This window comes from Janibacter cremeus (assembly GCF_013409205.1).
GTDB lineage: Bacteria > Actinomycetota > Actinomycetes > Actinomycetales > Dermatophilaceae > Janibacter > Janibacter cremeus.
Genome location: NZ_JACCAE010000001.1, coordinates 912,298 through 1,025,056, shown reverse-complemented (window position 1 = coordinate 1,025,056; position 112,759 = coordinate 912,298). Strand labels below are relative to the sequence as shown.

The 112,759-nt window shown below is 69.4% G+C and carries 108 protein-coding genes, 1 tRNA gene and 1 other annotated feature (1 of these 110 cut by a window edge); of the genes, 69 read left to right on the top strand and 40 right to left on the bottom strand.

Going from position 1 to position 112,759, the window contains the following annotated elements; all coding sequences use genetic code 11:
* Window positions 1-3: 3 nt before the first annotated feature.
* Complete coding sequence (locus BJY20_RS04695; RefSeq protein ID WP_185990467.1) at window positions 4-894, bottom strand: bile acid:sodium symporter family protein; 891 nt, start codon at window positions 892-894, stop codon at window positions 4-6.
* A gap of 81 nt (window positions 895-975) precedes the next feature.
* Between BJY20_RS04695 and BJY20_RS04690 the strand changes: the two genes are divergently transcribed.
* A complete protein-coding gene (locus BJY20_RS04690; RefSeq protein ID WP_185990466.1) occupies window positions 976-1,548 on the top strand; it encodes a protein-L-isoaspartate O-methyltransferase family protein in 573 nt (190 codons plus the stop codon).
* A gap of 37 nt (window positions 1,549-1,585) precedes the next feature.
* The gene (locus tag BJY20_RS04685) at window positions 1,586-2,515 is read left to right on the top strand and encodes an NADP-dependent oxidoreductase (RefSeq protein ID WP_185990465.1); all 930 of its coding nucleotides are present in this window, start codon (window positions 1,586-1,588) and stop codon (window positions 2,513-2,515) included.
* Here BJY20_RS04685 and BJY20_RS04680 read toward each other — a convergent pair.
* Window positions 2,490-2,915, bottom strand: a complete 426-nt coding sequence (locus BJY20_RS04680; protein WP_185990464.1) for a hypothetical protein — start codon at window positions 2,913-2,915, stop codon at window positions 2,490-2,492. The genes BJY20_RS04685 and BJY20_RS04680 overlap by 26 nt on opposite strands.
* On the bottom strand, window positions 2,912-3,283 hold the full coding sequence (locus BJY20_RS04675) for a cupredoxin domain-containing protein (RefSeq protein ID WP_221935245.1): 372 nt from the start codon (window positions 3,281-3,283) through the stop codon (window positions 2,912-2,914). The genes BJY20_RS04680 and BJY20_RS04675 overlap by 4 nt, the downstream gene beginning before the upstream one ends.
* On the opposite strand from BJY20_RS04675, the gene BJY20_RS04670 reads away from it, so the two are divergent.
* From BJY20_RS04670 to BJY20_RS04655, 4 genes are all read left to right on the top strand, one after another.
* On the top strand, window positions 3,237-3,830 hold the full coding sequence (locus tag BJY20_RS04670; protein ID WP_221935244.1) for a hypothetical protein: 594 nt from the start codon (window positions 3,237-3,239) through the stop codon (window positions 3,828-3,830). The two genes, BJY20_RS04675 and BJY20_RS04670, sit on opposite strands and share 47 nt — an antisense overlap.
* 41 nt (window positions 3,831-3,871) lie before the next feature.
* Window positions 3,872-4,315, top strand: coding sequence for an SRPBCC family protein (locus tag BJY20_RS04665; protein WP_185990461.1), 444 nt, complete (start codon window positions 3,872-3,874; stop codon window positions 4,313-4,315).
* Between the two features lie 158 nt (window positions 4,316-4,473).
* Window positions 4,474-5,514 carry a tellurite resistance/C4-dicarboxylate transporter family protein gene (locus BJY20_RS04660; RefSeq protein WP_185992463.1) on the top strand — a complete coding sequence of 347 codons (1,041 nt, stop codon included), beginning with the start codon at window positions 4,474-4,476 and terminating at the stop codon, window positions 5,512-5,514.
* On the top strand, window positions 5,511-5,867 hold the full coding sequence (locus BJY20_RS04655; protein WP_185990460.1) for a DUF488 domain-containing protein: 357 nt from the start codon (window positions 5,511-5,513) through the stop codon (window positions 5,865-5,867). Before BJY20_RS04660 ends, BJY20_RS04655 begins: the two co-directional genes overlap by 4 nt.
* Window positions 5,868-5,999: 132 nt before the next feature.
* Here BJY20_RS04655 and BJY20_RS04650 read toward each other — a convergent pair whose 3' ends face one another.
* Complete coding sequence (locus BJY20_RS04650; RefSeq protein ID WP_185990459.1) at window positions 6,000-7,214, bottom strand: MFS transporter; 1,215 nt, start codon at window positions 7,212-7,214, stop codon at window positions 6,000-6,002.
* A 72-nt stretch (window positions 7,215-7,286) separates the two neighbouring features.
* Here BJY20_RS04650 and BJY20_RS04645 point away from each other — a divergent pair, with 72 nt between their 5' ends.
* Both BJY20_RS04645 and BJY20_RS04640 read left to right on the top strand, forming a co-directional pair.
* Window positions 7,287-7,736 carry a deoxycytidylate deaminase gene (locus BJY20_RS04645; RefSeq protein WP_185990458.1) on the top strand — a complete coding sequence of 150 codons (450 nt, stop codon included), beginning with the start codon at window positions 7,287-7,289 and terminating at the stop codon, window positions 7,734-7,736.
* A gap of 26 nt (window positions 7,737-7,762) precedes the next feature.
* The gene (locus BJY20_RS04640) at window positions 7,763-8,674 is read left to right on the top strand and encodes a universal stress protein (RefSeq protein ID WP_185990457.1); all 912 of its coding nucleotides are present in this window, start codon (window positions 7,763-7,765) and stop codon (window positions 8,672-8,674) included.
* Window positions 8,675-9,039: 365 nt separating this feature from the next.
* Here BJY20_RS04640 and BJY20_RS04635 read toward each other — a convergent pair whose 3' ends face one another.
* Together BJY20_RS04635 and BJY20_RS04630 are read right to left on the bottom strand one after the other, a co-directional pair.
* Complete coding sequence (locus BJY20_RS04635) at window positions 9,040-9,735, bottom strand: alpha/beta fold hydrolase (protein ID WP_185990456.1); 696 nt, start codon at window positions 9,733-9,735, stop codon at window positions 9,040-9,042.
* Between the two features lies 1 nt (window position 9,736).
* Window positions 9,737-10,648 carry a pirin family protein gene (locus BJY20_RS04630; protein WP_185992462.1) on the bottom strand — a complete coding sequence of 304 codons (912 nt, stop codon included), beginning with the start codon at window positions 10,646-10,648 and terminating at the stop codon, window positions 9,737-9,739.
* A 73-nt stretch (window positions 10,649-10,721) separates the two neighbouring features.
* Here BJY20_RS04630 and malQ point away from each other — a divergent pair, with 73 nt between their 5' ends.
* The 12 genes from malQ to BJY20_RS04570 all read left to right on the top strand — a co-directional run bounded on the left by malQ (window position 10,722) and on the right by BJY20_RS04570 (window position 26,939).
* Window positions 10,722-12,815, top strand: a complete 2,094-nt coding sequence (malQ, locus tag BJY20_RS04625; protein WP_185990455.1) for a 4-alpha-glucanotransferase — start codon at window positions 10,722-10,724, stop codon at window positions 12,813-12,815.
* A 231-nt stretch (window positions 12,816-13,046) separates the two neighbouring features.
* Window positions 13,047-14,675, top strand: a complete 1,629-nt coding sequence (locus tag BJY20_RS04620) for a peptide ABC transporter substrate-binding protein (RefSeq protein WP_246297104.1) — start codon at window positions 13,047-13,049, stop codon at window positions 14,673-14,675.
* A 171-nt stretch (window positions 14,676-14,846) separates the two neighbouring features.
* Complete coding sequence (locus BJY20_RS04615) at window positions 14,847-15,773, top strand: ABC transporter permease subunit (RefSeq protein WP_185990453.1); 927 nt, start codon at window positions 14,847-14,849, stop codon at window positions 15,771-15,773.
* Window positions 15,766-16,749, top strand: a complete 984-nt coding sequence (locus BJY20_RS04610) for an ABC transporter permease (protein ID WP_185990452.1) — start codon at window positions 15,766-15,768, stop codon at window positions 16,747-16,749. The genes BJY20_RS04615 and BJY20_RS04610 overlap by 8 nt, the downstream gene beginning before the upstream one ends.
* A gap of 19 nt (window positions 16,750-16,768) precedes the next feature.
* Window positions 16,769-17,770, top strand: a complete 1,002-nt coding sequence (locus BJY20_RS04605) for an ABC transporter ATP-binding protein (RefSeq protein WP_185990451.1) — start codon at window positions 16,769-16,771, stop codon at window positions 17,768-17,770.
* The gene (locus BJY20_RS04600; RefSeq protein ID WP_185990450.1) at window positions 17,763-18,878 is read left to right on the top strand and encodes an ABC transporter ATP-binding protein; all 1,116 of its coding nucleotides are present in this window, start codon (window positions 17,763-17,765) and stop codon (window positions 18,876-18,878) included. Before BJY20_RS04605 ends, BJY20_RS04600 begins: the two co-directional genes overlap by 8 nt.
* 246 nt (window positions 18,879-19,124) lie before the next feature.
* Entirely contained in the window at window positions 19,125-20,057 is a 933-nt protein-coding gene (locus BJY20_RS04595; RefSeq protein ID WP_185990449.1) for a DUF559 domain-containing protein, read from the top strand.
* A gap of 116 nt (window positions 20,058-20,173) precedes the next feature.
* Window positions 20,174-22,069 (top strand): translational GTPase TypA, encoded by a 1,896-nt coding sequence (typA, locus tag BJY20_RS04590; protein WP_185990448.1) that lies wholly within the window; start codon window positions 20,174-20,176, stop codon window positions 22,067-22,069.
* A gap of 14 nt (window positions 22,070-22,083) precedes the next feature.
* Window positions 22,084-23,856, top strand: coding sequence for an ABC transporter substrate-binding protein (locus tag BJY20_RS04585; protein WP_185990447.1), 1,773 nt, complete (start codon window positions 22,084-22,086; stop codon window positions 23,854-23,856).
* Complete coding sequence (gene mshB, locus BJY20_RS04580; RefSeq protein WP_185990446.1) at window positions 23,853-24,725, top strand: N-acetyl-1-D-myo-inositol-2-amino-2-deoxy-alpha-D-glucopyranoside deacetylase; 873 nt, start codon at window positions 23,853-23,855, stop codon at window positions 24,723-24,725. Before BJY20_RS04585 ends, mshB begins: the two co-directional genes overlap by 4 nt.
* Complete coding sequence (locus BJY20_RS04575; RefSeq protein ID WP_246297103.1) at window positions 24,722-25,213, top strand: flavin reductase family protein; 492 nt, start codon at window positions 24,722-24,724, stop codon at window positions 25,211-25,213. Before mshB ends, BJY20_RS04575 begins: the two co-directional genes overlap by 4 nt.
* A gap of 4 nt (window positions 25,214-25,217) precedes the next feature.
* Window positions 25,218-26,939: a VanW family protein gene (locus BJY20_RS04570; RefSeq protein ID WP_185990445.1), complete on the top strand. Its 1,722-nt coding sequence runs from the start codon at window positions 25,218-25,220 to the stop codon at window positions 26,937-26,939.
* A gap of 71 nt (window positions 26,940-27,010) precedes the next feature.
* On the opposite strand, the gene BJY20_RS16390 is transcribed toward BJY20_RS04570, so the two are convergent.
* Window positions 27,011-27,976 (bottom strand): GNAT family N-acetyltransferase, encoded by a 966-nt coding sequence (locus tag BJY20_RS16390; protein ID WP_185990444.1) that lies wholly within the window; start codon window positions 27,974-27,976, stop codon window positions 27,011-27,013.
* Window positions 27,977-28,042: 66 nt separating this feature from the next.
* On the opposite strand from BJY20_RS16390, the gene fdxA reads away from it, so the two are divergent.
* From fdxA to BJY20_RS04550, 3 genes are all read left to right on the top strand, one after another.
* Entirely contained in the window at window positions 28,043-28,369 is a 327-nt protein-coding gene (gene fdxA, locus BJY20_RS04560; protein ID WP_185990443.1) for a ferredoxin, read from the top strand.
* A gap of 6 nt (window positions 28,370-28,375) precedes the next feature.
* Window positions 28,376-29,533: a succinyldiaminopimelate transaminase gene (gene dapC, locus BJY20_RS04555; RefSeq protein WP_343062778.1), complete on the top strand. Its 1,158-nt coding sequence runs from the start codon at window positions 28,376-28,378 to the stop codon at window positions 29,531-29,533.
* A gap of 171 nt (window positions 29,534-29,704) precedes the next feature.
* Window positions 29,705-30,988 (top strand): citrate synthase, encoded by a 1,284-nt coding sequence (locus BJY20_RS04550; protein ID WP_185990442.1) that lies wholly within the window; start codon window positions 29,705-29,707, stop codon window positions 30,986-30,988.
* Window positions 30,989-31,079: 91 nt separating this feature from the next.
* Here the strand turns inward: BJY20_RS04550 and BJY20_RS04545 are convergent, their stop codons facing one another.
* The 3 genes from BJY20_RS04545 to BJY20_RS04535 form a co-directional block, all read right to left on the bottom strand.
* Window positions 31,080-31,922: a hypothetical protein gene (locus tag BJY20_RS04545; RefSeq protein ID WP_185990441.1), complete on the bottom strand. Its 843-nt coding sequence runs from the start codon at window positions 31,920-31,922 to the stop codon at window positions 31,080-31,082.
* 3 nt (window positions 31,923-31,925) lie between these two features.
* Window positions 31,926-32,858, bottom strand: coding sequence for a 2,3,4,5-tetrahydropyridine-2,6-dicarboxylate N-succinyltransferase (dapD, locus tag BJY20_RS04540; protein ID WP_185990440.1), 933 nt, complete (start codon window positions 32,856-32,858; stop codon window positions 31,926-31,928).
* A gap of 152 nt (window positions 32,859-33,010) precedes the next feature.
* Window positions 33,011-33,922 carry an endonuclease domain-containing protein gene (locus BJY20_RS04535; protein ID WP_185990439.1) on the bottom strand — a complete coding sequence of 304 codons (912 nt, stop codon included), beginning with the start codon at window positions 33,920-33,922 and terminating at the stop codon, window positions 33,011-33,013.
* A 175-nt stretch (window positions 33,923-34,097) separates the two neighbouring features.
* On the opposite strand from BJY20_RS04535, the gene dapE reads away from it, so the two are divergent.
* From dapE to BJY20_RS04510, 5 genes are all read left to right on the top strand, one after another.
* Complete coding sequence (dapE, locus tag BJY20_RS04530; protein ID WP_185990438.1) at window positions 34,098-35,174, top strand: succinyl-diaminopimelate desuccinylase; 1,077 nt, start codon at window positions 34,098-34,100, stop codon at window positions 35,172-35,174.
* Between the two features lie 61 nt (window positions 35,175-35,235).
* Complete coding sequence (locus tag BJY20_RS04525) at window positions 35,236-35,955, top strand: LOG family protein (protein WP_185992459.1); 720 nt, start codon at window positions 35,236-35,238, stop codon at window positions 35,953-35,955.
* Between the two features lie 2 nt (window positions 35,956-35,957).
* Window positions 35,958-36,239: a DivIVA domain-containing protein gene (locus BJY20_RS04520; protein WP_185990437.1), complete on the top strand. Its 282-nt coding sequence runs from the start codon at window positions 35,958-35,960 to the stop codon at window positions 36,237-36,239.
* Between the two features lie 106 nt (window positions 36,240-36,345).
* On the top strand, window positions 36,346-36,522 hold the full coding sequence (locus BJY20_RS04515; RefSeq protein ID WP_185990436.1) for a DUF3117 domain-containing protein: 177 nt from the start codon (window positions 36,346-36,348) through the stop codon (window positions 36,520-36,522).
* 152 nt (window positions 36,523-36,674) lie between these two features.
* Window positions 36,675-37,031: a hypothetical protein gene (locus BJY20_RS04510; protein ID WP_185990435.1), complete on the top strand. Its 357-nt coding sequence runs from the start codon at window positions 36,675-36,677 to the stop codon at window positions 37,029-37,031.
* Window positions 37,032-37,085: 54 nt separating this feature from the next.
* On the opposite strand, the gene BJY20_RS04505 is transcribed toward BJY20_RS04510, so the two are convergent.
* Window positions 37,086-37,739 carry an O-methyltransferase gene (locus tag BJY20_RS04505; RefSeq protein WP_185990434.1) on the bottom strand — a complete coding sequence of 218 codons (654 nt, stop codon included), beginning with the start codon at window positions 37,737-37,739 and terminating at the stop codon, window positions 37,086-37,088.
* A gap of 84 nt (window positions 37,740-37,823) precedes the next feature.
* Here BJY20_RS04505 and sigE point away from each other — a divergent pair, with 84 nt between their 5' ends.
* The 3 genes from sigE to BJY20_RS04490 are packed head-to-tail and all read left to right on the top strand — an operon-like array spanning window position 37,824 to window position 40,326.
* Window positions 37,824-38,462, top strand: a complete 639-nt coding sequence (sigE, locus tag BJY20_RS04500; RefSeq protein WP_185990433.1) for an RNA polymerase sigma factor SigE — start codon at window positions 37,824-37,826, stop codon at window positions 38,460-38,462.
* Between the two features lie 22 nt (window positions 38,463-38,484).
* Window positions 38,485-39,936: a S1C family serine protease gene (locus BJY20_RS04495; protein ID WP_246297102.1), complete on the top strand. Its 1,452-nt coding sequence runs from the start codon at window positions 38,485-38,487 to the stop codon at window positions 39,934-39,936.
* 3 nt (window positions 39,937-39,939) lie between these two features.
* The gene (locus BJY20_RS04490) at window positions 39,940-40,326 is read left to right on the top strand and encodes a twin-arginine translocase TatA/TatE family subunit (protein ID WP_185990432.1); all 387 of its coding nucleotides are present in this window, start codon (window positions 39,940-39,942) and stop codon (window positions 40,324-40,326) included.
* A 167-nt stretch (window positions 40,327-40,493) separates the two neighbouring features.
* On the opposite strand, the gene BJY20_RS04485 is transcribed toward BJY20_RS04490, so the two are convergent.
* From BJY20_RS04485 to BJY20_RS04470, 4 genes are all read right to left on the bottom strand, one after another.
* Window positions 40,494-41,636: an Mrp/NBP35 family ATP-binding protein gene (locus tag BJY20_RS04485; protein WP_185990431.1), complete on the bottom strand. Its 1,143-nt coding sequence runs from the start codon at window positions 41,634-41,636 to the stop codon at window positions 40,494-40,496.
* Between the two features lie 66 nt (window positions 41,637-41,702).
* Window positions 41,703-42,263: a DUF1003 domain-containing protein gene (locus BJY20_RS04480; RefSeq protein ID WP_246297101.1), complete on the bottom strand. Its 561-nt coding sequence runs from the start codon at window positions 42,261-42,263 to the stop codon at window positions 41,703-41,705.
* Window positions 42,256-43,530 carry a magnesium transporter MgtE N-terminal domain-containing protein gene (locus tag BJY20_RS04475; RefSeq protein ID WP_185990430.1) on the bottom strand — a complete coding sequence of 425 codons (1,275 nt, stop codon included), beginning with the start codon at window positions 43,528-43,530 and terminating at the stop codon, window positions 42,256-42,258. Before BJY20_RS04475 ends, BJY20_RS04480 begins: the two co-directional genes overlap by 8 nt.
* Window positions 43,531-43,640: 110 nt before the next feature.
* Window positions 43,641-44,159, bottom strand: coding sequence for a hypothetical protein (locus tag BJY20_RS04470; protein ID WP_185990429.1), 519 nt, complete (start codon window positions 44,157-44,159; stop codon window positions 43,641-43,643).
* A 183-nt stretch (window positions 44,160-44,342) separates the two neighbouring features.
* On the opposite strand from BJY20_RS04470, the gene BJY20_RS04465 reads away from it, so the two are divergent.
* Window positions 44,343-45,413 carry an HpcH/HpaI aldolase/citrate lyase family protein gene (locus tag BJY20_RS04465; protein WP_185992456.1) on the top strand — a complete coding sequence of 357 codons (1,071 nt, stop codon included), beginning with the start codon at window positions 44,343-44,345 and terminating at the stop codon, window positions 45,411-45,413.
* Window positions 45,414-45,415: 2 nt separating this feature from the next.
* Window positions 45,416-46,282 (top strand): HpcH/HpaI aldolase/citrate lyase family protein, encoded by an 867-nt coding sequence (locus BJY20_RS04460; protein WP_185990428.1) that lies wholly within the window; start codon window positions 45,416-45,418, stop codon window positions 46,280-46,282.
* 103 nt (window positions 46,283-46,385) lie between these two features.
* Here BJY20_RS04460 and BJY20_RS04455 read toward each other — a convergent pair whose 3' ends face one another.
* Window positions 46,386-48,065 carry a BCCT family transporter gene (locus tag BJY20_RS04455; protein WP_185990427.1) on the bottom strand — a complete coding sequence of 560 codons (1,680 nt, stop codon included), beginning with the start codon at window positions 48,063-48,065 and terminating at the stop codon, window positions 46,386-46,388.
* Between the two features lie 275 nt (window positions 48,066-48,340).
* On the opposite strand from BJY20_RS04455, the gene BJY20_RS04450 reads away from it, so the two are divergent.
* The 5 genes from BJY20_RS04450 to BJY20_RS04430 all read left to right on the top strand — a co-directional run bounded on the left by BJY20_RS04450 (window position 48,341) and on the right by BJY20_RS04430 (window position 53,382).
* Complete coding sequence (locus BJY20_RS04450) at window positions 48,341-49,312, top strand: L,D-transpeptidase family protein (RefSeq protein WP_185990426.1); 972 nt, start codon at window positions 48,341-48,343, stop codon at window positions 49,310-49,312.
* Window positions 49,313-49,600: 288 nt separating this feature from the next.
* On the top strand, window positions 49,601-50,797 hold the full coding sequence (locus BJY20_RS04445) for an acyl-CoA dehydrogenase family protein (RefSeq protein ID WP_185990425.1): 1,197 nt from the start codon (window positions 49,601-49,603) through the stop codon (window positions 50,795-50,797).
* A 127-nt stretch (window positions 50,798-50,924) separates the two neighbouring features.
* The gene (locus BJY20_RS04440) at window positions 50,925-51,503 is read left to right on the top strand and encodes a YflT domain-containing protein (protein WP_185990424.1); all 579 of its coding nucleotides are present in this window, start codon (window positions 50,925-50,927) and stop codon (window positions 51,501-51,503) included.
* A 59-nt stretch (window positions 51,504-51,562) separates the two neighbouring features.
* On the top strand, window positions 51,563-52,303 hold the full coding sequence (locus BJY20_RS04435) for a PIG-L deacetylase family protein (RefSeq protein ID WP_343062777.1): 741 nt from the start codon (window positions 51,563-51,565) through the stop codon (window positions 52,301-52,303).
* A gap of 152 nt (window positions 52,304-52,455) precedes the next feature.
* The gene (locus BJY20_RS04430; RefSeq protein WP_185990423.1) at window positions 52,456-53,382 is read left to right on the top strand and encodes a type IV toxin-antitoxin system AbiEi family antitoxin domain-containing protein; all 927 of its coding nucleotides are present in this window, start codon (window positions 52,456-52,458) and stop codon (window positions 53,380-53,382) included.
* A 93-nt stretch (window positions 53,383-53,475) separates the two neighbouring features.
* Here the strand turns inward: BJY20_RS04430 and BJY20_RS04425 are convergent, their stop codons facing one another.
* Both BJY20_RS04425 and BJY20_RS04420 read right to left on the bottom strand, forming a co-directional pair.
* Window positions 53,476-54,582 (bottom strand): MaoC family dehydratase, encoded by a 1,107-nt coding sequence (locus BJY20_RS04425; protein ID WP_343062776.1) that lies wholly within the window; start codon window positions 54,580-54,582, stop codon window positions 53,476-53,478.
* A 125-nt stretch (window positions 54,583-54,707) separates the two neighbouring features.
* Complete coding sequence (locus BJY20_RS04420) at window positions 54,708-56,210, bottom strand: aminopeptidase P family protein (RefSeq protein ID WP_185990421.1); 1,503 nt, start codon at window positions 56,208-56,210, stop codon at window positions 54,708-54,710.
* A gap of 100 nt (window positions 56,211-56,310) precedes the next feature.
* Here BJY20_RS04420 and BJY20_RS04415 point away from each other — a divergent pair, with 100 nt between their 5' ends.
* Together BJY20_RS04415 and BJY20_RS04410 are read left to right on the top strand one after the other, a co-directional pair.
* Window positions 56,311-57,159 (top strand): PHP domain-containing protein, encoded by an 849-nt coding sequence (locus BJY20_RS04415; RefSeq protein WP_343062775.1) that lies wholly within the window; start codon window positions 56,311-56,313, stop codon window positions 57,157-57,159.
* 109 nt (window positions 57,160-57,268) lie between these two features.
* The gene (locus BJY20_RS04410; RefSeq protein WP_185990419.1) at window positions 57,269-58,042 is read left to right on the top strand and encodes an AAA family ATPase; all 774 of its coding nucleotides are present in this window, start codon (window positions 57,269-57,271) and stop codon (window positions 58,040-58,042) included.
* A 161-nt stretch (window positions 58,043-58,203) separates the two neighbouring features.
* Here BJY20_RS04410 and BJY20_RS04405 read toward each other — a convergent pair whose 3' ends face one another.
* Window positions 58,204-59,754, bottom strand: a complete 1,551-nt coding sequence (locus BJY20_RS04405) for a DEAD/DEAH box helicase (protein ID WP_185990418.1) — start codon at window positions 59,752-59,754, stop codon at window positions 58,204-58,206.
* Window positions 59,755-59,966: 212 nt separating this feature from the next.
* On the opposite strand from BJY20_RS04405, the gene BJY20_RS04400 reads away from it, so the two are divergent.
* A complete protein-coding gene (locus BJY20_RS04400) occupies window positions 59,967-60,668 on the top strand; it encodes a ferritin-like fold-containing protein (RefSeq protein ID WP_185990417.1) in 702 nt (233 codons plus the stop codon).
* 115 nt (window positions 60,669-60,783) lie between these two features.
* Here the strand turns inward: BJY20_RS04400 and BJY20_RS04395 are convergent, their stop codons facing one another.
* From BJY20_RS04395 to BJY20_RS04385, 3 genes are all read right to left on the bottom strand, one after another.
* Window positions 60,784-61,050, bottom strand: coding sequence for a GlsB/YeaQ/YmgE family stress response membrane protein (locus BJY20_RS04395; protein ID WP_185990416.1), 267 nt, complete (start codon window positions 61,048-61,050; stop codon window positions 60,784-60,786).
* Between the two features lie 154 nt (window positions 61,051-61,204).
* Window positions 61,205-61,423, bottom strand: coding sequence for a DUF3107 family protein (locus BJY20_RS04390; RefSeq protein ID WP_185990415.1), 219 nt, complete (start codon window positions 61,421-61,423; stop codon window positions 61,205-61,207).
* A gap of 43 nt (window positions 61,424-61,466) precedes the next feature.
* A complete protein-coding gene (locus BJY20_RS04385) occupies window positions 61,467-62,123 on the bottom strand; it encodes a TetR/AcrR family transcriptional regulator (RefSeq protein WP_185990414.1) in 657 nt (218 codons plus the stop codon).
* A gap of 128 nt (window positions 62,124-62,251) precedes the next feature.
* Here BJY20_RS04385 and BJY20_RS04380 point away from each other — a divergent pair, with 128 nt between their 5' ends.
* Both BJY20_RS04380 and BJY20_RS04375 read left to right on the top strand, forming a co-directional pair.
* A complete protein-coding gene (locus BJY20_RS04380) occupies window positions 62,252-65,419 on the top strand; it encodes an ATP-dependent helicase (protein WP_343062774.1) in 3,168 nt (1,055 codons plus the stop codon).
* Window positions 65,356-68,688 carry an ATP-dependent helicase gene (locus BJY20_RS04375; RefSeq protein WP_343062773.1) on the top strand — a complete coding sequence of 1,111 codons (3,333 nt, stop codon included), beginning with the start codon at window positions 65,356-65,358 and terminating at the stop codon, window positions 68,686-68,688. Before BJY20_RS04380 ends, BJY20_RS04375 begins: the two co-directional genes overlap by 64 nt.
* Before the next feature lie 35 nt (window positions 68,689-68,723).
* Here the strand turns inward: BJY20_RS04375 and BJY20_RS04370 are convergent, their stop codons facing one another.
* Complete coding sequence (locus tag BJY20_RS04370) at window positions 68,724-70,223, bottom strand: phosphotransferase (protein WP_185990413.1); 1,500 nt, start codon at window positions 70,221-70,223, stop codon at window positions 68,724-68,726.
* 87 nt (window positions 70,224-70,310) lie between these two features.
* Between BJY20_RS04370 and nudC the strand changes: the two genes are divergently transcribed.
* Window positions 70,311-71,234, top strand: coding sequence for an NAD(+) diphosphatase (nudC, locus tag BJY20_RS04365; protein ID WP_343062772.1), 924 nt, complete (start codon window positions 70,311-70,313; stop codon window positions 71,232-71,234).
* A gap of 64 nt (window positions 71,235-71,298) precedes the next feature.
* Here nudC and BJY20_RS04360 read toward each other — a convergent pair whose 3' ends face one another.
* Both BJY20_RS04360 and BJY20_RS04355 read right to left on the bottom strand, forming a co-directional pair.
* Entirely contained in the window at window positions 71,299-71,619 is a 321-nt protein-coding gene (locus BJY20_RS04360) for a Rieske (2Fe-2S) protein (protein ID WP_185990412.1), read from the bottom strand.
* Complete coding sequence (locus BJY20_RS04355) at window positions 71,616-73,355, bottom strand: GMC oxidoreductase (protein ID WP_185990411.1); 1,740 nt, start codon at window positions 73,353-73,355, stop codon at window positions 71,616-71,618. Before BJY20_RS04355 ends, BJY20_RS04360 begins: the two co-directional genes overlap by 4 nt.
* Before the next feature lie 241 nt (window positions 73,356-73,596).
* Here BJY20_RS04355 and BJY20_RS04350 point away from each other — a divergent pair, with 241 nt between their 5' ends.
* Window positions 73,597-75,426 (top strand): molybdopterin-dependent oxidoreductase, encoded by a 1,830-nt coding sequence (locus BJY20_RS04350; protein WP_185990410.1) that lies wholly within the window; start codon window positions 73,597-73,599, stop codon window positions 75,424-75,426.
* An 11-nt stretch (window positions 75,427-75,437) separates the two neighbouring features.
* On the opposite strand, the gene BJY20_RS04345 is transcribed toward BJY20_RS04350, so the two are convergent.
* Window positions 75,438-76,052, bottom strand: coding sequence for an HPP family protein (locus tag BJY20_RS04345; RefSeq protein WP_185990409.1), 615 nt, complete (start codon window positions 76,050-76,052; stop codon window positions 75,438-75,440).
* A 79-nt stretch (window positions 76,053-76,131) separates the two neighbouring features.
* Window positions 76,132-77,415 (bottom strand): DUF2254 family protein, encoded by a 1,284-nt coding sequence (locus BJY20_RS04340; RefSeq protein WP_221935242.1) that lies wholly within the window; start codon window positions 77,413-77,415, stop codon window positions 76,132-76,134.
* A gap of 192 nt (window positions 77,416-77,607) precedes the next feature.
* Between BJY20_RS04340 and BJY20_RS04335 the strand changes: the two genes are divergently transcribed.
* The 4 genes from BJY20_RS04335 (at window position 77,608) to BJY20_RS16275 (ending at window position 80,660) form a co-directional block, all read left to right on the top strand.
* Window positions 77,608-79,755, top strand: coding sequence for a UvrD-helicase domain-containing protein (locus tag BJY20_RS04335; protein WP_185990408.1), 2,148 nt, complete (start codon window positions 77,608-77,610; stop codon window positions 79,753-79,755).
* Window positions 79,756-79,948: 193 nt separating this feature from the next.
* Window positions 79,949-80,119: a hypothetical protein gene (locus BJY20_RS04330; RefSeq protein WP_185990407.1), complete on the top strand. Its 171-nt coding sequence runs from the start codon at window positions 79,949-79,951 to the stop codon at window positions 80,117-80,119.
* Window positions 80,120-80,249: 130 nt separating this feature from the next.
* Window positions 80,250-80,504 carry a WhiB family transcriptional regulator gene (locus BJY20_RS04325; RefSeq protein WP_185990406.1) on the top strand — a complete coding sequence of 85 codons (255 nt, stop codon included), beginning with the start codon at window positions 80,250-80,252 and terminating at the stop codon, window positions 80,502-80,504.
* 27 nt (window positions 80,505-80,531) lie between these two features.
* Entirely contained in the window at window positions 80,532-80,660 is a 129-nt protein-coding gene (locus BJY20_RS16275) for a hypothetical protein (protein WP_281366015.1), read from the top strand.
* A 59-nt stretch (window positions 80,661-80,719) separates the two neighbouring features.
* Here BJY20_RS16275 and BJY20_RS04320 read toward each other — a convergent pair whose 3' ends face one another.
* Genes BJY20_RS04320 through BJY20_RS04310 form a run of 3 tightly spaced genes read right to left on the bottom strand, consistent with a single transcriptional unit; the run spans window position 80,720 to window position 82,991 of the window.
* Window positions 80,720-81,607 carry a 5-oxoprolinase subunit C family protein gene (locus BJY20_RS04320; RefSeq protein ID WP_185990405.1) on the bottom strand — a complete coding sequence of 296 codons (888 nt, stop codon included), beginning with the start codon at window positions 81,605-81,607 and terminating at the stop codon, window positions 80,720-80,722.
* Window positions 81,607-82,215: a carboxyltransferase domain-containing protein gene (locus tag BJY20_RS04315; protein WP_185990404.1), complete on the bottom strand. Its 609-nt coding sequence runs from the start codon at window positions 82,213-82,215 to the stop codon at window positions 81,607-81,609. Before BJY20_RS04315 ends, BJY20_RS04320 begins: the two co-directional genes overlap by 1 nt.
* Window positions 82,212-82,991: a LamB/YcsF family protein gene (locus BJY20_RS04310; RefSeq protein WP_185990403.1), complete on the bottom strand. Its 780-nt coding sequence runs from the start codon at window positions 82,989-82,991 to the stop codon at window positions 82,212-82,214. The genes BJY20_RS04315 and BJY20_RS04310 overlap by 4 nt, the downstream gene beginning before the upstream one ends.
* 116 nt (window positions 82,992-83,107) lie before the next feature.
* On the opposite strand from BJY20_RS04310, the gene BJY20_RS04305 reads away from it, so the two are divergent.
* Window positions 83,108-83,686 (top strand): HhH-GPD-type base excision DNA repair protein, encoded by a 579-nt coding sequence (locus tag BJY20_RS04305; protein ID WP_185990402.1) that lies wholly within the window; start codon window positions 83,108-83,110, stop codon window positions 83,684-83,686.
* Window positions 83,687-83,759: 73 nt separating this feature from the next.
* Here the strand turns inward: BJY20_RS04305 and BJY20_RS04300 are convergent, their stop codons facing one another.
* From BJY20_RS04300 to BJY20_RS04285, 4 genes are all read right to left on the bottom strand, one after another.
* Window positions 83,760-85,070, bottom strand: a complete 1,311-nt coding sequence (locus BJY20_RS04300; RefSeq protein ID WP_185990401.1) for an AarF/UbiB family protein — start codon at window positions 85,068-85,070, stop codon at window positions 83,760-83,762.
* Window positions 85,067-85,954, bottom strand: coding sequence for a hypothetical protein (locus tag BJY20_RS04295; RefSeq protein ID WP_185990400.1), 888 nt, complete (start codon window positions 85,952-85,954; stop codon window positions 85,067-85,069). Before BJY20_RS04295 ends, BJY20_RS04300 begins: the two co-directional genes overlap by 4 nt.
* Before the next feature lie 103 nt (window positions 85,955-86,057).
* Window positions 86,058-86,609, bottom strand: a complete 552-nt coding sequence (locus BJY20_RS04290; protein ID WP_185990399.1) for an NUDIX hydrolase — start codon at window positions 86,607-86,609, stop codon at window positions 86,058-86,060.
* Window positions 86,606-88,048, bottom strand: coding sequence for a zinc-dependent metalloprotease (locus tag BJY20_RS04285; protein ID WP_185990398.1), 1,443 nt, complete (start codon window positions 88,046-88,048; stop codon window positions 86,606-86,608). Before BJY20_RS04285 ends, BJY20_RS04290 begins: the two co-directional genes overlap by 4 nt.
* A gap of 86 nt (window positions 88,049-88,134) precedes the next feature.
* On the opposite strand from BJY20_RS04285, the gene BJY20_RS04280 reads away from it, so the two are divergent.
* The gene (locus tag BJY20_RS04280) at window positions 88,135-89,232 is read left to right on the top strand and encodes a PDZ domain-containing protein (RefSeq protein ID WP_185990397.1); all 1,098 of its coding nucleotides are present in this window, start codon (window positions 88,135-88,137) and stop codon (window positions 89,230-89,232) included.
* Here the strand turns inward: BJY20_RS04280 and BJY20_RS04275 are convergent.
* A complete protein-coding gene (locus BJY20_RS04275) occupies window positions 89,229-90,272 on the bottom strand; it encodes an MDR family NADP-dependent oxidoreductase (protein ID WP_185990396.1) in 1,044 nt (347 codons plus the stop codon). The genes BJY20_RS04280 and BJY20_RS04275 overlap by 4 nt on opposite strands.
* A gap of 18 nt (window positions 90,273-90,290) precedes the next feature.
* Window positions 90,291-90,842 carry a PPA1309 family protein gene (locus BJY20_RS04270; protein WP_185990395.1) on the bottom strand — a complete coding sequence of 184 codons (552 nt, stop codon included), beginning with the start codon at window positions 90,840-90,842 and terminating at the stop codon, window positions 90,291-90,293.
* Between the two features lie 45 nt (window positions 90,843-90,887).
* Here BJY20_RS04270 and BJY20_RS04265 point away from each other — a divergent pair, with 45 nt between their 5' ends.
* The 6 genes from BJY20_RS04265 (at window position 90,888) to BJY20_RS04240 (ending at window position 98,869) form a co-directional block, all read left to right on the top strand.
* Entirely contained in the window at window positions 90,888-93,902 is a 3,015-nt protein-coding gene (locus BJY20_RS04265; protein ID WP_185990394.1) for a UPF0182 family membrane protein, read from the top strand.
* Between the two features lie 44 nt (window positions 93,903-93,946).
* Window positions 93,947-94,023: transfer RNA gene (locus BJY20_RS04260), tRNA-Met, on the top strand.
* A gap of 170 nt (window positions 94,024-94,193) precedes the next feature.
* A complete protein-coding gene (locus tag BJY20_RS04255; RefSeq protein WP_185990393.1) occupies window positions 94,194-95,576 on the top strand; it encodes an FAD-dependent oxidoreductase in 1,383 nt (460 codons plus the stop codon).
* Window positions 95,577-95,585: 9 nt separating this feature from the next.
* Complete coding sequence (locus tag BJY20_RS04250) at window positions 95,586-96,881, top strand: M16 family metallopeptidase (protein WP_185990392.1); 1,296 nt, start codon at window positions 95,586-95,588, stop codon at window positions 96,879-96,881.
* Window positions 96,878-98,236, top strand: coding sequence for a M16 family metallopeptidase (locus tag BJY20_RS04245; protein ID WP_185990391.1), 1,359 nt, complete (start codon window positions 96,878-96,880; stop codon window positions 98,234-98,236). Before BJY20_RS04250 ends, BJY20_RS04245 begins: the two co-directional genes overlap by 4 nt.
* 174 nt (window positions 98,237-98,410) lie before the next feature.
* A complete protein-coding gene (locus BJY20_RS04240; protein ID WP_185990390.1) occupies window positions 98,411-98,869 on the top strand; it encodes a hypothetical protein in 459 nt (152 codons plus the stop codon).
* On the opposite strand, the gene BJY20_RS16600 is transcribed toward BJY20_RS04240, so the two are convergent.
* The 4 genes from BJY20_RS16600 to BJY20_RS04220 form a co-directional block, all read right to left on the bottom strand.
* The gene (locus BJY20_RS16600) at window positions 98,854-99,084 is read right to left on the bottom strand and encodes an IS3 family transposase (RefSeq protein WP_221935459.1); all 231 of its coding nucleotides are present in this window, start codon (window positions 99,082-99,084) and stop codon (window positions 98,854-98,856) included. The two genes, BJY20_RS04240 and BJY20_RS16600, sit on opposite strands and share 16 nt — an antisense overlap.
* A 22-nt stretch (window positions 99,085-99,106) precedes the next feature.
* The gene (locus tag BJY20_RS04230; protein WP_221935240.1) at window positions 99,107-100,183 is read right to left on the bottom strand and encodes an IS110 family RNA-guided transposase; all 1,077 of its coding nucleotides are present in this window, start codon (window positions 100,181-100,183) and stop codon (window positions 99,107-99,109) included.
* A 198-nt stretch (window positions 100,184-100,381) separates the two neighbouring features.
* Window positions 100,382-101,113 carry an IS3 family transposase gene (locus tag BJY20_RS04225; protein WP_185990389.1) on the bottom strand — a complete coding sequence of 244 codons (732 nt, stop codon included), beginning with the start codon at window positions 101,111-101,113 and terminating at the stop codon, window positions 100,382-100,384.
* Window positions 101,021-101,164 (bottom strand) — a sequence feature (AL1L pseudoknot). (Overlaps the previous gene by 93 nt.)
* Complete coding sequence (locus BJY20_RS04220; RefSeq protein ID WP_185990388.1) at window positions 101,122-101,442, bottom strand: transposase; 321 nt, start codon at window positions 101,440-101,442, stop codon at window positions 101,122-101,124. Its footprint overlaps the feature before it by 43 nt.
* A gap of 222 nt (window positions 101,443-101,664) precedes the next feature.
* Between BJY20_RS04220 and BJY20_RS04215 the strand changes: the two genes are divergently transcribed.
* The 12 genes from BJY20_RS04215 to BJY20_RS04160 form a co-directional block, all read left to right on the top strand.
* A complete protein-coding gene (locus tag BJY20_RS04215; protein WP_185990387.1) occupies window positions 101,665-102,453 on the top strand; it encodes an SDR family oxidoreductase in 789 nt (262 codons plus the stop codon).
* A 39-nt stretch (window positions 102,454-102,492) separates the two neighbouring features.
* The gene (locus BJY20_RS04210) at window positions 102,493-103,623 is read left to right on the top strand and encodes a mandelate racemase/muconate lactonizing enzyme family protein (protein WP_185990386.1); all 1,131 of its coding nucleotides are present in this window, start codon (window positions 102,493-102,495) and stop codon (window positions 103,621-103,623) included.
* Between the two features lie 9 nt (window positions 103,624-103,632).
* Entirely contained in the window at window positions 103,633-104,499 is an 867-nt protein-coding gene (locus tag BJY20_RS04205; protein ID WP_185990385.1) for a fumarylacetoacetate hydrolase family protein, read from the top strand.
* A 101-nt stretch (window positions 104,500-104,600) separates the two neighbouring features.
* Complete coding sequence (locus tag BJY20_RS04200) at window positions 104,601-105,476, top strand: SMP-30/gluconolactonase/LRE family protein (protein ID WP_281366070.1); 876 nt, start codon at window positions 104,601-104,603, stop codon at window positions 105,474-105,476.
* On the top strand, window positions 105,473-106,252 hold the full coding sequence (locus BJY20_RS04195; protein ID WP_185990383.1) for an NAD-dependent epimerase/dehydratase family protein: 780 nt from the start codon (window positions 105,473-105,475) through the stop codon (window positions 106,250-106,252). Before BJY20_RS04200 ends, BJY20_RS04195 begins: the two co-directional genes overlap by 4 nt.
* A 66-nt stretch (window positions 106,253-106,318) precedes the next feature.
* Window positions 106,319-107,146: a BtpA/SgcQ family protein gene (locus tag BJY20_RS04190; RefSeq protein ID WP_221935239.1), complete on the top strand. Its 828-nt coding sequence runs from the start codon at window positions 106,319-106,321 to the stop codon at window positions 107,144-107,146.
* Between the two features lie 19 nt (window positions 107,147-107,165).
* The gene (locus tag BJY20_RS04185) at window positions 107,166-107,945 is read left to right on the top strand and encodes an ABC transporter ATP-binding protein (protein ID WP_185990382.1); all 780 of its coding nucleotides are present in this window, start codon (window positions 107,166-107,168) and stop codon (window positions 107,943-107,945) included.
* 32 nt (window positions 107,946-107,977) lie between these two features.
* The gene (locus tag BJY20_RS04180; RefSeq protein ID WP_221935238.1) at window positions 107,978-108,781 is read left to right on the top strand and encodes an ABC transporter permease subunit; all 804 of its coding nucleotides are present in this window, start codon (window positions 107,978-107,980) and stop codon (window positions 108,779-108,781) included.
* A gap of 80 nt (window positions 108,782-108,861) precedes the next feature.
* Complete coding sequence (locus tag BJY20_RS04175; RefSeq protein WP_185990380.1) at window positions 108,862-109,893, top strand: ABC transporter substrate-binding protein; 1,032 nt, start codon at window positions 108,862-108,864, stop codon at window positions 109,891-109,893.
* A 418-nt stretch (window positions 109,894-110,311) separates the two neighbouring features.
* Window positions 110,312-111,307 (top strand): nucleoside hydrolase, encoded by a 996-nt coding sequence (locus tag BJY20_RS04170; protein ID WP_185990379.1) that lies wholly within the window; start codon window positions 110,312-110,314, stop codon window positions 111,305-111,307.
* A gap of 21 nt (window positions 111,308-111,328) precedes the next feature.
* Window positions 111,329-112,183: a helix-turn-helix domain-containing protein gene (locus BJY20_RS04165; RefSeq protein ID WP_185990378.1), complete on the top strand. Its 855-nt coding sequence runs from the start codon at window positions 111,329-111,331 to the stop codon at window positions 112,181-112,183.
* A gap of 120 nt (window positions 112,184-112,303) precedes the next feature.
* Window positions 112,304-112,759: the beginning of a phytanoyl-CoA dioxygenase family protein gene (locus BJY20_RS04160; RefSeq protein ID WP_185990377.1), read on the top strand. Its footprint extends 537 nt past the window's final position; 456 of the gene's 993 nt are visible here — the first part of the coding sequence; the start codon lies at window positions 112,304-112,306; its stop codon lies off the right edge, out of view.

Sequence of the window (112,759 nt, the reverse complement as noted above, 5' to 3'; positions counted from 1 at the left end):
AGCTCATCGCGTGGCCGGCCCCTCCGCGGATGCCATGACCGGGGCCTTCCTGCCGCGGGTGATGGCGAAGCCGAAGGCCGTGGCCAGCAGGTACATCAGCAGCGAGTAGACCGCGCTCGGCATGGCGACGGTCGTGCTGCCCAGGATGCTGATCGCGATCGTGAGCGCGATCGTCGTGTTGTGGATGCCGATCTCCATGGAGGCGGCAACGGCCTGTGCGTGGGACAGGCGCAGCAGCACGGCCGAGCCGTAGCCGATGGTCAGGCTGAGCACGCAGAAGAGGCCGGTGACGAGCCCGACCTGGGAAAGGTAGTCGAGGATGTTCTCCCGCTCCTGCAGCACCGCGCCGATGATGATCGCGACCAGGACGACGATGGAGAAGATCCGCACGGGCCGGTCGGCTCGCGCGGCGAGGTCGGTCCGGCGGCTGCGCACGGCCATGCCGATCGCCACGGGCACGAGCACCAGGGCGACGACACCGGCGACCTTGCCGAATTGCAGGCCGAGCTCGCCCTCGGCGCCGAAGTGGCGGATCGCGAAGTTCGTGATGAGCGGGATCGTCAGGGCGGCGAGCACCGAGTTGATGGCGGTGAGCGTGATGTTCAACGCGATGTCGCCTCGGAAGAGGTGACTGAAGAGGTTGGCCGTGGTCCCGCCCGGCGACGCCGCGAGCAGCATGACGCCGACGGCGAGGAGCGGCGAGAGGTCGAACGCCTTCACCAGTGCGAAGGCCACGACCGGCAGGACCAGCACCTGCACCGCGAGCGCCAGCACGACGGCCTTGGGCTGACGACCGATGCGCGCGAAGTCGCCCGGGGTCAGCGACAGGCCCAGACCGAACATGATGATGGCCAGGGCGACCGGCAGGCCGACCGTGATGAGCTCGGAGTCCATGGCGGAACGATCGCACAAAAAGTTACTGATAAGTAGGGATAGCCGTTGCGGGTCGGGGACGAGGCGAGCAGGATGGCTGACATGGACGAGGTGAGCGACCGCGTCGACCAGGCCTTCGCCCGCACCCCGCGCCCCGGCTTCCTGCCGACGCAGCAGCGCCACCGCGCGGCGCAGGACGGGCCGGTGGCCATCGGCGACGACCAGACGAACTCCCAGCCCAGCACCGTCGCCGCGATGCTGCGTCTGCTCGACGTGCGTCCCGGACAGCTCGTGCTCGACGTGGGCAGCGGATCCGGCTGGACGACCGCGCTGCTGGCCGACCTCGTCGGCCCCGACGGGCAGGTCATCGGCGTCGAGCGCATCCCACGACTCGTGCAGACCTCCCGCACCGCGCTCGCCGGCTTCGACCGTCCGTGGGCGCAGGTGCGCCGGGCCGAGCCGGACGTGCTCGGTGTCCCCGGCCACGCCCCCTTCGCCCGCATCCTCGTCTCTGCGGAGGCGGACGAGCTGCCCGAGGCACTGCTCGACCAGCTCGCCCCCGACGGGGTCATGGTCATCCCGGTCGCGGGGGAGATGCTGCGGGTGGTCGCGCAGCCGGCCGGTCGCCGGGTGACCCGGCACGGCCGGTACCGGTTCGTGCCGCTGATCTCCTGACGGAATGGACGAGCGCGACGGGAGTGTTGACCCCGGTATGCGTGCAATGACCTATGACCGATATGGAGATGACGACGAGCTGCGGATGGTCGAGCGCCCCGACCCCAAGGTCGGCCCGGCCGAGGTGCGTGTCCGCGTCACCCGGGCGTCGGTGAACCCCGTCGACTGGAAGGTGATGTCCGGCGGCCTCGACCCGCTCATGGACGCCCGTTTCCCGGTGGTCCCCGGCTGGGACGTCGCCGGAGTCGTCGACGCCGTGGGGCCGGACACCCCGGAGTTCGTCCCCGGTGACCGCGTCGCCGCGTACGCCCGCAAGCAGGTCGTCTCCGCCGGCACCTTCGCCGAGTACGTCACCGTCCGTGTCGACGACGTCGCCGCCGTGCCCGACGGGGTCGGCGACGACGTGGCCGCGGCGCTCCCCCTGACGGGGCTGACCGCCCTTCGTGTCCTGGAGACCCTCGCGGTGACGAAGGGGGACACCCTCCTGGTCCACGCCGCCTCCGGAGGCGTCGGTCACCTCGCCTGCCAGCTCGCGGTGGCCGCCGGCGCCACGGTGATCGGGACGGCGTCGCCGGCCAACCACGACAAGCTCGCCGCCATCGGCGTGACCCCGGTGGCGCACGGGGACGGGCTGGCCGAGCGGCTCGCCGAGGTGGCGCCGGACGGCGTGGACGCCGTGGCCGACCTCGTCGGTGGGGTCCTCGACGTCTCGCTGGCGGTCCTGCGCGATGGCGGCCGCCTGGCCTCCGTCGCCGACCCCGGCGTCGAGGAGCACGGCGGCCGCTGGGTCTGGGTGCGCCCGGACGGCCAGCGGCTGGGCGGGCTCCTCGACGAGGTCGCCGAGGGGAGGCTGACCGTCGACATCGACCGCACCTTCCCGCTGGAGCGGGTCGCCGAGGCCTTCGCCCTGAGCCGCGAGGGCGGTGCCCAGGGCAAGCTCGTCATCGAGGTCGACTCCGCGGGCTGACCGGACGACGGCGGGTCGCGATGCTGCCGATGGTGGCCAGCAGCACGGCCAGTCCCTCGGCGAGGGCGCTGAGGAGCTTCTTGTCGGACCACGTGGGGTCGTACATCGACGGGATCGGCCCGAGTGTGGGCACCGCGACGTAGGTGTACAGCAGCACCGGGACGAACGCGCTCAGTGCCACCACCGCGGCCAGGATGTAGGCGAATCGGCGCCCGGTGGCCAGCAGGATCACCGCGGCCAGCCCGGCCGCGATCGCCTGCGCGCGGAAGAGGGTACCGCCGCCGATACCCCCGGGCGCGGCCAGCTGCATCGCGTCGGCCAGCTGCACGTGCACGACGCAGTCCACCGCCAGGGCTGCGACCACGAGGACTCGGAGCGTGAGCTCGCCGACCCGGCTCATTCCACGACCAGCGTCGAGGTCATGGCCGGGTGCGGGATGCAGTGGAAGGCGTACTCGCCGGCGGACTCCGGTGCCGTGAAGGTCACCGTGGCGCCGGGCTCGACGGCAACGTCGAAGGTGTCTCCGGAGTCAGCGGTGACGGTGTGCCCGACCTCGTCGGAGTTGGTCACGGTGATCTCTGCACCGGCGGGGACCGAGTCGGGGACGGAGTAGGTGAAGTCCGAGATGGTGATGGTGACCTCGTTGGACTCGGACTCGCCCGGAGTCGTGGTCGTGGCCGAGCCCCGTCGGACGACATCGCAGCGGTTGTAGCGTGGGCAGGTGAGCCTGCTCCTCCAGCTGTCCGCCTGGGTCGTCTTCGCGGCCACGTGGGCAGGGTTGCGGGACGAGGAGCGGCTGCAGCAACCGCGTCGGGGCATCCTCGCGCTCTGGTGCGTGGTCGCGGTCCCCTCGCTGCTGCAGTTCGCCGTTGCCGGGATGCTGGAGTCCGGCCGACGGGAGAGCGCGGCGATCCTCGCCGGCCAGTGGTGGCGCCTCGTGACCTCGATGGTCCTGCAGGACGGGGGCTGGTACGGCACCGCCTTCAACCTCGTCACGTTGGCCTTCACCCTCCTGCTCGTGCAGCCGGTGGTCCGGACCGGGGTGGCGGTCGTCCTCTTCCTCGTCGGTGGGGTCGTGGGCAACGTCCTGACCGTGCTGACCTTCGGCGACACCGGGGCCGGCAACTCGATGGCGACGATGTTCCTCGCGGTGACCGCGCTGGCGCTCGCGAAGGACCGTGGGCCGCGCCGCCTCGTCGCGTTCGGGGTGGTCGCGGCACTGGCCGTCGTCATGCTCGTCCTCGGCGACGTCCACGGCCTCGCCCTGACCGCCGCACTCGTGGTCGCAGCTGCGCTGGCCATCGTCAATCGGTGACCCCAGGTGCGACGAGCCACCATGGGTGCCAGAGTTGGGTCATGGTCGTCAGCACAGTCGTCAGCGCCACAGCCGTGATCGATGCCCCCGCGGAGGTGGTCTTCGAGCAGATCGCCGACCCGGCGAAGCAGCCCGACTGGGACGGCAACGACAACCTGCGGGAGTCGGAGTCCGGGCAGCGAGTGCACGCCGTCGGTGACGTCTTCGTGACCATCACGACGAGGGGCCACGAGAGGCACAACCACGTCGTCGAGTTCGAGGAGGGACGCCTCATCGCCTGGCGGCCCGCCGAGTCCGGTGCGCAGCCCTTCGGCCACCTGTGGCGTTGGGAGGTGCGGCCACTCGACGACGACCGCACCGAGGTCACCCACACCTACGACTGGACCGACCTGACGGACGAGAGTCGATTCCCGCGGGCCCGCGCGACGACCAGCGAGCGCCTGCAGGCCTCCGTGGACCGACTGGCACAGGTGGTCGCGACCTGAGGACGACGACGGGGACGGGTCCTCGCCCTCGCCGCTGGCACCATGGGCGGCATGGACGCCGCACCGCCGCCCGCAGAGCCCGACTCCACCGCCCGGACCCTCGTCCTGGGGGCCGGGTGCTCCGAGGGCGAGTACGACCTGCCTGGCGTCGGGGCGTGATGGACCGCCTCCGCGAGATGGTCGCGACCCTGCACCCCGGGTCGTTCGCCTTCGTCATGGCCACCGGCATCGTCTCGGTCGGGATGAACCAGCAGGGCTTCGTCGTCGTCTCCCGCGTCCTGCTGGGGATCGGCCTGGTCGCCTGGGCACTGCTGCTCGTGGCCCTCACGCTCCGGTGCGTCTTCCATCGCGACCGGGTGGTGGCCGACCTGCACGACCCCGTCGTGGCCTTCGGCTTCTTCACCGTCGTCGCCGGGACCGACGTGCTGGCCGTGCGCCTGGCCGACAGCTATTGGCAGGGCAGCGCCGCGATGCTCGCCTTCGCGGTGGTCGTCGGGCTGTTCCTCGGCTATGGCGTCCCTTGGGCCGCCGCGCTCGGACGCGAGGAGCGTCCGGTGCTCCAGCACGTCAACGGCACGTGGTTCATCTGGGTCGTCGCGAGCCAATCCGTTGCCACCGCAGCAGCCAGCATCGAACCGCTCGTGACGACCGGGCGGGACGAGATCGCCGTGCTCGCCGTGGCCGCCTGGTCAGTCGGCATCGTGCTGTACGCCGCCTGCGCCGTCTTCGTCGCCCTGCGGATCCTGCTCTACCCCTTCGCTCCCGCCGACCTCAACCCGCCCTACTGGGTCTCGATGGGCGCCATGGCCATCACCGTCGTCGCGGGAGCGAAGATCGTCGAGATGGACTCCACACCGATCATCGACGCCACCTCCGGGCTCATCGGCGGGTTGTCCGTGCTCGGGTGGGCCTGGGCCACGTGGTTGATCCCGGTGCTCTTCGCCGTCGGTGTGTGGCGTCACCTGATCCATCGGATCCCGGTGACCTACGAGGCGACGTGGTGGAGCATCGTCTTCCCCCTGGGCATGTACGCCGTGGCCGGCATGTACATCGGTCGTGCGGACTCCCTCCCGATCGTCGAGGCGATCGGCGCCGCGTGGCTGTGGGTCGGAGCGGCGGCCTGGCTCTTTGCCACGGTCCAGATGGTTCGCTCCGTTGTGGCCAGGCGCTCCGGGACGGGCGTACGGTCGGCGACATGACCACTGCTGATCAGGTGCATGTCCGCTCGGTCCGCGACGAGCCGGCCAGCGGCGATGGCCACCGGGTGCTCGTCGACCGGATCTGGCCCCGCGGGGTGAGCAAGGAGGCCGCCGCCCTGGATGACTGGCTCAAGGACGTCGGTCCCTCCACCGAGCTGCGCAAGTGGTTCGGTCACGACCCCGAGCGCTTCGACGAGTTCGCCACGAAGTACGCGCAGGAGCTGAAGGGCACCGACGCGTGGCAGCAGCTGCAGCAGATCGTCGCCGACCACGGCCGGGTGACACTGCTCTTCGGCGCGGCCGACCGCGAGCACAACCAGGCGGTCGTCCTGCAGGACCTGCTCACCCGCTGACGGCAGCTCCACCGGCACCGGGCGAATGTTCCGGTGCTCGACAGCGCCGGCGTGGCGCTGGTCCGAGAGATCATGGCGGCACCGGACCCCGGACCGTCACCCGCGCGTGTCTGGCCGCGTGGGTGGGGTGAATCAGGTGATCCTCGCCGCCATCTCGTCGTCGACGAAGACCGGTTTGGCCACGCGCAGACCGGCCAGCGTGATGCCCAGCCCGCTGAGCATGAGCAGGACGAGCACGAGGGTCCACCCTCCGGTGGCGGCGTGGAGCACCCCGACGGCGAGCGGGCCGAAGCCGGCCAGGAGGTATCCCACCGGCTGCACGAAGCCGGACAGCTGCGCAGTGACGCGTGGATCCCGGGAGCGGGCAGTGATCAGGGCGATCGCCGTCGGGAAGGCGAAGCCGGAGATGCCGAGCAGCCCCGCCCACAGCCACGGCAACGTCGCCGGCGCGACGAGCAGGCCGAGGTACCCTCCGGCGGCGAGGACGCCGAAGGAGACCATCCACGCAGACAGGTGGCGGCCGCGGTCGATGATGGTCGGCATGAGCAGCCCGCCGAGGATACCCAGACCGGTGACGATGGCGGTCAGCGCACCGGCACTCGTCGCCGACAACCCGGCATCCCGGTAGATCTGGGGCAACCAGCCGAACTGGACGTAGGCATTCATCGACTGCATGCCGAAGAGTGCGGTGAGCGCGATCGCGGTCGGGGAGTGGGCCATCCGCCCGTTCACGACGCTGTCGGTGCGCCGGTGCACGCGGTCCTTGGCGCTGATGACCAGCCACGGCAGCAGGGCCAGCAGGGCGACCAGGCCCCAGACGGCGAGGGCGCCGCGCCACTGCCCCGGGACGATCGACGCGAGAGGCGCCGTGACCAGCGCTCCCATCGCGCCACCGATCGTCAGGCCCATGCTGTAGATGGTCATCAGCCGCACGCCGCCGTCACGTGAGTGCGCCTTGATCCATGCCGGGACGAGGACGTTGCCCAGACCCATGCCGGCCAGGCCGATCGTGGTGAGCCCGATGAAGACCATCGAGGAGTCGGTCAGGACCCGGGCCAGCAGGGTGAGGACCAGGGCGACGACACCGATCGTGATGCCCTTGGACAGGCCGACCCGGTGGGCCAGGCTGACGGCGACCGCGCCGGCAGCGGCGAAGGTGAACCCGGGCATCGCGGTGAGGAGGCCGGCGACCGTGGGGCCGAGCGACAGTGCGGTGCTCAGCTCCTCGAGGAGAGGGCCGATCGACGTGGCGCCGGGGCGCAGGTTGATCGAGATCAGCGCGACGCCGATGACGATGAGCACTGCGGGGAAGGGAGGCCCCTGTCGGGTGTCGTGGTGGGCGCTCATCATCAAGGGTCTATCACCCCCGCGTGGCGGGCGCCCAACCGGCCCGGGGAGGATCCCATCTAGGATCTGCACATGCTCGATCAGAGGGACCACCGCGTGCCGACGTGGGACGAGTATTTCCTGGGGATCGCCGACGCCGTCGCGGCGCGGGCCAAATGCACCCGGCGTCGGGTCGGCGCGGTCCTGACGATCGAGCACCGCATCATCGCCACGGGGTACAACGGCGCCGCACCCGGTGAGCCCGACTGTCTCGAGGGTGCCTGTCCGCGTGGGCAGCTCGACTACGACGTCGTCCCGGGCCTGGGTGACTACGACCGCCCCGGGACGCCCGGCTTCTGCATCGCGATCCATGCCGAGGTCAACGCGCTCCTCTTCGCCACGAGGGACACCAAGGGTGCGACGGCCTACATCACCGACCCGCCCTGTCCGGGGTGCCGCAAGGCACTTGCCGCGGCCGGCATCATCCGTGCCGTGTGGCCCGACGGCTCCCACGACCGACACGGCCTGACCCACTGGTCGTGACCTCGCGGGGATGGGATCATGCAGGCATGACCACCGACGCGAGCATGCAGGACACCCCGACTCCACCCGGGGCCGTTGTCGCCGCCATCGACGGCAGCCACCGTGACCCCGCCGTCCTCGACTGGGCCGCAGCCGAGGCCGTGTCGGTGGGCGCGCCCCTCCACCTCGTCCACGCCGTCGACCTCGGGACCCCGCTGTCCGCCTATGGCGAGCTGCTGACCAGCCCCGACATCGTCGACAAGGTCGAGCAGGAGTCCGTGCGCGTGGCCACCGATGCGAAGGCGCGCGTGGCCGGCACCCACCCTGACCTGCCCGTGACGACCGCCCTGCCGACGGGGGCGCCGGCGGGCGGCCTGCTCAACGCCTCCGACGGGGCACGCCTGCTCGTCGTCGGCTCCGCCCGCAAGACCAAGGCCGAGCGGATCGTCCTTGGCACGACCTCGCTGAGCGTCGTCGCCCACTCGCCCTGCCCGGTCGTGCTCGTCCCGGAGGACAGCGAGATCACCGGTGACGGCCGCGTCGTCGTCGGCATCGACGGCAGCCAGCACAGCCGACTGGCCTTCCAGCACGCCCTCGAGGCCGCGGCCCTGCGGGGCAAGTCGGTCACGACCGTCACCTCGTGGAACGTCGAGGTGGTGGGTGGCGTCGTCGTCACCGAGCCGGGATCGCCCGAGTGGGAGAGCGTCGACACCCGCTACCGCGAGATGGCCGAGGCCACCGTCGCGCAGATGCGTGCTGCCCACCCGGACATCGAGGTCACCGTCGAGGTCCACCACGGCCGTGCCGCCGACACCCTCGTCGAGGTCGCCCAGGGCGCCGACCTGCTCGTCGTCGGATCGCGTGGCCGCGGCGGTTTCCGCGGGATGCTGCTCGGCTCGGTCTCCCAGCGTGTGCTGGGCCGGGCCACCGTCCCCGTCGCGGTGCTGCACCAGCAGTAGGACGCCCGGAGCGGAACGCACGAAAGGTGCTCCTGCCACATCCGTGGGACGTGCTGTCGGATGAGGGCCCGGACGTCGTGTGCTGACCGGGTGACCGCGCGCTGGCCGGGACACAACGCGGCCCGGTTCAGGTTTCCCGGCCACGACCGGGTGATCCGGCCCGAAGAGTGCTGCTGGGAGCGGACGAAGGGAGGGGCTCCCCCTGCCCACGCGAGCGACCGTTGGGGGTGGTCCGGCTCAGGCCGAAGTCCGCACCGTGTACCCGGGCCAGGCATGCACCCGGTCGTGCGGACTTCGCGCCAAGGCCCGCCGCCAACGCTCGCTCGCGTAGAAGCGCAGGGCCAGGAAGGCCGCGGAGAGTCAGGTCAGGCCGAGTGCTCGGCGTGGAAGCGAGCGATCGCCTCCGCGCCCTCCTGTGTGTCCTGGGGCCGATGCCCGGTGTTGCGCAGGACGAGGTGCTCGGCACCCTTCTCCGCCAGCGCCTCGGCGACCTCGGTGTAGAGCGGCCAGCGGTCGCCGGTGATCACCAGCGTGGGCACCAGCCGCAGGGTGTCCGCGCGCAAGGGGATCTCCCACGGGGCAGGAGTCGTGCGCATGCGTGCGGCGACCTCCTCGCTCGTGGCGGGGTCGAGGTCCGGCGGCGGTGCGCCCATGCCTGCGGCGAAGCGCTCGAGGAACTGCTCTCCCGTGACCTCCGGGTCGTCGGCGATGGCGAAGACGGGGGCCAGCGCCCTGACGTGCCGCTCGACGTGGCGGCCGCCGCGGGCGAGGTCGAAGCATGCCGGCCCGATGAGCACGAGGCTGCGCAGCTGGTCCGGGCGTCGTTGCGCGGCCAGCACGGCCGTGACGGTGCCGTAGGAGTGCCCGATGACGTGGCCGCGGCCACCGAGGGCCTCGATGACCCGGTCGGCGTCGCGCTCGGGCTGGTCGGCCCGTCCGGTGCGCCGGAGGAAGACGTGGTCCGGGTCCTGTGCCGCGGCCTGCAGCGGCCAGGCCTCGGGCCCGCTGCGGCCACGCCCGTGGACGAAGACGGTTCGTACCGTCGGCTTGATGATCGGCATGTCAGGCCCTCGGTCGCAGCCGGCCGCCGGGCAGGGCGGGGGCGGGAAGGGGGTCGGGCTGCCCCGTGGGGAAGGGACCGAAGCGCTCCGGTCCGGTCATCGGCTCCGCGCCGATCTCGCTCATCCACCGCTGGCGGGCGGCGACGATGTCGTCGTGGCTGCGGCCGACGAAGTTCCACCACATGACGATCTCCTCCCCGAGGGGCTCACCGCCGATGACGAGCAGACGCGCACCCGTGGCCGAGCGCAGGGTGATGCGGGTGCGTCCGGGGGCGAGGTAGCCGACTTCGGCCAACTCGAGGGCCTGCCCGTCGACGGTGACGTCGCCGTCGTCGAGGAGGACGGCGTGCTCGTGGCCTTCCGGGACGTCCAGGACGGTCTCGGCGTCGGCATCCAGGAGCAGCTCAGCCCCGAGCAGCGGGGTCGGTGTCGCGACCGGTGACTCGACGTCGAGCAAGCTGCCGAGGAAGACCCTGGCGATCCCGCCGGGGACGTACATCGGCTCGGGGACGTGGTGGACGAAGGAAGGGTCGGTGCCGACGTCCCGCTCGGGCAGGGCGAACCACAGCTGCACGCCGTGCAGGGTCGAGGTCTGCGGGGTGGAGAACTCGGAGTGGCTCACGCCCCGGCCGGCCGTCATGAGGTTCAGCTCGCCCGGGCGGACGATCGCGTGCACACCGGTGGAGTCACGGTGCTCGATCTCGCCGGTGAAGAGCCACGAGACCGTCGCCAGCGCGGTGTGCGGGTGCCGGGGGACGACCATCCCGCCCGTGGCCGAGACGTCGTCGGGACCGTAGTGGTCGAGGAAGCACCACGCGCCCACGAGGGAGCGTGCGCGGGAGGGGATCGTGCGGCGGACGGACATCGCGCGCGGTCCGCCCAGGGGCACCTCGCGCGGTGTGAGGATCTGCATCACCGTCCTCACGCTACCCGCGCGCCGGTGGACGAGGTGGACACGGGCGTCGGCGCTACAGGAGGGTGGCCGGGTGAGCGACGAGAGGACCCTGCTGGAGGAGCTGGCCGAGGCCTGTGGGGTCTCCACGCAGTGGTGGGACTGGCAGGGGGAGCGGCGCGCGGTGCCGGCCTCCTCCCTTCGCGCCGTGCTGTCCGCCATGGGTGAGGAGACCGACGACGAGAATGCCCTCGCCGCCTCCCTCGAGCGCGCTCGCACGCTCCCGTGGCGCCGGACCCTGCCGCCGACGGTGGTGCAGCGCGCAGGGGAGACCACCCGGGTGCTCGTCCACCTCCACCACGGCAGCGCGGTCACCCTGTCCGTCCGGTGCGAAGGGGGAGACCGGCGCCTCCTGGAGCAGGTCGAGCACACCGTCGAGCCACGGGAGATCGACGGGCAGTGGATCGGGGAGGCCGCCTTCGAGTTGCCGGCGGACCTGCCGCTGGGCTGGCACGCGCTCGTGGCCGAGCCGGAGTCCGCACCGCTGCTGCCCGGCAGCGAGCGAGGCGTCCTCGTCACCGTCCCGACCCGGCTGGAGTTGCCCCAGATCGTGCAGGAGGAGCCGCGCGGTGGGCTGCTGACGCAGCTGTACCAGGTGCGCAGCCGCGGCAGTCAGGGCATCGGTGATCTGGGCGACCTCGTCACCCTGGGGGAGTGGGCCGCGCGGGAGCACGGGCACGACTTCGTGCTCGTCAACCCGCTGCACGCGGCCGAGCCGGTCGCTCCGATGGAGCCGTCGCCGTACCTGCCGACCTCGCGGCGCTTCGTCAACCCGATCTACATCGACCTGCGCGACCTGCCCGACGCGGACGCGCTGCCGGGCGCCGCCCGAGCGGAGATCGCCGAGCTCGCGGCTCGTGGGCAGGCGTTGAACGACACCGACAGCATCGACCGTGACGCCGTCTGGGACGTCAAGCGCCGGGCACTGCGCATCGCCTTCCGGCACCTCGGGCCGCACCATGACGCCCACGTCGCTGCGCTGCGCGAGGAGGAGGGGTCGGCGCTGCTCGACTTCGCGACGTGGTGCAGCATCGCCGCCGTCCACGGCACGCAGTGGGAGAGTGACTGGCCGGCGGAGCTGCACGACCCCGGCAGCGCTGCCGTCGAGGCTCACCAGCGGGCCCACGAGGAGGAGATCGCCTTCACGATCTGGCTGCAGTGGCTCGTGCGCCACCAGTTGGCCGGCGCACGGGAGGCGCTGCGCGCCGGTGGCATGGGGATCGGCCTCGTCGGCGACCTGGCCGTGGGTATCCACCCCGAGGGGGCCGACTCGTGGGCGCTGCAGGATGTCCTCGCGCGCGGGATCGCCGTCGGCGCACCGCCGGACCAGTTCAACCAGCTCGGCCAGAACTGGTCCCAGCCCCCGTGGCGGCCGGACCGACTCGCGCAGGTGGGGTACGCACCCTTCCGCGACATGCTGCGCGCCGTCCTGCGGGACGCCGGAGGACTGCGCGTGGACCACATCATCGGCCTGTTCCGCCTGTGGTGGGTGCCCGAGGGGCACGAGCCGGGCGAGGGCGCCTACGTGCGCTACGACCACGAGGCGCTCATCGGGATCCTGGCGCTCGAGGCCGCGCGCGCCGGGGCGCTCGTCATCGGGGAGGACCTGGGCGTCGTCGAGCCGTGGGTGCGCGAGCACCTGGTCGAGCGGGGAGTCCTGGGGACGAGCGTCATGTGGTTCGAGTGGGCCGACGGTCGGCCCCGGCCGCCGGAGGACTATCGCGAGCTGTGCCTGGCGACCGTGACCACCCACGACATCCCGCCGAGCGCCGGGTACCTCGCTCTGGAGCACGTGGCGATCCGCGAGCGACTCTCCCTGCTGACCCGGCCGGTCGAGGAGGAGACGGCGGCGGAGGAAGGGAACATCCTGGCCATGCGCGAGGCCCTGACCGAGCGCGGGCTGCTCGAGTCCCCCTTCGCCTGTGTCGACGCGGTCGTCGCCGCCATGCACGCGTGGCTCGCCCTGACCCCGGCCCGGCTGCACGGGTACGCGTTGACCGACCTCGTCGGCGACGTCCGGGCGATCAACCAGCCGGGGACCGACGAGGAGTACCCGAACTGGCGGCTGCCGCTGGCGGGGCCGGACCGGGTCCCGCTCCTCCTCGAGGACGTCGTCAGCGGGCCGTGAGGGTTAACCCTGCATCTCCTGCGGATGGTGGCGGGGTGGTCTCCGAAGAGTCACAGTTGTGTCTCACCGCACACGTGTCCATGGAATTTGGCCATCTCGTGGTTTTTGATGTCACGAGCAGCCGCTGACCGCGCTGCGCCCAGGGGTGCCACCGGAGACGGTGACGCCGATCGGACCGCCAACTCGGCGGCATGACGTAGGAGGACATCCATGCGAGTGAAATCTCGCTCGATGGCTATTGCCAGCATCTCCGCGGTCGCGCTTCTCGCGACCGCGTGTGGCGGCAGCAGCGACGACAGCAGTGGTGGCGGCGGCGACGGTGGCAGCGGCGGCGAGATCGTCGTCAACGGTTGCACCCCCGAGAACCCGCTGGTCGCGGGCAACACCGGTGAGACCTGTGGTGGCAACGTGCTCGACACCATCACCGCCAAGCTCATCCACTACGACTCGGAGACCGCCGAACCCTCGATGGACATCGCCGAGTCCATCGAGACCGACGACAACCAGAACTTCACGGTGAAGTTGAAGGACTACAAGTTCCAGGACGGGACCGACGTCACCGCCGAGAACTTCGTCAAGGCGTGGAACTACACCGCGTACGGTCCGAACGCCCAGCAGGGCTCCTACTTCTTTGCGCCGATCAAGGGCTACGACGAGATCCAGTGCTCCGGTGAGGGCGACGACCCCTGCGCCGGTGACGGCGAACCCGACACCAAGAAGATGTCCGGCCTGAAGGTCGTCGACGACAAGACCTTCACCATCGAGACCACGGAGAAGGTCTCCAACCTGCCGTTGCGCCTGGGCTACTCCGCCTTCGCCCCGCAGCCGGACGTGTTCTTCGACGACCCGGAGGCCTTCGGCCAGGAGCCGGTCGCGGCCGGGCCGTACAAGTTCGACTCGTGGGAGAAGAACAAGGCCATCAACCTGAGCAAGTTCGACGACTACTCCGGTGAGTTCGGTGGCCAGGTCGACAAGATCACCTTCAAGATCTTCAAGGAGCAGGAGGCGGCCTACACCGCGCTCCTCGGCGGTCAGATCGACATCATCGACGCGCTCCCGGCCAACGCGCTCATCGGCGACAAGTTCAAGTCGGACCTGGGCGAGGGCCACTTCCTCGAGCAGCCGAACTCCACGTCCCAGTGGATCGGGACCAACCCGAAAGTCTCCGAGAAGCTCTCGGACGTGAACGTGCGTCGCGCGATCTCGATGGCCATCGACCGCGAGACGATCATCAAGCAGATCTTCAACGGCGCCTACGAGCCCTCCACCGGCGTGGTCTCCCCCGTCGTCGACGGCTTCAAGGAGGGGCAGTGCGGCGAGTACTGCAGCTACGACCCGGAGAAGGCCAAGGAGCTGCTGGAGAAGGGCGGCGGCTACGAGGGCAAGCTGGCGCTGACCTACAACGGTGACGGTGGCCACAAGGAGTGGACCGAGGCGGTCTGCAACTCGGTCAAGAACGCCATCGGCATCGACTGCGTCGCCACCCCCACGGTGGACTTCGCGACCATGCTGACCGACCTCGGCGACAACGAGCTCAAGGGTCTGTGGCGCATGGGCTGGGTCATGGACTACCCGTCGATCGAGAACTACCTCGCCCCGATCTTCAGCAAGGGCGCGGCGTCGAACTACTACCAGTACGACAACCCGGAGTTCCAGAAGCTGCTGAAGCAGGCGGCTGCTGCGGACGACGCGGACGAGGCGAACAAGCTCTACCAGGAGGCCGAGCGCGTCCTCTCGGACGACATGGTCGCCATCCCGCTGTGGTACGGCAAGTCGATGATGGGCTGGTCCGACGACGTCGACGACGTCAAGGCCGACCCCTTCGGTAACCCCGTCCTCGCGGACGTCACCCTCAAGTGACCAGACCCTGGGTCTGAGCTAGTCCACCACCGGCCGGCCACCCCACCAGGTGGCCGGCCGTTGGTGTGCCCGCACGGGGTGCGTCCGCTCAGCGGACCCATCCTCCGAGCATCTGGAAGACTTACCTTCTGTCGGCGTCCACAGCGCCACCAACACCCCTAGGAGGTGAACGTGGGTAAATACATCGTCCGCCGAATCCTGCAGATGATCCCCGTCGTCATCGGTGCCACGTTCCTGATCTACGCCATGGTCTTCGCCATGCCTGGTGATCCCACGGCCGGCAAGTGTGGCGAGCGGCCCTGTCCACCCGCGTACGTGGCTGCGTTCAACGCGAAGTACAACCTCAACGACCCCCTGCCGGTCCAGTACGGCAAGTACATGGCCAACGTCGCCCAGGGTGATCTCGGTGAGAACCAGTACGGAATCCCGGTATCGGAGGACCTGAAGGACCGCTTCGCCGTCACCGCCAAGCTGGCGGGCATGGCCCTGGTCATCGAGGGCGTCATCGGCATCCTCGCTGGGGCACTCGCGGGCCTGCGCAAGGGCGGGTTCCTCGACAACCTCGTCCTCGTCAGCACCCTCTTCGTCATCTCCGTACCGGTCTTCGTCACCGGCTTCACCCTTCAGTACATCCTGGGGCTGAACCTGGGGATCGTGCCGCCGCTCGTCGGGGCGGATGCCACCTTCTACAGCCTGCTGCTGCCCGCCGTCGTCCTCGGGTCGCTGTCGATGGCCTACATCGCACGACTGATGCGCACCAACATCGGCGAGAACTACAAGTCCGACTACGTGCGCACCGCGAAGGCCAAGGGCCTGAAGCAGAGCCGCATCATCGGCGTGCACACGCTGCGCAACTCACTGATCCCGGTCATCACCTTCATGGGTTACGACTTCGGCGGGCTCCTCGGAGGGGCCATCGTGACCGAAGGGATCTTCAACATCCACGGAGTCGGCGGCTACATCTTCGAGGGGATCCACAACCGCGACGGCCTGGCTGTCGTCGGTGCGGTGACCGTGCTCGTCATCATCTACCTCGTCGCCAACCTCATCGTGGACCTGCTGTACGGCGTACTCGACCCGAGGATCAGCCATGACTGACAACACCCCCCAGGCACCCTCCCCCCAGAGGGAGACGCCGGGCGCGGACCCGGTGACCGTCGCTCAGGCACGGACCGGCGACGACGGGGTCGTCGCCCGGTCGCTGACCGCGAACGCCTTCCGCTCGCTCAAACGCAACCCGCTCTTCTGGGTCTCGAGCACTCTCGTGCTCATCTTCATCGTGATGGCGGTATGGCCGTCGCTCTTCACCAACCAGGACCCGCACTACGGCGTCCTGAGCCGGGCGATGCAGGACCCGAGCGCGCAGCACTGGTTCGGCACCGACCGGCAGGGCTACGACATCTACAGCCGGGTAATCTACGGCGCGCGGGCCTCGATCCTCGTCGGTGTCTTCGCCGCCTCCGGCACCCTCGTCCTCGGCAGCCTCATGGGCCTGCTCGCCGGCTACCTCGGCGGGGGGAATGACACGTTGATCAGTCGGGTCGCCGACATCTTCTTCGCCATCCCCCTCCTGCTCGCCGGCATCATCTTCCTCGCGGCCCTGCGCGAGGAGGAGACCCTCTTCGGCATCCCGATCCAGGGCTACTTCGGCGTGATCTTCCAGGTCGTGCTCGTGCTCGTCATCTTCGGCTGGCCGAGCATCATGCGTCTGATGCGCTCGTCGGTGCTGCAGGTCAAACCCAACGACTACGTCCAGGCGGCCCGTGCGCTCGGGGCCTCCCCGATGCGGATCACCCGACGGCACATCCTGCCGAACGCGATGGCACCGGTCATCGCGGTCAGCACGATCAACCTCGGTGCCTACATCAGCGTCGAGGCGACGCTGTCCTACCTGGGCATCGGGTTGCGACCGCCGACCGTCTCCTGGGGGATCATGATCACCGACGCGCAGATCGCGCTGCGCACGGACCCGTACATCCTCTTCTTCCCCGCCCTCTTCCTCAGCCTTGCGGTCCTGGCCTTCATCATGCTCGGCGACTCCGTGCGTGACGCCTTCGACCCGAAGAGCGACTGAGAGCAAGGTGAGTGACCACATGAGTACCCCCCCGACGACCGGCGAGCACCTGCTCGAGGTCGACGACCTCCACGTCGAGTTCCACACCGACGAAGGCGTGGCCCAGGCCATCAACGGCGTGAACTTCTCCCTCGACGAGGGAGAGACGCTGGCGATCCTCGGTGAGTCCGGCTCCGGCAAGTCCGTGACCGCCCAGGCGATCATGGGCATCCTCGACATGCCACCCGCAGTCATCCCGAGCGGCCGCATCCTCTACAAGGGCCAGGACCTGCTGACCATGGATGCCGACGAGCGGCGCAAGGGGCGTGGGCCGAATGTCTCGATGATCTTCCAGGACGCTCTCAGCGCGCTCAACCCCGTCTTCCCGGTGGGCTGGCAGATCGGCGAGATGCTCCGGATGCACCGGGGGATGAACCGCTCGGACGCCTACGACGAGGCCGTGCGCCTGATGGAGCGGGTGAACATCCCCGGTGCCAAGCAGCGTGTCAAGGCATACCCGCACCAGTTCTCCGGCGGGATGCGTCAGCGGATCATGATCGCCATGGCGATCGCGCTCAATCCGAAGGTCCTCATCGCCGACGAGCCGACCACCGCCCTCGACGTGACCGTCCAGGCGCAGATCATGGAGCTCCTCCAGAACCTGCAGGACGAGCACAACATGGGCATGATCCTCATCACCCACGACCTCGGGGTCGTCGCCGATGTCGCCGACCGGATCGCGGTGATGTACGCCGGTCGGATCGTCGAGCGCGCCGATGTCGAGGACATCTACGCCAAGCCGGGCCACCCGTACACCAAGGGTTTGCTCGAGTCGATCCCGCGACTGGACCAGAAGGGGCAGAAGCTGTCGGCGATCGGCGGTCTGCCGCCCAACCTCACCCGGATCCCGCCGGGCTGCGCCTTCCACCCGCGCTGCTACCTGGCGCAGGACATCTGTCGCGTCGAGCGGCCGGAGCTGCTCGATGTCGGACCGAACCGGCAGTCGGCGTGCCACTTCAGCAAGGAGGTGCTTGATGACTGAGCACGACGTGATCCTCAAGGCCTCCGGCCTGAAGAAGCACTACCCGATCAAGGGCGGCGTCCTGCGGCGCACGGTCGGCCACGTCCGGGCGGTCGACGGCGTGGACTTCGAGCTGCGCCGCGGCGAGACCCTCGGCGTGGTGGGCGAGTCCGGCTGTGGCAAGTCCACCCTGGGTCGTCTGCTGATGCGGCTGGAGGAGCCGACCGAGGGCTCGATCGAGTTCGACGGCATCGACATGTTCAAGCAGTCCGGCGGCGCCATGCGTCGCCTTCGCCGTGACATCCAGATCGTATTCCAGGACCCGTACACCTCGCTCAACCCGCGTCGCACCGTGGGTGAGATCATCGCGGAGCCCTTCGAGATCCACACCGACGTGGTGGCCAAGGGCAAGCGGCGCGCACGGGTGCAGGAGCTCCTCGAGCTCGTCGGCCTCAACCCCGAGCACATCAACCGCTACCCGCACCAGTTCTCCGGAGGTCAGCGCCAGCGCATCGGCATCGCCCGCGGCATCGCGCTGAATCCCAAGGTCCTGGTCTGCGACGAGCCGGTCTCGGCCCTGGACGTCTCCGTCCAGGCGCAGGTGATCAACCTCATGGAAAAGCTGCAGGACGAGCTGGGCCTGTCCTACGTCTTCATCGCCCACGACCTGTCCGTCGTGCGGCACATCTCCGACCGGGTCGCCGTGATGTACCTCGGGAAGATGGTCGAGATCGGGGACGAGGACGACATCTACTCCCGGCCGACGCACCCGTACACGCAGGCCCTGCTGTCCGCAGTGCCCGTGCCGGACCCCACGCTCCGGGGCAAACGCGACCAGATCGTCCTGCAGGGTGACGTACCGTCCCCGGCGAACCCGCCGGCCGGGTGCCGTTTCCACACCCGGTGCTGGAAGGCGCAGGACATCTGCAAGGTGGAGCCGCCACCGGAGCTCATCCCGCGCCCGGACGGTGTGGACGAGCACCAGTCCCGCTGCCACTTCGCCGAGCCGAGGGCAATCGTCGAGACCGTCGACGTCAGCGACCGTCCGGACAACAGCCCGTTTGCCGGTCTCAACGAGTCGGACGCCAGCACGTCCCCGGTGGAGTCCTCTGCCGGCGACGGGCACTGACACGGCGCCATACAACTGCGCGCCCTGACCCGTCACGGGTCAGGGCGCGCTGCCGTGGGCACGGTGCCCGACGTCGGGGACTCGCCCGGCGGCCCCTTCGTGCCCTCTGAGCCCTACGGCGCCCTACGGCGTTGCGCGCGCCCGTCACGCGGTATTTCGGGACACGGCTGCGCACAGTGCCGTAGGGCGAAGGGAGCCTGTGGAGAAGTCGACGACGGCACCGGCCGTGAGCGCGAGGATGTGGCCATGGACCAACGGATCGCCACGGTGATGACGGGTTTCGGTGGGGTCGCCGCCGCATCGGCACTGCATCTGCGGGGGATCCGCGCCAGGGAGATCACCCGGGCCGTGCGCGCCGGTGACCTCGTGCGGGTGCGCCGCAACGCGCTCGTCGACGGGGCGACGTGGCGGAAGGCCGCGCCGTGGGAGCGGCACGCGCTGCGGGCCCGGGCCGTCGCAGCGAGCTTCCCGCGCGACGCCCCACTGGCACTCACCCACCACAGCGCCCTCGCCGTGTGGGGGATCGCGTTGTACGGGGTGGACGACCGGGTGCACCTGACCTCCACGGACGGCAGACGGGGGCGCAACGACGACCGGGTCAGCTTCCACCGTCCGGTCCCGGCCCCCTTCGTCACCGACCACCGGGGGATCTCGCTCGTGCGGCCGGCGGCAGCCATCGTCCAGGTCGCGGCCCTCTCCGGCGGGGAAGCCGCACTGGTGAGCGCCGACGCGGCCCTGCGTGAGGGGAGGTGCGCGCCGGAGGACCTGCGGACGGCGTCGGCGACGCTCGGCGTTGCGCGTTCCTCCACGGCTCCGGGCCGGGTGGTTGCGCTCGCCGATGGCCGGATGGAGTCAGCGGCGGAGTCGCGTGCGCGGTGGGTCTTCGACGTGGCGGGGCTGGCCCAGCCCGTCCCGCAGGTGGTCATCCACGACGAAGAGGGCCGGTTCGTCGCACGGGTGGACTTCCTCCTGCAGGAGGAGCTGGTTGTCATCGAGATCGACGGGATGGGCAAGTACGAGGACATCCGTGACCTGCGCGCGGAGAAGGTGAGGGAGGATCGCCTGCGTGGGCTGGGCTACGAGGTGGTGCGCCTGACCTGGACGGAGCTCGCGGACCCCGGCGTCGTCCTGCGCAAGGTGCTCGCCGCGGTGGGGCGGGCCCACCTGCGTCCGGCCTGACGGCGTTGTGCGCACCCGTCACGCGGTATTTCGGGACACGGCTGCGCACAACGCCGTCGGGTTGGCGGAGGGCGTCCATTTGGGGCTGGGGTGCGCATCCTGAGAGAATCCCAATCATGCCCCTGACTTCCCGCCGCGACATCCGTAATGTCGCCATCGTCGCCCACGTCGACCACGGCAAGACCACTCTCGTCGACAAGATGCTCTGGCAGGGGGGCGCCTTCGGCGAGCACGACCACGTCGACGAGCGAGCCATGGACAGCGGTGACCTCGAGCGGGAGAAGGGCATCACCATTCTCGCCAAGAACACGGCGATCCACTACAACGGTCCCTCCGCGACCGCCCACGGCGCGCCCGACGGCGTGACGATCAACATCATCGACACCCCCGGCCACGCCGACTTCGGTGGTGAGGTCGAGCGCGGCCTGTCGATGGTCGACGGTGTCGTGCTGCTCGTCGACGCCTCCGAGGGGCCGCTGCCGCAGACCCGCTTCGTGCTGCGCAAGGCGCTCGCGGCGAAGCTGCCGGTCATCCTGGCGATCAACAAGGTCGACCGTCCCGACAGCCGGATCGCCGACGTCGTCGACGAGGCCTACGAGCTCTTCATGGACCTGGACGCCGACGAGGACCAGATCGAGTTCCCGATCGTCTACACCTCCGGCAAGGCCGGGGCGTCGAGCCTCAACCGCCCGGATGACGGCACCCTGCCGGACAACGGCGACCTCGAGCCGCTCTTCCGCACGATCATGGAGACGATTCCGGCTCCCTCCTACGAGGACGACGCGCCCCTGCAGGCGCACGTGACCAACCTCGACTCGAGCAACTTCCTCGGTCGCCTCGCACTGCTGCGCGTCTTCAACGGCGAGTTGCGCAAGGGCCAGCAGGTGACCTGGTGCCGCCACGACGGCACCCAGCAGAAGGTCAAGATCACCGAGCTGCTCATCACCGAGGGGCTGGAGCGGGTGCCGATGGAGACCGGCACCGCCCGCCCCGGCGACATCATCGCCATCGCCGGCATCCCCGAGATCATGATCGGCGACACCATCGCCGACGCCGAGAACCCGATCCCGCTGCCGGTCATCACCGTCGACGAGCCGGCGATCTCGATGACCCTGGGCACCAACACCTCCCCGCTCGTCGGTCGCGGACAGACCAAGGGCACCAAGGTCACCGCCCGCATGGTCAAGGACCGCCTGGACAAAGAGCTCATCGGCAACGTGTCCCTGCGCGTCCTGCCCACCGAGCGTCCCGACACGTGGGAGGTCCAGGGCCGCGGCGAGCTCGCGCTGGCGATCCTCGTCGAGCAGATGCGTCGGGAGGGCTTCGAGCTGACCATCGGCAAGCCGCAGGTGGTCACACGCGAGGTCGACGGCAAGCTCCACGAGCCGACGGAGCGGCTGACGATCGACACCCCCGAGGAGTACCTCGGCGCGATCACCCAGATCCTCGCCGCCCGCAGGGGCCGCATGGAGCAGATGACCAACCACGGCACCGGCTGGATCCGGATGGAGTTCCTCGTGCCCTCGCGGGGGCTCATCGGCTTCCGCACCGAGTTCCTCACCGAGACGCGCGGCACCGGTATCGCCAACCACGTCTTCGAGGGCTACGAGCCGTGGTTCGGCACGATCACCACGCGGATCTCCGGCTCCCTCGTCGCCGACCGGTCCGGCCCGGTGACCTCCTACGCGATGGTCAACCTGCAGGAGCGCGGCACCCTCTTCATCGAGCCCGGTACCGAGGTCTACGAGGGCATGATCGTCGGCGAGAACTCCCGGGCCGACGACATGGACGTCAACATCACCAAGGAGAAGAAGCTGACGAACGTGCGTGCGTCGTCGGCGGACAACTTCGAGAAGGTCGTCCCGGCGCGTCGCCTCAGCCTGGAGCAGTCCCTGGAGTTCTGCCGCGAGGACGAGTGCGTCGAGGTCACGCCGGACGCCGTGCGCATCCGCAAGGTCGAGCTCGACCACTCGTTGCGGGCCCGCAGCGCGGCTCGGGCTCGCAACGCCTGAGGAGGTACGCGCCGATGCGGCGCTCGACGCGCGGCACCCTCGCTGTCCTGACCACCCTCGCGCTGGCGGGGGCGGTGGGCTGCTCCAGCGACCTCGTGGACGACCTCGCCGAGACCAGCGTCGGCAGCGGGGCCAGCACGCCCACGGCCCCGGGGGGAGTCACCGGGCCTGAGGACCGGCTCACCGTCCTGGCGGCAGGACCGGTCCAGGCGTGGGACCCGCAGCGGATCACCGACCGCCGCACGGCCGGCTTCGCCTCCCGCACGTGGATGCGCACGCTCACCGCCTACCAGCCGGAGTCGGCGCTGTCCGGGCAGCGCACCATCGTCGGCGACCTGGCGAAGGGCACCGGCGAGTCGAACAAGGGCGCCACCCGCTGGACCTTCGAGCTCCGCCCGGGGGTCACCTGGCAGGACGGCTCGTCGATCACCTGCGAGGACGTGCGCCACGGGGTCGCCCGTTCCTTCGACCCCGAGATCGCCTCGAGCGGGTACGCCCTGACCTATCTCGACATCCCCAAGGAGTCCGACGGGTCCTCCGCCTACCCCGGGCCGCAGGGCGAGGAGGGAGGATCTAAGGAGGCAAAGAAAGCGCAGAAACTCATCAACGAGGCCGTGGAGTGCACGGACTCCTCGACCGTGGTCTTCCACCTCTCCCAGTCGGTGGGCAACTTCGACGAGATCGTCTCCCTGCCGGAGTTCGCCCCGGTGAAGGTGGATCTGGAGGAGAGGAACGCGAACTACCGCGCGTTCTCCTCCGGGCCGTACGAGCTCAAGGACGGGTGGACCCCGTCCAAGGGCGGTACCTGGGTGCGCAATCGCGAGTGGAAGCCGAAGTCGGACCCCCTTCGCCGGCCGGGCCCCGCCACCATCGTGCACAAGGAGGGGATCGCGCCCAAGGAGGCGCTGAGCGCGATCATCGACGGGGACGACGGCGGACGCACCCTCGCCCTCGACCCGGTGCCCCCGGCCCTCGGCGACGCGATCGACGAGGCGGGGTCGCTGGTCCAGTCCGCGCAGACCGACGGGCAGCTCGTCGACTACCTGGCCGTCAACGCCGGGAGCAAGGCCCTGAAGTCGGTCGACGTCCGCCGGGCCCTTGCTGCGGCGACCGACCGGGAGGCCTACGCTGCGAGCATGGGTGGGGGTACCGCGACGTGGTCGCTGCTGGGCACGGCACTGCCTTCGGCCCACGAGACCGTGCTGGACCACGGCCCGAACGGCAGCGCGGACGCGGCGAAGCAGCTGGTCAAGAAGTCGAAGGCCGACCCCCCGATCGAGCTGACCCTGGCCCACCGGGACTCCGATCGGCTGGAGGCAGCCCTCGAGGAGCTGCTGCCGGGCTGGAAGGAAGCCGGCTTCGACGTCACGCTGGAGCCGGTTGACGAGGAGGAGTACTTCACCACGATCTCCTCGCGCTCCTTCGTCGAGGACCACGACCTCGTCTGGACCAACTGGGGGCCGGACTACCCGTCGGCGTCGACCGTGCTGCCCCCGCTCTTCGACGACCGGGTCAACCTGTCGAAGAAGTCGGTCGGTCGCGACTACGGTCAGTACGCCGACAAGAACATCAACGAGGCCATGGACGACGCGAGCGGTACCCGTGACGACGTCGACCGTGCCAAGGAGTGGGCGACAATCGACACCAAGCTGCTCGAGGACGTGGCCTACGTGCCGCTGCGCCAGAGCCGACTGACCCACGTCGCGGGGTCCGAGGTCACCTCGCTCGTCGCGAACCCCGTCTACGGAGGAATCCCCGACCTGGGGCTCATCGGGGTGGCCGAGTGACTGCCCGGCTGCTGTTCGTCCACGCGCACCCGGACGACGAGTCCCTGGCCACGGGAGTGGCGATCGCCCACCACGTCGCCGCCGGTGACGAGGTGCACGTGCTCACCTGCACCCTGGGTGAGCAGGGGGAGGTCATCCCGCCCGAGCTGGCCCACCTCGATGCCGACCACGAGGACACCCTCGGTGAGTACCGCCGCGACGAGCTGCGGGCGGCGATGGCCGCGATCGGCGCCCACCACCGCGTGCTGGGCGAGGACCTGGCCAGTGGTCGGGCCTCCCGCTGGCGTGACTCCGGCATGGCCGGCACCGCCGGGGCGCAGCACCCGCGCGCCTGGGTCCGAGCCGACGACGACGTGGCGGTCGAGGCCGTGACCGAGGTGATCACCGAGATCGAGCCCGACGTCGTCGTCAGCTATGACGCCCACGGCGGCTACGCCCACCCCGACCACATCCGCACCCACGAGGTGACCCGGTGGGCCGTCTCGGCACTGCCCGAAGGGAGGCGACCGCACCTCTTCGGGACCTTCACCCCGCGCTCGTGGGCGGAGGAGGATCGCCGGGTCCTCGCCTCGATGCCCGGTCTGACCGAGCTGGGCTGGCAGCAGCCGGCGGGGGAGTTTCCCCCTTCCGTCGTCGCCGACGAGGTCGTGACGCACGCCGTCGTCGACGCCGACGCCGTCGACCAGCAGGTCGCTGCGCTGCGCCACCACCGCACGCAGGTCACGCTCGGACCCGATCGGACCTTCGCCCTGTCCAACGACATCGCTGCCCTGCTGTCGGGGCGAGAAGGCTACGCCCGACTGGATCCGGCCACCGGCCAGCCGCTGGAGTGCGGCAGCGAGCCGCGTCGAGCGTTGGTGGAGCGATGAGCAGCCACCTGGAGGACACGAGCCTGCGGTTCGCGATGGGGCACTTCGCCACCGGGGTCACGATCGCCACGACGCTCGAGGACGGACACGACCACGCGATGACCGCCAACTCGATCACGTCGGTCTCGCTCGAGCCGCCGCTGGTCCTGGTCTCCGTCCGCAACGACTCCGGGTGGCTCGATGCGGTGGACTCCTCGGGCGTGTGGGGAATCTCCCTGCTGCCCGAGTCCGGACGACCCGCAGCCAGCTGGCTCAGCACCGGTGGCCGGCCGCTGTACGGCCAGCTGTCACAGATCCCACACCACCGGGGGGAGCTCGGGGTGGCCCTCGTGGACGATTCGCTGGCCACGCTCGAGTGCCGGACGTACGCCGCCCACGAGGCGGGCGACCACACGCTCGTCGTCGGCGAGGTCGTGGCCAGTCGCGCCGACGCCCGCCGCGACGACCCCCTGATCTACTACCGCAGCCGCTACACGAGCACGAGGTGACCGCATGACCCACGACGAGTCCCGGATGGATGGGCGCGAGCACGGCCGAGGCCGCCTCTACGCTGCTGTCGGCTTCGTGATCCTCGTCCTCGCGGCGCTCTATGTCGCGGCGGCGTTCTACTTCGGGGACCGCGTGCCCGGTGACACCACGGTCGAGGGTGTCACCATCGGCGGCATGACGAAGACCGAGGCCCGCACAGCCCTGCGCGAAGGCCTGACGGACGAGGCGAGCGAACCGGTCGTCATCACGGTCGACGACGAGAAGCGGACCATCGACCCGGACGACGCCGGGCTGTCCTACGACTACGAGGCCTCCCTGGACGGCCTGACCGGCTTCAGCCTCAACCCGGTGAACCTGTGGGCGCAGGCCACGGGTGGCATCGAGCGTGACGTCGAGGTCGACGTCGACGAGGAGGCGCTGGCCGCTGCCGTCGACAAGGAGACCGAGGGCATGGACGCCAAGCCCGTCGAGGGCACCGTGAAGCTTGACGGCGCCACCGTGAAGACGAGGGCGTCAAAGGCTGGCCTGACCGTGGAGCGCGACGAGCTCACCCGGGACATCGCGGACGGCTGGCCGGACCAGCACGAGTTCGAGGCGCCGACGAGCCGGCCCGAGCCGAAGCTGAAGCAGAAGGACATCGACACCTTCATCAAGGATGAGCTCAAGCCGCTCATCGCGGCGCCCGTGACCGTGCAGGCCGGTGCTTCCGACGGCGAGGACATCTCCTTCACCGTCGCCCCCGAGCAGTTGGCCCTGGCTGTCTCCGTGACGAACGACGAGGGCGCGCTCGCCACGAAGATGGACGAGGGCATCGCCGCGGAGGCCACCGCCACAGCTGCGAAGGACTCCGGGAAGTTCCCGGCGGCCAAGGACGCCGTCGTCACGCGGTCCGGGTCGAGCTTCGACGTCGCTCCCTCGAGCACCGGCCTGAGCCTGACGACCGAGGGTGTGGGAGCCAAGGTGGTCGAGGCGATGGGCAAGTCCGGTGACGAGCGGGTCGTCACGGCGTCGACGACGAAGACGCAGCCGGAGCTGACCACGCAGGAGGCCAAGGACAGCCTCCCCAAGGAGCCGCTGTCCACCTTCACCACGTACCTGCCCGACAACCCGGTGCGCACGGCCAACATCAGGCTGGCTGCACGCACCCTCAACGGGGCGTACGTGGCGCCGGGGGAGACCTTCTCCCTCAACGAGCAACTGGGCCAGCGCACACCGGGAAAGGGCTACAAGCAGGCCGGCGTCATCTACAACGGTCGGCTGGCCAAGGACTACGGCGGCGGCATCTCCCAGCTGTCGACGACGTTGTTCAATGCGATTTTCTTCTCCGGGGCGAAGATCGAGGAGTTCCACCCGCACTCCTTCTACATCTCGCGCTACCCCGAGGGACGCGAGGCGACGATCTCCTGGCCGAACGTCGACAACGTCTTCACCAACGACACCGGCGCCGGCATCCTCATCAACGCCGCGGTCAACGGCAACGAGGTCACCGTGAGCTTCGACGGCCGCAAGAAGTACGACGAGATCAGGGCGGCGAAGAGCCCGCGGCGCAACGTCGTCGAGCCGGAGCGGATCACCGACGACAGCAAGAAGTGCGTGCCGCAGTCGCCCAACCCCGGCTTCACGGTCGACATCACCCGCAGCTTCATCAAGGGCGGCAGCACGGTGAAGTCCTCCTCGTTCACGACCGTGTACGACGCGGCCGACCACATCGTCTGCACCGGCTGAACCGCAGCTGCGACGGTTGCCCCGGGATCCGGCGGCGGCCTGAGCCGGACCACCACCCCTCTCGCGTCACCTCAGGTCCGCAGGGCCAGGTAGACGTAGTCGTGGTGCTGCTGCATGCCCGCGCTCCGGTAGAGCTGCTGGGCGGCGTCGTTGGACGGTTCGACCTGCAGGTAGGTCAGCGACGCACCGGCATCCCGGGCGGCGCTCGCGGCCGCGTGGGTGAGCCAGCGACCGATGCCGCGGCGTCGGTGTGTCGGTGCGACGTGCAGACCGAAGATCCCGGCCCAGCCGTCGTTCAGGGCGACGCGCACGACGCCGGCGGTCCCCCCTTCGCTGTCCTGCGCGGTGAGGAAGATCTGTCGCGGCGGGAGTGCGAGGATCTCGCGGGCGACGTCGAGGTGGTCACGCAGCCGCGGTGGGCCGCCGGCGAGCCAGGTCTCGTCCACGTGATCGCTCGAGTGCAGGCTCAGGCCCGCGGGTGGGGCAGTGGCCCCGGTCAGGAGCATGTCGGTGCGGCCGGTGAGGACGTCGGCCGGGTGGTCCTGCGTCCACCCGCGCTCGAGGAGCAGCGCACCGAGCGGGTCGTCGGCGGTGGCGGCCCCCCGGGGCCGGGGGAGCATGACGAGCGGGGTGAGGTCGCGCTCGGTGTACCAGGCCTCGACGGCATCGACCGCCTGCGGGAGCGGCAGGCCGGGCTCGCCCACGGGGAGTGCGGAGTTGGCGCGACCGGTCCAGCCACCGCCGGCCCGCAGCAGCCATCCGTCACCCGCTCGGCCGAGCCATGACTGCGTGCTGCCCGGCTGTCCCTTGGTCATCACGAGGTGGAGGTCCTCGATGCCGATGGCGCGGTGGGGTGCGCCCCGACGGACCGGCTTCGGTGGGATGGCGCGGGCGGCGACGACGAGGTCGCGACGCAGGACGACCTCACCGGTGCGCGTGCTCATCCGCACGCTCTCCTCGTCCAGCATGACGACCTCGCCGACGGTGTCGGTCAGTCGCGGCCCGCAGGTCGGCGGCGGGTCGATGCGGGTGCGCACGACTGCCCTCGACCCTGTGGTGATACCCCCCAGCAGATCGCCCATAAGGGCACATAGTATGGGTACATGACGTACGTGATCGCGCTGCCCTGTGTGGACCTCAAGGACAAGTCCTGCATCGAGGAATGCCCCGTGGACTGCATCTACGAGGGCAAGCGCAGCCTGTACATCCACCCCGACGAGTGCGTCGACTGCGGGGCCTGCGAGCCCGTGTGCCCCGTCGAGGCCATCTACTACGAGGACGACACTCCTGAGGAGTGGGCCGACTACTACAAGGCCAACGTCGAGTTCTTCGACGACCTGGGCAGCCCCGGTGGTGCCGCCAAGATGGGCATGATCGACAAGGACCACCCGATCGTCGCCGCGTTGCCTCCGCAGGAGCACGATGAGTGAGCAGGCGTGATCTCGACCCTCCCCAGTTTCCCCTGGGACTCGCTCGCTCCTGCCAAGGAGCGGGCGAGAGCCTTTTCGTCGTCCGACCCGGCTCTGGGTGAGGGGATCGCGGACCTGTCGGTGGGCACGCCCGTCGACCCGACCCCGCAGGTCGTGCAGGACGCGTTGACCGCCGCTGCGGACGCCCCCGGCTACCCGCAGACGTGGGGCACGCCCGACCTGCGCGAGGGCATCGCGCAGTGGTTCGCCCGGCGTCGCGGCGTGCCCGACCTCGACCCGGCCGGCGTCCTGCCCACGGTCGGGTCCAAGGAGCTCGTCGCGTGGCTGCCGACCCTGCTGGGTCTGGGCGCCGGTGACGTCGTCGGCTTCCCGACGGTGGCCTACCCCACCTATGACGTGGGTGCCCGGATCGCAGGGGCGACCCCCTTCGCCGCAGATGCCACCACCGCCTTCGGCCCGACCACGCCCTCGAGCGCACCGAAGCTGTTGTGGCTCAACAGCCCCAGCAACCCGAGCGGCAAGGTCCTGGGCATCGAGCACCTGGCCAAGGTCGTCGCGTGGGCGCGCCAACGGGGCGTCGTCGTCGCATCCGACGAGTGCTATGCCGAGCTGGACTGGCGCTCGCAGGAGGAGCGTGGGCAGCCCTTCGCCCAGCTGCCGACGACCCCGTCGATCCTCGACCCGCGCGTCAACGGCGGTTCCCACGAGGGTCTGCTCGCCGTCTACTCCACCTCCAAGCAGTCCAATCTCGCCGGGTACCGGGCGGCCTTCGTCGCGGGAGATCCTGCGCTGGTGGCGCGACTGCTCGAGGTGCGCAAGCACGCCGGGATGATCGTTCCGTGGCCCGTCCAGCGCGCCCTGCTCGCCGCGGTGTCCGACGACGAGCACGTCGCCGCCCAGCGCGAGCGGTACCGGGCCCGTCGTGAGGCCCTGCGCCCGGCCGTCGAGGACTTCGGCCTGCGCGTCGACGACTCCGACGCCGGTCTGTACCTGTGGGCCACCGCCGGCGAGCCCTGCCGGGTGACCATCGACCGGCTCGCCGAGCGCGGGATCCTCGCGGCACCGGGCGAGTTCTACGGCCCGGCAGGTCGGGAGCACGTGCGCATCGCGCTCACCGCGACCGACGAGCGCATCACCACCGCGGCCGCGCGGCTGTCCGCCTGAGCCGGCCACGGACACGCCGCTCGGTCAGCCGATGGCGGCAGGCGGGTGCGGGCGTCCATCCCGTGCCCCGTGTGGTGATGCAGCCCACGGCTGAGGTAGTTTCAGGGGTGAGAACCGCATGCCCGGGGCCACCGCCTCCGCGGCACGGCACGACCGAAGGGCTGATATTTCATGACCGATGACGCCACCTTCTCCGCCGCAGGCAAGGACCTGACCTTCCCGCTCGTCAAGGCCAGCGAGGGCAACGACGGATACGACGTCTCGACGTTGCTCAAGGAGACCGGCAACGTCACCCTGGACACGGGCTTCGTCAACACGGCGGCCTGCAAGTCCGACATCACCTACATCGACGGCGGCAACGGCATCCTGCGCTATCGCGGGTACCCGATCGAGCAGCTGGCGGGGAAGTCGACCTTCGTCGAGGTCGCCTACCTGCTCATCTACGGCGAGCTGCCGACCGCCGCCCAGCTGGGTGACTTCGAGGAGCGCATCAGCCGGCACACGATGCTGCACGAGGACCTGAAGGCCTTCTTCAACGGCTTCCCTCGCGACGCGCACCCGATGTCGGTGCTCTCCTCCGCGGTCTCCGCGCTGGGCACCTTCTACCAGGACAGCCTCGACCCCTTCGACCCGGAGCAGGTCGAGATCTCGACGATCCGCCTCCTGGCGAAGCTGCCGACGATCGCGGCCTACGCGCACAAGAAGAGCGTCGGCCAGCCGTTCCTCTACCCGGACAACTCGCTGAGCCTGACCGAGAACTTCCTGCGGATGACCTTCGGCTTCCCGGCAGAGCCCTACGAGCTCGACCCCGAGATCGTCAAGGCACTCGACCAGCTGTTCATCCTGCACGCCGACCACGAGCAGAACTGCTCCACCTCCACGGTGCGTCTTGTCGGTTCCGCGCACACCAACATGTTCAACTCCGTGTCGGCGGGCATCCACGCCCTGTCCGGCCCCCTCCACGGCGGCGCCAACCAGGCCGTGCTGGAGATGCTCGAGCAGATCCAGGCCTCCGACGACGGCGCCGAGACCTTCATGAAGCGGGTGAAGGACAAGGAGGACGGCGTCCGGCTCATGGGCTTCGGGCACCGGGTCTACAAGAGTTACGACCCGCGTGCGGCCATCGTCAAGGACACCGCCCACACCGTCCTCGAGAAGATGGGTGGTGACGAGCAGCTCGAGATCGCCATGAAGCTCGAGGAGGTCGCCCTCGCCGATGACTACTTCGTCGAGCGCAACCTGTACCCCAACGTGGACTTCTACACCGGCCTGATCTACACGGCCATGGGCTTCCACCCGAAGATGTTCACCGTCCTCTTCGCCATCGGTCGCCTCCCCGGCTGGATCGCCCAGTGGCGCGAGATGATCGAGGACCCGGCCACCAAGATCGGCCGCCCACGCCAGATCTACACCGGTCCCACCGAGCGCGAGTACGTGGCCATCGACAACCGCTGACCCGAGCGCTCCGCCGACAGATCCCCTCCGCCCGGCTCGGGCGGAGGGGATCTGTCCGTGTGCGGCCGGCGCCGTCAGATCGCGAAGGGGGTCACTCGCCGTGGAGGGTCACGCGCACCTGCGAGCTGGGCACGGCCTCGTCGGCATCGCCCCAGGACATGGCGGCATCGCCCGCGTCACGGGTCCACCGTCGGTCGCCGACCTGGACGGTCAGGACGTTGCGCGCCTTGGCCTGCGCCACGGCCCAGGCGCCCACCGCCCAGGCGTGCCGGTCGTCCTCAGCCCGGATCGTCACGACCTGGCCCTGCGTCGTGGCGCTCTGGCCGGTCTGCTCGGCGACGGCGGCGGCGAAGGTGTCGGGACGGCCGGCCGAGGTCGGCCCGTCGAGACGGCAGACCAGGCCGGTCGGGGAGTGGCCGGTGAGGGCCGAGGAGATGGTCCGCCCCTCGTGCTCGTGGTCGGCGTAGGCCTCCGGGAAGCCGCTGCGCTGCACCTCCTGGGCGATCTCGGTGATGCGCATGCCCTGCCAACCGTCGACCTTGGTCAGGGCGTCGTAGAAGGCGTTGGTCGAGTAGATCGGGTCCTGCAGCTGGTCGACGGTGCCCCAGCCCTGGCTGGGCCGCTGCTGGAAGAGGCCCACGGAGTCACGATCACCGTAGGTCAGGTTGCGCAGCTTCGACTCCTGGATGGCGGTCGCGACGGCGATCGATCCGGCGCGGGCCGGCAGTCCACGCTTGACGCCGAGCAGCACGATCGTGCTCGCGTGGTTCATCTGCTCGGGGTCGAAGCTGACGGTCTCACCGAGAGCCGTCGCCTCGCACTTCTCCCCGAGGAAGAGCCCGATCCGGTCGCGTGCGTACCAGACTCCAGCGGTGCACACGAGGCCGACGACGCACAGGGTGGCGACGGCCGTCAGCCAGCGGGAGCGGGGCACGGGTCAGTCGTTGGCGTGCAGCGCGTCGTTGAGCGCGATGCCGTCACCGGAGCGGTCCCGGGCCTGGACGGCACCCGTGACGGAGTCGCGGATGAAGAGCAGCCCGTCGCGGCCCGAGAGGTCGGCCGCCTTGACGACCCCACCACCGGGAAGGGTGACCTTGGTGCCGGCGGTGACGTACAGACCGGCCTCGACGATGCAGTCGTCACCGAGCGCGATGCCCACGCCGGCCTCGGCGCCGACGAGGCAGCGCTGACCGATCGATACCCGCTGGGTCCCGCCGCCGGAGAGGGTGCCCATCGTCGAGGCGCCACCACCGATGTCCGAGCCGTCGCCGACGACGACGCCTTGGCTGATCCGGCCCTCGACCATGGAGGTGCCCAGCGTCCCGGCGTTGAAGTTGACGAAGCCCTCGTGCATCACGGTCGTACCGGAGGAGAGGTGGGCGCCCAGTCGGACGCGGTCCGCGTCCCCGATGCGCACACCCGTGGGGGTGACGTAGTCGGTCAGTCGCGGGAACTTGTCGATGCTCGTGACCTGGACGGCCCCGCGGGACCGCAGGCGGGCGCGGGTGGCCTCGAAGCCCTCGACGGCGCACGGACCGTGGTTGGTCCACACCACGTTGGCCAGTTGGCCGAAGAGCCCGTCGAGGTTGATCGAGTTGGGCTGGACCAGGCGGTGGGACAGCAGGTGCAGGCGCAGGTAGCCGTCCGAGGCGCCCCGGGGTGCGGCATCGAGGTCGATGCCCACCGTGACGACCTCGGTCCGCACACCACGTGCGGTGTCATCCCCGGCGAGGGCCAGCAGCTCCTCGGGCGCAGTCGCGCCCTCCGGGGCCTCGCCCAGGGCGGGCTGCGGGTACCAGGTGTCGAGCACGGTCCCGTCGGTGGTCACGGTGGCCACGCCATGGCCCCAGGCAGCACGCGTCGTCGTCATGGCTGAATCCTACGGAACCCACATACGAACTGCTGCAGGCAGTAGCTGGTATCGCCTGCAGTAGCTCGTCCTGCTGCAGGCGATACGAGGTGCTGCAGATGTGGCAGCTCATGGGGCGCTGGGCGGGCGAAGGGGGAGACCGCCGCCTGAAATCAGGCTGCGGCAGCGAGACGCGCGGCTTCGACGAGCTGTCGGATCTGCTCCGGGCGGGTCAGGTCGGCCCACATGATGCGCACGATGATGTAGCCGCGGCGCCGCAGGTCGTCCTCGCGCCGCTTCTCCGCGAGCAGGTCCTCCTTGGTCTCGTACTTGACCTTGCCGTCGAACTCGATGACGACCTTCGTGCCGGCGAGGAGGAAGTCCACCCGCCACGGTCCGATCCACACCTGTGGTTCGAGCTCGTAGTCGAGCTCGCGGCAGACCCGTGCGACTCGGGTCTCGCCGGGTGATTCGTGCCGGCCGTCCACCCCGGCCAGGGCGCGGCGGATGGCGGCGGCGCCCGGCGTGCCCATGGGGAGCTCGGCCGCCGCCACCTCGACCTGTCGTGCGGTGACCAGCCCTCGGCCGACTGCAGCGTCAGCGGCGATGAGAGCGGTCTCGGCGCCGGCGGCGACCCCGGCGTGGACGATGGCGACGGCAGGCTCGGCGCACTGGATGGGCACGGGGAGCGCCGGAGCCCGCTCCACCTCCACGAGTGCGGGCCCCGCGCTCCACACGGTGTGGTCGCGGCTGCGTCGCGTCGTTGCCGACCTCTCGCGGATGAGGTGGACCCGAGCCAGGTCGGCGCCCCAGACCGGTAGCCCCCACGCGACCAGCGCCGAGTGGGCCGTGGCCGCGGAGGTGTCCTTCTGCCGTCCCAGGACTGCGACCGTGCGCAGGAGGTGCAGGTCCTCCGCGTCGACCGGCTGCTCCGCGCTCCAGGCCCCGCGGACCAGATGCCGCAGCACCCCTCCTTTCGCCATGGCCACCATGCGCAACCGCGGGATCCCTGCCCTCTCTGCTGCGGACGTGGTGACGACGCGGTTGACCGCTATGTCCCGGAGGATCGAGAGTTCGTCGTCCATGCCGGAAGTGTGACGAAATTCGGCGCTGGCACCGTGGCGTCATCCACAGGGCCGCCGCGTCTGCAGCACCTCGTATCGCCTGCAGCAGGACGAACTACGGCAGGCGATACCAGCTACTGCCTGCAGTAGTTCGTCGGGGCGGGGAGGTGGCGGGCCGGCGGCATAGGGTTGCGGCATGCCGACCCTGGACCTCACCGCGGACGTCGTGACCCTGACCCAGCAGCTGTGCGACATCGAGTCCGTCAGCCGCGACGAGGGGGCGATCGCCGACGCCATCGAGGCCGCGCTCACCCCGCTGACGCACCTGACCCTCGCCCGCCGCGGCAACACCCTGGTCGCGCGCACCGACCTCGGCCGTGACGAGCGGGTCGTGCTGGCGGGCCACATCGACACCGTGCCCCTGACGACCGACCCGCAGAATCTGCCGGTCCGCCGCGAGCGCGTGGGCGGCGAGTACGTCCTCTGGGGGCGCGGCACCGTCGACATGAAGGGTGGTGTCGCCGTCCAGCTGAAGGCCGCGCTGCTGGCGCAGCCGAGCCGGGACATCACCTTCCTCTTCTACGAGGCGGAGGAGATCGACGCCGTCTACAACGGACTCGCGCTGCTGGCCGAGTCCGACCCCGACCTGCTCGCTGCCGACTTCGCCGTGCTCCTCGAGCCGACCAACGCCGCCGTCGAGGGTGGGTGCAAGGGGACCATGCGCGTGGAGGTGCAGCTCAAGGGCATCGCCGCGCACTCGGCCCGTCCGTGGAACGGTCACAACGCCATCCACGATGCCCACGAGGTCCTCGCCGCGCTGGCCGCGCACGAGGAGCAGACCGTCCACGTCGACGGCCTCGACTACCACGAGGCACTCCAGGCGGTGGGGATCACCGGTGGCATCGCCAACAATGTCATCCCGGACAGCTGCACCGTGCTGATCAACTACCGCTTCGCCCCGGACAAGGACGCACAGGCCGCGCTCGCGTACGTCCAGACGGTCCTGCCCGGGCGAGAGCTGCACGTGCGTGACATGGCCGAGGGTGCCCGTCCCGGGCTGGACCTGCCTGCCGCGCAGTCCTTCATCGCTGCGCTCGACGTGCCCGTCGGGCCCAAGGAGGGGTGGACGGACGTCGCCCGCTTCTCCGCGCTGGGCATCCCGGCGGTCAACTTCGGGCCCGGTGACCCCAACCTCGCCCACCACGACGAGGAGCGTTGCCCGGTCGAGCAGATCGTCGCGTCGCAGGACGCCATGCTCCGGTGGCTCGCGTAAGGTCGCGCTCGTGACACCTCAGGGGAAGAACGAGCGCTGGTACCACAGGGGCCCCGTGCTGATGCGGGGTCGGCAGGTGCCCAAGACCACGACCGACCAGCGGCTGCTCGACGACCGCAGCCGCGCCGACTGGCTGCACACCGACCCGTGGCGTGTCCTGCGTATCCAGGCGGAGTTCGTGGAGGGCTTCGGTGCCCTCGCGGAGCTCGGGCCGGCAGTGAGTATCTTCGGCAGCGCACGCACCCCCGCCGACTCCCCGTGGTACGCGAAGGGGGTCGAGCTCGGCCGGCTCGCGGCGGAGGCCGGGTACTCCGTGATCACCGGTGGCGGACCCGGGACCATGGAGGCGGCCAATCGCGGCGCCCGTGAGGGTGGGGCGACGTCCGTCGGCCTGGGGATCGAGCTGCCCTACGAGGCGGGCCTGAACCCCTACGTCGACCTGGGCATCAACTTCCGCTACTTCTTCGCCCGCAAGACGATGTTCGTCAAGTACAGCGAGGGCTTCCTCGTCCTGCCAGGTGGCTACGGCACCCTCGACGAGGTCTTCGAGGCGGTCACCCTCGCGCAGACGGGCAAGGTCACCAGCTTCCCGATCGTGCTCATCGGCGTTGACTACTGGTCGGGTCTGCTCGACTGGCTGCGCCACTCCGTCGAGGCCGGCGGCATGATCAGCGAGGGGGACATCGATCGGCTGATCCTCACCGACGATCTCGAGGAGGCCGTGCGTCGCCTCAAGGACGGCTCCGGTCGGATCGCCCCTGACGAGACCGACCCGGACTGACCGTGATCTGGGTCCTGCTCATCCTCGTCGCCGTGCTCGTGGTCGTCGCGACCGCAGCCGTCGTCACCGGGCGCTTCACCCCGGATCCGATGGCCGACCCGGTCACCTCCGCGCCGCACCACGGGCTGCCCGCGGGTACGGTGCGGGCCGTCGACGTCGACGACGTCACCTTCGACACCGCACTGCGCGGATACCGCATGGACCAGGTGGACGACGTCATCGACCGCCTCCAACAGCGCATCGCTGAGCTGGAGAGCGAGGGCCGGGACCCCCTTCGCCCCTGATTAGGCCCTGTGCGGCGGAGGGGTGGATAATGGCTGCCAGCGTCGACGCGAGGGCGTCGGGTGGTTGGCGGTGTGTCGGCCACGTATGAATTCGAAGGGAACGCACATGGCGGCAATGAAGCCACGTACCGGGGATGGTCCGCTCGAGGTCGTCAAGGAGGGACGCGGCATCGTCCTGCGCATGCCCCTGGAGGGCGGTGGGCGCCTCGTCGTCGAGATGAAGCCCGATGAGGTCCTCGAGCTCGGCGAGGCCATCGACAACTGTGACGGCCTGAAGAAGTAGTCCTTGGGCGGTGCCCCGGACCCGATGGGGTCCGGGGCACAGTCGTGTCCGTCCGTCCGTTCGGATGATGACACGGGGCTGCCCTGCGGGGCGCCACTGGCTACGGTGCCAAGACACCGCTGAGCGTGGCTCACCGAGCCGAGGGGACAACCATGAACGCTGGATACGGACTCACCGTCCGCTGGTCACTGACCGAGGCGCCGGAGGGCGTTGCCGATGAGTTGCGCGAGTACGTCGTCGGGACCTCGATGGCCAAGTTCATGTTCCTCGACGGACTGGCCTTCAAGACCTGGCGCATGCGTGAGGGGGAGTGGTTCGAGGGGACCTACGTCTTCCAGGCAGCCAAGGACCGTGACGATTTCTGCGCGGACTTCACCGCCGGCGCCGCCGACTCGGCCGGCAGCAAGATCGTCGGCTCGGCCCCGATCGAGATCCAGCCCTTCGAGGTCGTGGCCATCGCCGAGGGTCCTGCCCAGTTCCGCCGGGGCCCCGGCCCCGGATCTGCCTGATCCACAATTGGCTACCCCGAGAGGTGTTCGGGGGGTCACGGGGGCGCAGGTCGCTCAGCGACCGTGAGCCCCCGTGTGTCGCTTGACGGCGGCGAGCATGCCGTCGCCCACGGGCAGCAGACTGGCGACGAGTCGCTCGTCGTCGCGCAACTGCTTGCCCAGGTCCCGCAGCAGGCTGGTCGTCGTGTCGCGGACGGCGGGGTCGGCGACCTTGTCGTGCCAGAGCATGTTGTCGATGGCCATGACGCCGCCCGGACGCAGCAGCCGGATCGCGTGCTCGACGTAGGCGGGGTAGCCCTCCTTGTCGGCGTCGATGTGAACCAGGTCGTAGGCCTCGTCGTTCATCCGCGGCAGCACGTCCAGGGCGCGGCCACTGATCACGCGCGTGCGCTGGCCGACGATGCCGGCCCGGGCGAAGGACTTCTTGGCACGTGCAGCGTTCTCCGGCTCGAGCTCGATGGTCGTCAGCACGCCGTCCGCGGGCATCCCGGAGAGCAGCCACAGTCCCGAGGTCCCCGCGCCGGTCCCGATCTCGACGACGTGCTGCGCCCGGGAGGCGGCCGCAAGCAGGCGCAGCGCGGCGCCGCCACCGGTACCGATCGGCGGTGCCCCGAGCTCCGTGCCGGCATGACGGGCCGCCTCGACGACCTCGTCCTCGGGGACGAACTGCTCGGCGTAGGCGTGGCTGGTCAGCTGGGCGGCGGTCATGGGAGTCCACCCTAGTCCGGTTCGGCCGCGCCCATCGTCTGCGCAGTCGCATCACAGACTTCTGTCAGGTTCGACCGTGACGATGTGCGGGTGACCTTCGATGCCGAGACCGCTGCCAGCGCTGGGGACGAGTGGGTCCAGCCCACGTGGAGCGAGGTGGTCGAGAACCACGGGGACCGGGTCTACCGACTGGCCTACCGGCTGACGGGTGACGTCCACGAGGCAGAGGACCTGACGCACGACGTCTTCATCAGGGTCTTCCGCTCGCTCGACGGGTTCGTGCCGGGCACGTTCGAGGGGTGGCTGCACCGGATCACGACCAATCTCTTCCTCGACAGGGCTCGGCGCAAGCAGCGCCTGCGCTTCGACTCCCTCACCGACGACTTCGCCGCCTTGCTGCACAGCGGCACGGCGACCCCGGAGCAGGTCGTCCTCCACGGCCGCCTCGATGCCGACATCCAGCGCGCGCTGGACGCGCTACCGCCGCAGTTCCGGGCTGCCGTCGTGCTCTGCGACGTGGAGGGCCTGACCTATGACGAGGTCGCCGAGACCCTCGACATCAAGCTCGGGACCGTCCGCTCGCGCATCCACCGGGGCCGGGCCATGCTCCGCGAGAGCCTCAGCCATCGTGAGCCGAGCCCGGCCCGCGCGCCGCGCACGGAGTCCCGCCGGCGTGGGGGATCCGGCTTCCCGCTCGCGCGCCCGGTGACCGGGACCTTGTGACCGACAAGGCACAATCATCTGCATGAGCTCTCCGCACCAGGGTGACGAGCCGACCCCACGGGACGACAGCACCGAGCCGATGCCGTCGAGCCCGTACCTGCCCTACGACTCGATCGGATCGCAGGACCAGCCCGGCGAGGGCCATCACCAGCAGGGCCACTACGGCCAGCCGGGTCAGTACGACCAGGGCCACTACGGCCAGCAGGCTGATCAGTACAGCCAGCCGGGTCAGTACGACCAGGGCTACGGCCAGCCGGGTCAGTACGACCAGGGCCACTACGGCCAGCAGGGCCACTACGGCTATGCCCAGCACGCTCACCAACCGCAGGGGTACCCGACCTCCCCGGGGACGCCCCCTTCGTCCACCGGCCGACGACGCGGACCGGGATGGTTCGGCGCCGGGGCCCTTGCCCTCGCAGCGGCCCTGGTCGCGGGCGCCATCGGCGGGATCGGTGGTGGACTGATCACCGACCTGCGTGACGGCGGTGGCGGTGGCCCCACGATCGTCCAGCGTGATGGGAACCCGGGTGAGCGGCCCGAGGGCTCCGTCGCCGCGATCGCCGCCGATGCGGTCCCGAGTGTCGTGACCATCCGCGTCAGCGGCTCCGGCGGCTCCGGGACCGGGTCGGGCTGGGTCTACGACGACCAGGGGCACATCGTCACCAACAACCACGTCGTCGAGGCGGCCGGCAGCTCCGGCAAGGTGCGTATCGAGCTCAGCGACGGCAGCCGCCGCGAGGCCGAGCTCGTCGGTCGGGACTCCGCGTACGACCTGGCCGTCCTCAAGGTCGACCCCAAGGGTCTCGAGCCGATCGCGATCGGCAGCTCGGACGAGGTCGTCGTCGGTGACGAGGTCGTCGCGGTCGGTTCCCCGCTCGGTCTCGGCTCCACCGTCACCGCCGGGATCGTCTCTGCGTTGGAGCGACCCGTGGCCGCCGGCGAGAGCGGGGACGAGTCCTACATCTCCGCGATCCAGACCGACACGGCGATCAACCCCGGCAACTCCGGCGGACCGCTGCTCAACGGCGACGGCAACGTCATCGGGGTCAACTCCGCCATCGCCCAGATCCCGGGCCAGACGTCGACCTCCGGCTCGATCGGCCTGGGCTTCGCCATCCCTTCCGACGTCGTCGTGCGCACCGTCGACCAACTCATCGAGACCGGTCACGCCAAGCACCCGATCATCGGCGTGTCCCTCGACCGGCGCTGGCAGGGCGAGGGCGCCAAGGTCATCGAGAAGGGCGACATGCCCGGAGACCAGCCCTCGGTCATCCCGGGTAGCCCGGCCGACAAGGCAGGGATCGAGCCCGGCGACGTCATCGTCGAGATGGACGGCCGGCGCATCAGCGACCTCGACCAGCTGGTCGTGCGCATCCGTGCCGAGGCGGTGGGAGATAAGGTCACCCTGAAGGTCCTGCGGGACGGCGACGAACGCGAGCTCACGATGACGCTCGAAGCTGCGGAGGAGAACTAGGCGATGCCAGTCAACGGCTGGGAGTTCATCCTCCTCATCGTCCTGGCCTTCATCATCCTCGGCCCCCAACGGATGCCCGAGTACGCGGCGAAACTTGCGCGATTCGTCGTGCAGCTGCGCCGCATGGCCAACGACGCCAAGGTCCAGCTGAAGGACCAGATGGGTCCGGAGTACGAGGACCTCGACTGGCGCCAGTACGACCCACGCCAGTACGACCCACGGCGCATCGTCAAGCAGGCACTGATGGAGCCCCTCGAGGACGCCTTCAGCCTCGAGGACGAGCCCCGGTCGTCCGGCGGCGCCGCAGCCACGCAGGACACGGCGGACGCACCCGACGCACCGTCTGCGACGTCGACGACCGGCGTCCCCTGGGACCCCGAGGCGACCTGAGCGACACCATGCCGTAGCCCGCACGAAGGGGTTTGGCCCGACTCAGGCCCCGGTCCGGCCAGCAGGATCAGACGACAGTGGAGACCCACGAGGCCGGACCGGGCGCCAAGGGCCACCCCCTTCGTCCGGGCGAAGGGGGCCGGTACAGGGGGACAGTCGGGTCGCCCTCAGCTGCCCGTCGGGGTGAGCCCGAGGCTGCGGCCGGCCAGGCCGCGTGAGCGCGAGGCGATCCCACGGGCGATGCCACGCAGGGCGACGGCCGCGGGCCCATCCGGGTTGGACGTCACGACCGGCTCTCCGTGGTCGGAGCCCTCACGCAGCGAGACGTCGATCGGGATCTGGCCGAGCAGCGGGACGTCGGCACCGACGGTGCGGGTGAGCGAGTCGGAGACGGACTGGCCGCCGCCGGAGCCGAAGAGCTCCTGACGGCTGCCGTCGGGCAGCTCGAGCCAGGACATGTTCTCGATGACGCCGACGAGGCGCTGGTGCGTCTGCATGGCGATCGAGCCGGCCCGCTCGGCGACCTCGGCAGCGGCCTGCTGCGGGGTGGTCACGATGAGGATCTCGCTGTTGGGGATCAGCTGGGCGATCGAGATCGCGATGTCGCCGGTGCCCGGGGGCAGGTCGAGCAGGAGCACGTCGAGGTCGCCCCAGAAGACGTCACCGAGGAACTGCTGCAGCGCGCGGTGGAGCATCGGGCCACGCCAGACCACCGGCTGGTTGCCGGGGACGAACATGCCGATCGAGATGACCTTCACCTCGGAGGCGATGGGCGGCAGGATCATGTCGTCGACCTGCGTCGGCGGGTGGGTCACACCGAGCATGCGGGGGATGGAGAAGCCGTAGATGTCGGCGTCGACGACCCCGACCTTCAGCCCCTCGGCGGCAAGTGATGCCGCGAGGTTGGCGGTGATGGAGGACTTGCCGACGCCGCCCTTGCCGGAGGCGATCGCGTAGACGCGGGTGAGTGAGCCCGGCTTGGCGAAGGGGATCTCCTTCTCCGCCTGGCCGCCGCGCAGGTGGTTCTTCAGCTCCGCGCGCTGCTCGTCGTTCATCACGCCGAGGGTGACCTTGACGTCGGTGACGCCCTCGATGGTCTTCATCGCCGCGGTGGTGTCGTTGGTCAGGGTGTCCTTCAGGGGACACCCCGAGATGGTGAGCAGGATCGTGACCGTGGCCAGACCATCGGCGTCGACGGCCGCAGACTCGACCATGCCCAGCTCGGTGATGGGCCGGCGGATCTCGGGGTCCTGGACGGTGCTCAGCGCGTCACGCAGCTGCTCGTCGGTGATCGTGGGGTGGGGGGCCATGCATCCATGGTAAGTCCGGAAAACGGGCCCTCTGACGTGGGTCCGGTCACCGGCGGCGTGGTCCGGTCACCGGGGAGGGCCGGGTCCCCCCTTCGCCTCGTCCTCGTCCGGCGTCTCCTCGCGCCGACGCACCTCGAGGCCCTTGGTCTCCATCTCCTCGAGAAGGTCGCGCAGCTCGCTGCGGATGAAGTCGCGGGTGGCCGTGTCGCGCAGGGCGATGCGCAGCGCGGCCACCTCACGAGTGAGGTACTCGGTGTCCGCCAGGGCCCTCTCGGCCTGCACCCGATCGTGCTCCAGGGCGACCCGCTCACGGTCGTCCTGACGGTTCTGCGCGAGCAGGATCAGGGGCGCCGCGTAGGAGGCCTGCAGGGAGAGCATCAGCGTGAGCAGGGTGTAGTTCAGCGCCCGCGGGTCGAACTGAGCGCCTTCCGGGGCGAAGGTGTTCCAGGTGAGCCAGAGGGTGACGAAGACCGTCATCCAGATGAGGAAGCGCGGGGTGCCCATGAAGCGGGCGAACTTCTCCGACACCACACCGAAGGCCTCGTTCGACATCCCCGAGGGGCGCCGGATGAGGTGGCGTCGCACCTCCTGCGGGGTGTCGACGCGCGAGAAGTGTTGCTCAGCCATCAGTCACCTCGTGCCGCTCCTCGCGCCAGTCCTCCGGAAGGATGTGGTCGAGCACGTCGTCGACCGTGACCGCGCCGAGCAGGTGCTCGCTCTCGTCGACCACGGGGGCGGAGACGAGGTTGTAGGTCGCCAGGGTCCGGGTGATCAGACCCAGTGGAGCCTCCGGACGAAGGGGGTCGATCGCCTTGTCGATGTAGCGCCCGATGCTCTCGTGCGGGGGTTCGCGCAGCAGGCGCTGGATGTGGATCATCCCCAGGTACTTGCCGGTCGGGGTCTCCAACGGCGGACGGCAGACGTAGACCGTTGCTGCCAGCGCAACGGTCACCTCCTCGCGGCGGACGATGGCCAGGGCCTCGGCCACGGTGTCCTCGGGCGCGAGGACGACCGGCTCGGTCGTCATGAGGCCACCGGCGGTGTTCTCGTCGTAGCTGAGCAGCCGGCGCAGCGGCTCGGCATCGTCGGGCTTCATCAGCTGCAGCAGGGTCTCGGCGCGATCTGCCGGCAGTTGCGAGAGCAGGTCGGCCGCGTCGTCGGGGTCCATGGCCTCCAGGACGTCCGCAGCCCGGGTCTGGGTGAGGATGGACAGGATCTCGGCCTGGTCGTCACCGCCGAGCTCCTGGAGGATGTCGGCCAGCCGGTCATTGCTCAGGGCAGCCACGACGGCCTCGCGCCGCTGTGGGGCGAGGTCGGAGATGACCTCGGCGACGTCCGCGACCTTGAGGTCGGCGATGGACTCGAGCAGCTTGACGGCAGAGTGCTCGGCGGCGGACACGCTCGCGGACAGGCCGGTGACGTCCTCGATGGGGACGGTGAAGGTCTCCCCACGACGGCGCACGAGCAGGCCCCGGCGGGTCTTGCGTCCGCCGCGGACGAAGACCTTCGTCACGGTCCAGGTGCGGTTGGCGGACTGCTCGATGCCGACGTCCTCGACGGTCGCCTCGACCTCGCCGTCGTCGGTGCGCACGGTGACCGGGCGCTCGAGCAGCTCGGCGAGCACGAGGGTCTCGGTGGCGCGCTGCTCGAAGCGGCGCATGTTGACCAGGCCGGTGGTGATGACCTGACCGCCCTCGACGGAGATGACCCGGGTCATCGGCACGAAGACGCGCCGTCGGCCGGGGACCTCCACGACGAGCCCGATGGCGCGCGGGCGGCGGCTGGGCGCGAAGGTCACGACGACGTCGCGCACTCGACCGACCTGGTCACCGAGGGGGTCGAAGACATTGAGGCTCGCCAGACGGGCGACGAAGAACCGGGAGGGAGCGCTCACGGTTCCCAAGGGTAATGGCGAGCGCCCCTTCCCGACGGTGCGGCGCACCCGGTCGAGGTGTCAACGAGCGGATGGACGCTCGGACGTACCTCGACCCAGCGAAGGGGGCGTCAGCCCCGGCGCGTGCGGGACCGGCCGCCCAGGTGCCACGGTCGACGGGGGCGGGTGCCCCCTTCGCCCGTGGTGATCGGGGCGTCCACCCGGGCGGTGGAGTCCGGGGCCGGCATGCCCGGGGCCTGCACGGGTGCGCCGTAGGGGGCGAGGGACCACAGCGTGGTCTCGGTCCGCCATTGCTCGATGAGGTCCGAGGGGGCGTTGAGACGCTCGCCGAGCAGGGAGTGGGCGGCCGGCTCCCACAGCGGGTTGCCGGGGTCGATCCGACGGGCCTCGGCGCGCAAAGTGAGCAGACGTCCGCCGCTGCCCTTGCTGCGCAGGATGAGCTCGACCTCCTCCGGCAGGGCGCCGAGGTCGGCCTCCGGCCCGCCCGAGGCGAGGAGGACGTGGTCGGCGAGCTCGTCGTCACCCGTGGCGAACCACGTGGCCCGGTCGTGACCGTTCGCCCGCAGCCACAGCACCGTGGACTTGTGCAGCGCCTCGGTCGTCAGCGCAGAGAGGTTGACCTCGCTCATGCCCTCAGCCTAGAGCGCCGCTCGCGCAGCGATCGGGAGGAGTTGTCGGGGGTCCACGGGGGCGCAGGTCGCTCAGCGACCGTGAGCTCCCGTGTGTTCTGGATCATGAGCCGCACGAGGGCCGCGCTGCTAGGTTGCGGGCGATACCCCTACGCCGTCTCCCGAGAGGACTCGAGCCACCACATGCGCAGTGCCAAGGACTTCTTCGCCCCCCTGGCCGTGGGCGCCCCCACGCCCGTGACCGAGGTGCCCGCCCGGCCCAGCCGGATGATCCACTTCTTCGACCCGAGCAACCCGAAGATGGCCGCGAAGGTCCCGGACATGGTCGGTGTCTCCGACGTGCTCCTGGGCAACCTCGAGGACGCCGTCGTGGCCGACAAGAAGGAGGCCGCCCGTGAGGGTCTGGTGACGATCGCCAAGGAGACCGACTTCGGTGAGCACACCCAGCTGTGGACACGGATCAACTCCCTCGACAGCCCGTGGGTCCTCGACGACCTGACCCGCTTGGTCACCGAGGTCGGCGACACGCTCGACGTCATCATGGTCCCGAAGGTCCAGGGCCCGGAGGACATCCACTACATCGACCGCATCCTCGCCCAGCTCGAGGCGAAGGGGGGCGTGCAGCGCCCGATCCTCGTCCACGCGATCCTCGAGACCGCCCGCGGCATGGCCAACGTCGAGGAGATCGCCGGCGCCTCCCCGCGCATGCAGGGCATCTCGCTCGGCCCGGCCGACCTCGCCGCGGACCGCCGGATGAAGACCACCCGCGTCGGTGGCGGTCACCCCGGCTACCTCGTGCGCCAGGACCCGGCCAAGGGCGCCGATGGCGCGCCCGACTACCAGGGCGAGCGCCCGGTCTTCCAGCAGGACCTGTGGCACTACACGATCGCCCGCATGGTCGACGCCTGCGCGATGCACGGCATCTTCCCGTTCTACGGGCCCTTCGGTGACATCAAGGACACCGTCGCCTGCGAGGACCAGTTCCGCAACGCCTTCCTCCTGGGCTGCGTCGGCGCGTGGAGCCTGCACCCGGTGCAGATCGAGATCGCCAAGAAGGTCTTCAGCCCCTCCGCGGAGGACGTCGCGCACGCCCGTCGCGTCAAGGAGGCCATGCCCGACGGACGCGGGGCCGTGATGATCGACGGCAAGATGGAGGACGACGCCTCCTGGAAGCAGTGCATGGTCGTCCTCGAGCTCGCCGAGCGCCTCTCCGCGAACGACCCCGAGCTGGCGAAGATGTACGAGGAGGCCTGAGCATGAGCGAGAGTTACACCCCCCGGCGCTCGGTCCTCTACATGCCCAGCTCCAACGCCCGCGCGCTGGAGAAGGCGAAGACCCTGCCCGTCGACGCGCTCATCCTCGACCTCGAGGACGCCGTCGGCCCGGACGACAAGCCCGCCGCTCGCGAGGCCGCCTGCGCCGCAGTGACCTCCGGCGAGTACGGCGACCGTGAGCTGACCATCCGCGTCAACGGCATCGGTACCCAGTGGCACGACGAGGACATCGCGGCAGCCGCCAAGGCCGGTCCCGCCGGCATCGTCGTGCCCAAGGTCGACACCGCCGACGAGGTGCGCCAGCTCGTCGCCGCGATGGCGGCCACCGGCGCCCCGGAGCACACCAAGCTCTGGGCGATGATCGAGACGCCCGCCGCGATCTTCAACATCCGCGAGATCGCGCAGGCCTCCGACCGGCTCGTCGCCTTCGTCATGGGCACCAACGACCTGGTCAAGGAGCTGCAGGCCGACCACGTCCCCGGTCGTGCCCCGCTGCTCACCTCGTTGTCGTGGGCGCTGCTCGCGGCCCGCGAGGCCGGCATCGCGGTCCTGGACGGCGTCTACAACGCGGTCAAGGACCTCGAGGGCTTCACGACCGAGTGCGAGCAGGGCCGTGACATGGGCTTCGACGGCAAGACGCTCATCCACCCCGGCCAGGTCGCGGTGTGCAACACGACCTTCGCGCCGAGTCAGGACGCTGTCGAGGAGGCCCGGGGCATCCTGACGGCCTGGGAGGAGGGCGCCGGCACCGGCGTCGTCACCCACAACGGCAAGATGATCGAGAACCTCCACGTGGACATCGCCCGCCGGGTGCTGGCCACCCACGAGGCCATCCGCGCCCGGTCCTGACCCACCGGACCAGACGAAGGCGTCGTCCTGAGGCGCGACGAAGGAGCCTCGAAGGGGGTGACCCGGCCGGATCGGGCCGGGTCACCCCCTTCGTCGCGGCGTGTCAGGTGTCGGCGGGGGTGGAGTTGTCCCGTCGCTTCTCGGCCTCGATGTGCTGCTCGGTGTCGGAGCCGTCGACGGCAGCGTTCGGCCCGGCCTTGCGTTGAGCGGCCGCACGCAGCCCGGCATACGGGGGCGGCTCCTTCACCTTCAACTTCTGGAAGTCCTCGCTGCGCAAGGACGTGGTCAACCCGATGGCCATCAGGATCAGCACGATGCAGAACGGCAGCCCGGCCACGATCGACGCGGTCTGCAGCGCCGACAACGCATTCGTGCCGGAGACGGCGCCGACGATCAACAGGACCGCCGCGACGAAACCCTCCAGGACGGCCCAGAACAACCGCTGCTGCCACTTCGGGTTCGGGTCGCCGCCGTTGGTCAGGATGTCGACCACCAGCGAACCGGAGTCGGAGGACGTGGCGAAGAACAGGACCACCACCAGCACCGCGACGACCGAGGCGATGGTGGCCACGAAGCCCGCGACCGGCAGCTGTTCCAGCAGCACGTAGATGCTCTTCTCCGGCGAGGCGTCGGCGAGCGGGTTGTCCGGGTTGCTCTGGAGCGCGTCGAGCGCAGAGTTGCCGAAGATCGTCAGCCACACCATCGAGGCGCCGACCGGCGCGAACAGGGCGCCGGCGATGAACGAGCGCAGCGTGCGGCCGTACGAGATCCGGGCCAAGAACATCCCGACGAAGGGGGACCAGGAGATCCACCAGCCCCAGTAGAACAGCGTCCAGCTGGCCTGCCAGGACTGCGCCTGCTCACCACCGTTGGGAAAGGTCTCGAAGCCCAGCTTCGGCAGTGCCTGGGCATAGGAGCCGACGTTGTTGGCCAGGACGTTGATCAGGTCGCGTGTCGGGCCGAAGAAGAAGACGAACAGCATCAGGGCCAGGGCGAGCCACAGGTTGGCCAGTGAGAGGTTGCGGATCCCCTTGTCGATCCCGAGCATCACCGAGGTGACCGCCACCGACGTGATGGCCATGATGATGATGACCTGCACGAGGGTGGTGTTGGGCACCCCGAACAGCGTGTTCAGGCCGGCGCCGACCTGCTGGCCACCGATGCCCAGTGAAGTGGCCAGGCCGAACAGCGTGCCGAAGACGGCAAGGACGTCCACCAGTGCACCCGGCCACCCGTAGATCCGGTTGCCGATGAGGGGGTAGAGCGCCGAGGCCGGGCGCAACGGCAGGCCACGTCGGAAGGAGAAGTACCCCATGGCGGCGCCCAGGACGATGTAGATCGACCAGGGGTGCAGGCCCCAGTGGTAGAAGGTGTACGTCATCGCGTTCTGTGCGGCCTCGGGGGTGCCGCCCTCGCCGGTCGGCGGGGTCAGGAAGTGCGTGACCGGCTCGCTGACGGCATAGAAGACCAGGCCGATGCCCATGCCCGCGGTGAACAGCATCGCGAACCACGACAGGTTGCCGTACTCGGGCGTGGAGTCGTTCGGGCCCAGCCGAATGCTGCCGTAGTGGCTGAGCATGAGGAAGAAGACGAAGATCACGAACGCCGAGGCGCTGAAGATGTAGAGCCACTCCAGGTTTGTGGTGATCGTGTTGTTGACCGAGTTCGCCACCGACGACACGCTCGAGGGTGCGATCACGCCCCACAGCAGGAACGCGAGTACGACGACGGCCGCGCCGATGAAGACCGGCGGGTTGGTGTGCTGCTTCAGGTATTCACGCATCGGTGCGCCTCCTCGATCGCGAACGAGGTGGTCACGGCACTGTCCCGTCGGTGGGCTGGTGTCACAACACGAGCCGCTGGCCAGACGTTCTGGTTCTTCCAGAGTTGCACGCGGGCGTCCATCGGGCAACGCCCACGGCGCACTGGGTGGAAGGCCGTTTCGCCCCCTTCATCATTTTGTGACCCGGTCCCACGCAACCCCCGAGGGCGCCCCGGACGTCTGAGTCGGTGAAGGGACGAGCTGGAGGGGCTCGTCGACAACCGCAGGGGGATGACATGAATACCTACCAAGCCCGGCATGCAGCGCTCGACCCGGCGATCTCGTCGCAGCGCCGCCTGCTCGTGCGTGGGGGCACGGCTGCCGTCGTGGCCGCCGGTCTCGGGGGGCTGGGGGCCCTCCCGGCCGCGGCCGCGAGCCATCCGACGCTCCGGCGGGGCAGTCGAGGTCCTGCCGTGCGCGAGCTGCAGCGCAAGCTGCTCGACGGCGGGTACAAGCACTCCGGAGTCGACGGCATCTTCGGTCCGTCCACCCGCGGCGCCGTCGTCGCGCTCCAGCGCGACCACCGGCTCGTCGTCGACGGCATCTGTGGGCCCGAAACCTGGGCAGTCGTCGACCGGCTGGGCAGTGGTGGCGGCGGTGGCAGCGACCCCGAGCCGGAGGACCCGCCGACGTCGGGTTCCCACCCGATGCTGCGCAAGGGCAGTCGGGGGTCGGCTGTCATGCGGCTGCAGCGCACCATGCGCGCGAACGGGTACTGGCACTCGGGCAACGACGGTGTCTACGGGCAGACCACCGCGCAGGCCGTCATGGCCGTGCAGAAGGTCCACGGCCTCACCCGGGACGGGGTGTGCGGCCCCAACACCTGGTCCGTCATCGAGCGGCTGGGCCGACCGCGTGGCCGCACCAGCAGCGGAACGGTGATGGAGGTCGACCTGGCCAAGCAGGTCGTGATCTTCGTCGTGGCCGGCAGGACCAAGTGGGTCATGAACACCAGCACCGGCAAGTCCGGCTGGCGGACCCCACGCGGACGGTTCCGGATCTTCCGTCAGGTCAACCGAATGGACTACGGCCCGCTCGGTGCGCTGTGGCGGCCGAAGTACTTCAACGGCGGCATCGCGATCCACGGATCGGGGTACATCCCCGGGTACCCGGCGTCGCACGGTTGCATCCGGACGTCCAACGCGGCGACCAACTACATCTGGGGGTCCGGCCTGGCGCCCATCGGCCGTCGGGTCTGGGTGTACTGAGCAACGGGCCCACGGTGGACCGGCGAAGGGGGACGAGCAGGAGGCGTCCCCCCTTCGAGGCTCGGCCGCGGGCGGCCGCGCACCTCAGGGCACCGCCTTCGAGGCTCGGGCGGCCTCGCACCTCAGGGCACCGCCTTCGAGGCTCGGGCGGCGTCGCACCTCAGGGCACCCCCTTCGCCCTGCCCGGCGTGGCCGAGGACACCCGTGGACGCCGTAGCGCAGGACGCACCCGACTGGGATACTGGCCCGGATCCCCAGCCCCACGACGCAATGAGGTTTGAAACGCGCATGTCCCGACTGCAGACGACCGACGGACTGACCGAGGAGCAGCAGGACCTGCTCAAGCTGGTGAAGGAGTTCGTCGACGAGCAGATCATCCCGGTGGCCCAGGAGCTGGAGCACGCGGATGAGTACCCGCAGAAGATCGTCGACCAGATGAAGGAGATGGGGATCTTCGGTCTGATGATCCCCGAGGAGTTCGGTGGTCTGGGCGAGTCGCTGCTGACCTATGCGCTGTGCGTCGAGGAGATCGCGCGCGGCTGGATGCCCGTCTCGGGCATCATCAACACCCACTTCATCGTCGCGTGGATGATCCTCAAGCACGGGACCGAGGAGCAGAAGCAGCGCTACCTGCCGAAGATGGCGACCGGTGAGATCCGTGGCGCGTTCTCGATGAGCGAGCCCGCGCTCGGCTCGGACGTCGCCGGAATCAAGACCAAGGCCGTCCGTGAGGGCGACGAGTGGACCATCAACGGCCAGAAGATGTGGCTGACCAATGGTGGCTCCGCCAACCTCGTCGCCGTGCTGTGCAAGACCGACCTCGGCGCGGACACCCCGCACAAGAACATGTCGACCTTCCTCATCGACAAGACCGAGGGCTTCGGCGAGACCGCCCAGGGCGTGACCATCCCCGGCAAGATCGAGAAGATGGGCTACAAGGGCGTCGACACCACGGAGATGATCTTCCAGGATCACAAGACCACCACTGCGCAGCTCCTCGGTGGCGAGCCCGGCAAGGGCTTCTACCAGATGATGGATGGGGTCGAGGTTGGCCGCGTCAACGTCGCCTCCCGCGCCTGCGGCCTGGCGATGCGCGCCTTCGAGCTCGGGGTCGAGTACGCCCAGCAGCGCGAGACCTTCGGCAAGAAGATCGTGCAGCACCAGGGCATCCTCTTCCGTATCGCCGACATGGCCGCCAAGGTCGAGGCCGGGCACCAGCTGATGGTCAAGGCCGCCCGCCTGAAGGACAAGGGCGAGCGCAACGACCTCGAGGCCGGCATCGCGAAGTACATGGCCGCCGAGTACTGCGCCGACGTCGTCGAGCAGTCCTTCCGCATCCACGGCGGCTTCGGCTACACCAAGGAGTACGAGATCGAGCGCCTCTACCGCGAGGCCCCGATGCTGCTCATCGGTGAGGGCACCGCCGAGATCCAGAAGATGATCATCGGCAAGAGCATCCTGAAGGACTACCCCACCAAGGGCTGACCGTTCCGTCTCCTACGAACTGCGGCTGGCTGCACCTTGTATCGCCAGCACGACCTCGTCGTGCGGCTTGTTCAACGAAGTGCGGCTGGCCACAGTTTGTTTTCAGCAGAAGTGGGACAATGGCCACATGAGCACGCAGCCGCACATGGCCGCCCGGATGGAAGACCACCTCGGCCTGAGTTTCCCGATGTCCCTGGTCACCTACGACAGCTACGCCGAGGCGCAGCGTGCCGTCGACTTCCTGGCCGACAACGAGTTCCCGGTCCAGGACGTGATGATCGTCGGCACCGACCTGAAGCAGATCGAGCGCGTCCGCGGGCGCCTGACGACCGGCAAGGTGCTCCTAGGGGGGCTGCTGTCCGGCCTGTGGATCGGTGTCTTCGTCGGCCTGATCTTCGCGATGTTCGAGGGCGGCGAGGGCATCGTCCAGCGGATGGTCTCCACGGTCCTCATCGGTGCGGTCTTCGGCCTCGTGTGGGCCTGGCTGGGGTACCGCTCCACCGGCGGGCAGCGCGACTTCACCTCGATCAGTCAGGTCGTCGCCTCCCGCTACGAGGTGCTCACCGAGCACAAGCACGTCCAGGCCGCCCGTGATCTGCTCGCCGAGCTCGACCCGATGCGCGCCGCCCAGGAGCAGGTGCGCCAGCGGCAGGAGCAGGCCCGCGCGGAGCAGGAGCGCATGGACCGCGGGCAGAGCCCGACCTGACGCCGGGGCGACCCCCTTCGCCCATAGCCAGATCTGCCCGAGCGGGTTAGCGTCAAGGTGTGACCATCCTGTCCGACTTGGCCGCTCTCGACGAGAACTCCTTCGACTCCGTGCTCTGCGTCGTCGCCCATCCCGACGACATCGAATACGGCATGGCTGCGGCCGTTGCCGCGTGGACCACTGCCGGCAAGACCGTGCGCTACTTCCTGCTCACCCGCGGTGAGGCCGGGATCGACACCATGGACCCGGTCGACGCCGCTCCCGCCCGTGCCGACGAGGAGCGCGCCAGTGCCGCCGTCGTCGGGGTCGACTCGGTGGAGTTCGGCGACCACCCGGACGGGACCATCGAGTACGGTCTGCGGCTGCGTCGCGACATCGCCGCAGCGATCCGTCGGGCCCGGCCCGATCTGGTCATCACTGCCAACCACCACGAGACGTGGGGGCCGGGCAACCTCAACCAGGCCGACCATCGCGCGGTCGGGCTGGCCACGCTCGATGCGACCGCTGACGCCGGTAACCGGTGGATCTTCCCCGAGCTCGTCGACGAGGGGCTCGAGCCCTGGAAGGTGTCCGCCGTCGCGGTCGCCGCCGGCCCGACGCCCAGCCACTACGTCGACGTCACGGGGCACTTCGACGATGCCGTCGAGTCGCTCGAGGAGCACCGCCTGTACAACGCCGCGCTACCGGAGGACTTCCCGAAGCCGCCGGAGCTGCTGGGGGACATCCTCGGCGCGGCGGCCGAGCGCGTGCGCGATCCGATGGTCACGCACGCGCTGCTGCTGGAGGTCTTCCCCCGGTAGGCGCCGCCCCCTCACGCTGCGCCACTCATGGACGTAGAGATCGAGTCAGGACGTAGGTATGACTGCGTCCTGACTCGATTTCGGCGTCATGGGGCGAGGGGGCCTGTGGATATCATCGGCGGCCGACAGCGCGAGTGCGTCACGATCGGTGGGTGGATGAACGACTCAAGCGGTTGGCCGAGCAGCGCGGCGGTGTCTTCAGCTGGGGGGACGTGCAGAACTGCCTGCTGGGTGAGCACGACGTCCGGACGGCGATCGGCGCTCGGGAGGTCGTCCGGGTACGCCGAGGTGCCTATGTTCTCGACGCCCGGTGGCGGGGTGCCCGGCCGGCCGAGCAGTTGGCACTGCGGGCGCGCGCGATCCTGCTGGGTCGGTCGCGGGATCTCGCGAGTCACCAGAGCGCACTCGCACTGCACGGTGTGGCGACCTGGGGTGTGCCGACACATGTCGTCGACCTGATGGGCGAGGTGCGCCGCACCCGGACGGTCAGCGGGGTTCGGACACATCCGAGCCACGGCGAAGTCGAGCCGGTCGACGTCGGTGGCTGCGTCGCCGTGGACATCGCGACCGCGGTCGTCCAGATGGCTCTGCGCCACGGCGTGGAGGCGGGCGTCGTGGCTCTGGATCATGCCTTGCACGAGCGCAGGTGTCGTCTGTCTGCGGTGCGGGCAGCCGGCGAGCACCTGGCGCGGGGCCCTCTGGACCGAGTCCGCGTCGAGGCGCTGCTGGCCCGGGCCGACGCGAAGTGTGAGTCGGTCGGGGAGAGTCGCACGCGCCTGCTCCTGCACGACCTCGGTCATGACGTGCGCAGCCAGGTGAGCGTGAGTGACCACGACGGTGGTTTCGTCGGGCGGGTCGACTTCATGGTGGGGGGCGCGGTCGTGGTGGAGTTCGATGGCATGGTCAAGTACGAGGGGGCCGACGGTCGTGCTGCCCTGGCCCGCGAGAAGGCGCGGGAGGAGCGGCTCACCGCCCTCGGGTTCGTCGTGGTGCGGCTCGTCTGGGCTGACCTGGACCACCCCGAGCGCGTGCGGTCGATGATCGAACGTGCCCTGGAGTGGGTGGCCCGCCGGTCATGACGCAGAAATCGAGGCAGGACGTAGGTATGACTGCGTCCCGACTCGATTTCTGCGTCCTGGGTGACGCGGCGTGGAGGTGACGCGGCGTGCGGGTCATTGCCGCGGGATGAGCACCGTGTAGTCGAGGTCGAGCACGACCTCGGGCAGGTACTTGCCGTCCTGACCCTTGTACGGGAAGTCCGCGCACGGAGTGTCCTTGGTCGCCACGGTGCGCAGGCGCAGGGCGCCGACATCGGTGCGGCCGGGCAGCTCGATCCGCTCGAGGACCTCGGACCAGGCGTAGACCGTGTCGCCGGCGAAGGTCGGGTTGGCGTGCGCCCCGGCGTTGATCGCGGCAATCGTCTGCCCGTTGGCCAAGCCGTTGAAGGACAACGCGCGGGCGAGGCTGATGATGTGGCCGCCGTAGATGAGACGACGCCCGACCTTTGACTGCCCCTGGGCGTGCTGGTTGAAGTGGACCTTCGCGGTGTTCTGGTACAGCCTCGTGGCGAGCATGTGGTCGCTCTCCTCGATGGTCATGCCGTCGATGTGGTCGATGCGCTCGCCGGCCTCGTAGTCCTCCCAGAGGAAGGGGCTGCCCGACAGGTCCGTGTCGTACTCCCTGCCGGTGAGGTCGAACGGCACGACCAGGTCCTCTGCGGCGACGGCACCCGGCAGGTCGGGGATGACCGTCTCGGGTGCGGGGGAGGCCGGGTCCTTCTTGTGCACCATGACCCAGCGGACGTAGTCGACGACCATCTCGCCGCGCTGGTTGACGCCGACGGAGTTGACGTAGACGACGCCGGTCTTCCCGTTGGAGTTCTCCTTCAGGCCGATGACGGTCGAGCTCGTCGTGACCGTGTCGCCGACGTGCAGCGGGGCGCCGAAGCGACCGCCCGCGTAGCCGAGGTTGGCCACGGCGTTCAGCGAGATGTCCGGCACGGACTTGCCGAAGACGAGGTGGAAGGCGAGCAGGCTGTCCACCGGCATCCGCTCGAAGCCCATGGCCTCGGCGAAGGTCGACGCGCTCGTGGCCGCGAAGCGCGGCCCGTACAGGCCGGTGTACAGGGCGATGTCGCCATCGGTCACCGTGCGCGGCGTCGCGTGCCGGATCTCCTGACCGATCGAGAAGTCCTCGAAGTAGTTGCCGGGGACCGTCTTGGTGGACATGCGCGGGGCCTTTCGTTCGAGCGAAGGGGGATCCCCGCCATCTTCGCGCATGGACGGCGAAGGGGTGTGGCCGAGTCGTGTTGACCCGGCCACACCCCACACGGAGCCTCACCGTCGCTGGGCGACCTGCGACCCCGTGTGCCCCTGAGGTCCCAACGGTCTGGTCAGTAGGCGCGTTACCGGGCCTGGACGTCCTTGATCCACGCCTCGATCTCGTCGGCGGAGTGCGGCCACTCGCCGGAGAGGTTGCGGCAGCCGTCCTGCGTGACGACGACATCGTCCTCCAGGCGCACGCCGATCCCGCGGAAGCGCTCGGGCACCTTCAGGTCGTCGGCCTTGAAGTACAGGCCCGGCTCGACGGTCAGGACCATGCCCGGGGCCAGCTCGGCGTCCATGTACTCCTCGCGGGTGGCCAGGGCGCAGTCGTGGACGTCGAGGCCGAGGTGGTGGCTCGTGCCGTGGACCATCCAGCGACGGTGGTACTGGCCGTGGTCCTTGTCGAGGGTGTCCTCGACGGAGATGCCCTCGGGCAGCAGTCCCCACGCGTGCAGGTGCTCGGCGATGACGCGGATGGCGGCGGCGTGGACGTCGGAGAACTTCGCGCCCGGCTTCACCGCGGCGATGCCGGCGGCCTGGGCGGCGACGACGGCCTCGTGGATCTCGCGCTGGGTGTCGGTGAAGGTTCCGCTCACCGGCAGCGTGCGCGTGATGTCAGCGGTGAAGAGCGAGTCGACCTCGACGCCGGCGTCCAGCAGGATCAGGTCTCCGCTGTTGATGTCGCCGGTGTTCTTGATCCAGTGCAGCGTGTTGGCGTGGTTGCCGGAGGCGCAGATCGAGTCGTAGCCGACGCCGTTGCCCTGGTGGCGGGCGTACAGACCGAAGGTCCCCTCGACCCAGCGCTCTCCGCGGCCGCGCTCGGGCAGCCCCGGCAGCTCGCCGATGACGGCCTCGAATCCGACACGGGTGGCGTCGACCGCCTCCTGCATCTGCTCGATCTCCCAGTCGTCCTTGACCAGCCGCAGTGTGGACAACCGGTGGGCGAGGGCGTCATCGGTCTCGACGAGGCCCTCCTCGCTCGCGCCCCCCTGTACCCGCACGGTGTCGAGCTGGGCGGTCAGGGCCCTGTCGGCGTCCCGGACCATCCGCACGGTGAGCTGGCCGGCGTCCTTGCCGACGGCGTCCTCGAGCTGGTCGACATGGCGACCGGCCAGGCCGAGCTCGGACTCGATGTCCTCGATCGAGGGACGTGCTCCGACCCAGAACTCGCCGTAGCGGGGGTCGTCGAAGAACTCGTTGGAGTCGCGCGAGGCCAGGGGACGGAAGTACAGCGATGCCTCGTGGCCGGCCTGCTCGTCGGGCCCGCCGAGGGGCTCCAGGACCAGGACGGCGTCCGGCTCGCGGTCGGCGCCGAGCCCGGTCAGGTGCGCGAAGGCGCTGTGCGGACGAAAGACGTAGTCGCTGTCGTTGGACCGCACCTTCAGCCCGCCCGCCGGGACGACCAGGCGCTCGCCCTCGTGCTCGGCGGAGATGGTCGCGCGGCGCACGGCGGCGCGCTTCGCGGCCTCGGTCAGTGGGGGACGCCCGTCCGAGCGCGGCGCCCAGTCCTGCGCGACGAAGGCCCGGAACTCGTCCGTCGTCGGCCGCTTGCGGTTGTCTGCCTGCTTCTGCTCCTCGCTCATGACCCCATCGTCTCACCATGTGGTGTGGGCCACGGGAGCGGGCGAAGGCAGAGGGCGAGCCTCCCCCTTCGCCCCGGGGCCGCCGCATAGGGTGACGGGTGTGATCGACCTGCACACGCACTCCTCCCGCAGCGACGGGACGGACGCGCCTGCGGACCTCGTCGCCCAGGCCGACGAGGCGGGGGTCACCACGATCGCGCTCACCGACCACGACACGACCGCCGGCTGGGTCGAGGCCGCTTCCGCGGCGCAGCGGCACGGCATCGCCCTCGTGCGCGGTGCCGAGCTGTCCACCCGGCACAACCGACGCTCGGTGCACCTGCTCGCCTACCTCTTCGACCCCGATGACGCGGAGTTGGCCGAAGAGATGCGGCGCACCCGCGAGGACCGGGTCCCGCGGCTGCAGCGCATCGTCGAGCACATGGCCGCCGACGGCTTCCCCATCACGTGGGAGGACGTCCTGGCGCAGGTGCCGGACGGGCCGGTCTCGCTCGGCCGCCCGCACCTGGCCGACGCGCTCGTCGCGAAGGGGGTCGCCCACGACCGCAGCGAGGTCTTCGCCAGGTGGTTGCACAACGGCTCGGCCTTCTACGAGCCCCACTACGCGACGACCACACTGGACGCGGTGCGCCTGGTCCGGGCCGCCGGCGGGGTGCCGGTCATCGCCCACCCCTTCGCCGTCCGTCGCCAGCGTGCGGTGGACGGCGACGACGTGGCGATGCTCGCCGAGGCCGGGCTCGTGGGTATCGAGGCGGACCACCGTGACCTCGACGATGCCGGTCGCACCCTCGCGCGTGGCCTCGCCACCGACCTCGACCTGGCCGTCACGGGCAGCAGCGACTTCCACGGGCACGGCAAGCCCAACCGGTTGGGGGAGAACACCACCTCGCCCGAGTCGCTCGCCCGCATCGTGGCGGCTGCCTCTGGAGCCACGCCGGTCCTGGGCTGACAGCACGGTCGGCGCAGTGACCGACGCATCCCGATCACCCACGCGCACAGGCAGGTCCGACCTGCGAGGATGACCTCGCATTCCCGTACCTCTAGGAGGGGTAGCACTCGTGGCACGAGCCAAGAAGTCAGCGATCATCGCCGTCGCGAACCAGAAGGGCGGCGTGGCGAAGACGACGTCCGTCGCCTCCATCGGCGCGGCCATGGCCGAGTCCGGCAAGCGTGTCCTCCTGGTCGACCTCGACCCCCAGGCGAGCCTGACCTTCAGCCTCGGCATCGACCCGGACGCCGTCGAGGTATCCATCCACGAGGTGCTCCTGGGCCAGGCCGAGGTCGCCGAAGCGATCCTCGAGGCCAGTGAGGGCGTCGACCTGCTGCCCTCGACGATCGACCTCGCCGGCGCGGAGGCGCAGCTGCTGACCCGGCCAGGGCGTGAGTTCGTCCTCCAGTCCGTGCTGGAGGAGGTACGCACCGACTACGACGTGATCCTGCTCGACTGCAGCCCGAGCCTGGGCGTCCTGACCCTCGCGGCACTGACCGCAGCGACCGGCCTGATCATCCCGATGCAGGCCGAGATGCTCAGCCACCGCGGCGTCGGCCAGCTCCTCGACACCGTCCGCGACGTGAAGAAGCTGCTGAACAAGAAGCTGAAGACCATCGGCATCCTGCCGACGATGTACGACGGCCGCTCCAACCACGCCCGCGAGGTGCTCGACGACCTCGGCGGCCGCTACAAGCTGCCGGTGCTCTCGCCACCGATCCCGCGGACCGTCCGCTTCGCCGAGGCGCCGGCCGCCGGACGCTCGATCCTCGACACCGCCCGATCGAGCAAGGGTGCGACGGCCTACCGCGAGGTCACCGAGAGCATCCTCGCGGCCCTCTGAGGGGCGACTCACCCCCTTCGTCGTCAACCGATGTGCGAAGGGGGGGGTGCCCCCCGCCCGTGCTCGACAAGACAAACCCCGGGTTCGCAGGAGTATGGAACTCGTGCGAACCCGGGGTTCATCGGGTGACCCGATAATCTGGAGACAGGTGAGGCGTCGGCTCAGCCTTCGGAGCGCGGCGCGGCCTGCGACTGGCCACCATGGGTGCGACGACGGTTGCGGCGGCGACGAGGCCGCCCCTCGGAGGTGCCGCCCCCGCCCTTCGCCTCGCTGCTGCGGCCGCCGGAGCGACCGCCACCGTCACGACCGCTGGATCGAGGGCCGCCACTGTGGCCCCCTCCCTGGCGACGGCCACCGGACTTGCCGGTCTCGCCGATGTCCTCGACCTCCTCGGCGTTCAGGCCCTCACGGGTGCGCTGGGAGCGCGGCAGGCGCCCCTTGGTGCCCTCGGGGATGTTGAGGTCGGTCAGCAGGTGCGGGCTGCTGGAGTAGGTCTCCACGGCGTCCGGGATGCCCAGGTCGAGCTGGCGGTTGATCATCGACCACTTGGTCTCGTCGTCCCAGTCGACGAAGGTCACGGCGATACCGGTGTTGCCGGCACGGCCGGTGCGCCCGATGCGGTGGACGTAGGTCTTCTCGTCGTCCGGGCACTGGTAGTTGATGACGTGCGTGACGTTGTCGACGTCGATGCCACGGGCCGCGACGTCGGTGGCGACCAGGACGTCGACCTTGCCGTTGCGGAAGGCACGCAACGCCTGCTCGCGGGCACCCTGGCCGAGGTCGCCGTGGATCGACGCGGCCGCGAAGCCACGGTCGACGAGCTCGTCGGCGACCTTGGCCGCGGTGCGCTTGGTGCGGGAGAAGATGATCGTCAGGCCGCGGTCCCTGGCCTGCAGGATGCGGGCGATCATCTCGACCTTGTCCATCGCGTGGGCGCGGTAGACGAACTGCTCGGTGGCCTTGACGGTCTGGCTGTCGGCCTCGCCGTCCTCGCTCATCGCCCGGATGTGCGTCGGCTGGGTCATGTAGCGCCGCGCCAGGGCGACGATCGCGCCGGGCATCGTCGCGGAGAAGAGCATCGTGTGGCGGGCGGGTGAGGTCATCGCCATGATCTTCTCGACGTCGGGCAGGAAGCCCAGGTCGAGCATCTCGTCCGCCTCGTCGAGGACGACGGTCTTCGTGGCGGACAGGTCGAGGTGCTTCTGCTGGGCGAGGTCGATGAGGCGCCCGGGGGTGCCGACGACGACGTGGACGCCCTCCTTGAGCGCCTCGATCTGCGGCTCGTAGGCGCGGCCGCCGTAGACGGTGAGCACCTTGATGCCCAGGCGCTTGCCGGCGCGCTCGAGGTCTGCGGCCACCTGGCCGGCCAGCTCACGGGTCGGCGCGACGGCCAGGGCCTGCGGGCGGATGTCGTCGGAGTCGAGATCGACGTGGTCGAGGATCGGCACGCCGAAACCGAGCGTCTTGCCGGTGCCCGTCTTGGCCTGGCCGATGATGTCGTGCCGGTCGAGGGCGACCGGCAGGGTCATCGCCTGGATGGGGAAGGGGTGGATGATCCCGGAGTCGGCCAGGGCGGCGACGATCTCGGGGCGGACGTCGAAGTCCGCGAAGGTCTTCTGGGCCGCCTCGGGGGCGGTGCCCTCGACATCGGGGGTGGCTTGAACGGCCTCGTCGATGGGTTCCATGGTTTCGGACGTGCTGGTGTCAGTCATGCATCTCTCGATCAGCGTGGACGACGCTGCGTGCGTCGCGGGTGGCACGGGCCGATCGGAGGTCAGTCAAGCGGTCTGCCACACGTGGGGCGACCGCGCCGGACGTCTCGTCCAGCCGGAAAGGATGCCGACCGGGCACCGCTGGTCATGTCCATGCTACCCGCCGGGAGGCTGATCGGTCGCACGCGCGGCCGCGGCACTAGGCTGCGGGCATGAGCGAGCAGGCGGATCCAGTGTCCACAGGTGCCTTGGGGGAGCGCGAGCGGGAGGGCACCATCGAGCTGCTCGGCACCATCGCGTACGGCACGATCTCGGGTTTCACCCGCATGGCGGCGGACTCGGAGATGGCCACGGACCTGCGCCTGAAGCGAGCGCTCGCGAGCATGGCGGTCAAGGAGTTCCACAACCACGAGCTGCTCGTCGACCACATCATCGAGCTCGGTGGCGACCCGATCGCGGCCATGGCGCCCTTCGAGGAGGCCTTCGAGGCGTTCCACGCACGCACCAAGCCCCGCAACCTGCTCGAGGGCCTGGTCAAGGCCTACATCGGGGACGGTATCGCCTCGGACTTCTACATCGAGATCTCGAAGTACGTCGAGCCGACGTCCCGCGAGATCATCCGGCGTGCGAGCAGCGACCACCGGGACGTGGACACGATCGTGGGGGCCGTGCGGGACGGCATCGTCGAGGACCCGCGGCGCGGTGGCCCGCTCGCCCTGTGGGGCCGTCGACTCGTCGGCGAGGCCCTGACCCAGGGGCAGGTCGTCGCAGCCGACCGGGAGGCGCTCAGCGAGCTGGTGCTGGGGCTGAGTCATGACCGCCCGGGCGCCACCCTCAACGAGATGGGCGAGCTGATGCAGCGGATCACCGACCGCCACCGGCGGCGCATGGGTCGCCTGGGGCTGTCCGCCTGACCGCAACTTCCTGCGATCCCGGCCATGACGAAGGGGGCCCGCCAGCGAGGCGGGCCCCCTTCGAGACCGATTGCAGGGCGGACCCCTCAGGGCGGCGCCCTCGCTGCCGGGTGGGTCAGACCTGCTTGCGGCCGACGACCATCCCGTAGATGACGATGAGCACGGCGGCGACGATGACACCGAGGATGAACGCGATCCAGTCGATCCCGCCCGTGGTCTCGTTACCGGACAGGGCGGTGTAGGCCCACGAGCCGATGAGGGAGCCCAGGATCCCCAGGATCACGGTGACGAGCGTCGAGATGCTCTGCTTGCCCGGCAGGATGAGTCGGGCCAGCGCTCCGATGATGGCGCCGACGATGATCGTGACGATGATGGTCCACACAGTTGATCACTCCTTCTGGGCCCGTCACCGGGGCGGGCGCGCTGGGACCCGTGTGGGTCCTTTCAGGATCAACAGTGACGCAGTGGTGCAAGTGGCGCAAGTTACGACACTCAGGAAAGCACCGAGCAGCGCGACGGCCTGCTCGTGAAGGGGCTCAGGCGCCGAAGCCGACGCGTCCGCGGCTGGGCTCACCGACCTCGACGTAGCCGAGCGCACCGGCCGGGACCATGACGCGACGGCCCTTGTCGTCGGAGAGCACGAGGGCGCCGCCGTCGAGCGCGGACTGCACTGCGGCCTCGATCTCGTCATCGGTGCCGGTGGCGTCCAGGACGAGCTCGCGGGCGACGTTCTGCACGCCGATCTTGACCTCCACGGTCACTCCTTGGGTTGTGGGGCTGGCTGTGCCTGCCATCGTGTCACTTGCTCGGGTAGCTGCCCGGGGCGGGGTCGCCGCCCATGCGGTTGACGGGGAAGGAGCCGATGCCTCGCCAGGCCAGGTGGCCGGCAGCCTGCGCGGCGACCTCCTGGGAGAACTCGGCGCCGTGGGCCAGCCAGGTGCGGGCCATGACCTGCGCGGCGCCGGCCATCGCCAGTCCGAGCATCTCGGCGAGCTCGCGCGGCAGGGTCGTGTCCTGCATGATCCGCTGGGAGATCGCGTCGCCGAGCTGGGCCTCGAGGGCGTCGATGCGGTGGCGCACCTGCGGCTCGTTGGTCAGGTCCGACTCGTAGATCAGGCGGAAGGCCCCGCCCTCGTCCGCGACGAAGGCGAAGAAGGCCCGCACCGTCGCGTGGACCCGCTCCTCGTGCTCGTTGCTCGACTCCAGGGCCTCGATGACGAGCGCCTCGAGGTGGTCGCACTGGGTGTCCAGCAGCGCGAGGTACAGGTCGAGCTTGCCCGGGAAGTGCTGGTAGAGCACCGGTTTGGAGACGCCGGCCTCGTCGGCGATGTCCTCCATCGCGGCCAGGTGGTAGCCCTTGGAGACGAAGACGCTGAGTGCGGCGTCGAGCAGCTGTGCACGGCGCTGGGCACGCGGCATCCTCTGGACTCGGGTGCCGGGTGCGGTCGGGCTCATGATGCGTTTCCTCCAGGCGTGGGCGACCCACAGTGCTGCGGGTCACACGATCCTACCTAGGAGTACCGACAATCCCTGCAGGCGTCTCCCCGTGCACCGTTGTCAGTGCCCGGTGGTGGGATGGTCCCGTGGCAGTGCAGATCCCGACCGTGCAGCTTCGTGCTCCCGTCAGCGACGAGACGAGGGCCGTGGTGCGTCTCGACGAGGACCAGTCAGCGGCCGTGGCCGCCCGGCACGACGTGATCCGCGTGCTCGGTGGCCCGGGGACGGGCAAGACGAGCGCCGCCATCGCCTCGGTACTCGACCGGATCGCGAAGGGGGAGTGCGCCCCCCAGGAGGTTCTCCTCGTCTCGGCGACGCGGCTGGCTGCCGCAGCGGCCCGCGACGCGGTGACCGCCGGTCTCACCGGCGCCACCACCGAGCCATTGGCCCGCACGATGCCCTCGCTCGGCTTCGCGGTGCTGCGCCAGCAGGCGGTCCTGCTGGGACAGCCCGCGCCCCGACTGCTCTCCGGTGCGGAGCAGGACGTGGTCCTCGGTGAGCTGCTCGCCGGTCACCAGGAGGGTGGGACCGGGCCTGATGTGCCCGACTGGCCGGAGGACCTCGAGCTCGCGTTGCCCACCCGTGGCTTCCGTGAGGAGCTGCGTGACCTGCTCATGCGCGCCATCGAGCACGGGGTGGACCCCGATGAGCTCGCGGCCCGCGGCCTCGCCCACGAGCGACCCGAGTGGGTCGCCGCCGCGCAGGTGGCCCGCGAGTACGACGAGGTGACCGCCCTGTCCCGCCCGGGAGCCTTCGACCCCGCATGGGTGCTCACGGCGGCCGCAGAGCTGCTCGAGGAGGACGGCGAGGCCCGCGACCGCGTGCGCGCCGGCATCCGCTGCGTCGTCGTCGACGACGCCCAGGAGCTGACCGCGCCTGCCGCCCGGCTGCTGCGGGTCCTCACGGGCGGGGGAGTCGACCTCGTGCTCATCGGGGACCCGGATGCCACGGTGCAGGGCTTCCGTGGCGCGGACCCGCACCACCTCGTCGGCGACTGGCCGGCACGCGAGGGCCCCACGCTCGTCCTGGGCCGGGGTCACCGCATGCCCGCGTCCGTGCACGCCGCAGCGGCCCGGGTCACCCCCAAGATCGCGGCGCTCGGTGGGGGGAGCCAGCGCCGCTCCACCCCGACCGACCGGAGCGGGGCCGTTGCCGCCCACGTCTTGCACTCCGGCGCCCAGGAGGCCGCCTTCATCGCCCACGAGCTGCGGGCAGCACACCTGCTGGCGGGCATCCCCTGGCAGCAGATGGCGGTCATCGTGCGGGGCGCTGCCCGCCAGTCCACGCTGCGCCGGGTCCTGGCCGCCCGGGGGGTGCCCGTCCAGGGTGATGCCCACCGGGTGCCGGTCCGCGACGAGCCCGCTGCCCGCCCACTGATCCACCTGCTCGGGATCGTCGTCACGCTCGCCCGTGATCAGCTCGAGGCGGTGCCGGCCAGCGACGTCACCGACCTGCTCGCCAGCCCGCTGATCGGCGCGGACACCGTGGCCGTGCGCCGGTTGCGCCGGGTGCTCCGCCGGGAGGAGCTCTCGGCGGAGGGCACCCGGACGAGTGACGAGCTCCTCGGTGCACTCGTCCTCGACCCGGACCGCTTGGCCCACCTCGGCGACGACGCCGCGCCCCTGTACCGGCTGGCCACCGTCCTCGCCGCTGGGCGGGCAGTGGCCGTGACCGCCGAGGACGGCCCCGGCTGGGCGAAGGGGGTCAGCGCCGAGTCGGTCCTCTGGCACCTCTGGCAGGCCGCCGGGGTCGCCGATGGGTGGCGCGCGACCGCGCTCGCGGGTGGTGCCGCGGGTGCGCGCGCCGACCGGGCGCTCGACGCCGTCGTGGCCCTCTTCGACGCCGCGGCCGCCCACCAGGACGCCCTGCCGGCCTCGGGGCCGGACGCCTTCCTCGACGCCGTCGCCGGTCAGTCCGTCGCCGCGGACTCCCTCGCCGCACGCAGCCCCGACCCCGATGCCGTGGCCCTGGTGACCCCGCAGACGGCCGCCGGCCACGAGTGGCACACCGTCGTCGTCGCCGGCGTGCAGGAGGGCGTCTGGCCCGACCTGCGCCTGCGGGGGTCCCTCCTCGGCTCGGAGCGACTCGTCGATGTCGTCACCGGCCGGGACGGCACCGGTGCGGGAGCGGCTGCGGCCGTCCGCCACGACGAGACCCGGCTCTTCCACGTCGCGCTGACCCGGGCCACCGAGCGGGTCCTCGTCACCGCGGTCGCCGCGGAGGACGAGCAACCCTCGGTCTACCTCGACCTCGTCGACCCACTCCCGGACGAGGTCATCCGGCGCGGGCCGAGCGACGTCCCGGCGCCACTGGACCTCACCGGACTCGTCGCGCAGCTGCGCCAGCAGCTCTCGTCGCAGGACCAAGCGGCAGTGGCACGGGCAGTCGCCCGCCTGGCCCACCTGGCCGCGGCGGGTGTCCCCGGCGCCGCCCCTTCGTCCTGGTGGGCGTTGCGGGACCTCAGCGACACCCGGGCGGTCCGTGGCCCGGATGACCCGGTTGGGGTGAGCCCGTCGAAGGTGGCGCTCTTCTCCGACTGCGGCCTGCGCTGGCTCCTGCAGTCCTCAGGGGGCGAGGGTCCGAGCCAGACGTCGGCGGAGGTCGGCACCCTCATCCATGCCATCGCCCACGAGCTCGGCGACGCAGGGGAGGACGCCTTCCGGGCGGAGCTCGAGCGGCGGTGGCCGTCCTTGGGCATGGCGCCCGGGTGGGTCACGGACCAGAAGTTCGAGCGGGCCCGCAGGATGGCGCACTGGCTGGCGCAGTACCACCTGAGAGCAGCCGATGAGGGGTGGCGACCGGTGGCGACGGAGGAGAGCTTCCGCGTCGAGCTGGGTCGCGCCGTGCTCCGGGGCAACGTCGACCGCCTTGAGGTGGACGCCGACGGGCGCGTGCGGGTCATCGACTACAAGACCGGTTCGTCCGCGCCCACGGCCAAGGAGCTGGTCGAGCACCCCCAGCTGGGTGCCTACCAGGTGGCGATCGCCGAGGGTGGTTTCCGCGAGTACGGCACCCGGGGTGCCGGTGCGGCCCTCGTCCACCTGGGCAAGGCCCGCAACGACAAGAACGCCGTGCAGGGGCAGGAGCCGATCAGTGACGCCGACGAGCCGCGACACTTCCACGACCTGATCACCCAGGCGGCCGAGGGGATGGCTGCGGCCACCTTCGCCGCCCAGCCGGAGGAGGCGCGGTGCCGGATCTGCCCGGTTCGCTCCTCCTGCCCGGCCCACGGCGAAGGGGGGCGGTTGCGATGACCCGGCCACCGAAGATCTCAGCCGTCGAGCTGGCGCGCGCGCTGGGGCAGGAGCACCCCCCGACGCCCGAGCAGCGCGAGATCATCGAGGCGCCGCTCGAGCCCCTGCTCGTCGTCGCGGGTGCCGGCTCGGGCAAGACCGAGACCATGACCGCCCGTGTCGTCTGGCTCGTGGCCAACGATCTCGTCGCGCCCGAGGAGGTCCTCGGGCTGACCTTCACGCGCAAAGCCGCGGGCGAGCTCGCCGAGCGGGTCGTCCGGCGTCTGGCGACCCTGGAGCAGACCGGGGTGTGGACCCCCCCGCAGGGCCTCGACGCCGACGGTCTCGGGGGCACGCCGACCATCTCGACCTACCACTCCTACGCCGGTCGTCTCGTGCGCGAGGGCGCCCTGAGGCTCGGCTACGAGAAGGACTCCCGCCTGCTCTCCGAGGCCGCGACCTGGCAGCTCGCCCACGAGGTGGTCCTCGCCTGGGACGGCCCCATGGAGGACATCGACAAGGTCGAGTCGACGGTGACCAACGCGATCATCTCGCTCGCCGGTGAGATGGCCGAGCACCTGTGCACGCCCCAGGACATCGAGGACTTCGCCCGGCGCACGCTCGGCCACCTCGAGGGCGTCGCCGCATCGGACAAGGAGTTCACCAAGGACTACCGCGGCAAGGTCCTCACCCCGATGGCCGAGCAGCAGCTCATCCTGCCGATCGTCGAGCGCTACCGCGAGGTCAAGCGCGAGCGGTCCGTGATGGACTTCGCCGACCAGATGGCGCTCGCCGCCGCGCTGGCCGCGCGCTTCCCGGACATCGGGCAGGCCGAGCGGGACCGGTTCCGGGTCGTGCTGCTCGACGAGTTCCAGGACACCTCGGAGGCCCAGCTGGTGCTCATGCGCGAGCTCTTCGCCCCGGCCGACCAGTCGCCGGCCGCGGTCACCGCGGTCGGCGACCCGCACCAGTCGATCTACGCGTGGCGAGGCGCCAGCGCCACGACCCTGGAGAACTTCCCGAGGTTCTTCGCGACGACGGGAGCGCCGGCGCCGGTCAGGCACCTGTCGACGAGCTGGCGCAATGACGAGACGATCCTCGAGGTCGCCAATGTCGTCGCCGGGCCCCTGGGCGCCACGAGCGGGGTCCCGGTGACCTCCTTGCGTCCCCGACCGGGGGCCGGCCGCGGGCAGGTCCAGGCGTTGCGGGCGGAGACCGCACACGACGAGGCCGAGCAGGTCGCGGACTGGATCCAGGTCCGTCGCGGCGCCGGTGACGGGGGCATCCCTCGCCGTAGCGCGGCGATCCTGTGCCGCAAGCGCAGCCAGTTCACCCTCATCGCAGAGGCGCTCGCGGTGCGCAACATCCCGCACGAGGTCGTCGGTCTCGGCGGACTGCTGCTCACGCCCGAGGTCGCGGACGTCATCTCCCTGCTGACCATCGTGCAGGACCCGGCACGTGGTGACCGGCTGATGCGGCTGCTCACCGGGGCCCCGGGGTTGCTCGGCCCGGCCGATCTGGACGGGTTCGGGGCGTGGGCCAGGCACCTCGGCAAGCAGGCCGCCGCCGAGTCCGACGGGGCAGGGACCGACTCAGGAGTGCCGCTCGGACCCGACGACGTCGTGACGATCGTCGATGCCCTGGACCAGCTGCCCGAGCCGGGTTGGCAGGGAGAGTCCGGGCAGTCGATCTCCGGTGGCGCACTGCAGCGGCTCCAGCACATCGCCGCGATGGTCTCCCGCCTGCGCCGTGGCGCCGGCATGCCGCTGCCCGATCTCGTCGGTGAGGCCGAGCGGGAGCTGGGCGTCGACGTCGAGGTCCTCGCGCGTCCGGGCTGGTCACCCGCCGCCGCACGTGCCCACCTCGACGCCTTCGCCGATGTCGCGGCGCAGTTCGCCGCCAGTGCGGACCGCCCCACGCTCGGTGGCTTCATCGACTGGATCGAGGCCGCCGTCGAGCAGGAGCGGGGCCTCGAGGCTCCGGTCGTCGAGCCCACCAAGGAAGCCGTGCAGATCCTGACCTGCCACGCGGCCAAGGGGCTCGAGTGGGATGTCGTCGCCGTCCCCGGCCTGTCCGAAGGGGTCTTCCCCGCACACGCCTCGCGGTCCTCCTTCAAGGAAGGCGCGTGGGCACTCGGGCAGGTCAACGAGTCGGGGTGGATCTCCGGTCTCGACGGGGTTCCCTACCCCCTGCGCGGCGACCGCGAAGGGCTGCCGCACCTCGACCTCTCGCTCGGGGAGACCAAGCCCCTCCAGGAGGAGCTCAAGCGCTATCGCGCGGCAGGCGGCGAGCACGGGCTGCTCGAGGAGCGACGGTTGGCCTACGTCGCCTGCACGCGGGCACGGAGCCAGCTGCTGCTGGGCTCATGGGTGTGGGGCGCGACCGGGCAGCAGCCACGGCTGGCCTCCCGATTCCTCGACGAGGCCCGGGCCACCGGCGTCGTCGAGACACTCGACTGGGCCGACATGCCCGAGACCAAGGACGTGCGCAACCCCGCGCTCGAGGTCGCCCGCCGGGTCATGTGGCCCATCGTGGAGCAGGCTCCCGAGCGCCCGCGTCTCGCTGCGGCCGCGGACCGGATGGAGGCCGACACCCGGGTCGACCTCGGGTCGGACCCGCTCGACGAGCAGCTGCGGATCCTGCTCGAGGAGCGCGAGCGGCGTCGTCGAGCTCGTGGGGAGGATGCGTCCGTCGAGCTGCCGGCGCACCTGTCGACCTCCCAGCTGGTCTCGCTCGCGCGGGACCCGGGAGCCTTCGCACTCGACCTGCGTCGACCGATGCCGCAGCCGCCGCAGGTCGCCGGCCGTCGTGGAACGGCCTTCCACGCCTGGGTCGAGGAACACTACGCGCGTGCCGGGCTGGTCGACATCCTCGAGATGCCCGGCAGCGCCGACGAGGACCTCGGGGACGACGACCTGGCGGGTATGCAGGCGCACTTCCTGGCCAGCGAGTGGGCCGAGCGGGTGCCGCTCGACGTCGAGCTCTCCCTCGAGACGATCATCGGCGGCCACGCGATCCGCGGTCGGGTCGATGCCGTCTTCGCCGACGAGGACGGGGGAGTGACCGTCGTGGACTGGAAGACGGGTCGTCCGCCCACGGGGCAGGAGAGTGCCGTGCGCGCCGTCCAGCTGTCGGCCTACCGGATCGCCTACGCCCGCTGGCGGGGGATCGATCCCGGCCGGGTGCACGGGGCCTTCTTCCACGCGGCCACGGGGGAGACGACCCGGCCCGCGATGCTCGACGAGGACGCGATCGCCCAGCTCCTCGGCACGGCGGTCGCCTCCGCCTGAGACGAAGAGGGTCCCGGCCGTTGGCTGGAGCAGCCTCAGCGCCGGGGCCGTGGGCCGGGCGGGACCACGTCGTCGTCGCCGTCGTCGTTGATCGCGACGATCTCGGCGGTCTCGTGATCGTCGCCACGGGCCCCGTCCGTGGTGTCGGGGTCCGCTGCCGCGTCGTCGGCAGGGGCGTCCGCCGGATCGGCCACCGCCCTCGGCGTCGGGTCGGTGTCCGGCTCGCTCGACTGCGATGCAGGGGCGTCGCGCCGGCTGGAGTCCGAGTCCGTGGAGTCCGAGTCCGTGGTGGCATCCGGGTCCGTGGAGTCCTGTGCGCCGGCGTCGCGGGCGGGTGCGTCGGCGTCGGCCACTGGTGCCACCCGGGTCACCCTCGCCGGGTGCTCGACCTGCACGGCGTCGTCCTCGTCCGCGCTCGCCGCGGCAGGGGCGTCGCCCGACTGTGTGGACTCGGTCGAGGAGTCCTCGTCTGCGCGGGTGGCCACGGGCTGGGTCTCGGTCGTGTCGGCGCCCCCCGTGGTGCCCCCAGCTGCTCCGGTTGCCGTGGCCGCACCCGTGGCGGCATCTGCGGCCCCCTTCGGGGTCTGCCCGTGGGCTCGGGCTGCCTCCTCGTCGCGGGCCACCCGCTCATCGAGGCGACGCAGCTGGGCGGCCGACGCCTCGGCGCCCTCGACGTCGCCCGCGCCGACGAGCGACATCATCGTGCGCACGAGCTGCATCTCGGCGATGACCTCGGCGCGGCGGTGCAGGTTGCGGTCGGGCCGCTCGACGCGCGTGTGGGCGTAGGCCTCCATCACGGTGTCGAAGGCCTCCCCGTCAAGCGCAGCCAGCAGCGGTGCGATGTCGTCGGCGGGATCGGCCACCTGGGCCGACTCCCAGCCGAGGAAGGACTTGACGTCCGGGCCCTCGTCGTCGCCCGGGGTCGCGAGGATCGTCCCGGTCGACAGGTCACCGTGCGTCGGCGTGGCCGTGAAGGTCCACAGCGTCTCGTCATCGAGCACCCGCTCCCAGCGGCCCAGCAGCCCGGTGGGCACCCGACCGGTGGCGGCGGCCCGGTCCAGCTCGGCCAGGCGACGTGCTCGGTACCCGGCCGCGTCGTAGACCGGCACCCCGGCCTCCTCGTACATGCCGGTGTCGAGGTTGTGCAGGTGGGCCAGTGCCCGGCCCAGGCCACGGGCCAGGACGGATCCGGCCTCGATGCCCTCGAGGCCGACCAGACGCCCGGTGAGGTAGGAGTGGACGGCGGCGCGGCCCCCTTCGGGCAGTGCCACCCAGCCCTTGACCGCCGGCACCGGCATCGTCAGGCGACGGGCGAGCACGGCCAACAGTGCAGCCGAGCGCTCGAGTTGCGCAGAGGCGGCGGGGGTGCGCGGGCAGCGGACCACCCAGCGCCGGTGCTCCCGGTCCTGGATGAAGGCGACCTCGAAGGCATCGGTCGGCCCGGAGGACACCACACCCTGGACCGTGTCGGGGTCGAGGCCGGGCACGGCGGCGCTGGCCAGCGCGGCGAGGGTCAACGGTCCACGGGAGGTCACGACCACCACCGTACGAGGCGAAGCGCCCGGATCGCGGGAGCAACGCCCGTCGGACCGGACCGCACCTGTCCTCCGTAGGGTGATGACGTGGACCACGAACCGCTGCGCGATCTGCCGATGACCACCTCCGACATCGACCGAGATGCCCCGTCGCGGTCCGACCCGGACCTGCTCGAGCGGTTGCTGGCCGACCCCGCGACCCGGGTGGTCGAGCTGCGCGGGGGCCGCGCCCCCCAACGCCGCGACGGTGCCCTGCTGCGGCGCCCGCCGGAGCCCGCCGATGCCGACTCGCTTTTGCTCTACCTCGGTCGTCTCGACGAGGTCGCCCACCTGGCTGCCTGCCACCCGGAGACTCCGGGCCCGCCGGTGGACCGGGAGGAGCGGCTGGACGCTGCTCCCTTCGTCGGGCTGCGTGAGGTCGCCACCGAGCTGTCCGCGCAGGAGGCCTCTCTCTTCGCCACCGCCCTCGGGCTGACCAACTGGCACGCCCGCCATCGGTACTGCCCGCGCTGTGGGACCGGGACCGAGGTCGTCGAGGCCGGGTGGGTGCGCCGCTGCCCGCACGACGGCTTCGAGCACTACCCGCGTACCGACCCCGCGGTCATCGTCGCTGTCACCGACGTCTCCGACCGGCTGCTGCTCGCGCGCAACGTCGGCTGGCCGGAGGGCCGGTTCTCCGTGCTCGCCGGCTTTGTCGAGCCGGGGGAAACCATCGCCGGGGCAGTCGCCCGGGAGGTCTTCGAGGAGACCGCGGTGGAGGTGAGCAGCATCGAGTTCGTCGCCGACCAGCCCTGGCCCTTCCCCGCCTCCCTCATGCTCGGGTGCACGGCGCGGGCCACGACGAGTGAGCTCGTCTGCCAGCCGGACGAGATCGCCGAGGCGCGGTGGTTCACCCGGGAGGAGTTCCGCACCGAGGTGGCCGCCGGCCGGGTGAAGCCTGCCGGTCGTCTCTCGATCGCCGCCCGCCTCGTCGAGGGTTGGCTCGGCGCCAGACTCGACGATCTCGGCTGAGGCACCCCGCATCGAGGGCGGAACGAGTTGCACCTCGACCCGGCGCAGCAGGTGGCGACGGGGGTCAGATCCGGACCTGGATGTGACCCCCGACCTCACGCACCGGATAGGTCCTCAGGGGCTCGTTGGCCGGCCCCCGTACCACGTGCCCATCCGTGAGGTCGAACATCGAACCGTCGCCCTGGGACATGATCACGTTCCCGTCGAGCAGGCCAGCAGACAAGGGCATGTCCCCATAGAGGTCGTCGAAGGCGAACAATCGGTCTCCGACGCGGGCCACCGACACCCTGTGCCTGAGATCGTCAAGGTAGTACGGATTGACCCACTCGTTGGGCAGCTCGGCGGACTGGCCGACGGTCCGAAAGTCCTGGCCTGCATCGCTCATATCGTTCCCTGGCCTTTCAGTACGGGCGGGTCCTGGGCGTCGGTGACGTCCCATCGCAGTTCGCCCGGTGCCCCCGCAGGGACGATTGGGTTGTGTGGCATGACCCCAGGAATGTGCTGGTAGCCGGAGCCGAGTGGCGGTCGTGGATCCCGCTCGCCCTTGTTCGGCCAGAACGACATGGCGCGCTCGGTGAGTGCCGCGATCGTCAGCGAAGGATTGCGGCCCAGATTCACCGGGATGTTGCTGCCGTCCATGACGTGCAATCCCGGGTGGCCGAAGAGGCGCTGGTAGGGGTCGGCCGCCCCGGTGTCCGGGGTCTCACCCGGGAGGACGCCGCCCATGAAGTGTGCTGACGCGCCGCGACCCGCGACCTCGAAGAACTCCCCGGCGACGTGCCCACCGAGCTTCTCGGCCAACCGGTTGGCGGTGTCGTTGACGATCGGTTGCACGGCCGGCATCTCCTCGCCCCGGTCGTGCTTCGAGCGCAGCCTGCCGTGTTCCCAGTAGAGGTCGATGTGGTTGTCGAGGTCCTCCATGCAGAGCAGGTTGAAGGCCCGCTGTGCCCAGTTGCGCGTGTCGTCGATCTCGAGGGTCTGCTCGGGGTGACGGATGAGGTGCTGGAGCCATCCCTTGAGGTGCTCATCGTCCTTGCCCTCGTGGTGGTAGGTGTACAGGAGCGCCATGATGTCGCTACCCACGCCGTACTTCACCGGCCCGAGGAGCGAGTTGTCGTCCGGCGAGATCGCCCCGGTGACCGAGGCCGCCGCCGGCGTGATGTGGAAGCGCTCCGGGTGCTCCGCCCACTCCGCGTGCGTGCGGAAGATCGACAGCAAGGACTCGGAGTTCGTCCTGGCGTAGCGGCCCAGTCGATCGGACAGGTTGGGCAAGGTCCCCTTGTGCTTCATGTGGCCGAGCAACTTGTTGGTTCCGTATGCGTGCGCGGAGACGATGACCTGCTCCGCGGTGAAGTGCTTGTGCCGGGCGAGCAGACGCTTGAGCCCCGGGTGGTAGGTGACGAGCTCGTAGCCCCCGTCAGGCAGCGGCCGGATCTCCTGGACCTCCGTGAAGTCGTGGACCTCGGCGCCGGATCGCTCCGCGAGGTAGAGGTAGTTCTCGGTGGTCTTGTTCTTCGCGCCGTGCCCGCAGCCGATCATGCAGTTGCTGCAGCTGATGCACCCGGTGCGTCGTGGTCCCACCCCGCCGAAATAGGGGTCGTCGACCTCTACGCCCGGTGTCCCGAAGTAGATGCCCATCGGGGGGCGGCTGAAGGCTTCGGGCCGACCGATCTCGACGGCCACCTCGCGGATCAGACGGTCGCTGTCGGAGTCCATGTAGGGCCCGCGCACCACCCCGAGCATCCGCTGGGCCTGGTCGTAGTGCGGTGACAGTTCGGCGCCCCAGTCGGTGATCGCGGCAACGAGGGGGTTGTCCCACACGTGCCTGGGCGGCACGTACAGGGTGTTCGCGTAGGTGAGTGAACCCCCACCGACCCCGGCGCCGGACAGCACCAGGACGTCCTCGAGGTACTCGATCCGCTGCATGCCGAACAGCTCGACCTCCGGCTGCCACACGAACTTCTTGACGTCCCAGCTGCTCGTCGGGATGTCGGCATCCAGGAATCGCCGCCCCGCCTCCATGACCCCGACGCGATACCCCTTCTCGATGGCCCGCATCGCGGCGACGCTGCCGCCGAAGCCGGATCCAACGACGATGACGTCGTAGTCGAACGTGGACATGGGTGCCTCCGCCAGCGGATGGGACTGTGGGTCTTCCTGCGGCAACCCTGTCCCCTTCGCACGCCGCTGTCCTCATGCCATCCGGGTGAAAGGCCACTCTGCGCGAGCTCGTGACCACGCCGCCGCACGGTGGGCGTCGGTGTGGCGAGGTGGATGTCATGCGCTTGGCGTGATGCCGGCGGGCGCGACGTGCCCGAAGGTTGGATTGGCTGGTGGCCACCACCACGGAGGGGGCACGCAGATGAGCGCATCGTCAGGTCCGCAGTCCGAACGGCCCACGTCGGCCTCCGAAGGAGCGTCACCCTCGGCGGAACCGCTCGCGGCGACGTCCGCCGGTGCGTCGGGCACCGTGGATCCGCTGAGGGCAACGCTGACCAAGGGCGAGGAGAACGTCGACCTCGCGGAGTGGGCGGGTGGATTGCCCCAGGTGGGCGGGACCGCGCCGCACGTCAGGGTCGGTCATCACTGGTTCAACCTGCTGTGGCTCCTGCCGATCGGCGTCCTCCTCCTGCTCGGGGGGATCGCCGGAGCGCAGGGACTGCGCACGCTCGAACCGGTGGAGGACTTCATCGCCCGGTGGCCGGGCACCGCCATGGATCCCACGCCTCCCGATCAGGGCTTCCCGTGGTGGCTGCGGTGGCAGCACTTCTTCAACCTGTTCTTCATGATGCTGATCATCCGGTCCGGGGTGCAGGTCCTGGCCGACCATCCGCGGCTGTACTGGAATCGACACTCCACTCCGGACACGGAGTGGTTCCGCTTCCAGAAACCCGTCCCCAAGGACCGGGTGTGGACCGCCAAGGAGGATTCGGTCCGTCTTCCCGGATGGTTGGGTATCCCCGGGATCCGTCACTCGATCGGTCTGGCGCGCTGGTGGCACTTCGCGTTCGACAGCCTCTGGCTCGTGAACGGAATCGTCTTCTACATCTTGCTGTTCTCGACCCCACAGTGGCAGCGCATCGTGCCCACCTCATGGGGTGTGATCCCCAACGCAGCATCGACCGCGCTTCAGTACATGTCCTTGGACTTCCCCGCCAATGAGGGCTGGATCGCCTACAACGGCCTCCAATTGCTGGCGTACTTCTTCACGGTCTTCATCGCGGCGCCGCTGGCGCTGGTGACCGGCCTGATGCAGTCCCCGGCGATCAACAACCGGTTCCGGTCGGCCGGGAGGGTCCTGAACCGTCAGGCCGCCCGTTCGATCCATTACCTCGTCCTGGTCTGGATCCTGATCTTCATCGTGATCCACACGACGATGGTCTACATCACGGGCTTCCTGGAGAACCTCAACCACATCACCACGGGGCAGGACAGCACGGCGTGGTCCGGGTTGATCCTCTATGCGGCGTGGATGGCGATTGTCATCGCCGTGTGGCTGGCGGCCAGCCCGGCGACGCTCAAATACCCCCGGGTCGTGCAACGCGCCGGGCGAGTCATGGTCGGCCCGCTCAAGGGCGTGCTGGAGCACCTGGACCCCCGCCCGGGCGAGTACACCGAGAAGGACATCTCCCCCCACCTGTGGCCCAACGGGCGGATGCCGGACTCAGCGGAGTACGCGGCGCTGGAGGCCAATGACTTTCGTGACTACCGACTGCGGATCGACGGCCTGGTGACACGTCCCGTCGAGCTCAGCCTCGCCGACCTCAAGGGGATGGCCTACCAGGAGCAGATCACTCAGCACTTCTGTATCCAGGGGTGGTCGGGTGTGGCCAAGTGGGGCGGTGTCCCGATGCGGGATCTCATGGATCTGGTGGGGCCACTGCCCGAGGCGCAGTACGTCGCGTTCTACGCGCTCTCCTCCGGGGGGCCCGACGGCGGCACGTACTACGACGTCCACTCGATAGAGGCCATGCACCACGAACTCACGCTCTTGGCCTATGACATGAACGGGGAGACGCTGAGCGTTCTGCACGGGGCGCCGCTGCGTCTGCGCAACGAGGTGGAGGTCGGGTTCAAGATGGTGAAGTGGATCGGCGCCATCGAGTTCATCGCCGACTTCGACGAGCTCGGCAACGGACAGGGCGGATACAACGAGGACCACGAGTTCTTCGGGTACCGCGATCCGATCTGACGCGGCACGACTCAGCCGCCGGCCGACCGGTCACCGCCCGGCGGCGTCTGCACGGACGGGCTCCGCGGTGCCCACAGCGGGTAGGCGAGACCGGCGAGTCTGTTGATCACCAGCGCTTGGCCCACGATCAGGAGCACCGCCAGCATGAGGACGGCCAACTGCTCTGGCTGGGTGATGATCCCGAGACTGACGATGAGCGTCGTGGCCCCCGCGGGTGGGTGCGGCACCCTCAGCCACACCATCACGCCGGCGGTCACACCGAGGGACAGAGCCGCCGCGAGCACCCGGGCGGAGGAGACCCCTTCCGAAAGCGCCGGACCTGCTGCCGTGAGTCCGAAGAGAACCAGAGCGAGGTAGCCCGCGAGCACTCCGATCAGGTGGCCGGTCACCGTGTTGCGCGGGGACGCCGAGGCCAGCATCGGCGTGTAGAAGAGCAGGAAGGCGGTCGGGCCCAGCGACGGGAAGATGAAGGGCTGCCCGGTGGCCAATGCGGCGCCTGCCATCAGTGCGATCGAGATGAAGCCGTTGATCAGCGCGAACGACCCGAGTACGAGCGTCGTGTCGTGGTGCCGCTCGAGGGCTGACAGTCGGAATCGAGCGACCAAACCCCCCGTGATGTCGGACATCTGACCACCCACGGGGTGACGTCGCGGCTCGTTCCTCGTCCACGCCGAGCGATGCTCGTCAGGGGTACGGCGCCGCACGTCACGTACCTGCCGTTCGGGACGAGCCACCGATCCCCTGGTGGTCCGTGCCCAGAGCGAAGGCGCGCTCGTCGAAATCAGAGAAGGCGGCGATGACCATCCTGTCGAGGATGCTCCGCTGGCGCACCACTGCGGCGCGGCGCTCTGGCGCCACATCGCACTCCAGATCTGCGAGCATCGCCCGCAACCGCCGCACGGTCTGTGTCGAGGTGATGCCGTAGCTCCGCACCTCGTTGACGCCGAGGTGCAGGAAGTCCTCCCAGGTGCGCGTCGCGACCAGCAGGCGCGCCCGTCCGGCAGCGTCGAACCACGCGTCCTGCCACGTCGGGGCGCTGGTCCCGATACCCCTGAGCAGGGTGCCGATGTAGTTGATCATCTGGGTCGCCGTCGTCGGGTCGTTGACTGCGGGGGACAGTGCCCGGACGGCGATGTCGACGAGGATCCGGAGCGCGAATCCCGGATCCTGGTCGAGCGAGCGCTCCTGACCCAGCGCGATCATCCCCCGGAGCGCGTGTGCGTCCCGAGCACTCCCGGGGCCGTAGACCTCCAGCAGGACGTCCCCGGTGGTCACGAAGCTCCCCATGGTGTGCGGTAGGACGCAGACCAATTCCCGCTGTGTGGCTCGCTTGACGATCCCCTCGGCGTGCACGGCCTGCAGCGCCCCCGATCGGAGCGCGCGCACCCGCAGGTCCGGTTCGGTCCCGGCGCGGCCGGGGTGGTCGAAGGTCTTCGGGACCAACTCCCTCTCCCAGGCGTCGACGAGGGCGAGCCCGGCGTTGGCCATGCTCGCGCCGACCGCCACGGGTCGCAGCATGTGGACGAACCTGTTGAGGTAGATCAGCAGGATGATGAGATCGGCGGTCACCCATACGCCTGCCAAGGAGACACCGAGGCTGGGCACCGAATCGGTTTCGACCTTCCGGAGCAGCGCATAGGCGAAGGTGAACGTCGCAGTGAACGCAGCCAGGGCCATTTTCTGCACGCGATCGCGATACCAGAGGCGCATGAACCGGGCGGACAGGGTGCCCGTGGCCATCTGAACGACGAGCACCCCGATCGTCACCACCAACGAGATCAGCGCCACCATCGCGCCGGCGATGGTGGCCAGAACGCTGCTGGCCGTACTCTCCGAATACGTCCACGCCTCAGGGAGGGTGACTCTCGTCTCCAGCCAGAGGCTGGCTTGGGTCAGCAGCACACCCGTGACCGCCCCCAGGAGCGGGACAAGCCACAGGCTCTCTCGCGCCTGCTGACGGAACAGGAAGGACGTCGACCAGGAGATCACGGGTGTCGCCTCACGGGCAGGGGCGGGTGGGCTTCCATCGAACAGCCCAGCGGGCCCGGCCGCCTCATGCCGAGTGGGTGAAGATGTGCTGCCGGTCCGTCCTGCGCGCGGGGTGACCTACCACGGGAGTCGGTGCGGCGGCAGCCTCCTGGTGTGCCCGGTGCCGTCGGGGGCTGATGAGAGAGTGCAACGGTGACTCACCCGGCAGACCACACCGCAGACGACATCCTCGACGCGCTCGATCCCGAGCAGCGCGAGGTCGCCGCCAGTCCGAGCGGACCGATGGTCGTGCTCGCCGGTGCGGGCACGGGCAAGACCCGGGCGATCACCCACCGCATCGCCTACGGCGTGCGCGCCGGTGCGTACCAGCCCCAGCGCGTGCTCGCCGTGACCTTCACCGCCCGCGCCGCGGGGGAGATGCGCACCCGGCTGCGTGATCTCGGTGTGGTCGGGGTGCAGGCGCGCACCTTCCACTCCGCCGCGCTGCGACAGCTGCACTACTTCTGGCCACAGGCGATCGGCGGTGCCGCCCCGGAGATCCTCGGCCACAAGGCACCAGCCGTCGGCGAGGCCGTCGGCCGGGTCGGTATGCGGATGAACCGGAGCGAGATGCGCGACATCGCCGCCGAGATCGAGTGGTCCAAGGTCTCGCTGCTCACCCCGGAGACCTATCCGGCGGCGGCCCGTCGGGCCAGGCGCGAGCCCCCGGGCATGGACCTCACCGCCATGGCGCGGCTGATCTCCGCGTACGAGGACGTCAAGGGCGAGCGGGGAGTCATCGACTTCGAGGACGTGCTCCTGCTGACCGTGGGCATTCTCGAGGAGCGCGGTGACATCGCCCAGACCGTGCGCAACCAGTACCGGCACTTCGTCGTCGACGAGTACCAGGACGTCAATGCGCTCCAGCAGCGGCTGCTCGACCTGTGGCTCGGCGACCGCGGCGACATCTGCGTCGTCGGTGACCCCGCCCAGACGATCTACTCCTTCACCGGCGCGACGCCGCAGCACCTGCTGCGCTTCACCGACACCCACCCGGGCGCGGCGACCGTGCGCCTCGTGCGCAACTACCGTTCGACCCCCCAGATCCTCTCGCTGGCCAACAAGTTGCTCACCGGACCCTCCGGCCAGCGCCGAGGTGGGGCGGTCGAGCTCGTCGCGCAGCGCGAGGCGGGTCCACAGCCTGAGCTGACCGTCCTGGACGACGACCCGGCCGAGGCGGGGTGGGTCGCCGACCGGATCACCAAGCTCGTGGCCCAGGGCCGCCCGCTGCGCGAGATCGCCGTCCTCTTCCGCACGAATGGCCAGTCCGAGGCGCTCGAGGCCGCGCTCTCCGACGCCGACGTGCCCTACCTCGTCAAGGGCGGCGAACGCTTCTTCTCCCGCAAGGAGGTGCGCGAGGCGGTCCTGCTGCTGCGGGGTGCCGCTCGTACCGACGACGGCAGCAAGTCGTTGCCACACCTGGTCGCCGACGTCCTCGGCGGGATGGGCTGGCATGAGGACGCACCTGCGAGCAGTGGTGCGGTGCGTGCTCGCTGGGAGTCACTGAAGGCACTGGTCGACCTGTCGACGCGGCTCGAGGCGACGTCCCCACAGGCCCGCTTGCCCGACCTCGTGCGTGACCTCGACGAGCGGATCGCCGCCCAGCACGCGCCGGCCGTCGAAGGCGTCACCCTCGCCTCCCTGCACGCGGCGAAGGGCCTGGAGTGGGACGTCGTCTTCCTCACCGGCTGCTCCGACGGGCTGCTGCCGATCATGATGGCCGAGGGGCCGGAGGAGATCGAGGAGGAGCGGCGCCTGATGTACGTCGGCGTCACCCGTGCCCGTGAGGTGCTGCACCTGTCGTGGTCACGGGCCCGCACTCCCGGAGCGAAGGGGACGCGTCGGGTCTCGCGCTTCCTGGACCAGGCCTCGGGGATCCTCGGCGAGGGCGCCCGGTCGACGCCGAAGCGTGCCTCCGGTTCACGGGGCTCCCGCGGGCTCAAGTCATCCCGCCCGCGGGTGTGCAAGGGCTGTGGCACCGAGCTGGGCACCGCCAAGGAGCGGGCTTCCGGTCGGTGCCCGGACTGCCCGCCGACCTACGACGAGGCGACCTTCGAGCGGCTGCGTTCCTGGCGGCTGACGGTCTCCAAGGCCGCGTCCGTGCCCGCCTTCGTCGTCTTCACCGACGCCACCCTCGAGGCGATCGCCGAGGCCGAGCCGGCGGGCCAGCGTGAGCTCGCCGCGATCAGTGGCGTCGGTCCACGCAAGCTGACGCTCTACGCCGACCAGGTCCTGGCCGTCATCGGTGGCGCGGACCCGGACGAGGTCGCCGAGGCCGCCGTTGGTGAACCCGAGGACTGAGCACGACTTCCTCCCGGTTCGCAGGGGTAGGAGACTCTTGCGGAGCGGGGGCTCCTCGGGCCACCCGATGATCTCCGCACCGGGAAATTAATTCGGTGGCGCGCTCCCACGATGTGTTCTAGGTTGGTTCTTGTCAGTCGGGAGCGCCCAGCGTTCCTTCAGGAGCGCACCGCACGAGAGGAGGGCAGAAGTCATGGAGAACATCACGATGATCACCACGGCATTCGACGCTGCCCTCGCGAGCGCCACCGATCACTTCTTCGGTGGTACCGCCGGCGTCCTGTCCGCTCGTGACCGCATCCGCGGTATCGAGCCGACCCCTGCCCTCGTGTCGGATCCGCACCCTGCTGGACCTCTCGTCTAGACGACGAACCTTTCGGTCCTTCTGCTTCAGGCCGCGGCATCCCACACACCGGGATCCGCGGCCTTTGTCGTGTCCCACCGCTGACCAGCACCCGCCACGCGTTCACCCAGGAGACCCCGACGTGACGACCATGACCACCAGAGCGACACCGACGACCCCGTGTATGGCCGAAGAGCCCGAGATCTGGTTCGCCGAGACCCCCGCAGGCGTCGAGTACGCCAAGGAGCTCTGCGGAGACTGCCCCTTCCGCTCCATCTGCCTCGAAGGCGCTCTCGAGCGTCGCGAGCCGTGGGGTGTCTGGGGCGGCGAGCTCTTCGACGCCGGCCGCGTCATCCCGCGCAAGCGGCCGCGCGGCCGTCCCCGCAAGCACCCGATCCCCGCCTGAGCGAGATCCGTGAGAGGAGGAACCACCATGAAGCACCTGAAGCTGCCCCGACTGCGTCGCACCGACCGGCCCCTGCAGTACGTCCCCGACGTCCAGGAGCACCTGCTGCGCCAGCAGCGCGAGGTCCCGCGTCCCGCTCACCTCGGCGTGCGATGAGCACCGAGACCGCCCGAGTGGGCGGGGACAGGTAGGCCCCATCCGAATCCGGGTGGGGCCTACCGTTGTCCCAGGGGGTGACGAGGGCCGGAGTCGAGCGTCAACCGCAGCCGCTGCCCCGGTCGGGCCTGCGCGGCGAGGTCGACGTCCGCGGACAGCACGACACCGATGACGGGGTAGCCGCCGGTGACCGGGTGGTCGGCCAGGAAGAGGGTCGGCTGCCCGGTCGGCGGTACCTGCAGCGAGCCGCGGACGACACCTTCGCTCGGCAGCTCATCGTCGCGGGAGCGCTGCAGCACAGGCCCGGCCAGCCGCATACCCACGCGGTTGCTGTCGGCGCTCACCTCGTAGTGACTGCCGGTGAGTACCTCCAGCGCCTCGGCGACGAACCAGTCGTGGCGCGGCCCGGGGACGACGCGCAGGTCGAGGTCGCCACCGGTCGGGGTCGCCACCGCCGCCACGTCGACACCCGGCCAGTCGGTCGACCAGGGCCCGACCGCCAGCACCGTGCCGGGTGCCAGGACGTCGGGGCCGATGCCGGACATGACGTCGGTCGCCCGCGAGCCGAGCGCGGCGGGCACGTCGATCCCGCCGCGTACGGCGACGTAGGTGCGCACCCCTGACGAAGGGGGTGACAGCCACACCTCGGCACCGGCCGGGACGTGGACGGGAGCGTTGATCCCGACGGGCACGCCGTCGACCGTCGCCGGGGTCGGGGCACCGGTCAGGGCGATGTCGACGTCGGCCAGGGCACGCAGGGCGAGCCCGCCGAAGGTCGCTTCGATCGCGGCGGCGCCCGGCTCGTTGCCGATGAGTCGGTTGGCCAGTCGCAGGCTGCGCAGGTCGGCTGCGCCGCTCACGCCGACGCCGAGACCGGCCAGGCCGGGCCGCCCTTCGTCCTGGATGGTGGCGAGGGCCCCGGTCGCGAGGACTTCCAGCCGGCCCATCAGAGCGCCACGAATCGCACCCGGACCCCCGGGGAGAAAAGGGCGGGCGGGTCACGGGTGAGGTCCCACGGGACGACGTCCGTGCGGCCGATCAACTGCCAGCCGCCGGGGGACTCGCGCGGGTAGACGCTGCTGAAACCACCGGCGAGCGCGACCGAGCCCGGCGGGACCTTGGTGCGCGGGTCCGTGCGCCGGGGGACGTTGAGCCGTTCGTCGGGGCGGACCATGTAGCCGAAGCCCGGCGCGAAGCCGCAGAAGGCGACCGTCCACTCCTGCTCGGTGTGGGCCGTGATGACCTCGCGCTCGCTCATCCCGGTCAGGGAGGCGACCTCGGCCAGATCGGGTCCGTCGTAGGTGACCGGCACCTCGATGTCGCCGGTGTGGCGGCGCGCGCCGGGGCGCAGGGTGGTGCCGCGCACGACCTCGGCCACGGACGTGGCCGTGGTGACGCTCGGGTCGATGGTCAGCAGCAGCGTGCGTGCCGCCGGGACCATGTCGACGACGCCCTCGGGCGGAGCCCGGTCGAGCTCGGCGTGCATCGCGAGCACCTCGTCGAGGTCGGTCAGCTCGACGAGCAGGCCGACGTCGCCGCAGGGCAGGAGCCTCACCGGGGCGGTCCCTCGTGCGTGAACGCCCGGACCGTGATGCCGCCCTCGTCGAGGGCAGCTCGCACCGCGCGGGCGACCTGGACCGCGCCGTCGGTGTCACCGTGGACGCACAGGGAGTCCGCCCCGGTGGTCACCTCGGTACCGTCGACGGCTTCGAGTCGACCGGTCGTGGCGATGCCGACACAGCGCCGGGCGATCGCCTCCGGGTCCGTCAGCGTGGCATCCGACTCGCCCCGCGGGACCAGCGTGCCCTCGGGGGTGTAGTTGCGGTCGACGAAGGCCTCCTTGACCGTCGCCAGGCCCGCCTCGCCGGCCCGTCGCAGCCACAGGGAGCCGGGTAGTCCCAGGACCGGCAGCGTCGGGTCGTAGGCGTGCACCGCAGCGACGACCGCCGCCGCCTGCTCCTCGTGGTGGAAGAGCGCATGGTACAGCGCGCCGTGTGGCTTGACGTAGCGCACCCTCGTGCCGGCCACCCGGGCGAAGGCTTCCAGCGCACCGATCTGGTAGATCACGTCCTGGGTCAGCTCATCGGGGGCGACGTCGATGAAGCGCCGACCGAAGCCGGCCAGGTCCCGGTAGCCGACCTGGGCGCCGATGGCCACACCGTTCTCCGCGGCGCGGTCGCAGACCCGGCGCAGCACGCTCGGGTCGCCGGCGTGGAAGCCGCACGCCACGTTGGCGCTGGTGACGATCCCCAGCAGGGCGTCGTCGTCACCCAGGGGCCACCGGCCGAATCCCTCGCCGAGATCGGCGTTGAGGTCGATCTGCACGGTCATGTGGTGCTCCTTGCGTCCTCGGGTGGCCGATGCCGCCGGGGAACGTCCGCGGTCCGGGCGGTCTGCTGGACAACTCTCTCGCATCAGGCTGCCCACGGCCATGGCAGGCTGAGGGCATGTCTCCCCAGCTGCGCATAGCCCAGGACGAGGCCGCCGACGAGCTGCTGTCGTCCGACCCCTTCGCCGTGGTCGTCGGGATGCTCCTCGACCAGCAGTTCCCGATGGAGCGGGCCTTCGCCGGCCCGGCCAAGGTCAAGGAGCGTTTCGGCACGCTCGACCCGGGTGAGATCGCCGCGGCCGAGCCCGAGGCCTTCGCCGACCTGTGCGCGACGCCGCCGGCCGTGCACCGTTACGGCCGCTCGATGGCCGGGCGCATCCAGGCCGTCGCCGCCGTCGTGCGCGACGAGTACGACGGGGACGTCACCGCGATCTGGACCACCGCCGCGGACACGAAGGAGCTGCTCAAGCGTCTGAAGGCGCTTCCGGGCTTCGGCGACCAGAAGGCGCGCATCTTCGCCGCCCTGCTCGGCAAGCAGCTCGGCGTGCGCCCCGAGGGCTGGCGTGAGGCGATCGGTCCCTACGCGCAGGAGGGCTCACGTCGCTCCGTCGCCGACGTCACCGACGAGGGCTCGCTGCAGGAGGTCCGGGACTTCAAGAAGGCCGCGAAGGCGCAGGCCAAGGCGGCCAAGGCCTGAGCTCCGGCTGGGTTGATGTATCGACGGGCGTCAGGACGCGCGCTAGTACCTCGACCCCGCTGCCCGACGGGCCTTACTCCTCGGCGAAGCCGGGCAGGTAGCGCTCCATCGAGCCACGGGCCGGGATGGTCGCACCGAGCTGGGCGAGCACTCCGGTGGAGCCGATGAAGACGCGGTGGATCATCGCGTACTCGCGGGGCAGGTTCAGCTGCAGACCGGTCGAGAACTCCGGTGCCCTCAGGTCGGTCAGGCCCGTGGTGGCCGAGCGCAGCCACTCGCGGGTGAAGGAGTGCGTCGGCGTCCGCAGCGGCTCGATCACCGGCAGGATGTAGGCGAGTATGTCCTCGGCGTCGACCTTGACCCGCGGGCGGATGAAGCCCTCGGCGCGTAGACCCTCCACGATGCCTTGGGCATCGCCGGCCAGTGCCTTGCGCACCAAGGTGCCGATCATGGGCGGGAATCCCTCGGGCAACCGGGTGACTGCCCCGTAGTCGATGACGCCGAGCCGCCCGTCGGGGGTGAGGCGGAAGTTGCCCGGGTGCGGGTCGGAGTGGAGCAGGCCCACCCGCTCTGGCCCGGAGAGCAGGAAGTCCAGGTACAGCTGGCCGATCCGGTCGCGCACGTCCTGGTCCCCCTCGCGGATGACCTGGCTCAGCGGTGCGCCCTCGAGCCACTCGCTGACGAGGACGTGTCGGCTCTGCAGGACGACGTCGGGGACGGCCATCTCCGGGTCGTCGCGATAGGCGGCAGCGAAGGCGCGCTGATTGGCGGCCTCGAGGCCGTAGTCGAGCTCCTCGTCCGCGGCGGCGAGCAGCTCGTCGGTCACCGGCTTGATGTCCATCGCGGGCATCCACGTCGTGGCAACGCGTGCCAGCCGGGCGATCTGGTGCAGGTCGCTGCGCAGGGCCTTGTCGGCCCCGGGGTACTGGACCTTCACGGCGATGACCTGACCGTCGGCGGTGACACCGCGGTGCACCTGGCCGATCGATGCGGCCGCGACGGGACGGTCCTCGATCTCCAGCCGCTCGCGCCAGCCGGGGCCGAGGTCGCGGACGAGGACGGAGTGGACCTCCTCGATGGGCATCGGTGGCGCTGCGTCCTGCAGCCGCACGAGCATCTCGCGGTAGGGCTCGACGTACTCCTCGGGCAGGGCGGCCTCGAGGACGGAGAGGGCCTGCCCGACCTTCATCGCGCCGCCCTTGAGGGAGCCGAGCACGGCGAAAAGCTGCTCGGCCGTGCGTCGCTGGATGTCCTCGTTGACCACGTCCGCGGGTGTCCCGCCCAGACGTCGGCCCAGCCCTCGGGCGCTGCGCCCGGCGTGGCCGAGCGGCAGTGATGCGAGCCGCGCGGCCCGGCCGGCGGCTCCTCGGGGGATCTCGCTCACCCGACCATTGTGTCGGTCCCACCTGTGCCGGGGCTGGACCCCCCTTCGTCCGTGGGTGTCGGGACGGCCTGCAGTGGCGGGCGAGCGCACTGGCTGCACCCCGGATGGGTCGGCCACAGGTGCCGCTCGAGCGTGGGACCCGGGGTGGCGACCTCGAAGGACCACTCGCGCGAGGTCAGGCGGCCGTCGACGTGGTCGAGGACGAGCGTCGTCGTCAGCCCGGCGGCCAGGAGGCGGACCGCCGGGAGGGCGTCGACCGACTCGGGTCCGGTGATGCCGGCGCGGGTCAGCTGGGCGCTCAACCACGGCCAGCCCGGGTCGACCTCGGCCCGCGTGAGGTCGAGGCAGTGCAGGCAGGGACCGTGCTCCGGCAGCAGAAGGGGGCCGATGCTCGCCTGCTCGGGCAGGCACCACACCGGCAGCACCGGGACCCGTGCCGCGAGCCACGGGCGGACCGACTCCGGGGCCGGTGGCGCCGCGCTGACGACCACGGCCAGGTCGGTGGGTCCGGCGTCCTCACCCCCGGGGCGCACGCGGGAGGTGAGGACCCGATCGCTCTGCCGCAGGCTGTCGACGAGCAGCGCCGGCAGTGCGCCGGAGCCGACGACGGCGACCTGCGGTGGCTCGGTGGTCGTCGGGTGCAGCACGTCACCGGTGACGAGTCGGTCGAGGATCCCGGTCGCGCGGGCGGGGTCGATGCCCTCGAGGGCCGCCGTGGAGAGGGCCTCGGTGAGGGCGCGGGTGGGGTCCAGTCCCGTGAGCCACCGGAGCTCGGCATCGGTGAGACCCAGCAGCCGGACCGCACGCGCGCCCAGCCCGAGCTGCACGCTGCCGTCCGGTCGGCGCAGTGGTCGCAGGTACGGCGTGGGGCCGGGTGGGTTCATCGTCGTCTCGCTCGGGTGCCGGGGTCGGTGGTGGATGACCACTGTGGCGCAGTTCGTGGGGTGGCCCGCCCGGTTGTCCACACCCCCGGCAACGGTGCCGGGCTCAGACCCGGCCGGCGAGCTCCACGAGCGAGCGGAGCGAGTCGTCCATGTCCTCCGGCAGCGCATCGACCGGCCACCACGCAACGTCATCCGACTCGTCGGAGACGACCGGTTCGGCGCCGTCCGCGGCGGTGGCGATCCAGCGCAGGTCGAGGTGCTCGGTGCACCGGGTGAAGCCCGAGCCGAGCGCGTGCCGGTCCAGCTGGGCCAGGCCCGGACGCAGCTGCAGGGTTGCCGCGGTCAGCCCCGACTCCTCGAGGGCCTCACGCAGGGCGCCCGCGGCGACGGAGCTGTCGTCCTTCTCGAGGTGCCCACCGAACTGCAGCCAGCGACCCACCTTCGGGTGCAGGGTCAGCAGCACGTGCTCGGCGCCCGCGTCGACCACGAGGCAGGACGCGGTGAAGTGTGTCGGGGGACCGGTCTTGGCGGTCGCGGCCTCGTGCGCGTCGAGGTGTGCGAGGTACTCGACCCGCAGCGCCTCCTGCCCGGCCGTCGGGGCCGGCCACGTGGTCAGCAGGCCGCGCAGGTCGTCCGCGAGCTCCGCGTGGGTCATCGCTCGGAGTCGTCCTCGTCCCCGCCCGAGGAGTCTCCGCGCTCATCGGCCTCGCGCAGGATCGACTCGAGCGCTGCGTCGAGGTCCTCGCTCGCGGAGGACTCGCCGGCGGCCGTTCGCTCGACGAAGCCGAGGACGTCATCCAGGTCGGCGGCGCTCGGCGCGACATCGGGGTGCGCCCACACGCCGTCGCGGCCCTGAGCCCCGACGCGCTCCTCGAGCGCGGCGAAGAGGCTGGCCGCATCGCGCAGCCGGCGCGGTCGCAGCTCCAGCCCGACCAGACCGGCGAAGGTCTTCTCCGCGGGGCCGCCGGTGGCCCGACGGCGGCGGATCGTCTCGGTCATCGCGGAGGTGGTCGGCAGCTGGTTCTTCGTCGCCTGGACCGATACGTGCTCGACCCAGCCCTCGGCCAGGGCCAGCCAGGTCTCGAGCTGGGTGAGGGCGCTGCGCTGGGCGGGCGAGGGCGTCGGGTTGAGGAAGCCACCGGTGAGCGCCTCCTGGATCGCGCCGGGGTCGGACGGGTCGACCTCGCGCACGGCGGCGTCGATCGCGTCGGTGTCGATGGCGATCCCGCGCGCGTAGGCCTGCACGGCGGCCAGGATCTGCGGGCCCAGCCACGGCACGGCCGTGAAGAGCCGCATCCGGGCCGACTCCCGCGTGGCCAGGTGCAGCCACACCTCGTCGAGGTCCACGTCGAGTCCGTCGGCGAAACCGGCGACATTGCCCGGCAGCAGCGCCACCACGTCGGTGACCAGCGGTACGCCGGCCTCGGTCGCGGTCAGGGTGTCGGAGGCCAGGGCACCGACGGCCTGGGCGGTCTGCCCTGTGATCAGCGTGGAGGCCATCCGGTCGACGAAGGGGGCCATCTGCTGGCTGAGCATGGACAGGTCCATGCCCGGCGGCATCCCCAGGGCCTGCAGGTCGGGGGCTCCCGGGCCGTTCATCCGCGAGGTGAAGGAGTCACGGATCGCGGCGGCCAGACCGTCGGCGATGGGGTCGACGAGGGAGGCCCACACGGGCATCGTCGCCTCGACCCACTCCTGTCGGGAGAGCGCCCGGCCGGTGAGGGCGGGGGCCTCGAGCGATGTCACCTGGTCCAGCCACAGCGCCGCCAGTCGGGTGGCCTGCTCGACCAGGCCGAGCTCGCGCTCGCCCATGGCATGGTCCGACTCGGTGACCGCCTCGCGGGCTGCCGACGTCGCCTTGGTGACGTCGACCCCTTTCGCCTGGGCCCCGGGGGCGAACATCGCCTGGATCTGGGAGGTCATCGCCGCCACCTGCGCCGGGTCGGCATCGGTGATGCCGAGTGCCTTGAGCTGGTCGACGACCTCCGGGGGGAGGTCCCGACCGCCGTTGAGGTCGCGGAAGACCCGGGCAAGGTCCTCCGGCAGCCCGTCGTCTCCGGAGGAACCGGAAGGGGTGCTGGGATCGTTGCTCACTACGGTGCTCTCTTCCTGAGAGGATGTGCTGTCCTTTAGACCCAACCACGAGTGGTGCCGGATGGTTCCCGGACCTAGGAGGTCGCGTGCTGGACGAATCGTCCCAGCCACCACGGAGTGAGCGAATCGCCCGCCACGTCCTCGTCGTCGCGGTGCTCTTCCTCATCGTCTCGCTCCTCGGCAGCTTCATCAAGGTGCCGTACGCGGTGGAGAGCCCCGGGCCGGTGACCGACACCCTCGGTGACCTCGACGACGGCACCCAGCTGGTCAGGGTCGAGGGTGCGAAGACCTACCCGACCGATGGCCATCTCTACTTCACGACCGTGCGCATCCTCGGCGGTCCGGATCGTCACATCAGCGTCTGGGAGTGGGTCTCCGGGCACCTGGACTCCGACTCGCGGGTCGTGCCGGAGGAGAGCGTCTTCGGTGAGGACCGCAGCGCCGAAGAGGTCGAGGAGCTCAACAGCGCCCTCATGGAAGGCTCGCAGCACACCTCCATCGCCGTCGCACTGCGCAGCCTCGACAAGAAGGTCGGCCAGGAGAACGTGGTCGCCCGGGTCGCCAAGGGGATGCCCGCGGACGGCGCACTGCAGCTGGAGGACGTCGTCCTCTCCGTCGACGGCGAGCGTCCCGGCAGCCTCGAGGAGCTCGTCGACGCGATCGGCGACCGCGAGGTCGGTGACGAGGTCACCCTCGTGGTCCGTCGTGACGGCAGCAAGAAGAGCGTGACGCTTCAGGCGGCCGACATCGGCAACGACCGCGCCGGCATCGGCGTCGTCCTCGAGCCGAAGTACGACTACCCCTTCGAGGTGCGGATCGACGCCGGCCACGTCGGCGGGCCGAGCGCCGGCATGATGTTCGCGCTCGCCGTGCGCGACCGGCTCACCCCCGGAGCCATGACGAAGGGGGAGTCCGTCGCGGGGACGGGCACGATCTCCGACTCCGGCAAGGTCGGGCCGATCGGTGGCATCGCGCAGAAGATGGTCGGCGCCCACGAGGGGGGCGCTGACTGGTTCCTCGCACCGGATGCCAACTGCTCCGACGTGGTCGGCCACGTGCCGGACGAGCTGGGCGTGGTGGCCGTGGAGACCTACGACGAGGCCGTCACCGCCGTCGAGTCCATCGCGAAGGGGGAGACCTCGGATCTGCCGACGTGCGAGGACCGCCAAGCCGCGAAGGACTAGCTGCGAGGGCCGGGAGTCGCCGGCCCGGGCTCATTGCGGAGGTCGACCACGCCGCGGCCGATCACCTCGCTGGAGAACAGCGCACAGAAGGCCCGGGGCATCTCGGCGAGTCCGTGGTGGGTGGTGGCGCTGGCAACGAACGGGCGCCGCTCCTCGTGGTGCTCCACGAAGGCCTCCAGGTCGGACTGCGCGTGCGGGTAATCGGTCACGGACATCCCGATCATGCTGATCCGGCGGCTGATGAGCTCGGCGGAGTCCTGGAGGATCGGTCTGGTCGGCGCTGCCCCGGCCAGACCGGCGACCACGGCACGGCCGTGCTCGCGCAGCATCTCCAGGCCGGTGCGCAGGGAGTCGCCGCCGACCAGGTCGAGGTAGACGTCGAGCCCGTCCGGCGCGTGCCGTTCGAGTGCCTGGGCCAGGTCCTCGTGACGGTCGAACACGTCGGCGACGCCGAGAGTGTCGCGCAGGTGGTCCAGCTTGGCGGGTGACCCGGCGCTCGCGATGACATGGGCGCCGGCCCGCAGCGCGATCTGCACGGCACAACTTCCCACCCCGCCGGCGGCGGCGGGTATCCAGACCGTCTCTCCGGCGCGGAGCCGTCCCACGGTCATCAGGGCTGTGTGGGCGGTCTTGCCGACGTGTCCGAGGATCGTCAGGTGGCGCAGGGGGTCCGCGTCCGGAGACAGGACTCGCAGCCCGCCGCCATCGACCGTGCTGACGCGTGCCCAGGGCAGGAGGCCCGTGACGAGGTCTCCGACCTGGATGTCGGGGCGGTCGGAGGCGGTGACGGTGCCGATGGCATCGCTGCGCGGGGTGTCGCCGGGGTCGATGGCCGGCCCCAGGGTGGTGGAGTGACCGGTGCCCAACCTGGTCCGCAGGCCCGCGTTGAGGCCGAAGGTCGACGCCGCGACGGTCACGTCCCCGCCCGGGTCCGTCAGGGCTAGTTGCTCGCCGCGCAGCTCGAAGTCGGCGGGTTCGAGGGTCTCGCCCGGCACCCGAGCCAGGACGATGCATTCGTTCGACGCCTCGGGGTCGTTCATCGCGAGCTCCTCACGGGCTCAGTCCTCGAAGGTCGCGCGCAGCGCGTGCACCAACCCGGGGGCGATGTCCTCGCCGGTGGCGACGCGGTCGTCCCGGTCGTTGGCGCGCTGACGCAGCAGGCACACCGCGCGACCGTCCCGGTGGACGGCGACGAGCAGGCGGACGTCCTCGCGCTGCGGGTGCTCTGAGAGCGCAGCCAGGGCGTCTTCAGCGTCCTGCGGCAGGTCACGCTCGGCGCCCGGGGGGATGACGACGCGTTCGATGGCCAGGGCCGCGCCGTGCACGGTCTCCGGCCAAGCCATCCGGCCGAGCAGCGACTCCAGCGAGGAGGTCTGCGGCAGGTCCTCCTGCTCGATCGCGGTCAGCGCACCGGGAGCGCGGTCGGCGGCATCGTCGAGGGCGAGTTGGGGCTCGGCCTCGACGAGCGTGGCGGTGTCGACGAGCGCGAAGATCCGCGGGTTCTGGTCCCAGCCGGAGATCGCGACATGACGCTCGGTCTCGAGCGCGGCGACGGCCAGGGGTTCGGTCGTGGGGGTGTTTTCTGATGACGAGTCGGGCACGGGGACCATGCTGCCTTACGTGCTGTCAGGACGGCTGGGTACGGTGTCCCCACCATGAGCAGCGCGAGTTGGCCGCACGGCGGTGACGAAGGGGGCGCGGTGCCGCCCCGCGACCACGACGGGACCCCACCCAGGCGTGGCCCGGGCAGGGTGGCGAAGGTGGCCCTCTCGATCGCCGTGGTGCTCATCATCGTCAGCATCATCGCGAGCCTGTGGACCGAGTCGCTGTGGTTCTCCTCCCTGGGCTTCTCCGGCGCGTGGTGGTCACGCCTGCGCACGCAGGCCCTGCTCTTCATCGGCGGTGCCCTGGTCACCGGGCTGCCGATCGGGGTGAGCCTGTGGCTCGCCTATCGCACGCGGCCGCTCACCGTGCCGATGTCAGCCGGCGAGCAGGCGCTGGCGCAGTACCGCCAGGCCATCGAGCCCTTCCGCAAGGTGACCGCGTGGGTGCTGCCTGCCGTGCTCGGGCTCCTCGGTGGGCTCACCGCCGCGGGCCAGTGGCAGGCATGGCTGCTGTGGCGCAACGGCGAGGCGACCGGTGTCACCGACCCGCAGTTCGGGCGGGACATCAGCTACTACCTCTTCGGGCTGCCCTGGTGGGGCTTCCTCGTCGGCTTCCTCACTGTCGCCCTGCTCGCGAGCCTGCTCAGCGCGGTCTTCGCGCACTACATCTACGGTGGCATCGTCCCGCCGGGTCGTGGACGCTCCTCGCGGGCGGCCTTCCTCCACCTGGCGATCATCGCCGCGGTGCTCGCGCTGCTGCGCGCATGGAGCTACCTGCTCGACGCGCACGGTCTGACCACGCGGGAGGGCGAGGTGCTCACCGGTGTCGGGTACACCGCGGACCATGCGATCATCCCGACGAAGTACATCCTCGCGGTCGCGGCGGTGCTGTGCGCCGTGCTCTTCCTGGCCTCGGTGCGCTCGCGCTCATGGCGGCTGCCGATGATCGCGGTCGGCACGCTCGTCGTCCTCTCCATCGTCGTCGGGGCGATCTACCCGGCCCTGGTGGAGACGTACAAGGTCTCGCCCTCGCGCAACTCGCTCGAGGAGCCCTACCTCCAGCGCAACATCAACGCCACCCGCGATGCCCACGGGGTGACCGACGCGAAGGAGTCGACCTACGACGCGGTCTCCGACGTGTCGACCGGCCAGCTGCGCGAGGACGCCCAGTCCATCCCGGGCATCCGGCTGCTCGACCCCTCGGTCGTCAGCCAGACCTACCAGGAGCTGCAGGCGCAGCAGCCGTACTACACCTTCCAGGACGAGCTGGACGTCGACCGCTACGAGATCGACGGGGAGACCACGGACGTCGTCGTCGGCGCACGCGAGCTCGACCTGAGCAACGTCCCCGCCGACCGGCGTGACTGGGTCAACGACCACACGGTCTACACGCACGGCTACGGCCTCGTCATGGCTCGCGGCACCCAGGTGCGGGCCGGCAACCCGGAGTGGATCAACCCGCAGTCGGCGATCGGTGAGTACGAGCCGCGCATCTACTTCGGCGAGGAGATGGACCACTTCTCGATCGTCGGGCGCAGCGACTCCCAGGAGCCGCGCGAGGTCGACAAGCCAACCGGTGGGGACGACACCCGCTACACCTACCAGGGTGACGGGGGAGTGGACATCGGCTCCCCCCTTCGTCAGGCGGCGTACGCGCTGACCCAGCGGGACCTGAAGTTCATGCTCTCCGACGCCGTCGGGCCCAGCTCCCGACTGCTCGAGCACCGCAAGCCCATGGAGCGGGTGGAGCGGGTGGCGCCGTGGCTGACGCTCGACGACGACGTCTACCCGGCGATCGTCGACGGCCGCGTGAAGTGGATCGTCGACGGCTACACGACCTCGCGGCAGTACCCGTACAGCACCGCCTTCTCGATGTCCGGTGTGCAGACGGGGCAGGTTTCCTCGCGCGAGACGCAGCAGGCGAGCGCACTCATCGGGGACCGGGTCAACTACATGCGCAACTCGGTCAAGGCGACCGTGGACGCCTTCGACGGGAGCGTCGACCTCTACAAGTGGGACGAGGACGACCCGATCATCCAGGCGTGGGACAAGGCCTTCCCCGATCTGATGCAGGACCGCAGCGACATCGGCAGCGAGTTGATGTCGCACCTGCGGTATCCGGAGGACCTCTTCCTGATGCAGCGCGCCGTGCTCGCGGACTACCACGTGACCTCCGCGAGCGACTTCCGCGCCGGTCAGGACCGCTGGCGGGTGCCGGACGACCCGTCGCGCGGTGATGACGGCGTGGCCCAGCCGCCGTACTACCTGTCGCTGGCGATGCCCACGCAGGACAAGCCCTCGTGGTCGCTCACCTCGACCTACATCCCGCGTGGTTCGCGCAACGTCATGGCCGGGTATCTGGCCGTCGACGCCGATGCCGGCGCGACCGGTGGCGACCCTGCCAAGGGGTACGGGCAGCTGCGGCTGCTCTCCGTGCCACGCAACACGACCGTGCCCGGCGTCGGGCAGGTGCAGAACGACATCGTCTCCTCCAACGCCACCTCCGGAGATGGCACCCAGACCCTGCAGGACTACCTCAACAACGCCAACCGCGGTGGCTCGCAGGTGCACTTCGGCAACCAGCTGGCCCTGCCGGTCGGGGAGGGCTTCCTGCACGTGGAGCCGATCTACCTCTCCTCCTCCTCGGGGACCTCGTACCCGCAGCTGCGGATCGTCGTGGCCACCTTCGGCGGCAAGGTCGCCTGGGGCCAGACGCTCGACTCGGCGCTGGACCAGCTCTTCGAGGGCGATGCCGGTGTCGAGGGCGGCGACTCCACGCCGGCCGAGGAGGGCGAGCCCACCGTGCCCGGGTCCGAGGACGAAGGGGGCGACGGCGACGGCGCCGACGACGGCAATGACGAGCCGACGCCTCCCGCCGCGAACGACCCGAAGGCCCTGCGCGAGGCCATCGCCGGCATGGAGAAGGCCTACGCGGATGGCCAGGAGGCGCTGAAGAAGGGCGACTTCGCCGCCTACGACAAGGCGCAGAAGGAGCTGAAGAAGTACCTCGAGGACGCCGCTGCCGCTCAGCCCTCAGGGGGGTCGGCAGACTTGGAGGGCAACTGATTTGGCGCTCCCCGCAGGTTCACGTAGAGTTGCTACTGCAACGACGCGGGGTGGAGCAGTTCGGTAGCTCGCCGGGCTCATAACCCGGAGGTCGCAGGTTCAAATCCTGCCCCCGCTACCACCTGAAGAGGCTCCCGAACCAATGGTTCGGGGGCCTCTTCGCTTGCCTCGGGACGACGACGCTTCGCACCCACTGCGGTGACGTGGCCCCGTGCAGGTGGCTGCTCAGGGTCGGGGAGATCACTGTCCCTGAATTGGTGCTCGGGCCGCTCCGAGCGGCAGAATGGACGGGTGAGCGCTAACTCTGGCAAGCACCATGTCGTCATCATCGGATCCGGCTTCGGCGGTCTCTTCGCCGCCAAGGAGCTGGGCAACAAGGATGTCGAGGTCACGCTGATCTCCAAGACCAGCCACCACCTCTTCCAGCCCCTGCTGTACCAGGTGGCCACCGGCATCCTCTCCGAGGGCGACATCGCTCCGACGACCCGTGACATCGTCCAGCGCCAACGCAACGTGCGGGTCATCCTCGGTGACGTCACGGACATCGATGTCGAGTCCAGGGCCGTGCACTCCGAGTCGCTCAACCAGCACACGGTCACGCACTACGACAGCCTGATCGTGGCCGCCGGGGCAGGCCAGTCCTACTTCGGCAACAACCACTTCTCCCGCTTCGCGCCGGGGATGAAGAGCATCGACGACGCACTGGAGCTGCGCGGGCGCATCTTCGGCTCCTTCGAGCTCGCCGAGACGTCCACCGACCCCGACCAGCGCCGACGGCTGCTCACCTTCGTCGTCGTCGGTGCCGGACCCACCGGGGTGGAGATGGCCGGCCAGATCGCGGAGCTGGCCCAGCGCACCCTGGCCGACGAGTTCCGCCAGATCGACCCGGGCGAGGCCCACGTCATCCTCGTCGACGCGGCCCCGAAGGTCCTCCCGAGCTTCGGTGACCGGCTCAGCGTCAAGGCACAACGGAGCCTGGAGAAGCAGGGCGTCGAGGTCCAGCTCGATGCGATGGTGACCGACGTCGACCAGTACGGGATCCAGGTCAAGGACCCCGACGGCAGCCACCGGACCATCGAGACGATGACGAAGGTGTGGGCGGCCGGCGTCGCCGCCTCGCCCCTGGGGGCCATGCTCGCCGAGCAGACCGGCAGCGAGGTCGACCGCGCCGGGCGCCTGCACGTCGAGGACGACCTGACGGTCCCCGGCCACCCCGAGATCTTCGTCGTCGGCGACATGGTCAACCTCAAGGGCTACCCGGGTGTCGCACAGCTGGCCATCCAGGGTGGGCGCTACGCGGGTCGTGCCATCGTGCGCCGGCTCGAGGGCAAGGAGGAGCAGGGCGCCTTCAGGTACCGGGACAAGGGCTCCATGGCCACGATCTCGAAGTACTCGGCCGTCGCCAGCATCGGCAGGATCAACTTCACCGGGTTCCTCGCCTGGCTGGCGTGGCTGGCCGTGCACCTCATGGCCATGGTCGGCTTCAAGAACCGCATCTCCACGCTGCTGAACTGGATCATCACCTTCGTCGGGGACAACCGCAACGAGCGGGTCTCGACCTTCCAGCAGGTCTTCGCGCGCACGGCGATGCAGGACCTGGGGCCGAGCGCCTACCCGGACCTGTCGGACCGGGCGGATGATGACGACGAGGAGTCCGAGCGCAACGCGTCGTAGGCTGCGGGCATGGCTCTGGACTTCCCTTTCGAGGACCACACCCTGACCAACGGACTGCGCGTCATCGTGCAGCCCGACGCCACGACACCCACCGTCACGGTCAACATGTGGGTGGGCGTCGGCTCCCGGCACGAGGAGGCGGGGGCGACCGGTTTCGCCCACCTCTTCGAGCACCTGATGTTCCAGGGGAGCGAGAACGTCGCCAACGGTGAGCACTTCCAGGCACTCATGGGTGTCGGCGGTCGGCTCAATGCGACGACGTGGTTCGACCGCACGACCTACTTCGAGACGATCCCCTCGGGCGCGCTCGAGCTCGCGCTGTGGCTCGAGGCCGACCGGCACGCCAACCTCTTGGCGGCCGTGACCCAGGACAACCTCGACAACCAGCGCGACGTCGTCAAGGAGGAGAAGCGGCAGCGCTACGACAATCAGCCCTACGGCCAGGCGATGACGCGGATCTACGCGACCGTCTTCCCCGAGGGGCACCCGTACCACCACCCGACGATCGGCTCGATGGCCGACCTCGACGCCGCGACGGTGGCGGACGTGCACGACTTCTTCCGCCGGCACTACGCCCCGGGCAACACGGTCCTGACGATCGTCGGGGACGTCACCGCGGAGCGTGGGCTGGAGCTGGCCGAGCGCTACTTCGGCCACATCGAGCACCGGGCCGAGCCGCGAAGGGGGCCGGTCGACCCCCTCCGTCCCCTGCCGGAGCCGGCCCGCGAGGAGATCGTCGACGACGTGCCCAACGACCGCATCCACCTCGCCTTCCGTCTGCCTGCCGAAGGGGGCGACACCCGTGATCAGTTCCTCGCCTCGTCGATGGCCCTGGACTGCCTCGGCGGGCTCAGCTTCTCCCCGCTGGAGCAGCGCCTCGTGCGTGAGGAGCAGCGGGCCAATGCCATCGACGTCGGGGCGATGGGCTTCGTCGACGGGGTCTCCCTCGGCCTGGTGATCGTCGACGTCGCGGACGGCGTGGACACCCAGGAGCTGGAGGAGCAGGTGTGCGCGCAGCTGAGCGCCTTCGCCGATGCCGGCCCGACGCCCGAGCAGATGGAAGCGGTCCGGGCCCAGGCCGAGCGGGCGTGGCTGTCGGCACTGGCCGACAAGGACGAGCGTGCCGACCTGATCAGCCACTACACGTGCCTGCACGACGACCCCGGCTACATCAACACCTTCCTCGACCGGCTCGAGAGGATCACCGCTGAGCAGGTGCGCGCCGCCGCGGACGCGTGGCTGCGCCCACAGCACCGAGCCGCCGTCGTCTACCGAGCCGCCGAGCAGCAGGAGGAGGCAGCATGAGCACGCCCACGGTCCCACGTCCGCAGGTCACCGCGCCGGGGGAGTGGTCCTTCCCCCAGCCGCGTGAGCTCACGCTGCCCAACGGCATCGGTGCCCTCGTGCACGACGTCCCCGGCCAGTACGTCATCTCCGTGCGCCTGACCGTCCCGGTCGCGCTGCGCCACGAGCCGGGGTCCAAGGAGGGCGTCGCCTGGGTCATGGCGCGACTGCTCGACGAGGGCACCCGCACGCACGGCCAGCGTGAGCTGTCGGAGCTGCTCGAGCGTCGTGGCATCGCCCTCGGTGCCGGCATGAGCGAGGCCTCGCTCGGTGTCGACCTCGACGTGCCGCAGCGCTTCCTGGGCCAGGCGCTGGAGCTGCTCACCGAGTGCGTCAGCGAGCCGGTCTTCGAGCAGACGGAGGTCTCGCGCATCGTGCGCACCCGCCTGGCCGAGATCGAGCAGGAGCGGGCCTCGGCCGGTCGTCGCGCCTTCAAGGAGTGGGCGAGGACCTACTACGACCCCACCATCCGCGCGTCGCGTCCCGGTGGTGGTCAGGCCGAGACCGTCGCCGACGTGACCCGGCAGGACGTCGTCGACTTCCATGCCGCCCACGTCCACCCCGAGGGGACGACCGTCGTCGTGGCCGGCGACCTCACCGGGATCGACGTCGAGGAGCTGCTCGGCTCGACCCTGGGTGCCTGGACGACCTCGGGTCGTGCCCGGCCGGTCGACCGTGAGCCGGCCCCGCGCGCTGCCGATGCCGCCCGCGTCGTCCTGGTCGACCGTCCCGGCTCGGTGCAGTCGGAGATCCTCATCGGCGCTCCCGGCCCGGACCGACGTGTCGAGTCCGGGTGGGCCCCCTTCCCCGTGCTGGCCTACGTCATGGGTGGCGCCCCCAATGCCCGCATCGACCAGGTGCTGCGCGAGGAGAAGGGGTACACCTACGGCATCCGCTCCGGCTTTCGTCCCCGCCAGGTCGGCTCGGCGTTCACCGTCGCCGGGTCCGTGCGTGCCGACTCGACCGTCGACTCCCTCCGTCTGCTCGAGGAGATCCTCGCTGGTGCGCAGGAGGGCTTCACCGAGGAGGAGACCCGCGCCGGCGTCGACTTCATGACCCTCACCGCCCCGGGTCGCTACGACACCGCGGACGCCATCGCCGACGAGACCGCGGGACTGGCGGGTGACGAGCTGCCGCTGACCTTCACCAGCGACACGATCGCGGCCATGCGTCGGCTGACCGCGGACGACCTCAGCCGAGCCTGGCGCGAGCAGGTCACCCACGAGTGGACGGTCGTCGTCGTGGGCGACGCCTCGCTCTACAAGGACGAGGTCACCGAGCTCGGGCTCGGCCCGGTCACCGTCGTCCCGAACTGAGCGGGCACAGGAGGGACTCCTGGTGCACAACCCCCGAGAACTTTGGGGTGTCGGTAACCGGGAGTCCCTCTTGTGCACACGGATCCTGTCCACAAGCCGCGAACCTGTGGTCGGGTCGTCCCCAGATCGGTGCGAACCGCAGATCGGTCGGCGGAGTGCGGGTGGGCTGGGGCGATGCTCTACACCTACCGGCAGCTGCGTGGCGAACGCTACTCACGCCGCACGATCGACACGCTGGTGGATGCCGGGACGCTGAGGCGGGCGGGGCGATTCTTCGCCTCCCGCTCCGAGGACGACGTGGTGGTCGAGGCTCTCCGCCACGGGCTGCGGCCCACGTGCCTCACGGCGGCCGAGCACCACGGGCTGTGGCTTCCCCCGGGCTCCGGTACCCACGTCCATGGTCGACGTCGGGTCGACCTCCCGGACTCCTATGTCGGGCACGGATGGCACCGGGTGTGGCCGGAGGACCTGCCGGTGGCCTCCCCGGCGTTGCTCATCGAGCACGCGGCCCGGTGCCTCGACCCGCTCGACGTGGGCATCCTCGCTGACTCCGCGCTGCGGCAGGGCAGGCTGCACGAGTCCCAGATCGATGTCATCCGCAGTGTCGCGTGCCGGGTTCAGTGGAGACTCTGAACTGACGTAGCGACGGTAGTCGCTACGGGGTTGTGCCGGTAGTGCTGCTCTTCGAACTCGACCGGTGGGACGAGTCCGATCTCGCCGTGGAGGCGTCGATAGTTGAACCAGTCGATGTACTCAGCGACCGCGATCTCGAGGTCGTCGATGTTCTTCCAGGGGCCCTTGTTGCGGACCAGATCGGCCTTGAACAGCGAGTTGAACGCCTCGGCCAGCGCGTTGATGCTCCTATATCTGTCAAGCGGCTTCGGGTGATGCTTCGCGGGGCTGGCGCAGGGGTCGCATTGCGGCCCAGAGTTCGCGGGCGAGGAGTCGTTTCAGGCATCGGATGATCTCGGCTTTGGTCTTGCCCTCCGCGGTGCGCCGAGCAACGTAGGCCTTCGTCGGCTCGTGGTGTTGCATCCGCACGATCACGACGCGATAGAGGGCGGCGTTTGCTTGCCTGTGGCCGCCGCGGTTGAGCCTGTGTCGGTTGGTCATACCGGAGGAGGCCGGGATCGGGGCGACGCCGCACAGTCGTGCGAAGGCCGGCTCGGAGCGAATCCGCTCAGGGTTGTCGCCAGCGACGATGAGCATCTCAGCTGCCGTGTCGGGACCAACCGCGAACGCTGCGGTCAGGTCCGGCGCCACCTGGGTGGTCAGCTGTTCCAGGACCTTCTCGTGGCCGCTGATCTCCTCGTTCAGGTGCTGCCACCGTCGAGCGATCGCACGCAGGGTGTACTTCGAGGACGACAGGATCGTGGTGACCTGGCCGGGTCGCAGTGCGGCGCACCGGTTGATCAGCGCCATCTTCGACAGCGGCTGCAGATCCTCACGCAGCTGCGGTGGAGCGTTGACGATGACCTGCTTGAGGCTGATCATCGCCGCAGTGCGTGCCTTGACCGCGATGTCCTTGGCCACCTTGACCTGGCGGATCATCTCCACGGTGCCGTCGGCGGTCTTCGGGATCGCGGTGGCCTGCCCGGCCAAAACAGCGCGGGCAGCGTTCTCAGCGTCGATGGAGTCGGACTTGCCCCGCAGGCGCCTATCGCGCCGGTCAGTACGCACGACCTCTATAGCGCCGATATCGCGGCGGCGCACCGCGCTAGCCAGACCGGCGCCGTAAGAGCCGGTTCCCTCGATGCCGAAAGTGGGCTTGCCGCCGAAGGCCAGTGCCCAGTCGATCAATTCGAGGTAGCCGCCTGTATCGGCTGCGAATGAGCGATTGCCCAAGGTGGCGCCGAGCTCGTCGATCGCGACGGCGACGTGGACGTGTTTGTGGGTGTCGACGCCGATGACGACTCGACGGTGTGCGGGGACCTGTTGCATGCTCATCAGTACTTGCTCCAACCAGACCAGGGACAGGGCGAGTGACGCTGGCCGGTCGGGTGGACGGGACTGTGATGAGACTGCTGAATCAGGCTCCTATGAGGTCACGCCCGCCCGGCCAGCACCATGTGGTGGTGCACCACCAAGCGGACGACAGATCAACAGCCAGGACACCCAGACTTCGGGGTCAGTCGTAAGCAAGAGTCAGGCCGCCTGATGGTGATTGAGACTCTCACAGTCGTAGCTGTTACCGGTGGATCCGACCGACGCTACGGCGCCGGCCTCGGCCAGCCGCTGGGTGTAGCGCACCGCGAGGTACTGCACTCCCTTGTCCGAATGTGCGATCACACCGGTGGTGTCCTGGCCGGCGTGGTCGCGGGTCCACAAGCCCATCTCGAGGGCGTCCAGCGCCAGGTCGGTGCGCAGACTCTTCGACAGTTGCCAGCCCACCACCCGGCGGGAGTAGACGTCGATGACAAAGGCCGCGTAGACCCAGCCGGCGAAGGTGCGGCAGTAGGTGATGTCCGCGACCCAGACCCGGTTTGGTGCGGGCGCCTTGAAGTCGCGGTCGAGCAGGTCGGGGCGGGTATCCGGACCGGCGCCGGCGATGGTGGTGCGCGGACCCTTGGCCCGACTGATTCCGCGCAGCCCGTCGGCTCGCATCAGCCGGTGCACGGTGCACCTGGCGATCCGATGACCGCGCCGGTTGAGCTCGGCGTGCATCTTCCGGACCCCGTAGACGCCGTAGTTCTCCGCGTGCACCCGCTGGAGCACTTCCAGGTGCCGCCGGTCGGCCACCGCTCTGGCCGACGGCGGTCTGGTCTTGGCGGCGTAATAGCTGCTCGGGGCGATCTGCATCCCCGCCCTGCGAAGGACGGTGCAGATCGGCTCGACCCCGAACCGGTCGCGGTGCTGGTCGATGTAGTCGACCAGCACCGCCGTAGTCACTTCAGCTTGCGGTCGAGCTCCGCCGCGGCGAAAAACGCCGAGGCCGTCCGCAAGATCTCATTCGCTCGCCGCAGCTCCTTGTTCTCACGTTCAAGCTGGGCGATGCGCTGACCCTCGGCCGTGGTGACGCCGGGGCGGTGACCCTGGTCGATCTCGGCCTGGGAGACCCAGTTCCGCAGCGTCTCAGGGTTGATCCCCAGCTGCTCACCGACCCGACGAAGAGCACCGCTCCTCGTGGCCGGGTCACGCCGCAGATCGACCGCCATCCGGATCGCCCGTTCCCGAAGCTCCTCGGGGTACTTCCTTGGTGCTGCCATGACTCTCATCCTTCCGTGGAATGAGAGCCTCCATCAGACCCGGCACGCGGCAGACCTTCACCGGAGCACGCCCCAGTGCACGCCCATCCACCAACGAAACAACGGCGGAGTCCACCGAAGGTTTCCGCGGGCCAGCTCTCTTCTCGTAAGTCTTCACCCCATTGACAGTTCTTGAGTACTAGATACTGTGTCTCGCATACCCAACGTGAGGCAGGTCATCTTATGAGTTTCACCACCACCACCCGCTCGACCGCCTTGGTGCTGGCTGGCAGCAAGGGTCTTGGATATGGATGCGCCAGTAGGCTGGCTGAAGACGGTCATGACGTGGCGCTCTGCGCCCGGAGTGCGGAGAGCGCGGAGGCCGCGGCGAGCACACTCGCGGCCCATACACGTTCCCTCGGCGTGGCCGCGGACGTTTCCGATCCCGAACAGCTCCACGAGGCTGTGGAACGTGTCCGCACCGAACTGGGCCCCATCTCGGTCCTGGTCGCCAACGCGGGTGGGCCTCCTGCAGGAGGCTTCGAGGCCTTGGCTGACGAGAGTTGGGAGACGGCCTATCAGCTGACGTTGATGAGTTTCGTGCGGTGCGTTCGGGAAGTGCTGCCCGACATGCGCGCCCTCGGCGGTGGTCGCATCATCCTGATCGGCTCATCCAGCGTCCGACGGCCGATCCCCAACCTGACGCTGTCCAACACTTTCCGGCCCGCGCTCAATGGGCTGGTCAAGGACTTGGCCATCGATCTTGCCGCAGACAACGTGACGGTGAATGTCGTGGCCCCTGGCCGCGTCGACACCGACCGCGTACGGCAACTTGACCTTGCGGGCGCTGAGCGCACCGGGCGGACTGCCGAGGAGGTCCGGGCCGCGTCCGAGGGCTCGATCCCCATGGGTCGCTATGGCCGGGTTGAGGAGTTCGCTGCGCTCGTCGGCTTCTTGGCGTCCGAGGCCGCCTCCTACGTGACAGGGCAAACGATTCTCGTCGACGGCGGCCTGACAGCTTCCCTCCCCTGACCGCCCCGCAATCGACAATCTTCAACGACAGGAGTTCCGATGACCCGCATTACCAGTATCCAGGCGCGCACCGTGGCGATTCCCCTGGATACCCCCACCGCGATGGCCCGTAGAGAGGTGACCGAGCGGCACTACTGCTTTGTGCGCATCACCGACGAGGACGGCAACACGGGCATCGGGTTCTGCTACGCCGGCAACTTCGGTGGCCCCTTGCTCTCCGGTGCCGTGCGAGACCTGGTGGCCCCCATTCTGGTGGGCCATGACAGCCGAAACGTCCGCGCACTTTGGGACGAGGTCTACGCCGAGACCATCCTGCATGGCCGAGCTGGACTTGTGACTCGGGCCCACAGCGCGGTCGACATCGCTCTTTGGGATCTGAACGCCAGGGCCGTGGGGCAGCCTTTGTGGCAATTCCTTGGGGGTGCGACCACGCGGGACTGGGTACCCGCATACGCCAGCGGTGGCTACTACCTCGCCGGCAAGACCCCCGATGATCTGGCAGACGAGATGAAGGGCTATGTGGAGCTGGGCTTCGACGCGGTGAAGATGAAAGTCGGTCGGGTGGGTGTTGCTCCGGAAGCGGACGCCGAACGCCTGGCCGCAGTCCGGGCTGCGGTGGGGTCAGAGGTCAAGGTGATGCTCGATGCCAACAATGCGTGGCCGGACCTCCCCACCGCACTGGGTGCGCTACGGCTGCTGGAGCCGTATGACCCGTACTGGATCGAGGAGCCCTTCTTTCCTGACGACATCATCAACCATGCCAGGTTGGCAGAGCGCACCCCGGTGACCGTAGCAACCGGTGAGATCGAGCAGGGCCGCTGGCGCCATCTCCAACTGCTCACCCAGGGCGCCGCGGGCATCTTGCAGACTGACGCCGCCGTTTGTGGCGGGATCACCGAGTACCAGCGCATCGCCGACACTGCCGCCTCATTCGGCGTGTCCATGTGCCCGCACTGGTTCCATGACCTGCATGTGCATCTGGTCGGGTCCCTGACCAACGGGCAGTATGTGGAGTACTTCCCCAACGACCAGGTGCTCAACTTCCGCCGAGCGGTCTCGCACCAGTTGGAAATTGTGCCCGCTGGGGTGAGGCTGCCGACTCGCCATGGACTCGGCTTCGACTTCGTCGATGACGTGGTCGAGGACTGCGCCCTGGACAGCTGGGCCTAGGGGGCAGGTATGCGATTCGCAACACTGGAGATCGCCGGGTCCGATCAGGCCTGCATCCGCCGGTCCGACCGCGATTGGGCTCCACTGAATCACGTGCGTCCAGAGTTCCAAGGTGACCTGCTGGTTTTCCTGGACAGCGGGACTTGGCTTACCGACGAGTTCGTCGGTCTGCAGCAAGTCGCCGACGACATGCCATCACACATGGTCATTCGGGAGGCCGACGCGCGCTTCCAGCCGCCGTATCGGCGACCGCGCAAGATCTGGGGCATCGGCCTCAACTACGGCAAGCATGCTGGTGACTTGTCCGAGCAAGCGCCGGACCAGCCGGCTTCCTTCATCAAGGCAGATCACACCATTATCGGTGCTGGTGAGGCCATCGTCCTGCCGACGCAGAGCGAGCGCACGACCGCCGAGGCGGAGGTCGGACTAGTCGTGGGGAGGCGTACCCAGGGCGTCGACCCGACAGACGCCATGGCCCACGTGTTCGGTGTGTGTGCCGTCCTGGACCAAACCGCGGAGGACATCCTCCAGCTCAACCCGCGCTACCTCACTCGGTCGAAGAACTTCCCCACCTTTTTCTCTTTCGGCCCCGAGGTCGTGACCCTCGACGAGTTCCTTGCCGAGGGTCCTCTGGAGGACATCGAGGTGTGCACGCTCCTGGACGGATCCGAGGTGCGGCGGGATCGCGTGGCCAACATGACCCACGCACCGGCTGATCTGGTGAGCTTTCACAGTCAGATGATGCCGCTCTATCCGGGCGACATCATTTCCACAGGCACCCCAGGCGCTGGTGTTCTCACGCCAGGATGCGTGGCCGAGGCCCGAATTGACGGACTCATGCCGCTGCTGAACCCAGTGCGCGCCGAGCAGGTGTGACCATCTTGCTGCCAACGACACTCGTCCCTCAAAGCGAACGGCTCGAGGTCTACGCCCGGGTGACGCAGAGCTTGGCGGTCACCGACCGCCAGCCCGGTTGGATGCGCCACGACCGGGGTGTCCCTGCACCGTTGGCTTTCTTGGAGGGACCGGTGCTCGACGGTGCCGGCGGTCTGTACATGGTGGATGTGGCGTGGGGTCGGATCCTGTACGTCGACCGGTACGGTGAGTTCCGGGTCGTCGTCGAGTACGACGGCGAGCCGAATGGCTTGGCTCTTGCCGGTCCGGACCGTCTGCTGGTGGCCGACTACCAGCGAGGGCTTGTGGAGATCGCCGACTTGCGTGGGGAGCCACGGGTGGGAGTGGTGGTCCACGAGGTCGACGGTGCAGCTTTTCACGGTCTCAACGATCTGGTCGTTACCAGCGACGGCACTGTCTACGTGACGGACCAGGGTGACTCGGGTCTGGACGATCCTTACGGAAGGTTGCTGCGGGTCCGTCTCCCCGCAGGGGGCGAGAACGCGACCGAAGAAGGGAATGCGACGCAGGTCGCTGTCGAGGTGGTGCTCGAGGGCATCCCCAGCCCGAACGGTCTGGTCTGGGACGAGAAGAGCGCTACGGTCTTCGTCGCAGTCACCCGTGACAACGCCATCTGGCGGGTGCCCTTGGTGGAGTCCGTTCCCCATCGCGTCGGACGATACCTGCAGCTTAGCGGTGGCTTGGGGCCGGACGGCATGGCTGCCGGCCCGCAGGGCACGCTGCTGGTGGCCCACCTCGGCCTCGGGGTGGTCTGGGTCTTCGACCCCACCGGCACCGCCGTCATGGCCCTGCATAGCCCAACGGGACGAGCCGTCACCAACCTGTGCGTCACCGACAACGGACGCGTCTTTGTCACCGAGTCCGAGACATCGACGGTGCTCACCGCTGACCTTTCGCGCCTGCTGGATCACGACTTCCCAAGGAGAAATCTCTCATGACCGTCATCTTGTACACCGGAGGCGGTGGCCGTATGGGCACCGTTCTGCGAGCTGGCCTGTCCGGCGAGTTTGAGCGCGTGGTCCTGTACGCGCGCCGCGACATTCCAGACCTCAACCCCGGCGAGGAGGTCGTGGTCGGTGAGTTGGACGATCTGGACACCCTCACCAATGCCATGGCGGGGGTCGACGTGGTCCTGCACTTCGCCGGCATCGCCGATGAAGCCCCTTTCGCGGACATCGCCGAGAGCAACATCATGGGCACATGGGCCATCTTCGAGGCTGCTCGCCGTGCGGGCGTGCGCCGGGTGGTCTATGCCAGTTCGCATCACATCATCGGTGGGTATCCAGCCGGTCAGTTCCTCGGTACCGAGGAACCGGTCCGTCCGGATACGTACTACGGTCTGAGCAAGGTATTCGGGGAGGGAGCCGCGCGGCTTTACCACGACAAGTGGGGCCTGGAGGCCGTCTGTCTGCGGATCGGGGCCTTTCGCCCAACGCCCGAAGACCGTCGACATCTGAGCGTGTGGTTGAGCCATCGCGACGGCATCCACCTCGTCCGGCGAGCCATTGCGGCCGAAGACGTGGGCTTCCTCGTCACATACGGCGTCTCAGCCAACACCCGCAGCTGGTGGAACAACAGCCCGTCGGCCGAACTGCTCGCCTACCACCCCGTCGACGACGCCGAGGACCACTTGTCGTCCGTTGCCGAGACGGACGAACCCGAACATCAGGGCGGTCCCTTCGCTGACCCGGAATACCGCGGGGGTGTCTGGTGATCTGATCGCACGTGCCCAACCGTTCCACCCCGAGCCAATGCCAATACGTCACAAGGAGAAACCACCATGAGCATGTACGCCGAGCGCTTCCACAGCGTATTCCCCAGCCGCCCGCCGATCCTTGGCATGGTGCACCTGCACGCACTGCCCGGATCGCCCACCTTCGGCGGCAGTCTCCAAGACGTCATCACCAAGGCGCTGGCTGACGCCCAGACCCTAGCCGACGCCGGTGTCGACGCACTGCTGGTCGAAAACTTGCACGACTACCCCTACTACCCCGAAACCATCGAACCAGAGACCGTGGCCTCCGCCACGGTGTGTGCCAAGGCGGTCGCCGAGGAGATCGACCTCCCCATGGGCATCAACATCCTACGGAACTCGTGGAAGGCATCCCTAGGTATTGCTGCCGCTGTTGGCGCGAAGTTCATTCGGCTTAACATCCTGACCGACGCGATGATCACCGACCAAGGCATGATCAACGGTGCCGCCCACCTGGTATCCCGCTACCGCAAGCAAATCGGCGCCGACGACGTGTTGATTCTCGCGGACCTACTCACAAAGCACGCGGCGCCGCTCGTCGAGCGTCCGGTACCCGTCATCGCGGCCGACATGATCAAGCGTGGCGGAGCCGATGGCATCATCATCGCCGGCCATGACTCCAGCCAGCCTGCAAGCCAAGATCGGATCCGCGAGATCAAGGACGCCATACCGGACGCCCCGGTGATCATGGGCAGCGGTATGACCGTCGAGCACGCTCCCACCTACGCAAAGGTCGCCGACGGCGCCGTCTTCGGGTGGGGCTCTAAGCCCAATGCCGACATGCTCCAGCCTGTCAGCAGCGACATGGCAACCGAGTTCGCGAATGCGTGGACGACCGGTCTTCAGGCACGTTAAACGACCATCGGGAGATGCCATGACAACTACCAAAGCACCAACGGCCGTAAATCTGGACCACGTCAGCGTCGAGTTCTCCACCGATCGTGGCAAAGTACTCGCTCTGGACGATTACCACAGCGAGATCGAGGTTGGCGAGTTTTTTTCCTTGCTCGGTCCATCTGGCTGTGGCAAGTCCACACTGCTGCGGATTGTCGCCGATCTCGTGAATCCTACAGATGGCGAAGTCTCAGTCCTCGGCGGTAAGGCCAGTGAGGCTCGAAAGCGCCGGGAGATCGGCTTTGTCTTCCAAGACTCCACGCTTCTGCCATGGCGAACTGCCCTACAGAACGTGCAACTGCCTCTCGAAGTGGGCGGGAACAAGGGAGCCAAGAGTAGCTCGAGCCCCCAAGACCTCTTGGCGCTCGTCGGTTTGGCAGGCCGCGAGGAGGCGTACCCTCACGAGCTCTCCGGCGGCATGCGTCAACGCGTGGCTATCGCCAGAGCGCTGGTGACCCAGCCTGAAGTCCTGCTCATGGACGAACCTTTCGGCGCGCTCGACGAAATCACCCGCGACAAACTCAACGAGGAACTACTGCGGATCTGGCAGGAAACCGGAATCACCATCGTCTTCGTCACTCACAGCATTGCCGAAGCGGTATTCCTTTCCCAAAGGGTAGCCGTGATGAGTGCCCACCCTGGTCGTCTGCGGGAAATCGTAAACGTTCCGCTGCCGCATCCCAGACATCTCGACGTGCGCGACACCGCCCAGTTCACGGAGCTTGCCGCCTACCTGCGGCGAGGGCTGGAGGGAAAGTGATGACAACAACGAAACCCACGCAAGAGGGCCCTGTGGCCGACGACGCCCACGTGGCGGAGGTGAAGAGCAGGAAACGCCGCGACGCGTTCAAGCGCGTCCTCACGGCACTCGCCGGTCTCGGCGGCCTCGTTGTCCTTTGGTACGCGGTTGTCAAGATCTTCGGGGTTGAAGAGTACATCGTCCCCTCCCCAGTGGACGTGGGCCGCGAGCTGGTGGACAGCCGAGACTTGCTGCTGTCCAATCTCTGGCCGACCGCTATCGAAGCCGTCGCTGGCTTTATGGCGGGAAACGTTTTGGCTATTGGGCTAGCTATCCTATTCGTTCACGCCAAAAGAGCGGAAGAAGCGCTGTTCCCGGTCGCGGTGTTCATCCGGACTATTCCTATCGTTGCGATCGCGCCTATTCTTGTGATCATTTTCGGCACCGGATACACGCCCAAGGTCATCATCGCGGCCCTCATCTCCTTCTTCCCTACACTGGTGAACGTGGTCCGAGGGCTCCAGGCGGTTGACCCGCAAGCGTTGGAGTTGATGCGAGTGCTCTCAGCGAGCAAGCGCGAGCTCTTCTTTAAGGTCCGCCTATACGCGTCTCTACCCTTCCTCTTCTCGGCTCTGAAGATCGCAGCCACATCCTCGGTGATTGGCGCCCTCGTGGCCGAGTGGGTCGGTTCTGAGCAGGGCCTCGGGTACCTCATCATCCAATCTACCTACAACTTTCAAACTTCGCTGCTCTACGCATCGATGATCGTTGCATCGTTGTTCGCGACCCTTTTCTTCGCCTCTATTGGACTCATCGAACGCTTGGTCGTTACCTGGGAGGTGAGCGAAGAGCCATAACCCCTTCTCCGCGCTTCGTGCTGCGCGGCTCATGCATCCATCGATAGTGAGGTACGGAAATGACGGAATCACATCAGTACATGACCGATCGACGAGGGTTTCTGCACGTTGTGGGGCTCGGCGGCGCCTTTGTGGGGGGTGGGCTGGTCCTCAGCGCTTGCGGCTCGGATGGTGACTCAACCAACTCTGAGGGGCTGCGAGACGTTACTTTGCAGGCAAACTTCCTCGTGAACGTCAGCCAGCTCGGGGAGGTCACAGCCATTGAACAGGGCTTCTATCAGGATGAAGGATTGAATGTCTCGATCACACCAGGTGGCCCCAGTGTTGATCCCACCTCCAGCGTGGTAGGAGGCCACACCGACATTGGGGTGGGAAACTCCAGTCCTTCGATCTTCTTGGGAGTCAGCGAAGGGCGCCCGATCAAGGCCTTCACCGTAGCCGCGCAGACACACCCATACGGGTTCTTCTCCCTGCCGGACAACCCAGTAAGGACTCCAGCCGATATTGTGGGCAAGAAGGTAGGCGTCAACCAGACAGGTGTCATTCTTCTGGAGGCTCTGCTGGCGGAGAACGGCTACAAGAAGTCCGATGTGGATATCGTCACCACCTCCGGCGAGATCACCCCGTTGCTGACCGGCCAGGTCGACGTTTGGACTGGTTGGGTCATCCAACAGGGCCAACTCAAGGAGCTACCCGAGGACTACGTCACCATGACGCTGGCTGAGGCGGGTGTCCCCCTGTACGCACTGATCTACTTCGCCACCGAAAAATCCTTGAAGGAGGACCGAGAAATGCTGGAAGCCTTCACTCGCGCCTCCGCTAGAGGGTGGTTCTACGCCCGCGAAAACACCGAGGAGGCTGTCAAGGCGCTAGCGAGCAGATACGACTCCCTCAACGAGGAAGATGAAGCTGTTGCGGCGGAGAAGATTTTGGACTTTGTCTTCCCGGATGGATCAGACGAGTTCGGCGAGATGGACCCCAAGCTCTGGGAGGAGCAAATGGACATCTACGACCGACTCGGCCTATTCGATAACCCGAGACCAAGCGTCGACAAGGTCATGACGAGCGAAATCTTGGAAGCCACCAAAGACGCCAGGATGGGCGACACCTGAGCCTGAGCCGAAGCTTGCCAAGAGCACGGGCGAGGCGGCGTGGGGAGAGCCGGTCTTGGGGCTCCCCACGCTGCCAACGCACCAACATCGACTTGTCGCCCCTTCGATTTCGCCACCAAGACAGGCAGGCCATCGGCGAGATTCACTACGTACCGGCCCACCGCTTCGCTGCTGGATACGTAGACCCGTCGAGCGGGGCGACGCGACCTCGTGGGTCATGCGTTCGACGTATGCGACAAGACGATTGACGTCTACCGACCCACGACGTCTCTCGCAAGTCGGTGATGTCTGTCCTCTTCGGTGGGGCGCATGAGGTCTTCAGTACGAAGCACAGCGAGACGCGTCACTCGAATGACGATGCGAGCCACACATGGACGGACGCTGAGTAACAGTCGTTCCACCAACTGAAAGGGATGTCATGCCGCTCAACAAGCCGGTGATCGTGGACACAGATACGGGAGTCGACGACGCCCTGGCCCTGATGTTGCTGCTCTCGCGCCGCGACATTGAGGTGATCTCGGTGCACAGCACCCACGGAAACTGCACCGCCGAGAGGGCAGCTGGCAACGCCAGATACGTGCTCGAGACCTGCGGATTCGCCGATGTCCCGGTCCATGTCGGCCGAGGTGAACCCTTGGGCCAGAAATTACAGCTGTCCAGCAGGGTCCACGGCGACGACGGGTTCGGCAACACTTGGCGCGAACCGCGCCAGAGGGCTGAGTCCACCCCGGACGCGGTCACCCGATTGGTTGAGCTCGCACGCGACAGGCCTGGCGAACTTCACTACCTCGCCTTGGGGCCGGTGACCAACCTCGCGGCAGCGTTGCGACAAGAACCTCGCCTGATCGAGATGCTGCGCACGGTGACCATCGTGGGCAGCCTCGGGCCAGCCATGTACCAAGACGACCAACCATGGCTCGATCATCGCTTCCGCGTCTCCAAAGACCCCAATGTCTCGGGAGACATCACCGCCGCTGCCGAAGTAGCCGCGGCGAAGGGCGTCGTCACTTGGGTCGGACCGTACATCACCCGCCAATGCTTGGTCCCCAAGGCCACGATCGACGAGATCGCCCAGGCAACTGCCAACCCCCATGCACGGCTCATCGCCGACATCAGCCACTTCTACGCCGACTTCTACACCAAGGCCTACCGACCGGATGGAGGGCCCCGCGTGATGGGAATTAACGACAGCATCGCAGCAGCATGCCTGCTTGAACCCGAGGTGCTGCTCGCCTCCGTCCACCGTCCACTCCAAGTCTTCCACGATCAAGACGGCGTCAGTTATCTCGCAGGGGTGCACCCTGAACGGGATGATACGCGGGTCAGGCATGAAATCGTTTTCGACGTCGACTTCACCGCGATTATCGACATGGTCACCCAGGCCCTGCGTACGCCGCAGCCCTGGCGTACCTGATCCTCCTAGTGACCTTTGGGCATGCCTCCCACCGACCCGCAAGTGGAGAGCACCACTTCACTGTTTCGCAACTGGTACATCAGTCCCGCAGGCGGCCCGACCGGTGCAGGACTGATTCGGGCCAGTCATGGCGTCCCGGAGAGGCCCCGGACCCTTGAATGTCACGCACTCGTCTACCTTGTCCACGGCAGCGGTACCTACACCGACCCGTACGGTGAACGCGACATGCGGGCCGGAGATCTCATCATTGTCGACCCCAACATCCCCCATTGGTACGGCCCTGTGAACGGCAGCAGGTGGGACGAACTCTTCGTCGTCTTCGAGGGCCCCGTCTTCGACGCCTGGAAGGACGCTGGACTCCTCTACCGGCGCGACCGTCGCCCGCGGCTAGACCCGGTGCGGTACTGGTATCCGCGACTGGTCGCAGGGTTGGGCACGGGAAACCGCGGCGATACTGATCAAGCACTCCGAGAGCTCACTGGCCTCCAAAACCTCCTACGTGAGCTGCTCGCCCAGGAAGAAGCGGAGCCCAAGACCCGACAGTGGCTGGCACACGCCCGCGACCTAATGGACACCGGTCTCAACGACCGCGAAACGGCCGACGCCTTGGGGGTCTCTTACGACACCTTCCGACGGCGCTTTGCTCGACTGTCCGGGATGCCTCCAAGTCGATACCGCGTATCACGAACTATGGAAACCGCCTGCCGACTCTTAGTGGCCGAAGACCGCACAATCAAGAGCATCGCACGCGAGCTTGGCTTCTACGACGAGTTCCACTTCAGCCGTCGGTTCAGGGATGTCATCGAGCAAACGCCCAGCGAGTTCCGACGATCGTTCGGAGGGCCGTCGCCAGAGGGCACAACGACGCGCCCGTAAGCAGCGCCCTGACCACTTCGTGCATAAACCTGCTCAAGGCGTGCATGGCTTCGCCATCGCCCCCCAGCAAGACTGGTCTCGAGCCCGGAACCCGCGGGCACACATTGAACAGGAGGACGAATGACACTGACAACTGACCACGCTCAACTGACCCTACGCGTGCAAGGCGACGAACTCAGCACCGCCGAGCCCGTCTTCGGCGAACCACGAGACTCCAGCGACGCACTCACCGATTACAGAGAACTGAACCGACGCATGAGCGAGGACGGGTATCTCCTACTACGAGGACTGCTTCCGGCAGAACAGGTCCGCCAAGCACGAGGTGAGGTGACCCGACGGCTCGCCGAGCAGGGACTGCTCAAACCAAACACCCCGCCCGAGGAAGCCGTCGGTCTTCCAGTCGAAGAGGCACGACGCCAGCACGAACGCGGAGGCGATGCTTCGCACTACCAGCGCCGCATCGACTTCATGCCTGACCAGCTGGCGCGCAACAACGCCCCACTGAACGAACTCCTATACGGATCCACCATGATGTCGTTCTTCGGGAACTTTTTCGGTGAACCAGCCAAGCACTTC

Bases quoted from the DNA above. Each gene is read 5' to 3' on its own strand.
- BJY20_RS04350 (WP_185990410.1), top strand. From the start codon at position 73,597: ATGAGCGCATCGTCAGGTCCGCAGTCCGAACGGCCCACGTCGGCCTCC.
- BJY20_RS04595 (WP_185990449.1), top strand. From the start codon at position 19,125: ATGGACCAACGGATCGCCACGGTGATGACGGGTTTCGGTGGGGTCGCC.
- BJY20_RS04610 (WP_185990452.1), top strand. From the start codon at position 15,766: ATGACTGACAACACCCCCCAGGCACCCTCCCCCCAGAGGGAGACGCCG.
- BJY20_RS04515 (WP_185990436.1), top strand. From the start codon at position 36,346: ATGGCGGCAATGAAGCCACGTACCGGGGATGGTCCGCTCGAGGTCGTC.
- BJY20_RS04490 (WP_185990432.1), top strand. From the start codon at position 39,940: ATGCCAGTCAACGGCTGGGAGTTCATCCTCCTCATCGTCCTGGCCTTC.
- BJY20_RS04660 (WP_185992463.1), top strand. From the start codon at position 4,474: ATGGACCGCCTCCGCGAGATGGTCGCGACCCTGCACCCCGGGTCGTTC.
- BJY20_RS04445 (WP_185990425.1), top strand. From the start codon at position 49,601: ATGTCCCGACTGCAGACGACCGACGGACTGACCGAGGAGCAGCAGGAC.
- BJY20_RS04205 (WP_185990385.1), top strand. From the start codon at position 103,633: ATGCGATTCGCAACACTGGAGATCGCCGGGTCCGATCAGGCCTGCATC.
- BJY20_RS04190 (WP_221935239.1), top strand. From the start codon at position 106,319: ATGAGCATGTACGCCGAGCGCTTCCACAGCGTATTCCCCAGCCGCCCG.
- BJY20_RS04215 (WP_185990387.1), top strand. From the start codon at position 101,665: ATGAGTTTCACCACCACCACCCGCTCGACCGCCTTGGTGCTGGCTGGC.
- BJY20_RS04425 (WP_343062776.1), bottom strand. From the start codon at position 54,582: ATGCGCGAAGATGGCGGGGATCCCCCTTCGCTCGAACGAAAGGCCCCG.
- BJY20_RS04195 (WP_185990383.1), top strand. From the start codon at position 105,473: ATGACCGTCATCTTGTACACCGGAGGCGGTGGCCGTATGGGCACCGTT.
- BJY20_RS04185 (WP_185990382.1), top strand. From the start codon at position 107,166: ATGACAACTACCAAAGCACCAACGGCCGTAAATCTGGACCACGTCAGC.
- BJY20_RS04690 (WP_185990466.1), top strand. From the start codon at position 976: ATGGACGAGGTGAGCGACCGCGTCGACCAGGCCTTCGCCCGCACCCCG.
- BJY20_RS04465 (WP_185992456.1), top strand. From the start codon at position 44,343: ATGCGCAGTGCCAAGGACTTCTTCGCCCCCCTGGCCGTGGGCGCCCCC.
- BJY20_RS04505 (WP_185990434.1), bottom strand. From the start codon at position 37,739: ATGACCGCCGCCCAGCTGACCAGCCACGCCTACGCCGAGCAGTTCGTC.
- BJY20_RS04345 (WP_185990409.1), bottom strand. From the start codon at position 76,052: ATGTCCGACATCACGGGGGGTTTGGTCGCTCGATTCCGACTGTCAGCC.
- BJY20_RS04385 (WP_185990414.1), bottom strand. From the start codon at position 62,123: ATGAGCCCGACCGCACCCGGCACCCGAGTCCAGAGGATGCCGCGTGCC.
- BJY20_RS04325 (WP_185990406.1), top strand. From the start codon at position 80,250: ATGACCACCAGAGCGACACCGACGACCCCGTGTATGGCCGAAGAGCCC.
- BJY20_RS04635 (WP_185990456.1), bottom strand. From the start codon at position 9,735: ATGCCGATCATCAAGCCGACGGTACGAACCGTCTTCGTCCACGGGCGT.
- BJY20_RS04680 (WP_185990464.1), bottom strand. From the start codon at position 2,915: ATGAGCCGGGTCGGCGAGCTCACGCTCCGAGTCCTCGTGGTCGCAGCC.
- BJY20_RS04480 (WP_246297101.1), bottom strand. From the start codon at position 42,263: ATGGCTGAGCAACACTTCTCGCGCGTCGACACCCCGCAGGAGGTGCGA.
- BJY20_RS04455 (WP_185990427.1), bottom strand. From the start codon at position 48,065: ATGCGTGAATACCTGAAGCAGCACACCAACCCGCCGGTCTTCATCGGC.
- BJY20_RS04665 (WP_185990461.1), top strand. From the start codon at position 3,872: ATGGTCGTCAGCACAGTCGTCAGCGCCACAGCCGTGATCGATGCCCCC.
- BJY20_RS04460 (WP_185990428.1), top strand. From the start codon at position 45,416: ATGAGCGAGAGTTACACCCCCCGGCGCTCGGTCCTCTACATGCCCAGC.
- BJY20_RS04485 (WP_185990431.1), bottom strand. From the start codon at position 41,636: ATGGCCCCCCACCCCACGATCACCGACGAGCAGCTGCGTGACGCGCTG.
- BJY20_RS04585 (WP_185990447.1), top strand. From the start codon at position 22,084: ATGCGGCGCTCGACGCGCGGCACCCTCGCTGTCCTGACCACCCTCGCG.
- BJY20_RS04275 (WP_185990396.1), bottom strand. From the start codon at position 90,272: ATGAACGACCCCGAGGCGTCGAACGAATGCATCGTCCTGGCTCGGGTG.
- BJY20_RS04200 (WP_281366070.1), top strand. From the start codon at position 104,601: ATGCGCCACGACCGGGGTGTCCCTGCACCGTTGGCTTTCTTGGAGGGA.
- BJY20_RS04310 (WP_185990403.1), bottom strand. From the start codon at position 82,991: ATGACCGTGCAGATCGACCTCAACGCCGATCTCGGCGAGGGATTCGGC.
- BJY20_RS04605 (WP_185990451.1), top strand. From the start codon at position 16,769: ATGAGTACCCCCCCGACGACCGGCGAGCACCTGCTCGAGGTCGACGAC.
- BJY20_RS04305 (WP_185990402.1), top strand. From the start codon at position 83,108: ATGTCTCCCCAGCTGCGCATAGCCCAGGACGAGGCCGCCGACGAGCTG.
- BJY20_RS04400 (WP_185990417.1), top strand. From the start codon at position 59,967: ATGAGCGAGCAGGCGGATCCAGTGTCCACAGGTGCCTTGGGGGAGCGC.
- BJY20_RS04320 (WP_185990405.1), bottom strand. From the start codon at position 81,607: ATGGGCCGGCTGGAAGTCCTCGCGACCGGGGCCCTCGCCACCATCCAG.
- typA (WP_185990448.1), top strand. From the start codon at position 20,174: ATGCCCCTGACTTCCCGCCGCGACATCCGTAATGTCGCCATCGTCGCC.
- BJY20_RS04650 (WP_185990459.1), bottom strand. From the start codon at position 7,214: ATGAGCGCCCACCACGACACCCGACAGGGGCCTCCCTTCCCCGCAGTG.
- BJY20_RS04655 (WP_185990460.1), top strand. From the start codon at position 5,511: ATGACCACTGCTGATCAGGTGCATGTCCGCTCGGTCCGCGACGAGCCG.
- BJY20_RS04245 (WP_185990391.1), top strand. From the start codon at position 96,878: ATGAGCACGCCCACGGTCCCACGTCCGCAGGTCACCGCGCCGGGGGAG.
- BJY20_RS04220 (WP_185990388.1), bottom strand. From the start codon at position 101,442: ATGGCAGCACCAAGGAAGTACCCCGAGGAGCTTCGGGAACGGGCGATC.
- BJY20_RS04265 (WP_185990394.1), top strand. From the start codon at position 90,888: ATGAGCAGCGCGAGTTGGCCGCACGGCGGTGACGAAGGGGGCGCGGTG.
- BJY20_RS04600 (WP_185990450.1), top strand. From the start codon at position 17,763: ATGACTGAGCACGACGTGATCCTCAAGGCCTCCGGCCTGAAGAAGCAC.
- BJY20_RS04570 (WP_185990445.1), top strand. From the start codon at position 25,218: ATGACCCACGACGAGTCCCGGATGGATGGGCGCGAGCACGGCCGAGGC.
- BJY20_RS04240 (WP_185990390.1), top strand. From the start codon at position 98,411: ATGCTCTACACCTACCGGCAGCTGCGTGGCGAACGCTACTCACGCCGC.
- BJY20_RS04495 (WP_246297102.1), top strand. From the start codon at position 38,485: ATGAGCTCTCCGCACCAGGGTGACGAGCCGACCCCACGGGACGACAGC.
- BJY20_RS04170 (WP_185990379.1), top strand. From the start codon at position 110,312: ATGCCGCTCAACAAGCCGGTGATCGTGGACACAGATACGGGAGTCGAC.
- BJY20_RS04330 (WP_185990407.1), top strand. From the start codon at position 79,949: ATGGAGAACATCACGATGATCACCACGGCATTCGACGCTGCCCTCGCG.
- BJY20_RS04450 (WP_185990426.1), top strand. From the start codon at position 48,341: ATGAATACCTACCAAGCCCGGCATGCAGCGCTCGACCCGGCGATCTCG.
- BJY20_RS04575 (WP_246297103.1), top strand. From the start codon at position 24,722: ATGAGCAGCCACCTGGAGGACACGAGCCTGCGGTTCGCGATGGGGCAC.
- BJY20_RS04405 (WP_185990418.1), bottom strand. From the start codon at position 59,754: ATGACTGACACCAGCACGTCCGAAACCATGGAACCCATCGACGAGGCC.
- BJY20_RS04420 (WP_185990421.1), bottom strand. From the start codon at position 56,210: ATGAGCGAGGAGCAGAAGCAGGCAGACAACCGCAAGCGGCCGACGACG.
- BJY20_RS04685 (WP_185990465.1), top strand. From the start codon at position 1,586: ATGCGTGCAATGACCTATGACCGATATGGAGATGACGACGAGCTGCGG.
- BJY20_RS04165 (WP_185990378.1), top strand. From the start codon at position 111,329: ATGCCTCCCACCGACCCGCAAGTGGAGAGCACCACTTCACTGTTTCGC.
- BJY20_RS04175 (WP_185990380.1), top strand. From the start codon at position 108,862: ATGACCGATCGACGAGGGTTTCTGCACGTTGTGGGGCTCGGCGGCGCC.
- BJY20_RS04270 (WP_185990395.1), bottom strand. From the start codon at position 90,842: ATGGTCCCCGTGCCCGACTCGTCATCAGAAAACACCCCCACGACCGAA.
- BJY20_RS04360 (WP_185990412.1), bottom strand. From the start codon at position 71,619: ATGAGCGATGCAGGCCAGGACTTTCGGACCGTCGGCCAGTCCGCCGAG.
- BJY20_RS04550 (WP_185990442.1), top strand. From the start codon at position 29,705: ATGACCGATGACGCCACCTTCTCCGCCGCAGGCAAGGACCTGACCTTC.
- BJY20_RS04210 (WP_185990386.1), top strand. From the start codon at position 102,493: ATGACCCGCATTACCAGTATCCAGGCGCGCACCGTGGCGATTCCCCTG.
- BJY20_RS04510 (WP_185990435.1), top strand. From the start codon at position 36,675: ATGAACGCTGGATACGGACTCACCGTCCGCTGGTCACTGACCGAGGCG.
- BJY20_RS04250 (WP_185990392.1), top strand. From the start codon at position 95,586: ATGGCTCTGGACTTCCCTTTCGAGGACCACACCCTGACCAACGGACTG.
- dapE (WP_185990438.1), top strand. From the start codon at position 34,098: ATGCCGACCCTGGACCTCACCGCGGACGTCGTGACCCTGACCCAGCAG.
- BJY20_RS16275 (WP_281366015.1), top strand. From the start codon at position 80,532: ATGAAGCACCTGAAGCTGCCCCGACTGCGTCGCACCGACCGGCCCCTG.
- BJY20_RS04230 (WP_221935240.1), bottom strand. From the start codon at position 100,183: ATGAGCATGCAACAGGTCCCCGCACACCGTCGAGTCGTCATCGGCGTC.
- BJY20_RS04695 (WP_185990467.1), bottom strand. From the start codon at position 894: ATGGACTCCGAGCTCATCACGGTCGGCCTGCCGGTCGCCCTGGCCATC.
- dapD (WP_185990440.1), bottom strand. From the start codon at position 32,858: ATGACGACGACGCGTGCTGCCTGGGGCCATGGCGTGGCCACCGTGACC.
- BJY20_RS04645 (WP_185990458.1), top strand. From the start codon at position 7,287: ATGCTCGATCAGAGGGACCACCGCGTGCCGACGTGGGACGAGTATTTC.
- BJY20_RS04295 (WP_185990400.1), bottom strand. From the start codon at position 85,954: ATGAACCCACCCGGCCCCACGCCGTACCTGCGACCACTGCGCCGACCG.
- BJY20_RS04630 (WP_185992462.1), bottom strand. From the start codon at position 10,648: ATGCAGATCCTCACACCGCGCGAGGTGCCCCTGGGCGGACCGCGCGCG.
- fdxA (WP_185990443.1), top strand. From the start codon at position 28,043: ATGACGTACGTGATCGCGCTGCCCTGTGTGGACCTCAAGGACAAGTCC.
- BJY20_RS04525 (WP_185992459.1), top strand. From the start codon at position 35,236: ATGCGGGGTCGGCAGGTGCCCAAGACCACGACCGACCAGCGGCTGCTC.
- BJY20_RS04440 (WP_185990424.1), top strand. From the start codon at position 50,925: ATGAGCACGCAGCCGCACATGGCCGCCCGGATGGAAGACCACCTCGGC.
- BJY20_RS04355 (WP_185990411.1), bottom strand. From the start codon at position 73,355: ATGTCCACGTTCGACTACGACGTCATCGTCGTTGGATCCGGCTTCGGC.
- BJY20_RS04470 (WP_185990429.1), bottom strand. From the start codon at position 44,159: ATGAGCGAGGTCAACCTCTCTGCGCTGACGACCGAGGCGCTGCACAAG.
- BJY20_RS04290 (WP_185990399.1), bottom strand. From the start codon at position 86,609: ATGACCCACGCGGAGCTCGCGGACGACCTGCGCGGCCTGCTGACCACG.
- BJY20_RS04535 (WP_185990439.1), bottom strand. From the start codon at position 33,922: ATGGACGACGAACTCTCGATCCTCCGGGACATAGCGGTCAACCGCGTC.
- BJY20_RS04640 (WP_185990457.1), top strand. From the start codon at position 7,763: ATGACCACCGACGCGAGCATGCAGGACACCCCGACTCCACCCGGGGCC.
- BJY20_RS04620 (WP_246297104.1), top strand. From the start codon at position 13,047: ATGGCTATTGCCAGCATCTCCGCGGTCGCGCTTCTCGCGACCGCGTGT.